The organism is Sphingobium amiense (assembly GCF_003967075.1).
GTDB classification, from domain to species: Bacteria; Pseudomonadota; Alphaproteobacteria; order Sphingomonadales; family Sphingomonadaceae; genus Sphingobium; species Sphingobium amiense.
In genome coordinates this window covers 4,016,325-4,131,667 of the sequence record NZ_AP018664.1, presented here as the reverse complement: position 1 = coordinate 4,131,667, position 115,343 = coordinate 4,016,325, and the positions used below count along the sequence as shown (strand labels likewise).

Genomic DNA, 115,343 nt, shown 5'->3' with positions numbered 1-115,343 from the left:
GTCAGCGGCTGATCGGCGAGCAGCGCATCGAGATAGACCGGCGTTTCTGGGACGCGGACGCGATGCCGGTTGGTCGAGACGGTGGAGTGCAGATAGGTCAGCGTCTCGCTGTCATCGAGCCAGGCGCATTCCGGCATGAAGCCGTCGAGCAGCGCGAGGACGCGATCGGTGCGATCAGCGAACGCGCGCAGGATCTCGCCGGCGTCGACGCCTGCGTGCTCGCGACCTTCGTAAAGCCAGGTCTCCGCGCGGGCGGCTTCCTCGGCCGGCGGCAGATAGAGGAAGGTGAGAAAGTAACCGGATACAAAATGGCTACCTGCTTCCTCGAAACCGGCCTTGCGCTCGGCCTCAACGAGGCCCGAAGCCGGATCGGGAAATGTGCTGTCGGGATAGGTCGCGGCTTCGGAACGCTGTGCCTCGACAAAAATGCTCCAGCCGGAGCCCAGACGGCGGAAGGCGTTGTTGATGCGGCTGGCGACGGCGACCAGCTCGGCGGCAACGGCGGAATCGAGATCGGGACCGCGAAAGCTTGCGGTGCGCTGGAAAGAGCCGTCCTTGTTGAGCACGACGCCTTCAGCGACGAGCGCGACCCACGGCAGATAATCGGCTAGGCGGTTGGCGGTGCGGCGATATTCGGCGAGGTTCATCATGGCTGTGCCTCCCTCAGACCGACAGATGACCGGGGATGCGCAGATGGCGGCGGCCGACCTCGACGAAAAGCGGATCACGCTTCGCCGCCCATACCGCCGCGAAATGCCCGACAGCCCAGATCAGCAGGCCAACCAGCCACAGGCGCAGGCCAAGGCCCACGGCTCCGGCCAGCGTCCCGTTCAGGATCGCGATGGATCGTGGCGCGCCGCCGAGCAAAATATGCTCGGTCAGCGCGCGATGGACCGGCACGGTGAAGCCCGGCACGCCCAATTGTTCGAAGCCCGCCATCAGACGAGCGCCCCGCCGCCGAACGAGAAGAACGACAGGAAGAAGCTCGACGCGGCGAAGGCGATGGAGAGGCCGAACACGATCTGAATCAGCTTGCGGAAGCCGCCCGAGGTATCGCCGAAGGCGAGCGCCAGACCGGTCGCGATGATGATGATGACGGCGACGATCTTGGCGACCGGCCCCTCGATCGACTGAAGGATTTTCTGAAGCGGCGCTTCCCACGGCATGGACGAACCGGACGCATGGGCGGCCGGAACGAGAACGAGATTGACGTAGGCGAAGGCGGCGGCGGTCGCGATCGTGCGACGCACGCGGATAGTGGTGCGGATCATGCGGATTCTCCTGTGCTGGTGGGGATGGCTTGGGTGATGCGGTAGTCGCCGTCGGCACCGAGCCCTTCGACGCGGGCGAGTTCGACGAGCCGGCGCGCGGAACCGCGGCCGGAGAGGACGGCAACGAGGTCGATGGTCTCGGCGATCAACGCGCGCGGGACGGTGACGACGGCTTCCTGAATGAGCTGTTCGAGACGGCGCAGCGCGCCGATGCCGGTGCCGGCGTGGATCGTGCCGATGCCGCCGGGGTGTCCGGTGCCCCAGGCTTTGAGAAGGTCGAGCGCTTCAGCGCCGCGTACCTCGCCAATCGGGATGCGGTCGGGCCGCAGGCGCAGTGAGGACCGGACGAGATCGGAGAGCGTGGCGACGCCGTCCTTGGTTCGCATGGAGACAAGGTTCGGGGCGGTGCATTGCAGTTCGCGCGTGTCTTCGATGATGACGACGCGATCGGTGCCCTTTGCCACTTCGGCCAGCAGCGCATTGGTTAGCGTGGTCTTGCCGGTCGAGGTGCCGCCGGCGACGAGGATATTGGCGCGGGACGTGACAGCCGCACGCAACGCTTCCGCCTGATCGCCGGACATGATGCCGGCAGCCACATAATCGTCGAGGGTGAAGACGGCGACGGCGGGCTTGCGGATGGCGAAGGCCGGGGCTGTGACCACAGGAGGCAACAGCCCCTCGAAGCGTTCGCCGGTCTCGGGCAGTTCAGCCGAGACGCGAGGGCTTCGGGCGTGGACTTCCGCGCCGACATGATGTGCGACCAGGCGCACGATGCGTTCGCCATCTGCGGGCGACATCATCTCGCCGGTATCGGCCAGACCTTCGGAGAGACGGTCCACCCAGATACGGCCATCCGGGTTCAACATCACCTCGACAACGGCCGGTTCTTCCAGAAAGCGGGCGATGGCGGGGCCGAGCGCGGTGCGCAGCATCCGCGCACCGCGTGCAATGACTTCTGGTTTTTGGTGGTTGGCAGTCATATCGGCCCCGTTTGTTCACGAGGCGCAACAGACAGTCCCCGGATTGGGGTCGATTAAAAGAGCCGCAAATCAGGCCGGTTCAACAAGTATCTAAGTGCGTGCGGGGATCGGCGGCCCTCGGCGGCGAATAGGTCGGATTGAATATTCAAGCTGGATCACTATTCGCCTCGAACTGATCTGTCGAAGGCTCCGCAGGAACCGACTCGACATCGCGTGACAGCTCTTTCAAGAATCTGTCTCCGGTGGCCAATCGACGGCCGAGCGTCTGCATGAAGCCTTTGAACCGCTCCGCACCTTTTGCCTTGGCGGATGCTTGCGCGCCGTCCGGCACCGGCGGCGTGACCAGGAGCCAGAATTGGACAAACAGCGAGACGGCCTCGCCGAGCACGGCGAGATCTTCGTCTAGCCCGTCGATCTGGCGGCCGAGCTTGTCGAGGCGGCGCGACATGGCTGCTTCCAGTTTCTCGCTCGTATCGCCCGACAGGAAGGAGGCGACAGCCGCCTCGACGATGGCGGATTTCGAGACCTTGCGGCGCAGCGACAGGGCTTCGATCTGTTTGAGCAAGGCTGGATCGAAATAGACATTCATGCGGGTGCGGGTCGTCATGGCGAGTTCCTCAAAGTTCGATGCCGTCGCCGGGGTCTAGTGACGCCTGCCGCGCGATTCCGCGCATTCGGGCGCGCATGGCGTTGGCCTTGGCGGCGTCCACGTCCGGTTCGTCGTCCAGTAGGTCGAACTCCTGTGCTGACGGCGGGCACGGCGTGATGATATCCTCATGCTCGGGCAATTCCGGCTCGCGGCGGATGCCCGCATTGGCCGGGTCGCCATCGGCATCGCCGGGATTGGTCGAGGATGCTCCACCGGCCGCCGCGACAATGCGGGCGGACCAATCGTCCGATGCTGAAGGGTTTGCGGCAGACGCCAGGGTGGCAAGGTCAGGCGGGGTCAGGATGCGCTCCTGCAACCGCCGATCCTCGAAATACCGGGCCTTGCTGGCGCGGATCGGCGGTGTTCCGGCCACCATGACGATTTCGTCGGTAGGCGGGAGCTGCATGATCTCGCCGGGAGTCAGCAGCGGCCGCGCCGTCTCTTGCCGCGAGACCATCAGATGGCCGAGCCATGGCGAGAGCCGGTGGCCGGCATAGTTGGTGGAATCGCGCATCTCCGTCGCCGTGCCGAGCGCGTCGCTGACCCGCTTTGCAGTCCTTTCGTCATTCGTCGCGAAACTCACCCGGACATGGCAATTGTCGAGGATCGAGTTGTTCTGGCCGTAGGCGCGTTCGATTTGATTGAGGCTCTGCGCGATCAGGAAGCCCTTGATGCCGTAGCCCGCCATGAAGGCCAGAGCGGACTCGAAGAAATCGAGACGGCCGAGCGCTGGAAACTCGTCCAGCATCAAGAGCAGCCGATGGCGTTTGCCAGAAGTCGTCAGCTCCTCGGTGAGCCTGCGACCGATCTGGTTGAGGATCAGGCGGATCAGCGGCTTGGTGCGGTTGATGTCAGACGGCGGAACAACAAGGTAGAGGCTGACCGCCTTCTTGCCTCCGACGAGATCGGCAATCCGCCAGTCGCACCGTGTCGTGACGCGAGCCACGACCGGATCGCGGTAGAGGCCGAGAAAGCTCATGGCAGTCGAGAGCACGCCCGACCGCTCATTGTCGGATTTGTTCAGTAGCTCGCGGGCGGACGATGCGATGACGGGATGAACGCCGGCTTCGCCCAGGTGCGGCGTGTCCATCATCGCGCGCAAGGTGGCTTCCACCGGGCGGCGCGGATCGGACAGGAAGTTGGCGACGCCGGCCAGCGTCTTGTCCTTCTCGGCGTAGAGGACATGCAGGATCGCGCCGACCAGCAGGCTGTGGCTGGTCTTTTCCCAATGGTTGCGCTTATCGAGACTGCCTTCCGGATCGACCAGAATATCCGCGATATTCTGCACGTCGCGGACTTCCCATTCGCCCTGCCGCACCTCCAGCAAGGGATTGTAGGCCGAGGATTGCACGTTGGTCGGATCGAACAGCAGGACGCGGCCGTGCCTTGCGCGGAATCCAGCTGTCAGCGTCCAGTTCTCGCCCTTGATATCGTGGACGATGCAGCTTCCCGGCCAGGTCAGCAGCGTCGGCACGACGAGGCCAACGCCTTTGCCGGATCGCGTCGGCGCGAAACACAGGACATGCTCCGGCCCGTCATGGCGCAGATAATCTTGGTTGTAGCGCCCGAGCACGACACCATCGGGACCGAGCAGGCCGGCCGAGCGGATTTCCCTGTCCTCAGCCCATCGTGCCGAGCCATAGGTCGCGACGTTTCCGATCTCGCGCGCCCGCATGATCGACATGGTGATGGCGACGGCGATGGCGAGGAAGCCGCCAGACACCGCGATAATGCCGCCCTCGGTAAAGATCGCGGGTGCGTAGGCGTCGAAGGAAAACCACCACCAGAAGAAGGCCGGGGGATAATAGACCGGCCAGCCCACCAGCTCGAACCATGGGGTTCCGAGTTGCGCCTGAAAGCCGAGCCGCCATGCTGTCCATTGTGTCGCCGCCCAGGTCATGACGAACACGATGGTCAGGACAACGGTGATCTGACCCCAGAGAATTCGGCCACCACGCATACAGGCTCCAATCGGCAAAAATGTCGGAGCCGATCAGAGAATGGGCGTTTTTGGGAGTGGCAACAGGTAAGACGAGGCCGGAGGGCTGCCGGATACGATCGGCGGCAAATCGGATGGATCGGGCTTCAGCCGGTGTGTTCGTCGCGCGGTTTGGAACGACAGCAAGAATTCAATTGGGTTGAGTCGAGCGGCCCATTTCGTCTGCCAGGGCGAGCAGGTTGCGGAGTGCAGCGCTACGGTTCTGCGGCGACCATACGGCCGAAAACACGACAGGTTCCGGCTCGTCGTCGATCGACAGAAAGGCAACCCCTGCCGTGGGAGATAGTTGGCTCGCGGCTCCAAGAAGCGTGATGCCAAAACCCTGCGCGACCATGGACAACAGCGTACCGCGTTCCACCTCGAAACGCTGGATGACCGGCTGTGGCCAGCGTCCGGCAAGACGCAACACGATATGGTCATGGACCTGCGGTCCCGTTCCACCATGGCGGACAAGGAAAGTCTCACTCGCGAGATCGGGCCATGTGACGCAGGGTTCTTCAGCGAACCGATGGTTTGCCGGTAGCGCCGCGACCAGCGGTTCGGTCCAGATGGGACGAGAATGGCAATCGGGCAGATCGAACCTGCCGACCAGAAATGCAACGTCGAGCCGGTGGGCGCGCAACTGTATGATCGCGTCGCGCGCCGATCCTTCGACCATTTCAACGCCGATGGCGGGATGGTCCGCTCGGTATCGCGTCACCAGATGGTCGAGAAAGCTGCCGGGGATGAGGCCATGAATACCCATGCGCAGGCTGCCGCAATCTCCCGACGCGGCCAGGCTGGCGGTTTTTATAGCATGGTCGAGATGGTCGACGCCGGTTGTGACGCGCTCGACAAAATGCCGGCCAGCTTCGGTCAGTCGAACGCCGCGCGTGTTGCGCTCGAATAGCGGAATACCAAGTTCTTCTTCCAGCGCCCGAATACGGGCGCTGACACTTGATTGGCTAATGCCGAGCGCCTGGGCGGCATGGTGGAAGTTTAGGTGTTCTGCGACAGCCAGCGTCTGGATAAGAGATGCCATCGGGATACGCCCGCTGAACAGTTGGGGCGATTGATGCAGGGAAGTATCTTTCAGCCGCCGCCTGCGCATTCATCGCCCCCTCTCGCTGGTCGACAGTCGGCGGGTGCCAAACCACACAAGAAGAGCGAAAAGACTGAACGTCGCCCCTAAAGCCGATACGCCGAGCCAGCCTGAGTGTGCGAACACCATGGTGGAGGTGATCGCGCCAACGCCGCTGCCAAGCGAGTAGAAGACCATGTAGCCGCCGACGAGACGGCTGCGCGCCTCGGGGTGACGCTCGAATATTATGCTCTGGTTCGTGACGTGGACTGCCTGCACGGCGAGGTCGAGAAGTATGACGCCGACAAGAAGCGCCGGAAGCGACACCGGCAGAAGTGCGATCAATGCCCATGACACCAGCAAGAAGATGAGTGAGAGGCCCGTGGTCCATTGTCCAAGACCGCGATCGGCGAGCCTGCCAGCGCCGGTCGCCGCAATCGCTCCAGTCAGGCCGACGAGACCGAACAGACCAATTTGTGTATGAGAATAGGAAAAGGGCGCGGCACTGAGCGGCAGCACGAGCGCAGTCCAGAAGGTGCTGAAAGCCGCGAAAATAAGCAGCGCGAGAACGCCACGGACAAGCAATATCCGGTCATGCAGAAACAGGGTTGGAGTGGATCGTAGCACGGCGAGGTAGTTGTCAGTTCCGGTCGGCGAGGATTGCCGTGGCAGAACACGCAGCAAAAGGCCGACCATGACGAGCGTGAGGACGGCCGAGATGAGATAGACCATCCGCCAACCGCCGAGGTCCGCGAGCAGCCCGGCGATGGAGCGCGCACCGAGGATCCCGATCACGATACCGCTCGTCACGAGCCCAACGGTCCTTCCGCGCTCTTGCGGTGAGGCCAGCGTCGCGGCGAACGCGACGAGAATCTGGATCACGACCGCCATCAGGCCCATTGCGGCCAGACTAGCGAATAGGATTGCCTCCGATCTCGCCATGGCGATCGAAACCAGGGCGATCACCGATAATATGCCCTGGCCGAGTATCAGTTTGCGACGGTCGACAAGATCGCCGAGGGGAACAATGAAGATCAACCCCAGCCCATAGCCAATCTGGGTTAGCGTCACGACGAGACCCACGGTCGCCGGCGCAATGCCGAAATCCTGCGCAATCGCATCAAGCAGCGGCTGAGCGTAGTAGGTATTGGCGACGCTAAGACCGGCCGCGGCAGCAAAGGTCAATGTGGCCGTTCTCGAAAGCCCGCCACCTGATTGCGTGTCATCGCGGTTTGGAGGCATTTCAAAGGTTCCCGCTTGTTCTGAGTTGCGGGACTTTGCTGCACCGCCTCCAGTTTCTTTGATTAGGTGGAGGCCCCGCGCTGGATTCGAACCAGCGCTGCAAGGATTTGCAGTCCTTTGCGTAACCACTCCGCCACGGGGCCCCATTCTCATGTCTCTTTTGCCGCGCGCTTTGAGAGAGAGGGGAAAACCTCGTTGCAGCGTTCGGCGAACAGGCGAATTTCCTCATCGGTGACGATCAGCGGCGGCAGCACGCGGGTCACGTTGTCGCCAGCGGCAATCGTCAGCACCTTCGCCCGCGCGCGCAGCGCTTCAACGATTTCCTGCGACGGGAGCGTGGTTTTGATTCCGAGCATCAGGCCACGCCCGCGCACCTCGACGATGAAGTCGGGATAGCGTCCGGCTACGTCCTGCAGCAGCTCGCGTAGCAAAGCACCCTTGTGCCGGATTTCCGCGAGCAGCGGGTCATCCATCACGATGTCGAGCACCGCGTTGGCGACGGCCCCGGCAAGCGGATTGCCCCCGAAGGTCGAACCATGCGCGCCAGGCGTCATGCCGAACGCCGCGTTGCGAGTGGCGAGGCACGCGCCGATCGGGAAGCCGCCGCCGAGCCCCTTGGCTAGACTCATGATGTCGGGGACAACACTGGATTCCTGATGCGCGAAGAGATAGCCAGTGCGTGCAATGCCACACTGTATTTCGTCAAAGATCAACAGAAGGCCGCGTTCGTCACAAAGCGCGCGGAGCTGGCGCAGAAAGCTGTGACTGACCGACCTGATGCCGCTTTCGCCCTGAATGGGCTCGATCATGATGGCGGCGGTTTCTGGCCCGATGCAGGCGCGGACAGCCTCGATGTCTCCGAGCGGACACTGATCGAACCCGTCGACCGAGGGGCCGAAGCCGTCAAGATATTTGCGGTTCCCGCCAGCAGCCATCGTCGCCAGCGTTCGACCGTGAAACGCGCCTTCAAAGGTGATGATGCGCCAGCGGTCTGGATGGCCATGGGCGTCGTGGTGCCGGCGCGCGATCTTGATCGCGCATTCATTGGCCTCGGCCCCGGAGTTCGCAAAGAAAGCAACGTCGGCGAAACAGGCGGCCGTCAGGCGTTCGGCCAGTCTCTCGGTTTCAGAAATCCGATAGACATTGGACAGGTGCCAGAGCTTGCGGCCTTGGCGCTCCAGCGCTCCGATTAGATGCGGATGTGAATAACCAAGTGCATTGACGGCGATGCCCGCGCCGAAATCGAGATAGCGTTCACCATTCGCCGTAGTCAGCCATGCGCCTTCGCCATGGTCGAACAGCATGGATGCCGGCTGGAACACGGGAAGAAGCGCATTGCTCATGCCAGGCCCTCCACCGTGACGAGGGGATTGTCCTGCTGCGCCGCCACTGCCAGTTCCCTCCAGCGCGGAGATTTCTGGCGGATCGCGACGAGCGCTGCGGCCAGGGCGTTCTCGTCCTCGTCGGTATGGAGCGGAGTTGGCGTAATGCGCAGGCGCTCGGTTCCGCGCGGAACGGTCGGGTAGTTGATCGGCTGTATGTAGATGCCGTATTCGCCCATAAGCTGGTCGGTGATCGCTTTTGCCAGCGCGGCATCACCGATCATCACTGGCAGGATGTGGCTTGGACTCGGCAGAACGGGGATATCACTCGCCAACATCTTGGCCTTGAGCGATGCCGTTCGCCTTGCAAGCGCCAGTCGGGACGATCCGTCTTCCTTCAGGTGATGTAAGGCGGCGCGAATGCCGGCGACGACGGACGGTGGCAGTGCGGTGCTGAAGATGAAACCGGGCGCAAAACTGCGAACGAAATCGACCGCATCGCGACTGCCGGCGATGTAGCCCCCGATCGAGCCGAAACCTTTGCTGAGCGTCCCCTGAAACATGTCGATGCGGTCAAGAAGGCCATCGCGCTCGGCGACGCCGGCCCCACGCGCGCCGTAGAGACCGACGGCATGGACCTCGTCGACATAGGTGAACGCATTGTGCTTCTCGGCGAGATCGCAGATCGCCTCCATCGGCGCGAAGTCGCCATCCATGGAATAGCAGCTCTCGAAGCAGATCAGCTTCGGCCGGTATTTGCAGACGGAGGCGAGTTGCCGTTCGAGATCGCGCCAGTCGTTATGCGCGAACACCCGCTTTTCCGCGCCCGAGCGGCGAATACCCTCGATCATCGAGGCATGGTTCAGCGCGTCGGAAAAGATCACGCATCCGGGCAAGAAACGGCCAAGTGATGAAAGCGCGGCGTCGTTCGCTACATAACCCGATGTGAACAGCAAGGCGGATGGCTTGCCGTGCAGGTCGGCAAGCTCCCGTTCGAGCAGGACATGTTCATGACTGGTGCCGGAGATGTTGCGCGTTCCGCCTGCGCCCGCGCCATATTGTTCTAATGCGTCACGCGCCGCGCCGATGACTTCTGGGTGTACGCCCATCGACAGATAATCATTCGAGCACCAGATCGTAATCCGCCTGCCGGTCCGATGATCGAAGGCATGAATGCCGCTCTGCGATTCCCGTTCAAGATCGGCGAAGACGCGATAGCGTCCCTCCCGGTGCAATTGCGACAGTTCGTTGGTGAAGAAATCCCGATAATTGAACAGGGTCATTCAGAGGGCTCCTTGCAGGCGGGACCAAGCGTTTCGATGACGCTGGCGAGCTGCATTTCGTGTTCGCCCTCAGCCATCGTCCGCCCGAGAATGTCGAGTACGATGGCGGCGGCGCGGCGGGCGGCTTCGACCAGCGTGAGGTCCCGCGCGAGGTTGGCGGTCAGAAGGCCGGTATAGAGATCGCCTGTCCCGACTGGCACCATCGGCAGGCGCGGCGATGTCAGCCGCGTGCAGGACTTGTCCTCGAAGACGATATTCTCCAGCGAGCCGTCCGGCGTATCGGAGAGCGTGCATCCGGTGACGACAAATCGCGCTCCGCGCTGTTCCTGAATTTTCAGAACGGCTGTCTCAAGCTCGCGCCATCTCGATAGCTGGCTGCCCGCGATCAGCCCGACCTCGAACTGGTTGGGCGTCAGCAGGTCGGCCAGCGGGACCAACTCATCGCATATGCATTCCACCACCTGATCGGATACGAAGACCCCGAGATTGGCGTCTCCCATGACCGGATCGCAGATGTATGTGATGTCGGGATTGAGCTGCCGTGCCCGTTTGACGAACGCGGCCACAACTTCGCCGTTGGCGCGGGAACCGAGATAGCCGGAGACGATATAGCGGCTCGTCTCGATCAGCCCGCGTTCCTCGACTCCGCGCAACAGGTCGCCGACAAGTTCCGGCTCCAGCACGCGTCCGCGCATGGTCTCAAAACCGGGATGGTTGGAAAGCAGAGTGGTTGGCACCGCCGCGACGTTCAACCCTTGCGCCTGCATAGGCAGAACGGCGGCGCTGTTGCCGACATGCCCATGCACGACCTGGCTCTGGATCGAGATGATGGAGGTCGTCATGGGCGTCGTCCGGCGTGTCACTTCGCGGCTCCCTCGCTGACCGCCAGGTCGGTGCGCGCGCTGCGCGGTAGGCGGCCGTTCAGGACGATGTACGCGACGAGGCCGATCAACAGGCCCCAGAACGCCCCGCCGATGCCGAGCAGTTTGATGTTGGCGGCGGACGCGAGGAAGGTGATCAGTGCCGCCTCGCGGGAGGTCGGGTCGGCCATCGCCCCTGCGAGGCTGCCGCCGATGGTGCCAAGAAGCGCCAGACCGGCGAGCGTGGTGATGAACGTCGCGGGAAACGCCATGAAGACGGCGGCCAGTGTCACGCCGAACACGCCGACCAGCACATAGAAGCAGCCTGCCGCGATGCCCGCAATCCATCGCTTTGACGGGTCTTCATGCGCTTCCTTGCCCGTGGCGATCGCTGCCGTGATGGCCGCGATGTTGAAGGCATGGGAGCCGAACGGGGCCATGATGAGCGAGCCGAGACCCGTCACGGTCACGATCGGATTGGCGCTGGTCTTGAACCCATCGTTCCGCAAGACCAGCATTCCCGGCATATATTGGCCGGTCAGCGTAATCAGGAACAGCGGCAATGCGACCGAGAGCAGCGCATTCAGCGAGAACGCCGGCATGGTGAAGACCGGAGCCGCGAATTCCAGTTTCAGCCCCGACAGATCGACGCGACCTTGCGTCAGCAGGAAGGCGAGCCCGAGAACCAGAATGCCGACCACAGCGTAACGGGCGGAGAAGCGCTTCAACGCGACATAGGCGACGATCAGCAAACCGACCAGCAACGGATCGACGCTCGCGCCCCCGAAGGCCCCGATGCCGAATTGCAGCAGAATACCAGCCAGCAAGCCCGAGGCGATACCCGGCGGAATCAGGCGGATGACCTTCTCGAAATAGCCGGACATGCCGAGCGCGACGAATGCCGCTGCCGAGATCATGTAAGCCCCGACCGCCTCCGCATAGGGCGTCGTCGCAAGCGCGGTGACCAGAAACGCCGCTGCCGGCGTTGACCATGCCGTGATGATCGGTTCGCGATAGCGCAGGCTCAGGAATAGTCCCGTCAGTCCCACGCCGATAGAAACCGACCAGACCCAGGATGCCGTGAGTTCCGGGCTTAGCCCTGCGATCTTCGCCGCCTGAAAGACCAGAATGAACGTGCCGCCATAGTTGACGATGACGGAGATCAGGCCCGCGACGATTGGATGGGTCAGATCGTTGAAGCGGATGGGTGAAGGCGAGGAACGGGACGACATAATCCTGAGGAGTCTCCTGTGGTTAGGGCGCGCGGCGAACAAGGCGCATTGACATTTAGCCAATAAATGGCCTGATTAGCCCATCCACTTTCCTCAATAGGTTCAGACCATTTGTTCAAGCACTCCCAACTCGAATCCGTGAAGGCATGGGTTGCCCATCCGGCCCATGCGGCGATGCCGCTTCACGCACGGATTCAGCGGGCGATCCGCCAACTGATCGTCGACGGCGCACTCGGGCCGGGCAAGCCGCTGCCCGCCTCACGCGCGCTCGCCAAATCGCTGGGGGTCTCGCGCGATACGATCGAAGCGGCTTATGCCCAGCTTCACGCGGAAGGCTTTATCGACCGGAGGGTCGGAAGCGGCAGCTTCGTCGCGGAGATGACAGAGTTCACGCCCGGTCGCCGTCTGTCCCAGCGGGACACGCTCTTGCGCAACCAGGCTCCCAATCTCAGCAAGCGCGGAGCGGCCATGTTTCGCAGCGGCGGCGTTCGCGAGATGCTTTCGCCGCGGCCGTTCGCCCATGGCGTGCCGGAAACGCGCACCTTTCCGCTTCAGCTCTGGGAACGTCTGGAGCGGCAGGTTCGCAAAGAGGTTGGCGTCCAGACTCTGCTTCACGGCGATCCGCAGGGGACCGAGCCGCTTCGCCGCGCCATCGCCGACTATGTGAATCTCGAACGCGGCGCGCGCGCCACGGCTGACCGGGTACTTGTGCTGACCAGTTCGCAGCAGGCCATGTCGCTCTGTGCGAACATGCTGCTCGATCCCGGCGATCGGATCTTCATCGAAGACCCGGCCTATTACGGTGCACGCAAAGCGTTCGATGCGGCGGGGCTGGAATGCGTTCCGATCCGCGTCGACCGGCAGGGGCTCGTCATCGAGCAGATCATGGCTGAGCCGGGCCGGGCCAAGGCAGTCTTCCTGACGCCGTCCCACCAGTTCCCGACCGGCGTGACGCTGGCGCTGGACCGCCGCCTGGCGCTGATCGAATGGGCCGCGCGACATCAGGCGTGGATCATCGAAGACGACTATGACAGCGAGTTCCATTACGCCGGCAAGCCGACGGCCTGTGTGCAAGGTCTCGATCCACACGACCGGACCATCTACATCGGCACCTTCACCAAATCGCTCTTTCCGGGCTTGCGGATTGGCTATGTCGTGTTGCCGCCCCAGCTCGTGAAGCCGATGACCGTCGCGCGCACGTTGCTGGACGGCCATACGGCCCCCATGGCGCAACTGACGCTGGCCCGCTTCATGGAAGGCGGACATTTCGGCGCGCATGTTCGTACAATGCGCGGCGTCTATGCCGAACGGCTCGACGTGCTGGCTGGTCTCGCCAGCAAGCATCTGTCGGATTTTGTCGAGCCGCGTGTTCCCATAGGCGGGCTGCAAATGCCCTGCGTGTTGACCGGCGATCTCTCGGAGCGCGCGGCCGTCGACGCGGCGCGACGGGTTGGGATCGAGCTTCTTGGGCTATCGGCGCTGCATGCTGCCGGCGATGCGAAGGCCGGCTTCCTGATGGGCTTTGCCGCCTACACACCTCTCGAAATCGAGGTGGCGGTCAAGAAGCTGGCGAACGCGCTTCGGGCGGTGACGAAGCCGTAGATTGCGGATTGCCGGACATTGGGTGATTGGTCTGGCTCAGTGCAAGTAAGTGGATGGGCACGGCGAGCCAATCTTTTGGTATTTATGAACCGACAACTCCACGGCGCTGCTCGCGCAGGAAGAGAGAACGGTTCATGCACAAAACAGCGGTGGCTATCCGGCACGTCCATTTTGAAGACCTTGGCATCTTCGATGCGGTGCTGTCGGACGCCGGCTACGCTGTCCGCTATCACGATCTCGATGCGGACCCTTTCGCGACGCTCGATCCGCTGGAACCGGATTTGCTGATTGTCCTCGGCGGTCCTGTCGGAGTCTATGAAACCGAGGCCTATCCGTACCTCGCCGAAGAGTGCGCCATTCTGGCGACAAGACTGGCCGCTGCTCGCCCGACGCTCGGCATCTGCCTCGGAGCGCAACAAATCGCCAAGGCGCTCGGCGCCGATGTCGGACCTATGGGGCACAAGGAAATCGGATTTGGTCCACTCAGACTGAATGATGCTGGACGGGTTGGGCCGCTTCGGCATCTGGAAGGCATTCCCGTCCTGCATTGGCACGGGGATGCCTTCCAAATTCCCGACACGGCGGAGAATCTGGCGTCGACACCGCTCTGCGCTACCCAGGGGTTTTCGCTTGGCCACCATGTGCTGGCTCTGCAATTCCATCCGGAGGTTGATGTGACCGCCGGTATCGAGCGATGGCTGACGGGTCATGCAGCCGAGTTAGCCGGGGCCGGTATCGACCCGCGCGTGCTGCGCACCCACGCAGCGCAGGTCGGACCGGAACTGCGCGAGGCCGGGCAAAAGATGCTGGCGGAATGGCTTCAGGGCGTGGTCTGACGCTGCGCAGTAACATGCATATTGATCATCCTGACTGAATGGTCTGAATGACCTCTCAAAAGTGGAAGGGAACAGCAGACCACGCCCATGATAGGTGCTGACGGACACTGCCGCGCGAAACCTGCGCGGAGAAGAACCAATTGATCAGCATCTTGAAGGAGATCAGCAATGGCCACATCTCGAGCGCCGCACGCAGTTCAGAAGATCGAAAACGCAGGCGTGAGCGCTGCCGGTTTGTCGCTCGCCGATGACGCCGTTGCTGTTGCGATCGCCAATGAGAAGATTCGCCAGCGCGAGTCCATCGAACTGATCGCCTCGGAGAATTTCGTGAGCCAGGCGGTTCTCGATGCGCAGGGCTCCGTTCTCACCAACAAATATGCCGAAGGCTATCCGCACCGCCGCTACTATGGCGGCTGCGTGAATGTGGATGTTGTCGAGGATTTGGCGATTGCGCGCGTGAACCAGCTTTTCGGCAGCGCTCACGCCAACGTCCAGCCGCATTCGGGCAGCCAGGCCAATCAGGCGGTGTTTCTGGCGCTCCTTACGCCCGGTGATACGATCCTCGGTCTGGATTTGAAGGCCGGCGGACACCTGACCCATGGTGCTCCGGTCAACATGTCCGGCCGCTGGTTCAATGTTGTCAGCTATGGCGTCGATCCGGAGACTCATCGCATCGACATGGATCAGGTGGCCGCGCTTGCGCACCAACACCGGCCCAAGCTCCTGATTGCCGGCGGCTCGGCCTATCCCCGCGTCATGGACTTTGCGCGCTTCCGCCAGATCGCTGATGATGTTGGGGCGGTCCTGCTCGTCGACATGGCGCATTTTGCGGGGCTCGTGGCTGGCGGCGTCTATCCGTCGCCGGTTCCCTTTGCCGATGTCGTCACCTCGACCACGCATAAGACGCTGCGCGGGCCTCGCGGCGGCTTCGTTCTGACCAATGATGCCGAGATCGCGAAGAAGATCAATTCCGCGACGTTCCCCGGCCTTCAGGGCGGACCGCTCATGCATGTCATCGCCGCGAAGGCGGTGGCATTCGGCGAAGCGCTGCAACCGTCATTCAAGACTTATACGCAAGCTGTGGTCGAGAATTGTCGTGTGCTGGCGCAGGCTCTTTCCGATGGCGGTCTGAAGATCACTTCCGGCGGCACGGATTGCCATCTGGCCGTCGTCGATCTGCGTCCCTTCGGCGCGACCGGCAATGTCGCTGAGAAGGCTTTGGAGTCGGTGGGCATCACGCTCAACAAGAATGCGATCCCGAACGATCCGGAAAAGCCCATGGTGACGTCCGGCATCCGCGTCGGGACGGCCGCAGGCACGTCTCGCGGCTTCGGGGTGGACGAATATCGTGAGATCGCCGCGCTCATTCTCGATACGCTCCATGCCGTCCGCGCCGGGACGCTCGATGCGGATCGGCAAGGGATCAACGCGCGCGTGCGCCAGCTCGTCGCGCGCTTTCCGCTGCCTTACTGATAGGAGGCGGGGCCGCGATGAACACGCCTTCGACTATTGAGCTTCTGCCGGAAGAGATCGCCCGCTTCAGCAGCGATCCCGCCATTGCCTTTGCCGCAAACCTGAAAAGAGTTCAGGAGCGCATCGCAGCCGCCTGCCATCGGAGCGGGCGTAGCCTTGATGATGTACGCCTTCTGCCCGTCACCAAAACGGTTCCGGCCCATGTCCTGCGGCTCGCATACGCCGCCGGGATCGCCGACTTCGGGGAAAACAAGCTCCAGGAGGCCCGCGACAAGCGGGCCATCCTCGGCGATCTGCCGATCCGCTGGAGCATCATCGGCCACCTCCAGACGAACAAGGTGAAGTATCTGGTTCGATTTGCCTCCGAGTTCCATGCGCTCGACAGCTTGCGATTGGCCGATGAACTGAATCGTCGCCTGGAAGCGGAGGGACGTGACCTCGACGTGTTCGTGCAGGTCAATACCTCGGGCGAGGCCAGCAAGTACGGCCTACATCCCGACGATCTCATTCCCTTTGTCCAACGCCTGTCCGAATATCCCCGGCTGAAGCCGCGCGGTCTCATGACGCTGGCGATCTTCAGCGCCGATACCGAGCGCGTGCGGACTTGCTTCCGTTTTCTGCGCGATCTGCGCGACCGTGCCGTCTCTATCCACTCTGACCTGACGGAGCTTTCCATGGGCATGTCGGGTGATTTCGAGGTCGCCATTGAGGAAGGCGCCAACGTCGTGCGGGTCGGACAAGCCATCTTTGGCGCACGCCCGACCAGCGATGGGTTTTACTGGCCGGGGCTTATGCTGGACTCCGATGCGTCGGGCTCCGGCAGCAACACATGATGATCGCGAAAGTCTCGTCGCGATGTTACACGCATGGCGTCCTTCATCCGAGGACACAGTGTCAAAGCGCAAGACCGCGTGAACGTCCCAACTGCCACGAGACCGACCCACCCTGCACGATACCTGAGACCTCGCGGCCGAGCTGGCGATCGATGACTGGCCGCCACGGGACAAGGGTGAACTCATGGCTCTGCTCGACAACGGCGAACTTGCCGCTCGATAGCTGCACGGTCCCGGTGAACTTGCCGGTGACGCCCCCGCCGTCGGTGGCCGCGCGAAACGGCAGGGCCTTGCTTGCAGCCATCTCCGTACCGATGCGAGTAATCTCGCGCTCGCGCAGCGTGGCGAGAAGGTTGCGCCGATAGAGCGCGCCGCCGTTCAGCCCGCGCGTTGCGTCGCCCTGTTCGATATGATGCTCGCGGCGGCGGTCCATCGCATCGCGCACCTGCTGGCCGAAGCCGGACGGAACGAGATCCGATGCCTCTGCCGATACAAGTCGCCGGTCGAGCCAGGTCGCACCATCCGCGCCGATCTGGCTTTCCAGCCGGGCGGCAGACAGAACGCGGATATTGGCCTGCCGGTTACGGCCCGCATCATAGGCGGCGGCGCGGTTCTCGAAGTCCTCGGGGATGCGCCACTGGTCGGCGTCGATCCGCTCGGCGATCCCGGCGCGACGTAGCGCCTCCAGCCGCCGGACATGCGCATCGACATAGCCCTCGTAATCGCCGCCCGGAACACGCCCCTCGAACCTCGCCTGTTCGAGATGGCGGCTCGGCCGATAAACGCCGACCTCGGCGATGGTCGCGATGGTGCGGTCGGACGGGCGGCTCGCGGTCTCGGCGGGACCGATCTCGACGACACTGCCGATCCGGGCGTCCGCGACACGGGCCGGGTCGATGCCGGCCAGATGGTGCGTGCGGCCGTCGATACCATCGACCACGACGGTCAGGTTCTCGCCCAGTTCGTCGGTCAGATATTTGTCGACGACGCGGCCGACGATCGGGACTTCCGGCGCAGCATCGTGAATCTGGAAGGTCATGGGATCTCGCTCTAGGCCGTCCGCCTTCAGCGCCTTGTGCATATTGCGGATGATGTCGCCGCGCTCGCCCAGCTCGCGCAGCGCCGGTTCCATCCGCTCGCTCAACTCCCAGACGCCGGACGCGTGCTCGGTAGCGAGCCCCATCTTCTCCAGCTTGGCGAGACGGCGCAGGCTGAGCGTCCGGTTGAACTGGTGCTTCGGATCGGCAGGTTCATGGCGCAGGTCGAGGACGCGGCCTTCGGCTTCCTCCGTCATGGCCCGGTCGATGCGGGTGAAGCGGTCCTGGTCGATCTCGGCCGACAGCTTGCGGCTCTGCTCGATCTCGGTAACGGGGCCGAGTTCGAGCGTCGTCAATTCGCTGGCGCGCTCGCGGATGCCGTTGGCGAGATAGTCGCCGTTGATGACAAGGTTCTCGCCCAGCTCGTCCTTGCCGCGGACGATGACGTGCACATGGGGATGGCCAGTGTTGTGGTGATTGACCGCGACCCAATCGAGCTTCGTGCCGAGATCGGTTTCGATCTGGCTCATGAGGTCGCGGGTGTGGGCTGTCAGATCGGTGAGATCAGCGGCATCCTCCGGCGAGACGATGAAGCGGAACTGGTGGCGATCATCGGCGCCGCGCTCGACGAAGGCCGCGCCGTCGGCGCGATCCTCGGTGGCGGAATAGAGCTGGCCGCGCTCGCCGTCGCGCGAGGTGCCGTCACGCTGGATATAGCGCAGATGAGCGGCGGACTTCCCGTTCTTGCCCGCGCCCTGGACGTAGCGGGTTTTGACGACGACGCGCCGCATACCGGGCGTGCTGTGCTTCCATCCACCAGAGAGAGTGCGGGCGCGGACGAAGGCCGCGCCGCGGCCGCGCTTGAGGCCGGGACTTTTGGCAGAGCCGATAGCCTTGCCGCCCTTCATGCCGGGGCTCGTGCTCGACCGCTGCGACGATCGAGCCGACGATCTGGATGGGCCGTTGCTGTGCTGGCGCGCGATCTTCTTGGCCTGGCTGAGAAAGCTCTTGGCCTTGCCTGCCTTTGGCGTATCGGCACGGATACGGCCGGGCTTCGGGCGGAAGCGGAATTCGTCGTCGGCGCTCATGGACGCGCCACCGGCCAAAATTGCGGGAAAACGCCCAGTTTCGGGCTATGGTGCCGGTCAAAATCCAGAAAAGCCAGGGCTTTGCGCGAACACGCGGCACGCGAGGTCCAAAACCATGGTGCCGCGCGTGGCTCCCCTAACCAGTGTGCAGACAAGGAGAAATTCAGAAACCGGACCGACGTGGTGCCGGTTTCCTTTATCTTGCCCTCCACCCTTTCTGACCTTTCCGCCCTTCCTGACGAGAAGGCAGCCGGGCAACCTCCTGCCTGACTGCACACTGGAACGAGCGCAAGCGGACGCGGAAACGCCATTCTCATGGCGCTCCTCCATCGACCGCCCGCGCCACGAACATGCTGCCGTCTCGCGGCTCCGGATCGCGGCGCTCACGCACTGGAACGGTCGTGCGAGCGTCGCCCGATGTGCCGATAGTCTGCACGGAATCGGTGACCCCTCTGGCGTTTGGGCGCAGGACGAAGAGCGGTGCATCGCGCCAATCGGGCGGCGGTGTGGACTGCTTTTCCGGCGTTTCCGTTGCGACCGCGCTGCCGCCGAGTGCCGAGGCAAGCGCTCCGACATAGGCGCGGGTTTCCGCGGGCAGCGGACGGCCCGTCGAGCGATGTTCGTCATAGCGGCCGGGACCGGCATTGTAGGCGGCGAGCATCGCCGCGACATTGCCGTAGCGATCCCACATCTCGCGCAGATAGGCGGTGCCTGCGAGGATGTTGTCGCGCGGATCGTAAGGGTTACGGCCGAGCCGATAGCGGACCCGCAGGCCCGCCCAGGTATCGGGCATGACCTGCATGAGCCCGATCGCGCCCGCCGACGAGATCGCGCGCACGTCGCCGGCGCTCTCGGCGCGCAGCACGGCGCGAATCCAGTGTTCGGGAATGCCGAAGCGCTGGGACGCCTCGGCGATATGACCGGCTTGAGGATCGGCGGCGACCGTGCGCGTGACGGGCGCGGATTGCGCCAGTGTCACGGGCGATCCCGCGCCGAGCGCAAGCCCGCAAGCGAGGAGGAGAACGGCATAGCGCCGTGCCCGCCTTTCTCCGCGCAACCACCAGCCTGCCAGCGTGCTCGCTGCGGTCAAGGGTGCGCGCGAAGCGCCGGCCGTTGGCCGCCCCTGACTTTCGCTGCGCGCGCCGGCCGACTTATGGTCGAGCGGGACGAAGGAATGAGACGGCTTTTCCGCGAACAAAGGAATGAAGGCTTTGAGCGCGATGATGATGGGGGACCGCATGGCCTTAGTCCCGCTCCTCGCGCGGTTTCGGGCGGGTCCAGTGCAGCGACCATGACGATCCCGTATCGTCGTCGCGGAACAGGTTGGCACGGATCGGCTGCGGCAGAGCTGGATCGTCGAGCAGCACGGACAGATATTCGCCGGCCTTCTCGCCGGTGCGTTTCCACGCCGCGCCGATCTCCGGGCCGTCGTCGGCCCCGTGATGGACACGGTAGTCCGGCGCGTTCTCCGCGTCCGAATGTTCGGCGGGAACGATGGTGAGTTCACGGTAGAGCGTGAGGGTGTGAACGCGCCCGGTGAAGCCGGATTGCTCGCGCGTGAATTGACCGATCTGCGGCATGAATAGTCTCCTTTTCTGGTGGTTTGGTGGGGGAGTTCAGTGCGCCCGCTCAGTGCGTTTGGGCGCGCCACACGTAGCAGCCGTCGCCTTCCTCATCGGTCCAGAGCGGCAGCGCCCGGCCGATGATCTGGTCGGTGGAGGTCACGCCGAAATACCTGCCGTCCAGACTGTCGCGGACCTGCCAGTTCATCAGGAAGATTTCGCCGGTGTGGATGCGTTGGCAGCCCTGCCAGACAGGAAGATTGCGACCGGCGCGGTCGCGCTCGAGCGCGATGCCGGCGGCGATGCCATCGACGGTGATGGTGCGGCCGGCCCTGCAAACTGTCTGTCCGGAGACCGCAAGCACGCGCTTCAACAGCGGCACGCCTTTCGGCAGATAGCCGCGCTCGGCGAGGAAGCTCGCAAGCGGTTCGGGCGCATCGACAACGACAAGATCGGTGACTTCAAACGGTCCGTCGAAATCGACGGTGTAGAAGCCGACCGGCGCACTGGCCGATGCGTTCCAGATCAGTTTGACCGGCATCGGCGTGAGGCCGGGATAACCGACGCCGATGGTCGCAAGCGCGGTCACGATGATGAGGCCGGCGCGCGTCATGGCGCGATCCTCCGGCGACCAATCCATGCGGCATGACGCTCGGGCGTGTAAGCGTTGGGCTCCAGGCCGGCGGCAACTCGGTTATGGACGTGCCGCCAGTGATCGGGCGAAGCGTCGGCCGGATCGAGGCCGAGCGCTTCCACGGCGTCGATCGCGGCAAGCGCGCGCTGGACCTTCGACCAGCTATCGAGACGCAACAGGATGTCGCCGCCGGGGCGGACGAAGGGCAGCGTCTGGAACGGCTCGCCGCGGCCGATGGCGCGCACGATGTCGATGCGCGAGATCATCGTGCCATGCTCACCGGCCGCCCAGCGGACGAAGGCGAAGATGCTTTCGGGTGCGAAGCCGACGATGCTGCGGCGACGGTCGAGGATCTGTTCGTAAGCTTTGTGGCCGAACCGGATCCAATGCTCGATCTTCTGTTTCTGGAAGGTCAGTTCGACCAGGGTGGTGAACGGCGCTGGCCCGTCCGGCAGCGGGCGGCCATGCGCATGGCGGGATGATCTGCCGCTCATGGCTGATCTCCCTGGCTACCGGGTTTGTCGGGGGCGAGCATGTCGCGCAGCACGTCGGCGACGGACCTTGCGGCACCGGCACCACGCCTCGCGTGCGTGCGCGTCAAAGAAGAAGAGTTAGATTCTCTGTTAGACTCTAAGTTAGCGGTCGGATTCCGCTTTTCAGGCCAAAGGCTTAACTGCGGTTCGTGCGCCTGATGTGCCGATAGGGTTGCGCCTGATGTACCGATACCCTTTGCGCCTGATGTGCCGATGGTATTCACACCCTTATCAACAGGCACTGTGGACAAGTTTTCGGGGCGAATGCGCAGCAGTTCGCGGCCGTGTTCTCGCTCGATCTGGAGGCGGTAGCCGGGGAGCGGTTGGCGGGCCGCGATGCGACGCAAGTCGAGCGCGAAATCGGATATCCGCGCCATGCTGCCGGATTTCTGGTGAAGGTGCGCGATCTCGAACAGCCAGCCGTGCGGCTGGTGGCCGGCATGTTTTCGGGCGACACGGTATAGCCAGCGCTCGATGCCACCCGTCAGCCGGAAATAGGCCGGGTCGATCATGAGCACCAGCGAGCGGTCGACGACGCTATTGTAGAACCATTCGGGCAGGACGAATTCCATGCCCTCGACGCGCCCAGTGCGCGTCGTCATCTCTTCCCATTCGTTGATCCATGAGAATTGCCGACGCCGCCAATGCGTGCCGTTGCGGATCGTGGTGGCGATGACGGTGGATTGCAGGCGTGCGAGCGCGGACTTCAACAGCACATATTGGCGGTTGCCTGTGGAGCGTCCGATAGCGCGCAGGAGATGGTAGGGCGTGAAGCGGAAGAAACGCGATGTGGTGAGGCCGTTGTTCTCGGCCGCCACAATCTGCGAGGCCGCCCATATCAGCACGTCGGCATCCCAGATGGTCGCCATGCCGTGCTCGGGCATGGCGAGCACCTGCACCTCGACATCGGCGGCCTTGTAAAGAATGGGCTTGGTGCGCGGCGTCTTCGCCAGCGAGAAGAAAGGCCGTTCCATCAAATCGCGCTGGTCGCGCGGCGGCGCATCGCCGGTTGCGACCACGAAGGGGTCCAGGCGGCTGCGCTCGCTCGTGTCGGTCTGCTGCGCGGGGCGGTGATCGTCGTCGCGCAGCATCAGCACTTGCCCCGCTCTTCGGGCGTCAGCGGACGCGCGGGGAAAACCGTGCCGACGTTCGTATCGCGCGTGGATTTGCGGGTGCCGATCTCGGACCAGGCTTCCAGATCGCGGACGGTGTAGAGGACGCGGCCACCGATCTTGCGATAGGTCGGGCCGGTGCCGTAGGTGCGATGCTTCTCAAGGGTGCGGATGGAAATGCCGAGGAAGCGCGATGCTTCCTGAGTGCGTAATAGGCGCGGCGGCAGGTCCGCGTTGCGGATGGCCATAGGATCACCTCCAGGTTCGTCAGGGGCGCCGGTGCCGAGAGCGGCAGCGGGCTATGGCGAACCATGGCGAGGGATCGGCGACGGGTAGCGTGCCGCATTTGCGCTCATGCGCTGGCGGCACCCCAGAACTGTTGTGGCTGGAATCGTCCTTATGGTCGCGCGGGAGAAACACCGGCGACGTTCGGCTCTGCGAGCGACCGACTACTTCGGCGCGCTGATCTTCTTCAGCAGCTCGCCGGGCTCGATCTCAAGGGCATCGGCAATCTGGCCGAGGACTGTGACGCTGGCGGATACGTCGCCACGCTCGATCGCACCGACGTAGCGCATACTCAGGCCCGCCCGATCGGCGAGTTCTTCTTGCGTCAGTTTCTTATCATGACGTGCTCGACGCAGATTCCTCGCCATGATCTCCTTGAGATCCATGGTAAGAGGGGAACCAGCATAGGAACGATCATTCTAGGAACGATCGTTCCTAATCGTGTTTGGTCATGGTATACGTCGAGCTTGCCGGACCATGCTTCATGGCGTCCGCATCCCCGATGCAAAGGACAGAATTCGTGCGTGGACAGCCCCAGCTTGACCCATATGTTGAAGATGAAGCTCCGGGCGGGCCAAACATTACAGCCTATGACGAACAGCATTACGTTACCTATCTGCGCCTGCTGGACGCCAGCCGGGACGGCGCAGACTGGCAGGAGGTGGCCCGCATCGTCCTGCACCGCGATCCCCTAGCCGACGAAGCGCGCAGCCGCCTTTGCTGGGAAAGCCATCTCGCCCGCGCGCAATGGCTCTCGGGATCGGGTTATCGGCGCATTCTGGAACAGGCGGTTGCGATGGCCGCACGCGGCGGCGGGCATGGGTAGGCTTTATTCGCCCGGCACCTTGATCGGATAGCGCAGCAACAGGCGATAGCCACCCCGCATCATCTTGACGCCATGGGCGACGAGGCGGCGGGCTTTGTTCTTGCGGGGATCGACCTCGAAATCCTCTTTGGTGCCGTGAAAGCCAAACAGGACCTCGGCGATGGCGCGATAGCTCTCGCCGCGCAGGCGGGCGTCGAGCGCGCGCAGCGACAGGACGTGCCATTGCCGGAGCTGGGCGGGCAGCGCTCGAAAATCGGGACCAGGGGAACGGCCACTCAACGCGCGGCGGAGCCGACGGGCGGCGTGAGCGCGCAAGTCGTGGAAGACGTCCATCGGCAGGAATGATCCGTAGAAAGCCGGCGCGTCTGGGACGGCTTGCGGCAACCAGAATTGATGCGTGACGCCTTCGACCTGCCAGATGCCATGCCAGCCATCCGCGGCGTGGCGCAGATCGAGACCGTCGAGATGCGCCAGCGTGACGATCGGCTCGGTCGCAGCGTCATGCTGCTCCACCGGGGCGAGCGAGATGGCCTGTGGTTGAAGGCTTGGAGTCCAGAACAGGGATTGCCGATCGGAGGATGTCTCAGGATCAGTCGGAAAATCGCAACCCCCAGCGTCTGACGAAGGCTTCCAGCCGTTCGGGGTCAGGCTTGTCCGACGCGGTTAGGGCCTGAAACTCACGACGATAATCGTCATGGCGGCGAAGATATTCCCAAGCGAAACCGGCAGCGGGAATGCTCTTGGCAAATTTATATGCCGCCGGGGAGCGCCAGTCGATACTCAGCATGGCGTTACCTCATCTATGCCGGGCGCATGCAAAGCAACGCCGGGATAGAGATCTTCTGACTTCGCCGGAAGTATCGGTAGCCGCGCGTTTCAGATAACTGGATAACCTAACGCGATCAATATCGTGGTTACTGTATTCTTAACAGTGCTTGCGTGTTTTTGCGAGCCGGGCGTAGTCCGGCGAGCGCGGCCATGTGTTCGGGCATGGCCGCTCCGCCGATCCGCAACGCCGGATCGGCGCGATTTTTTGAAGATGCAAAACCTGGCGGTGAAAGACAGGGCCGCGATGACGGCGGCCCTGTCGCGCTTGCACTCAATAGCCCTTCAATTTCTGCATTCCTTCCGCCAGCGTCCAGAGCGCGCGGTTCAGTCCGACATTCTGGTCGATGCCGTTAACAGCGCGGGACTGGCTGCGGCGGATGCGGCCTTCGGCGTTGCGCTTCTGGCCGTGCAATCCGCCCTTGGTCAAATGCTCCTGAATGACATTGAACGTGCTCCAGAGGCTTCCGCCCATATCCTCGCGGCGGCGCGGCGCGATGATCTGTTCGGGGCGCAGCGGGCTTTCGTCCTCGCCATAGCGGGCGACAAGGCTCGCCTCGGCCAGAACGCGGCGCTCGTCCTCGGAAACGCGGATTTCCTTCATGGTTTCGCTGGCGTCGATCAGGCGCGGAAAGTCCTCCGCGACGGTAAAGACGGCCTCGATAATGTCGTGCTGGATATTGCCCTTGTGCGGCACGCGGACTTCCTCGAAGCGCTCGCCCGCAATCATGCTGTTGGTGCAAACGAAGCGCAGGACACCGGCAAACATCTGGTACGCTGACGTTCCGTCATGGCTATTTACGATGATGACTTCCGCCGCCTCGGGCTTACCGATGCCGCCATCCCGGCGCAGGCGCAACATATGCTTGGCGTGGCCGTGGCGGCTGCCGTCGCGCGGAACCGACTGCACCGCGAAGAACGGAAACCAGCCCTCGCGGCGCAACCCCTCCACGATGTCGATGGTCGGAACATAGACGTAACGCTCTGAGCGGCTGTCATGCGCCTCTCGGGCGAAAACGGATGGAACGTGCCGAAACAGAGCCTCGTTATCCAGCGGCTCACGTCCGCTGATCTGATGGGCGTTGCGGCCGAACCGGGTGGCGAGTTGGTGATGCATGGTCTTTCTCCTCATGGGCTTGGGTTGGAGCGCAGCGCTGCGCTGCAACCCTGGCCGTCGCCGAGACCGGGGGGTGCAAGGTGCAAGGGCGGACGGGATGGAGGGGGATCACCCGGCCTGCACGGAACGGAGGAACGACGTGGAGGAAGGCCGGGGAAACCGTCCCGGCTGAGCGTCAGCGATCCCTTGCGCCGCGCCAGGGGGTAGCGCCCCCAAGCAACTGGCCCGGCCAGAGCGAAGCGGAGGCTGGGAGCGAAATCCGATCGGGATGGGTAAGACCTGAAAACCGGAATCCTTGAATCCCGACCTCCCTGTTCCTTGAAGGCGGCGGGCATGAGCATAGAGAAGCCCCGCTTGGGTAGCGGGGCTTCTTGGTAGGCCCGGCCTTACTCGCCGGTGCGGCGGGACCAGATGAGGTTGTGACCGCTGCCGTCCTCGGCTTCGACCAGGCTGGCGTAGATCGGGGCCGGGAAGCTCGGATCGTCCAGCTTGACGGAGAGGTATTCGCGGCTGCTCTCGCGGGCGGTTTTCTTCCAGGCGGCGCCGAATTCCGTGGCCCCTGCGAAGATGCGGAAGTCGGGGCCGCGCTCACTGTCGCCCTCGCTGGGGACGAACTTGGCCTTGACGTTGAGGGTCAGAGTTTTGACCGCGCCGGAGAAGCCCGCGCCGGTTTCGTTCTTGGTGAAGGTGCCGATGGTCGCCATTGTCGTATTCCCTTTTCTGTCGGACCGCTCCATTGCGACCTCGATGGGGGTCGTGAGACCGGGGACGATCGGCCCTGCACCCCTTGGGGCTGGAACGCAGTGGAAGGTGGCCGGCGACGGCTTTTTTGCTTCGCGATGCAAAGCCGAAGGCGGCGGAAAAAAGTTGGCGACGGACGTTGCGGGAGACGAGCGAGGCGAAGCCGGTCTTCGGTCAGACCCATGCCAATCGAGATCGCGGATGGAGCGCCCGTTTCAGGAAATCAGGGGAATACGACAATGGCGGCCGTTCCTGCGCCTCGCTCCTCGATAACGGAAATAGGGCGGGTCGTCTAATCGCCCCTCTGTCAAGCGCAGCCATCATCGTTCAAAACTTATGCCATGCGTATGCCGGGTACAGGGTCGTCTACGCGGTCGACGCAAGTTGATCGCCGCAGGATGGGTTCCGTAGGCAAGATCTTCCTATGTTCGTGACGCAATCTGCTCACAAGAGCATTTGCTTCCCGCTTCGCGGAATGATCTCGGCCGCGTCCCCGGCAGGGACGGCTCGGCGCGCCCTGAAAGGACGCTATCGGTGAAACGATAGGAGTGCTGGTGACGGTATGCCGCTGTTGATCAGGCCGGCACGGTGGCTCCGGCGTTTGGATCAAACAGCTCGCCTGTCTTCAGCATCGCATGCATGATGACCGCCAATTTGCGCGCGAGGGCTACTGCCGCGCGTTTGAAGCCGAGCCGCTCTTTTAAGGCGAGCGCCCAGGTGCGCAACGTGCTCGTCTCCGAAGACCTGTTCAAAATGACCGAGGCTGCCTCGTACAAGAGGGTGCGTAACTTAGCGTCGCCGCGACGGGAGATATGGCCTTCATAATCCACCTCTCCCGATTGATACCGCTTTGGGGTCAGACCGACCCAGGCGCCTACAGCGCGCGAGTTCTTGAAGTTGATCGAATCCTCCACTGCTGCTGCAAAGGCCGTGGCGGTGACCGTACCTACACCAGGCACCGAAGTGAGCAGACGGCAGCGTTGATCTGTGCCGGCCATCGCAACCAGTTGCTTGCTCAACTCCGCAACGCGAAGCCGAATATCGCTCCAGGCTTTAAGCAGCGGCAGGATGATGCGCGACAAATTATCTTCGCTTTCTAGAAGCCTAAGAACGTTGCGTTCAAAGACGCTGCCGGCACCTTTGGGTACGACCAGCCCAAACGTCTTCATCAGCCCACGTATCTGGTTCGACATCTGCACCCGCATTTTCATAAGTTGGCGTCGGGCGGTGATCAGCGTCCTCATCAACATGCTGTCGAAGCCTTTGACGCGAACCTCCCGATAGAAGCCTACCTCAGCCAAATGCGCCAGACCGTCAGCGTCGTTTGCATCGGTCTTGTTGGCAGCCATATCGAGGGCGGCCTTGGCATGGCGCGCGTCTATGCAGATCGCGGGCAAACCCTCCGCAGTGAGCGCATGGTAAAACCAAACCGACAACGGTCCGGTCTCAAATACCACGCGTTTTGCATTCGGCGCGCGTTTGCGGATCACTTCGGCAAGCAGCTTCGGATCGGATGCACACTTGCCGCGCCAAACGCGCTTGCCATCCTGACGAACCGATATCGAAGTGTCTTTTAGGGAGACATCGAGTCCTATATGCTGATCCACGGTTGTCCTCCGTTTGATGCTGGGCCCGGTCCAAAATCGTGAGCCCGTTCTTCATCTTATCGGGGGGCAACCAACCTTCCAGTAATCTCGTGCCTCTGGCCCGTGGCCGGCGCTCCCGCGATTACGTCATGTTCGTTAGTCGATGCACCACCGCCCTGATCCTCATCGTCACGACCTTCAAACGGCCTCCGGCGACATTGCCGGACATGCGGCCCTGTTTTCGCACTATCGCTGCACAGATCTCTCGCACGGTGCTGCCGAACGTCCGCCCGCATGGTGCCGCGTCGATGGTCTCGGCTTGCCGGGCGATCCGCGCTTCCCGGCCTTGCTGTGTTGCCTCACAGGCCTGCAAAGCGGTCCCAGTTCGCCGATGATCTCGGCGACGATGACTAAGACCGGCCTTTCGGGAACCTCGCCATAGTGGGGCGCTGGCGAAATGGTCGCCGCCGCCCCTCGCGTTAGTGATCGAAGCCGAATGGCGGAAGCGCGCTTAGCGTGGTTCCGGCGCAGCCGAGAGCGCGGCCCGGCGGGCAACGCCCCGATTACGATCCTTGCCGAATCCGACTAGTTTGACGGCACGAGAGACCGAGGTTGGCGAATGCAAAGGTCAGAAATCTGTAAGAACGTCTCTATCAAAAGATGGGGTCTTGGCGCGATCATCTCGGATGCTGCAACGTATCGCAAAGCGTAGTCGGTTGCCGCTGTATGAAGTGCATTGATGGCAGCGATATATTCTTCCAGAAGGGCTGCGGGGTCTTCTTCGAACTGATCCTTCCACTGTCCCGCGCTCTGAGCTTGCTGCCAAATTTTGCGGGCCACTGATCCGGCTTTGTCGCGTAGAAGTCGGTTCAGGTCGTGCGCCCAAAGCGACCCGATGTTGTGGCCGTATTTCTTTCTAAGATCGTCAAGTGTGAGACCCGCTCCCACGAGATTGGCTTTCAGCAGCACCTCCATACCGTGTGCTGTGAGATGAAGGACCGGCGTGAACAAAACTCTGGACGTCTGGTAGTCCTCTGAGCGACGCAGCACATCCGCGCCGCTCAAATAACGTTTCGCGGTTGCGAGCAGCTTCCAATGGTCAGTCTCATGAAATTCTTCGGTCAAGGGTATCCTGCCAGTTCATTGTTCTTTCAGATTCTATCATGACATCAGCGGACGGGTGCAGTTCCAGCGGGCAGGGGTGCCGCTAGTCGAAGCAAAGCCGACACACCGACAAAGCCGCCGCCGATGATGCAGAAAATTTGCCGCCAGATCTCGGACGGCACCGATTCCTTGGTGACGCCGTGGACGAGTGCGTATCCGGCGACGGCGGCGGGCGCGGCGAAGATCAGCGCCACGATCAGGCGAAGGATTGGTGAGCGCAGCGTGTCGAACAGCAACGCCAGAATGCCGAAGGCCACACCGGCGGCAACGAGACCAACGAGGCCCGCACCGATCAGGCCGGAGCCGGTCTGATAGGCGAACTGCGCCGCTGTAAGCCCAAGCATGAACGGGAGCGCATAGACGGCGAGCGTATAGGCCGCGACACAAAGTATGGCGATCAGAACAACGCTCATGAGCATGACGGCGACCATAGTTCTTCTCCTTCACGTCACGCGCGGGTTGCCGCTCATCTGCGCCGTCTTTTGAAGATCGTGCAGTATTGGCGATCCGTGCCTGTCATGTCGACCATGAACAGGATGTGTCGTTGCGATGGTCGAGGTGATCCGGCCGCGCGGGGACCGCGCGGCCGCGATTTTTCCGGTGAGAAGCCGGGGCCGCTTGCGCGGTCCCGGCTCTCCGATCATTCCGCCGCGATAGCGAAATGGTCATCATGCTGCGCTTCCGGCGCGGTCTCGTCAGCCTCGGTAGGAAGAGCTTCGGATTGCTCGTCCGTGAGCCATGCGGGCCGCTCGGTACGCAGCACGGGCGGGAGCCAGCCGGTCCCGGCCAGAAGCTGCTCGGCGGTTTCCGCCATCGCTTGCTTCTTCATGTCCGCGATCCGTTCCGCCGCCTCGTCGCCAAGGGCTTCGCGCACGGCGGCGACGATATGGGCCTTGGTGACGCGACCGAGATAGGCGCGCAGGGTCGGCGTCCAGTGCGCCGTCATGTCGAGCGTAACCGCCGTCGCCAGCTTGTCCGCCGTTTCATGGGCGTGGCGCTTGCTGCTTTCCCACGGCAGCTTCACCGCATTGGCGGTCAGCGAAGCGCAATGCGCCAGCAAGGCCATCAGGCTTGCATGGTCCAGCCCGGCGATGAAGCTCCACAGGTTCGCCACATCGCGCGGCATGTCGGACGCCCATCCGGCATGACGATCCGCCAGCATCTTCGCCGCCGCCGTGTCCTCGATGCCATCCGCGTGGGCCGCGAGATAGTTGCTCGTTGGGCGGATTTCGAGGCAATGAGCATCCCCGCCGCCGCGATAGAAGGTCTGCGCGGCTAGCGTATGCACCACGGCGACCAGCGCCATGTCCGGCTGCTCGCCAAGGGCGAGACGCAGGGCCATGGTCCGATGCGCGGTCAGGTCGCGAATGAGCGAGTCCGACAGCGGCTTGCCGTCTTCCTCCGCTACCTCGTCCTCGGCGTGAGGTGCCGAAACGTCGCTCTCATCGCCGTCGCCGTCTTCGATGATCTCGCCATCACCATTGACGCGCACCCCGTCGATGAAGGTTTCGCCGTCCACGGCTGCTTCCGGCTCCGGGGCTTCATCCTCGGCCCTGATGAAACCGCGCTCAATGCGGGCTTCGCCGTCATGGGACAGGACAATGAACATGCCGCCGCTTGCGATCTCTTGCGCCTCGTAGGCATGGCGCAACGCGTCGATGCGCTCGATCTCGGCTTCAAGCTCCCCGCAACGCTTGTCCACGTCATCGGGCAGTTCGTCATGGCTGTCATATTCCGATGTCAGGCGGTCAAGTTCGTCCTGCGCGGCGTCGTAGGCAACGGCGTCTTCCTCTGAAAGCTCCACCGGATGCGGATAGCTGCGGCGCATGCCGTGCGCGTGGGGAAAGTCGATATGGACGGAAACCCACTTCCAGCCCTCGGCTTCCTGAACCTGCTCCGCGATCCCTTCCAGCTTCTCAATGACAAGCCGGTCCAGCAAGGTCGGGTCTTCAAAGAAGCCGCCGCGATCCTCGGTGAACAGGTCGCGGATGATGTTGCCACCTGCCTCCGTATAGGCATGCGCGCCGACAAAGGCCGCGCGCCTATCCGTCGCCGCCACGTTGGGCTTGGTCAGGTCGCGGCGGATAGTCGATGGATCACGGTTATAAGATAGGTTGTCGAAAACATATTCCTGCCGCGCGTGGTCCTCGGTGATAGCGAAGGCCATCAACTGGTCCAGCGTCAAATCACCGTCGCGATAAACCTGCATCAACTTGGGGCTGACAGCGCCAAGGCGAAGCCGCTGCTTCACCACATGCGCGGTCACGCCAAACCGGGCGGCGATTTCCTCGGCGCCCCATCCACGATTTTCCGAAAGCTCATGGAAGCGCTCGAATTCGTCGGCGGGGTGAAGGTTCTCGCGCGTCACGTTCTCGTCAAGGCTGATTTCCGCCGCGTCGTTCGCCGTGTCGATGACGCAACGGACGGCTTCCGTCTTCTTGATCTGCTTGCGCTTGACGCGCAGCAATTGCGCCAGCCTGCGGCCTTCCCCGATGCTGACCAGATAGAAGCCGGTCGGCTCGCCCTCGGCGGTCGTTTCCGGCTCCACCACCAGATTTTGCAGGATGCCCTTTGCGGCGATGCTCGCCGCTTTCGCCTCGATAGACCCCTCGCTGTGCGGGGTCTTGCGGGCATTCATCGGGTGCTTCTTGAGCTTGTTGAGCGGGATAAAAACCGTCGCGCCATTTTCGACGGTCGAGGTGCTGTTGGTGGTCGTGGTCATGGTCGTTCTCCTATGGGCTTGGGTTGAAGCGCAGCGCTGCGCTGCAACCCTGCCCGTCGGCGAGACCGGGGGGTGCAAGGTGCAAGGGCGACCGGGACGGAGGGGGATCACCCGGCCTGCACAAGCGGATCGAAACTATGAGCGAGAGTGAAAAACACGCATCCGCGTGGAAGGCTGGGGACACCGTCCCGGTCGAGCGTCAGCGATCCCTTGCGCCGCGCTAGGGGGCAGGGCCCCCAAGCAATCGGACCGGCCAGAGCAAAGCGGAGGCCGGGCGCAAAGGACCGGATCAGGATTTGGATGGCCGAGATACCAAGTCCGTGAATCCTGATCGCGTGGGGTTTATCCTGGTGGTGGAGAATGCCCGAGTTCAATAGCCTTGCGACGCTGCGCCGTCGTCAATGCGCTCCAGAAACGATGGACACGCGCGGTCGGCATTTGCCGCAGATCATCGATGTGCTGGGCGCGACGAAGCTCGACCTGAAAGAAGGACGGGTGATGATCGACGTTGAAAGCTTGGAGTTTCCAGAAAACGACGGCGGCATATTTGGGGGTGAGCTTCTTGTTCTTACGGTAGTAATCAAGCGCTCCTGACAGAATGGGATTGCTCTCTTTCGCGGCAAGCTGCTCAAGGGTGCGGATGCAGGATTCCAACTGCATCTGCTGGGTAAGCTTGGTGAGGTGCCGTTTCGCCTCCGTTGGCGAAAGACGCCGACCTTTCTCCAGGACCGCCACGTCAAACTGGAGTATGCAATGGGAGCCCACCCAGAGCGTCGCATCGGTATATTGATTGGCGATCTCGAAGTGGTAGCGAAGATCCTGCTGACCGCAGAGTTCGCAGGTTTCGATGGGCGACTCATGATCCACCGTGTTTTCGGTGAAGGACCACTCGCCAAAGGCAGTCGGCAGGGTTCCAGCCACTGAAAGCGGAAGAATACTGTCACGAACTCGCTGAGTGTACCCGCCCATTGTGGTATCGCTCCTTATTTAAGAGCGCTTACCTTAGCTTGTTTCCTATTTAAGCCAAGCGGCCATTGCTTAAATAAGAGTGCAGCTCCATATTGGGCTCATGTCTGAACCCGACCCCAATCTTCGGCTAGGCCGCTTTGTTGAAACGCCCGTTGCGGGCGAGATCGTGCGCGCCTTCGTGCCGCCGCGCTTGCCGCCGGAACCTTCGATCGACGTGCTTGCCCTGCTGGAACGGCTGAGTCTGGCGGAACGCGCCTTGGGGCGCCTGGACGGCATCACCATGCTGCTCCCGCGTCAGGAGCTGTTCCTTTACATGTATGTGAGGAAGGAAGCCGTCCTATCGTCCCAGATCGAAGGCACGCAATCGACACTTTCGGACCTGCTCCGCTTCGAAACCGAGGCACAAGCCGGCCAACCGATCGACGACATCCGCGAAGTCTCGAACTATGTCGATGCCATGATGTACGGGCTGGAGCGGCTGGAACACCTGCCACTGTCGTTGCGCCTGATCCGTGAAATGCACGCGCGGCTACTGCAGAGCGGGCGAGGCGGCACGAAGAGTCCCGGCGAATTCCGGCGCTCGCAGAACTGGATCGGAGGCACTCGTCCCGGCAATGCGCTCTTCGTGCCGCCGCCACCGACCGAGATGGATGCCTGTCTCGATGCGCTTGAGCGCTTCATGCACGAGGAAGGCTCGCGGCTGCCCGCCCTGATCAAGGCGGGTTTGCTGCATGTTCAGTTCGAGACCATCCACCCGTTCTTGGACGGCAATGGCAGGATCGGCCGCTTGCTCGTCACGCTGTACCTCTGCGTCAACGGCGTGCTGCGCAAACCGCTACTCTATCTGAGCCTCTATCTCAAAACCCATCGCGCCGACTATTACCGCCTGCTTCAGGAAGTGCGCGAGCATGGCGCGTGGGAAGCCTGGCTCGACTTCTTTCTCACGGGCGTCGCGGACACTGCCAATCAGGCGTTCGATGCGGCCACCCGGATCGTCGAGCTGTTCAAGGAAGACCGCGAACGCATCACAGTGGAAAGCGATCGGGCGGGTTCGGCGCTGCGCATCCACGATCTGTTTCAGCAGAATCCCTATTTGACCGCCAACCAGCTCGTCCAGCAGACGGGCCTCTCTGCCCCTACCGTCAACGCAGCGCTCGCCGATCTAGAGCGGTTCGGCATCGTCGAAGAAGTCACCGGCCGCAAACGGGGCCGCGTTTTCAGTTACCGGGGGTATCTCGCCATCCTGAGCGAGGGCACCGACCCGCTCCCCACTGCCGCCTGACGGAAGGAAGCCTGTGCGTCTCGAATCTGTAACTCTGTCCGGCTTCCGCTGTTTCGGCCCCGATCCGATCACGGTGTCTATCTCATCTGAAATCACGGCCGTCGTTGGCCCGAATGCAGCGGGTAAGACCGCGCTCCTGCACGCGCTGTCGAAGTTGTTTGGCGTATCGCGGGCGCAGCGCACCGTTCAGCGTTCGGATTTCCACTTAGGTGCCGGCGACGATCCGGACGATCGTGAACCCAAGGATCTATTCATCGACGTGCTGATTGGCTTGCCCGAATTGGCCGACGGCACCGCAACCCCGGAGACGATCGCTCCCTCATTCCGGCATATGCAGATCGAACGGGAGGGCGAATCTCCGGTCTGTCGCTTGCGTCTCGAAGCGCGATGGGAAGATGACGGTACGGTCGAGGGCGAGGTTTCGCAGGAACTTTTCTGGGTCGATACGCTTGACGATGATCCGGCTGAAGACAAGTGTCACCCGGTCTCGGCGGCGGATCGCGGCCTGATCCAACTCTATTACACGCCTGCCAGCCGCGATGCGGCGGCTCAGATCAAGGCGACCACAGGGGCTCTCGCTGCTCGTCTGCTCCGCGCGATTGAATGGTCATCCGACACGGAGGAGGCCGTTCAGGAAGCCACCGAAAATCTGGCCACGGCTTTCGAGGGCGAGTCGGCAATTGCCGCGATCGGCAAAGCCTTGCAGGCGCGTTGGTCAGGACTTCACGATGATGTCGTCGATACAAAACCCCGGCTCAGTTTGGTCAGTCGTCGGTTTGAGGACGTCGTCAACAAGATTGCCGTCATCTTCGAGCAGGGACCGGACGGCCAGGAACGTGGTCTTGACGCCCTGAGCGATGGGCAGCAATCGCTCTTCTATTTCGCCCTGGCCGCCTCTGTCTTCGATTTGGAGCGCGAGGTTGTCGCGGGCACAGTCGAGGGCTTCCGCGATGACACGCTGCGCATCCCGGCGCTCACGCTCTTCGCGCTGGAAGAGCCTGAAAACCATCTCTCCCCTTACTTCCTCGCACGGATCATTCGCCAAGTCCGTTCGCTGACCGATGCCGGTGGCGCGCAGGCCATCGTCACCAGTCATTCGCCGGCGGTGCTGAGCCGCGTCAATCCGCGTGAGGTCCGCTACTGCCGCTGCGATCCGGAGACGCGCGTCTCGACGGTCAAAAAAATCATAATCCCGCCGGGAATTGACGAGGCATCCAAGTTCGTCCGTGGCGCGATGCTCGCCTATCCTGAACTCTATTTCGCTCGGTTCGTCCTGCTCGTCGAAGGCGACTCGGAGCGGATCGTCCTGCCGCCCCTGGCCGACGCGCTCGATCTTCTGATCGATCCTGCCTTCGTCGCCATCGTGCCGTTGGGCGGGCGGCATGTGCAGCATTTCTGGCGGTTGCTGAAACATCTCGCCATCCCGCACGCGACGCTTCTCGATCTCGATCTGGGGCGCGATGGTGGCGGTTTTGGCCGAGTGAAGACGGCGATCGAGAAGCTCATCGAATTCGGCGTACCAAAGGCCACACTCCTGAAACTCGATGACGGTGTGCTTTCCGACGAGCGATTTGCGGCTATGCACACTTGGCAAGATCCGGAGGATCGTAAAATCCTGCAAGGCTGGGTCAATTGCCTGAAGCCGTATGGCGTCTACTTCTCAGCGCCGCTCGACCTTGACCTGGCCATGCTCGAAGCCTTCCCCGACGCCTACAACGCGATCATCCCCAAGGGCGGCGGTCCGAAGATGGCCGCCGATAAGGCGGCGGAAGTGGTGCTCGGGACAGCAGGGCCGGGGCTCACGCTCTACACCGGGCCGTTTAAGGACTATCCGTCGCTTCTTCCTGCATACCGCTATCATTTTCTCACCAACAGCAAGCCGGCAACGCACCTCGCGGCCCTTACGCATATCAAGAAAAAGGACTTGGCCGAGAAAATGCCTTCGGTTCTGGCCGAGGTTCTCAGACACATCGCCAAGTCGTTGCGGCGGGACTAGCCATGGCCGTGCTGTCGCGACGGGTTCGCCCGGATGATTGGAAGCCGGTGGGCGTAGATGCGCTCGAAGCGAATGCGTTGAAGGTTGTCCGCTCGGCAGACAATCGTTCCGTCATCGCCGGCCCGGGTGCTGGCAAGACGGAATTGCTGGCGCAACGCGCCGCCTATCTCCTCCAGACCGGCGCCGCACCTGCGCCAAGGCGTATTCTCGCGATCAGCTTCAAGCGAGATGCTGCGACCAACCTCGCGGCGCGGGTCCGTCAGCGCTGCCATCGCAATCATGCCGGGCGCTTCGATTCCATGACGTTCGACGCCTTTGCGAAAGGGCTCATTGATCGCTTTGGTCAGGCGCTGCCCGAACGCTGGCGGCCACGGCCCGACTACGAAATCATATTTCCCAATGATCGGGATTACCGCGACTTCCTGTTTCAGCAGGTCGGCACGCCGCCGGCATCGGTGGGCACTTATGCTGATATCCAAGCCATCACGGTGAAGGCTTTCGAGCGCCGTCATCTGGTTGGATCGCCACTCCCGGTGGACGGTTGGCCAAAGCCGACGCCGGGCCAATGGGCGGCGGACCGCTTGTGGCAAACGTCGCTTCACGAGGGGAAGAAGAGCGTCTTGTCGTTTCCCATGATTGGGCGGCTCGCCGAACTCCTGCTACGGGTCAATCCGATGGCGCGTGACGCGCTTCGCCTGACCTATTCACACCTGTTCATGGACGAATTCCAGGACACGACGCAGATTCAATATGATCTGGTTCGCACCATCTTCCTCGGCACCGATACGGTGATCACTGCCGTTGGGGACAACAAGCAGCAGATCATGCGCTGGGCGATGGCGATGGATGATCCCTTCAGCGCCTTCGACGCCGACTTTGGCGGGAAGCTGACGCCGCTCTTTAACAACTATCGCTCGTCGCCAGAGCTGGTGCGCATCCAGCACGTTCTGGCTCAAGCTTTGGACGCCCGCGCCGTAGCGCCAGTATCGAAGACCGTGGGCACGATCGCCGGCGACAGTTGTGCGATCTGGGACTTTTCAACACCGGAGATCGAGGCGGATCGCCTGGCGGCGTTCGTTGCCGCCGAGATGAAAACCCACAAGCTCGGCCCGCGCGATTTCGTTCTGCTTGTCCGCCAGAAGGCAGCCGACTACGCGGCTGTCCTCGAACCAGCGTTCATGGCCGCCGGTATTCCCCTGCGCAACGAGGCCGGGACTGTCGGCGCGGTGATGCTGCAAGAACTGCTTGCGGAAGAAGCATCTGAACTGATCATCGCCATTCTGCGCCTTGCTATGTCCAAACGGGCGGGACGGTACTGGACGGACTGTCAGGAGGCGCTTGCCGCCCTTCGTGGTGTCGCGCCTGATGAAGAGGGCGCGCAGACCAAACTCGCCCGTGAACTGGACGCCTATGCGATCAAACTCAGCGCCACCTATCCCACCCCACCAAAATCAAAGGCGATAGCGCGATCCATCGTGGACGACATTCTAGCGTTTATCGGCCGAGAACGACTGATCGCGGTTCATCCCGCCTACGGCCAGGGCGGCTGGCTCGAAATGGTGCTTGATGCGACCGCCGTGCATATGCTCGCGTCGTCGGCCGGTGGCGTCGATTGGTCATCAGCTCTCGATGCCTATGAAGGCGTTCATGCGATTCCGCTGATGACGATCCATAAGAGCAAAGGGCTCGAATATCACAGCGTCATCTTCGTCGGGCTGGACGATGGCGCATGGTGGAGTTTTGCCGGCGATCAGATCGAAGCGACGGCCGGATTCTTCGTGGCTTTCACCCGCGCCAAGCAGCGCGTTGTTTTCACCTACTGCGCGCGGCGCGGCGCCCGAACAAAGATCGCGACGCTGTACGGCCTTTTGGGCAAGGCCGGTGTCCAAACTGTTCATGTGGCTTGATGCGGCTGTTGAGGACTAAGGAGCAGTCAGGCGGCATTTCAGCTTGGGTACACTCCCGATCTCAAGCTGTGCGCACGACAAGTTAGCCAAGTTGCCCGTGGTGTTCGAGCACGCGCATCAGGACGAGGTTCGCCCGGGTGAAGTTCTCCCGCTGATCGCGGAGCTGATAGGCCCATTTCGCTCCATGGAAGAGGTTGTTGCGGAACCGCCAGACAATCATCAGCAGCGCCAGCATCCGGTCGCGAGGATCGTCGTTCACGCCTTCGATCACCGCCTGCACGAGATCGGGATGGTCAGAGGGCCGGAGACCAAGATGGGGGAAGTGGTAGGTCAGCGCACCCTCGGCGAAGTACCGATTGCGGAAATAGGTAAGTTCGGCGGCATAGCCGTCTGCATCGAGAGTGCCCGCTGCCGCCCACTCGTCCACTTTGGCGCGGATGCGGTCAGCACGGGCGAAGTTCGCCATGACCTGGGCTTCGAAAAGACTCCACAGGAAGGCGAAGTCAAAGATGGCGCGGCGGTCCGGTTCGGGAAGGTCGCGATATCCCGGCGCACGCGCCTCAAGCCACTGTTCGCTCATTTTCCAGCCGCCAACCTGGCCTCAAGACGGGCAGCCTTCTCGGGCGTGTCGATATACTGGGATAGCACCGGCCGAGGACCAAAGACGTCCCGAACATGGATTCGGACCTCCTTGCCATTGCGCCGGACGTCCGTCTGGATCGTTGGAACGCGGGCAGCATGCGCGTGCACGAGATCGTCGCTCGATCGATCCTGAGCAATGGTCATCCGGTACGCAAACTGAGCGATTGTTCGATTGAGACGGCGGATCAACTGCTTGTCGGTGATGGTCCGATGACGGGAGATGGCATTGGCCGGGCCTCGTTTGCTCGTGCCGCGCACCAACATGCGTGCCGTGATCGGAAAAATAAGCTCGACCTCGCCAGAGTGATCATACGGCCGGCGCGCAGAGAGCGTTTGCTTCGGATCATAGCTACAGACCGGATTATCGGACGCCAGAAATGGCGTGTCGGTTGCGTTGTGAAGAACCTCGAAACAGAGCCGGAAGCAGAGATCGCCGAAAGTCTTGAACTCGTCTTCCATCGCCAAGAGTGTTTCATGCGGGTTGATGCCGACGGGTATGGTGTCGAACTGGCCGGCGTAGCGCTCATACTCTGGCGGCAAGGCGCCGAGTTCTTCGAGGATCTTGAATTCGCTGCGGAGCTTCGCTTCGAGCATCAAAGCGACCCGGTCGCGTGTGGCCGGCACGCGCGCGCGCATGATCGCTTGCATGCCCTGGACATTGAACGAGATCGCTGGCGACAGCCGCCGGGCCTGTAACGCGCGGACTGTCTCAGGCCACACCGTTTCGATGGAGCCCCACAAATCTTCGAACCGATGATTCTCCTGCCCGCCTTCGGGCAGCGGCTGTGAGTAATAGTAGTTTTCGTATCCGATGGCGGAAGGCTGCATGGGGTGCGGCGTCTCGGGGGCCTCCGCGCGATAGACATAGACACGGCCGCGTTCGTTGGTGAAGCCCTCCATGTAGGTGACCGAAATGAAGTGGTGCTTTCGGTTCGTCCGCCCGGTGTCGCCGCGCACCGGGTTGAAGATGCTGAACGGTCTCACGTCCTCATCGATCGGGACGTCACCCCATCTGCCAAAATATGTGGTCGGTCGTGTCACCCGTTGCTCAATCTCTTTAGAGTCCTCTTCCGGGGAGGAACCCCTCCGACTTCAGTCGGATACTGGCTTCAGCCACAGACTCGCGTGCAAGCCTGTAACCTCGGAAAAAACGGAAGACCGCCTGAAGGGCGTAAGTCTTCCGTTTTTTCCGAGGTTACAGGCTATGCGCTATAAAAGCGGTTGTCACACGACATTCCATCATCGCTACCATCTCGTGTGGGCGCCGAAGTATCGGTTCAAAGTGCTCCATGGCGACGTGCGCCTGCGGGTTCGAGAGATCATCAGGCAGGTCTGCTCAGAAATGGGCGTGACGATCATCAACGGCGCGCTGTCCCGCGATCACGTCCACATGTTCGTCGAAATCCCGCCGCATGTGTCGGTCAGCGACTTCGTGCGCCGCGCCAAGGGGCGATCGTCACGAAAAATCCAGCAGGAGTTCGAGCACATCCGCAAACGATATTGGGGGCAACGCTTCTGGCAAAGGGGCTACTTCTCGACCACCTCCGGCAACATCACCGATGACATCATCATGCGGTATCTCGACAAACATACCCACAAAAATGGCTTCAGCCCCGCCTCATGATCCTACCGGCGTCAGCCGGTTAGTCATTCAGATCTACACTTTGCTTTTACACCAAAGCCCGATGACTCAGCGAAGTTCCCTCATCGAGTTTGATCGTATCCAAGTGCAGGTCAAGAATATAGGCGCACATCTGATAAGGCTCAGGCGGGCGGGTCGCCCTGGCCAAAATCGTCCATCCCCTTTGGCATTCGCAGTTGCGTGACCGATGACAGCACCGAGTTCGCCCAAATCGTATTGCACTCGATTTCGCCGTTGCGTTTGAACCAGTGGGTGGCGCCAGGAATCAGATCGAACGGGATCGGATGGGTTGCCAGTGGATTATGGTAGACCTCCAGCTCCTGACACCAGGCCTCGCCCCAAGGCCACAGGGCGGCATATTCCGGGCTGCCGACTTCCAGTTCGAACGGGATCGCGTCGAGTGCGCCCGGCCTCCGGTCGAAGAGGCTACCGCTCCGTATCATTTTGAGGCCTTTGGGCTGGTAGCCCGCAAGGAACCCCATGCGGTTAAATTTGGCCATCGTTCCAGCGTTGCTGAAGACCACGGCCGAGAGATGAGCGAATTCGGGGTCGCGGAAGAGACCGGCGGGGATGGAGTGCTTTCCGGTCAAATGGGTGATCGGCGTTCCAATCGCGCGGCGAGAGGTCCCGCCGCCGATGACGTCGGCCCGCAGACCGTAAAGATAGGTGGGAAGCGCCTCGCGACTCCAGACCATGGAGCCGGACTCGTGGAAGTCAGCGATCGCGATTGCAAATGGGTGTCCGCGGACGTGGTCGGATGCCTGATAATTGCGTTGGAGTTTGCCGCGTAACGTCTTGGCGAACCGCTCCGCTGGCGCACCCGTGAGGCGCTCGTTGCGGTCTTCAGGCGCATGAACCCAGTCGCCGATCCCGCCAGCGTGGGGGATATCGGAATTTGCTGTGACTGCTTCGATCCAACAGACCGCGCCGTCTTTTTCTATCTCGAAATCCGGGGAGACGTAGTCCTGCCTGACGATCAGACCCTGTTCCCGAAAGCAGGCGAACAGATAGAGTTCGAAGAGGCGCGAGGCGAAGTTGCTCGTTTGCAGGTCGGGGACGAAGTTCGCGTCCGGATTGGGCAGCGCCAGGTAGCATTCGCCGACCGCGACAAGCGCGGGCACATGGCTGATCGTCCCGGCCAAAAGCTCGAATTCCCGAGAAATGCCCTTGGGTCCGACCTTCATAAGGGGCGCGCGCCGTCGCGCGCCTGGCGGAAGCGGCTCCGGCGCATCGCCACCGCGCATGCCCATTCTGAGCGCGTCCTGGGCCCGGTCAGGCGTAGAAAACGGGCCCTGCTGATCGACGCAGACCCAGCGGTGATCGACGCGCCGTCGCAATGCCAGCGTGCTGAACGCGCCGCTGTCCTGAGCGAGGAGAATGCATCCGCAGGCACTGCCGCGGCCAACCTGGTAGGCGGTGAAGATCGTCGATGGCTCGAAGTTCGGACCTTGTTCAAGCGAAAGGGCGTGAAGCTCGAATTGCCGCGGGCTGATGGGCTTGATCAGCAAAGAGTCATTTTCCGTGGGCATCACCGATCAATCCATTCCGCCCAAAAGCTCTACAGATATTGCGCGCCACGATCGAGGAGATCGCTCAGCACGTCGGTGCGCGTTCGTGTTTCCTTCAACGCGGCTTCGACCAGCCCGTGCGCAACCCCGCGCGCCAGGCTTCGCGCCATAACGCGCTGCGCTGTCGAAACCCTCTGGAGCCCGGCGCGCCCATGAACGAATGTGCTGCGCAATTCGAAGAGGTCCTTGTAGGCCTGCACGCTGGCGCGGTCACCGAGGACAGCGGCGAGGCGCGCCGCGACACGGTCCGTCGCGGACGACAGCTTTTTGTGCGGGTCAGGTTTCGGTCGGAGCCACTTTTTGTGATCCATCTCAAGACCGACGGCGGCCTCGATCGCGGTCATGTGCGCCATGACCTCATCCATTCCATCGGCGAGAAAGGCGCGAACGAGGAAATGCGCGACCGGGGTCTCAAAAAGACCGGTCGCCCTTGCCGTTTCCAGCTCTCTCCACGCGCTATCGGTAAACAGGGCCAGTCCCGACGTGGCATCCTCATCGAGGCGCAAGGCGGTCGGTCGCTCAAGTTCGACGTCGTCGCCCCAATCGTCCTGGACGATCCAAGGCTCAAGGCTGAGGCTATCGGCACTCGGCGGCGGTGACGGTCGAATGAACAGGTCGTCGTCGACCGTGTGAATCCACGGCGTCCGAAAGCCTCTCCAGTCGACTTCCTGCATCGTCGACCACTGTTCCCACGGCGCCAGCAGCAGAAAGAAGAGCGCAGCTTCGACCGCTGGCGGGAAACGACCAAGATGGGGATCGATCTCGCCGAAATCCCGGTCGAACGTCATGTACATGAACGGGGATGTGCGCGCCTCGGGCCGAGGGTCGAGTACGATTTCTTCTTCCACTACAAGCCAGTGGAATTGCGCCAGGCGCTTGGCTTCGAACGGCTGGTTGTGAAAGTTGCGGGCAAGACGCGGGGCGTCGAACAGGTCCGCCAAGTCGTCGGCGCTGAATTCCGCAACGCGGGCGTTGCCGAAGTTCAGCATCGGCAGGTCGTCCGCCAGATCCAGTGGGCACAGATGCCGCCGAAGCGTGGTCTTGCGTTTGTAGGCCCCGTCGATCGCGTTCGCTGCGCTAACAGGGTCCAAGCTTAGGTCTGCACAGTTCGCAGGGAGATGACACGGCAGCCCGAGCGAGCGCAGCGCCGTACTCAATGCAAAGACCGGCTTGCCGCCGCCATACTCCGCTTGGCACAGCTCGCTCAGCGCGACGAAGCTGGGGGCGGCCAGAAGGTTGTCCGGGCCAGGTCGCGGAATGCGCCACAGAGCTTCGACCGCAGCGATCATCGATGGGCTTGCCGGCATCAGACCCGTCCAGCCGACGCCGGCGTTGCGCCGAGGCTCACCGCTTCAGCGATGTAGTGGCGGTAGGCGAAGTTGATGAGGTCTCGTACCAGTTCGAGGAGGCCGCCCGTGGGCAGACCGTCAAACGGGTCGCCGTGCGCCAGCATGTTTCGGCGCTCGGCGAGGGTTGGACGCGTCTCGCCGGTTAACTGACCGACGACCGTTCCGCCGCAGCGCGTCACCATTGGGATCTGCCTGTCGGTCAGCCCGTCAGCATCCACCATATATTTCAACAGCGCGGCGAAACTGCGCTTCCTCTTGGAGACTTGCCCGCCGTAGCGGTCCATCACCGCCAGCTCCAGGGCGATCAAGGCTGCGAGTTCGCCGGCTTTCACCACGCTGAAATCGACCCAGCCCAGCATGTAGAGTGTCTGGGCGCGGGCAAACTTTGCGCGGACGATGTCGGGAATCCGTGCGTCGATGCCGAGGCCCTCGACGAAGTCGCGCCAATCAGTGGCCTTATCGAACCTGACGAATCCTCCCGGATTGCCCGGTGTCGGCCAGGCCAGCAGCACGGGTTCGTCTCGGTCGGTTAGCGCAACATGCGAGCGATCGGCCGTGAACATTATGCGCGCCGCAGCATCCGCTCGATGCGCACCCGCTGGTAGCCATGCGCATGCACATGCTGGCGAAGCTGGCGGATGTCGCGCACGCCAAACGCCACGGCCGCCTTCAACGGACTGGCGAAGGTCGCGTAGTAGGACCATCGGGCGTCGGTCGGGAGGGGCGCATTCTGGCGGCGATCGGTGATGACGACATCGCGCGGGTCACTGGTGTTGCGGAACGCGTGGAAGGTGATCCAGTCGGGCCGACGATAGCGCGCGGCCTTGCTGAACGGCACAGATTGCACCTTCACGTCGGTCTGATCCAAAACCCAGTCGCGCTGCTCCAGAATCTGGCGAACCATGTGGCCGACCATCTGCTTGACGCGGTCGGCAAGGATGTCCTCACGAAACTCGGCAAGCAGTTGCTCCTCGATCCCTTCGACCGCCGGCTTGCCGAGCTGCGAGGCGGTTTCCAGGCGGGCAACATTGTCATCTTGGGTCAGGAACGCCCAGATGCGCTGACCCAGTTCGGTCTCATACAGCGACGCGAATTTCTCGGGATTATAGGCAAACATGACAGGGCCTCCTTTACCGGGCAAATATGCCCGGTTATAACGGCCTGTCAATGGGTGTCGGGCAGATGCGATAGGGGGTGGCCTTTGGATCTTGAGGACCTGGTAACGGCGCTGGCGCCGCCGCCCAATCGCGTCGGCAAAGCCGACGGCGATCATGAGCATCATCTCTACGAGGGCGCCGTGATGATTGCCTACGCGATGCACCTGCTCCGCTCAGAGGGTGCGCAGCACGTTCGAATTCATCCTGATGGCGAGCACGGCAAGCAGTTCGATTTTACCGGCTGGCTGGATCGTCGCGGATTCCGGAAGATCTCCACGATCGGCACCACAGCCTATGGCGGCGTGTACGAGAATCCCGCCGGACAGACGATAACCGTCAATCCGAGATCAGGTCTTGGCGATGTCGTTGCAGAGGTCGGCGATCATATTATCTCGGCCGAATGCAAGGGCGGTATCATCAACACTAGGCATCCTGGCCAGGTGTCACGGCTATACAAGGGCCTTTGCGAAACGGTCGGCATGCTGATGGCGGCACCGTTGCAGGGCCGACAGGTCGCGGTCGTCCCCTTCACGAACAGCACCTTTCGGCTTGCCGAGCGCCTTGCGCCTCGATGCGCCATGGCTGGGATTGAAATCGCGTTGGTCGGCAGCCGCGGTGAAGTTCTCAACGTGAAGTCGCCCCTAGCGTCTGAGCGCGCTACAAGTACGGTCAAGTAACAAGATAGGTTGGGGGGAATGATGAGTCGGGGATCTGAGTGGCGGCGGTGGGAGCCGCACATTCACGCGCCGGGTACGGCGATGAACAACCAGTTTAGCGGGCCGACGGCTTGGGAAGACTACCTGACGGCGCTTGAGCAGGCGACGCCGGTGATCGAAGCGATCGCGGTGACCGACTACTATGTGACGGATACCTATGAAGAGGTGCTTCGCCGAAGGGACGCCGGTCGCTTGCCGCGCGCCAAGCTCATATTCCCCAATGTCGAGCTTCGGCTGGATGTGGCGACCGCCAAAGGCGGTTTCGTCAACTTGCACCTCTTCGTAAGCCCGGAAGATCCAAACCACGTTGAGGAGCTGCGTCGACTACTTTCGCGGCTGCAGTTCAACGTGATGCAAGATCGCTTCGATTGCACCAAGGACGATCTCATTCGCCTCGGCAAAAAGGCCGACTCGAAGATCACCGATGATCGTGCGGCGCTGTCCTACGGGGCAAACCAGTTCAAGGTGAATTTCCAGAAGCTGCGGGAAGTGTTCTCCGAAAGCGGCTGGGCGAAGAAGAACATCCTTATCGCAGTTGCTGGTGGGGCCACTGACGGCACTTCGGGGGTGCGCGAGGCTGCTGATCAAACCCTTCGGCGCGAGATCGAGGGATTTGCCCATGTAATTTTCGCAAGCAGCGAGGCGCAGCGGGATTTTTGGCTCGGCAAGCGTGATCTGGCGCCAGCGGACATTCGCACTCGATATGGCGGGCTCAAGCCCTGCCTGCATGGCAGCGACGCCCATAAGCTGGAAGACGTAGCCACGCCGTTTGGCGACCGCTTCTCGTGGATCAAGGGCGCCCTTGAGTTCGATGCACTGCGCCAGGCCTGTATCGACCCAGGTGGCCGGGCGCATGTCGGCGCGGAGCCGCCAGCATCAGCCACGCCGTCGCAGGTAATCTCGCAGATCGAAATCCTAGATGCGCCGTGGGCAACCACGCCGATCATCCAGCTCAATCCCGGCTTGGTGGCGATCATCGGCGCCCGTGGATCGGGCAAGACGGCATTGGCCGACATGATTGCGGCAGGTTGCGACTCGATCACGGACGAGTCCTGGAATGCTGACGAATGGGCCAATCCTTCGTTCCTTGTCCGGGCGCGCCCGTTGATCGGCGAGGGAAAAGTCAAAGTGAGCTGGGCGGCGGGCGAACCAAGCGTTCGTTCCCTCAATGGCTCGGACGCCAACGGCCCGTTTGCCTACGAGCGCGTGCGTTATCTCTCGCAGCAGTTTGTCGAGGAGCTTTGCTCGTCCAGCGGCCTGACCGATGGCCTTCTGCGCGAGATCGAACGCGTGATTTTTGAAGCCCATCCCGACGAGGAACGTGATGGCGCACTGAATTTCGAGGAGCTGCTGGAGCAGCGGGCGACACGGCATCGTCTCGCGCGGGAGCGTGAGGCTGACGCGGTTTCGCAAATCTCCGATCGGATCGGCACCGAACTTGAGAAGGAAAAGCTCGCCGCGAGCTACGAGGGGCAGGTTGGGCAAAAGAAAAAGCTAATTGACGCCTATACGGCCGACCGCGCCAAGCTGGTCTCGGCGGGCAGCGAACTTCGGGCGCAGCGGCACACGGATTTGGCAGCCGCGGCGAACCAGATCCGGACGACACTTCGCCGGTTCACGGGACAGCGCCAGACCTTCCTTGCGATGCAGGACGAGGTGAAAGACCTCCGACGAAATCAGGCCCCTGAGACGCTTCGCCAGGCCCAGACCCGGCATCCGAATAGCGGCATGACAGCCGAGCAGTGGGCGGCGTTCCTGCTGGATTACAAAGGCAAGGTGGACGACAATCTCGCCACTTATGTGAAGTGGGTGGACGGCAAGATTGCCGAACTCAAGGGCGTCGCGCCGCCCGCGGGCGACCCCAATAAGCCCTTCTTCCCGGACGATACCGACCTCACCACGCTGTCGCAGGCCATCCTCGACGCCGAAATGGGCCGACTGGAGAAGCTGGTCAGCGCCGACAAGGAAACGCAGAAGCGATACACCGCCTTGTCCGGCAGCATCGCAACGGAAACCGCGGCCCTTCAGACACTCACCGATAAGCTGAAGGACGCTCAGGGCGCGAAGGATCGGGCGCGTGATCTGCAAACCGAACGCGAGGAAGCCTATGGCAGAGCATTTGATGCTCTTGTCGCCGAGCAGTCGGTTCTAGAAGAGCTGTACGCGCCGCTGATGGCGAGGCTGGCCGCGTCATCCGGCACGCTGAAGAAGCTATCGTTCTCGGTCGCCCGGATCGCGAATGTCGAGCAGTGGGCGTCAGAAGCCGAAGATGGCCTCATCGATCTGCGCAAGGCCGGGTCGTTCCGGGGCAAGGGCACGCTTCTTCAAAAGGCGCATGAGGTTTTGAAAACCGCCTGGGAGACCGGCGATTCCGCCGCTGTTCGTGCTGCGATGGCGGAGTTCCGACGGCTCTATCAAAAGGATCTGCTCGATCATTCGCCGGTCGCTCACACCGATCAGGCTGAGTTCCGGGCCTGGTCGAAGCGCTTCGCGCAGTGGCTCTTCAGCACCGACCATATCTCGATCCGGTACGGCATCGACTATGACGGCGTCGATATCCGGAAACTGTCGCCAGGCACGCGTGGAATCGTCCTGTTGCTGCTGTACCTGGCCCTCGATGACAGCGACGATCGCCCCCTCGTGATCGACCAGCCCGAAGAGAACCTCGACCCGAAGTCGGTGTTCGATGAGCTGGTGCATCTGTTCGTTGAGGCTAAGGCGCACCGTCAGGTGATCATGGTGACGCACAATGCGAACCTGGTGATCAACACCGACGCGGACCAGATCATCATCGCTGAGTCTGGGCCGCATCCGCACGGCGCTCTTCCTCCCATCACCTACACGTCTGGTGGCCTGGAGAGCGCGTCGATCAGGGAGACGGTGTGCAACATCCTAGAAGGCGGCGAAGGCGCTTTCCAAGAGCGCGCTCGCAGACTGCGCGTGAGGCTAGAACGCTAGACGCGACGTTCTATCGGCGCCGCTGCCATGGGAGGCGGCTATCGTCCGACAGCTTGTCTCGCCATGCGCTGATCTGTTCATCCATCTGGTCCATGAGATCGCCCTTGGCGTCGATATCGGCGACAAGGGCGACGCTGACGAACCCCGGCTCGTCCTTGACGGCTGGCAGGCGCCAGACTTCGTACCGCGTCACGCCATTTCTCGTTCCAGCCGGCGGTGTCGGGTTTGGTCCCCATGCGTCGGCAAACTTTGGGTCGCGTGCGCGCAAATCGGCGAAGTCGATCGTCCAGCGTTGGTCGGAGACGGTGCCGAAGGCGGGAACGATCCCGGGAATGAGGTAGTCGCGGACGATGTTGTCGAGGTCATGCAAGACCGCCGGCGGCGTCTTTGGGTTCGGTCGTACGACGACCTCCAGCGCGACAGCTACCACCAGCGGGTTGATGACCCAGTCCCAGCGCTGTTTGAACGCGTCGATTTCGTCCGACACCTTTTGCTTGAAGGCTGACGATCCGCCGGTCGCGATCGGCAGTTCGCCGACCTGAAGCCGAAGCTTGGAGTCGCCGACCAACCCGGCCCACATGGATTTGTCGAACCCGGTCGGAATGCCTCGGGGAAGGCCATACAGCCAACTCAACACGGAGATATCGACGCCGCTACGCCCGAGCAGCGCGCGTTGAGCGCTCCAACGGACCATCTTGCAGTATCCCTCGTACATTTCGTCACCGAGGGTTTGGCGCTGAAGTTTCTCGTCTCGAATTAGCTCGCGGTAGGTGTCGATCCATTCATCTTCGCGCTCCCGCTCATAGTACGACTCCATGTTTTCGCCGTCTCGCAGAGCAATGGCCGCGAGTTCCAGATCATCGAGCATGGAGGAAAAGGGCCTGGCTTCGATGCGAACATTGGGCTGGTCTTCGCCATGACGACACATCACTGACAGCGCCTGTATCTGGCTGTCATCGCCGTATAGAAGGCTCTTCTTCGGCCAAGCCACGCCGGTCATCCGGTCACCGAGAAGGTCTAGAAGGTTCTTGGCGATCGTATGCGCGTGCGCCGGTGATTTGCTGGCCGTGGCGAGATCGAGTTTGAGCGCAACGTCCCCCCTAAAGGTGCTGCGCTTGACGGAGGTAAGCTGTTTGGCGATCTCCGTTTGAAAGGCGGTGCGATCGGCGACTGACATCTTCTTCGACTGGGGTTCGATGTTGTCGATATTGATGTGGACGCGACGCTTGCGCCGTTGCTGGTATCGGGCTGATGCTCCGGCGTCGCTCGCCATGAAACTTTTGATGTCGTTCAACGCCGTCTATATCCCACTGATTGGAGAACTCCTGTTCGAAGACAGTAGATAAGGTTATGGTCGTCGTAACAGTAGTATTTTGAGAAGTTGTCTGTGCCGGGCTCTGCGATAAAGGGACTGGTTCGACGATCTCTCCACCGATAGATGCCGAAATGTCGAGAATTTTTTCACCCAAAATTTCCGTGCAAAATCAAGACCGTAGGTTTTTGACGGCATTACAAGCGGTATTTCACAATGAGATTTTTCATTTTCGCAATGAAAACAGTACGTTATGCGGTTCAACGACAATAGAGTGGGAGTGATCCGATCAGAAGCGCGCGGCGAGCGTCAGGCTGACGGTGCGCGGGTCTTGCGAGATGATCTGTGGCGACATCCGGTATCGCAACGGATTGCCGTAGGCGAAGGCGCGGCCTTTCCGGCCCAGAGGGTTGGCGGCGGCGGCGGAAAGAGTCCAGTTGCCGCGTGACAGGCTGGCCTCGACCCCGCTTTCCAGCAGATTGCCCATCCGCCGGTCCAGATCGGGATCGAAGCTCAGATGCGCCGGCCCAACATAGCGCAGGCCGATCCGCGCCGCGCCCTTCATCCCGCCCAGCGCGAAGACCTGCGCGAGCGCCGCGCGCAGGCTGTGGTCCGGCACGACAGGGAGTCTGGTGTCGCGCAGCGCATATCCCAGCGCGTTGCGGATCAGCCGCGCATCGGTGACATTTCCGCCCGCCTCGATCGAACGCCCTCCGCCTACGGGCAGATCCACCGACAGTTCGACGCCCGCTATCCGCGCGTCCCCCGCCTCCACCGTTTCGATGAGGGCGGACGGGGTCAGCGTGTCCGAGCGGACGTGGCTCCATCGCGAAAGCCAGGCGGACGCCTCTACATGTCCCGCGCCCAGCGCCTGCTTCCAGCCGATTTCAAGCGACGCCAGTTCATCGCCCTCCACGCCGTCCCCGCCGCCGGAGCGGGACTGCCCCGGCGCGCTTTGCCGGACCGCCGAACCGTAGCGAAGATAGACCAGCCGATCCGGGTCGGGCTTCCACGATAGCGCGAAGGAAGGGGTGACGCCCGTCTGTTCGCGTTCGCGCAGCAGGGTGCCGCCCGATGCCGCGACCCGATCCGCGGTGAAGCCGTGATAGAAACGCCCCCCCACCTGCGCCGTCAAAGTGCCGGTTACGGGATAGGTGAGGTCGAGATAGGCGCCCGTCTCGTGACTGTCGCGCCGGTTGCGCGCCAGCAGCAGCGCTCGATCCTGCCCTCCCAGCAGCCGGATGGACAGCGACTGGCTGGCGTCGATGCGCGACAGACCCGCGAGCCATGCGACGGCGCCCCACGCCCCGCGCGCGCGCAATTCCGTGTCCCACAGGCGAAAGCGGCGGTCGTCCGCCAGAATTTGCGGATCGGGCAGGCCAAATCCCTCCGCGCCGACGGTCGCATCGAACATGTCCGCCACCTCATGCCAGGTCATTCCGGTGGACAGCATGATGTCTATGCCGGACAGGCTGCCATGCAGCCGCGCCGCCGCATGGCGAAGGTCGTTGTCGTGCGGCTCGGGCAGTTGCGCGGGACGGTCGTAGCTGCCTTTTCGGTCGGTATAGCGGCTGTCCTTGGAGTTCAGCCATTGCGCCATGGCGGTGAAATCCAGCCGCCAGCCCTCCGCCGGGACGATGCCGATCTGTCCGCGCCCGCCTGTGACACGGGTCGGATTGATGTGGCGGCGGCGGTCGACGCCGGTGCCGCTGTCGATCCAGCCCGGCTCCAGTGCGGTGTAGGCAACGAGGCGCAGTCCCGCTGTTCCGCCGATCACCGGCATGTTCGCCACCGCCGAGGCGGAATAGCCTCCCGCGCCGCCCGCAACGATGCTTCCGCCGCCCGAGATTGCGGCCATGGTCTTTTCGAGGTCCACCGGCTGAGGCGTCATGCGATAGATGCCGCCCAGCGTGCCGCTGCCGTAAAGCGATCCCTGCGGCCCCTTGAGCACCTCCACCCTTTCAATGTCGACAAGGCGGAGGTCGGGGTCCGGAGCGGAATAGGTGAGGCGCGTTTCGTCCAGCACGACCGCGACGGTCGACTGGCTTTCCCCGCCGAATGCGCTGTCCGCTATGCCGCGCAGGAACATGCGGTTCCGGCCCGGTCCCAGCGCGGTCAGGGCAAGGCCGTCGATCCGCGCCGCAATATCGCCCGTGCCCCCAAGGCTGCCCGAACCGGCGGGCATGTGCATCGCATCGACCACCGATACCGACGCGGGCAGCGACAGGATGTCGGTCGGCTGCTTCGTCGCCGTGACGAGGATCAGCGGCGATGGCGGCGGCGCGGGCGGCCTGAGGATGGGTGCGGCGGGTTTTGCGAGGCTTTGCGGCGCGCGTTCGATACGCCATGCGGACGGTCCGGTCTGCCGCGCGCGATACCCGGTGCCCGCCAGCAGCCGCTCCAGCGCCTGCCCTTCCGTCATGGCTCCGCGCACGGGCCTGACCCGGATGCGCGGCAACGCGCCTTCGGTGCCGATGGACACGCGCCGTTCGCGGGCGAGTTCGTCCAGAGCATCCGCAAGCGTGCCGGACGACAGGTCGATGGGCGGAGCGGCGGCTTCCCGCGCTTCAGTTCGGCTCCACGCGCCAGTCGCCAGCGTGACCGCGCAGGCGCAGACCCAGGAGACCGACCAGATCGCGCAATGCCTTATCGCCGTCATCGACAATCAGCGTCCCCGAAAACCGTCGGGCCTCCAACGCTGGCGGCGCATCGACCCTTACCCCCGCATAACGGCGCAGGTCGGCCAGCACCAGAGCGAGGGAGGCGTTGTCATAGGTGAGCCGCCCGGCCTGCCACGCCCCCACATCGGCAGGCCTGACCGGCGCGAGCGTCAGCGCCGCCCTGCCCGCGTCGAAGGTCAGGCCGCTGCCAGCATCGAGCGCGACCGGTCTCGCCATGGCGTCGCCATTCACCGTCACGCGGCCCTCGGCCACCGAAACCCGCACGACATCGCGATCCTGCTGCACATCGAAGCGCGTGCCGATGTCGCTGATCCGCACCCCACCCGCATCGACGGTCAGCGTGCGCGACGGGTCGTGGCGGATGTCGAACATCGCGCCGCCCGCAACCTCGATATGATCGCCGCCACGCCCCCCGACCAGCAGGCGGCTGTGCGGCGCGAGCAGGACCGACGATCCGTCCGACAGGGCGATGCGGCGGACTGTGCCGTGCGTGACATAGCGGGTCGATGGCGCGGAGGTGAAAAGAGGAACCGCGACCATGGCGGCGAGCGATGCCGCGACCGCCAGCCCGCCCCACGCCCAGCGGCCGCGCCCTCGTGAAGCGGGCTGGGAAGGCTGTTCCCCGACATCGTCGAGGAACAGCGCCCCCCCATGCGCTTCCAGCCTGTCGGCCGTCAGCGCCATCTGATCGAGTGCGACGCGGTGCCGGGGATCGGCCTCCAGCCAAGCGGTGAAGGCGTCCCAGTCCATCGCGTCCGCCCGCTCATCCTCGCAGCGGACATGCCACTGCGCGGCTTCGAGCAGCATCGCTTCGGGAAGATCTGCGTCCATGTCGCGCTTCATTGTCCCCATGTCCCTTGCGGCACCGCGCCGTCCTCGGCCCCCTGCTCCAGAGACGCCGCGGTAGCCAGCGTTCCACAGTCGATCAGGGCCGCGCGCAGATGTTTCATCGCCAGCGCCAGATGCTTTTCGACGCCGCTGCGCGATATTCCAAGACGTTGCGCAATCTCTCCCTGCGAAAGATTTTCGAACCGGTAAAGGCGCAGCGCCCGCGCCGCGCCATCGGGGAGGCGGGCGATGGCGGATCGCAATATCTCCGCCTCCTGCTGCCGGGCGATCCGTTCGTCGGCAGGTTCGGATGGGTCGACGCGCGCTTCGGGCGCGGTGTCCCGTTCGCCCTCCCCGTCTGCGATCCAGTCCCGGTCGCGGCGCATCGCCCGCCGCGCGCCGCGCAGCCGGTCGAGCACCAGATTATTGGCCATGCGAAACAGATAGGCGCGCGGATTGCCGATCGGCCCGGCCGGCTGCGAGCTGGCCTTGATCCAGAGATCCTGAAGCACGTCCTGCGCTTCGTCGACGGAACCGCACCGCCCGGCAAGAAACCGCATCAATTCGGATCGGTGCGCTTCCAGCATCGCTGCCAGACCCGCGCCGGGCGATCCGTCGTCTTCAGCCTTCATTCCTTTCTCCGCGGCGATCACGCTCCGCGCCGGGCATGGCCGATAAGACCCCGGACCGAGCGTGTCACCGCCACTTCATGCACCGCTATGGCGTCAGGAGCAAATCCCCCCGCGATGAGCGCCGCGCGCAGCCCTTCGGCATCGTAGAGCCGGTGCAGACCCGCGCGGGTGAAGGCCCAGCCCCGCATCGTGTCGCTGTGCGTCACATAGGCCACCATGCGCCCGCCCGGCCGCAGCACGCGGTGCAGCTCGCGCACGAACCGGTGCGCGTAATCGTCGAAATAGAGCGTGTTGAGCGCAAGCGCGGCGTCGACCCTTCCGTCGGGCAGCGGCAATGCGGCAAGATCGCCCTGAAGCAGCGTCGCCGCGCCCCGCGTCTTCCTTTGCGCCATGTCGAGCATGACGGGCGAGCGGTCCACCCCGGTCAGCGAAGCGGGTCCGCGCCAGCGCATTTCCGCCAGCGCTGCACCGGTCCCGCACCCCGCGTCCAGCACAGCCTCGCCCGGCCGGATCGAGAGCATCCCGACCGCCATGTGCATCGGCCGCCGGTTGGCGACGTCCATCGCCCGGCCGAGAAATCGCCCCGCCCACCCGGCGGGATGGGCAAGCTGGTGCGCGAAACCTTCTGCCAGACGCATGAGCGGGGCGCTCGCGATCAGGCGGCTCTGGCGAGCAGGTCGCGCACCTCGCGGCGGCGGCCCGCGTCCCATACCGGGCGGCTGGCGTCCCGCGGCGCGCGCAGCGCCTTTTGCAGATAGGCTTTCGCGCCCGCCTTGTCGCCCCGGTCGAGCAGATAGTCGCCGTAGAAATAGTTGGTGTCGAGGCCATCGGGGTCGATGGCGAGCGCCTGCCTCAGCAGTTTCAGCGCCCGGTCATCGTCCCCCCACGCGAAGCCCGGCACCTTGTGGTAGAGCACGCCGAGGCTGAGCGCCGGTCCGCCATCGGCAGCACGCGGGTCGATGGCATAGGCCTTGGCGATCAGATCGCGCGCGCGGGTCGCCAGCCCCAGCTTGTGAAAGAAGTTCGCCTTGTTGGCCTGCTCGCTGGTGACGATCCCGGCCCACAGCAGCGGTTCGGCCTTGCCGGGGTAGCGCGCCACCACCGCGTCGGCCTGTTTGGCGAGCTGGTCAAGCGCCTTCGTCTGCGTGCTGGACCCGCGCATTTCATAAACGATATGCGCCCAGCCGTCGTTGATTGCCTTCACGTCGCCGGTCATGTCGGCGCGAGCGGGGGTCGCTCCGGCGAGCGCCATCATCGGCAGCAGAGCCAGCATGGCGGCGCGGCGGAGGGGGGTGCGGAACTTCATATATCTCTCCTTTCCTTGGGATCTGACGCCCGTGGGAACTTTCAGGAAAATTCAGCGCGCGCCTTGCGGATCTGGCCCGACAGGCCCGTGTCGATGAGCCGCGGCGAAAGGGCGTTGAGCGCGGCATAGAGCCGCTCGACCGCGCCGATGCTGACGGTATCGCGCCGGTCGATGATGGCGGCGGCGATCCGGTCTGCAACCCATTCGGGCGCGTCAGCCTTCATGCCGGTGAGCGTCAGGAAGCGGTTGACTTCGCCATTGTTGAAGGGGGTGCGCGCGGCGCGCGGATTGATGTGCGTCACCGTCACGCCGCTGCCCAGCAGTTCGCGGCGCAGGCTCTGGCTCAATGCGGCAAGCCCCGCCTTGCTGCTGGAATAGGCGGCGAACCAGGGATAGGGAATCGCCCCCAGCACCGATCCGACATTGACGATCTGCCCCGATCCGCGCCGCCGCATCGGCGCCGCCACCGCACGCGCCAGCACCGAGGGCACGAGCAGATTGACGCGGTAGCAGAGTGCGAGCGCCTCGATCGGCTGGCTTTCATGCAGGCCAAAGCGCATCACGCCCGCCACATTGACCAGAATGTCAGGGCAGTCGTCTTCCAGCCGCTGCGCCAGAACCGTCAAAGCCATGTCGTCCGACAGATCGGTGACGATGCTGGCGTGACAGGCCGGACTTTCGATGCGGTCGATGCCCGTCACATGCGCGCCCGCGTCCGTCAGCAGACGCGCCACCGGCGTGCCGATGCCTCCCGCCGCGCCCGTCATCATCACGCGCAGCCCGTCGAGCCTGCGTCCCTCACGCCGCTGCATCGAGCGTCTCCTCAAGGTCGATGCTGGCGAACACCGCGCCGAACAGCGCGAACATTTCCTGCGCCATGGACAGGATCGCCAGCCGGTCGCCAGCGGGCAGACCGTTCACGAGCCGCGCGAAGAAGGTCATGTGATGCTGGTCGAGCGCGCCGTGCGAGGTCAGATAGGTAAAGGCTTCGGGCGGCAGGCCCAGCCGTTCCGCCACGGCGCTCGCGCCCCGCTGCGCCAGCGCGACGCTGACGCTTTCGAGCACATAGACCATGCCGAAGAAAGCCGCCGGATTGCCCTCCGCGATACGGGCATAGGCATGATCGACCATCGCGCGGGTCGCCGGATGAGGCTCGCTCGCACGCGCGGCGTCCGCGTCGCCACCGGCTGCGGCGATGTCCGACAAAATCCATTCCTCATGCCCCGTCTCTTCCTCGATATAATCGTCGAGGGCCGCGACGAGCGGGGGCCGGTCGAGCAGACGCGCGCGGGCGGCCTGCATCAGCGGAACGGTATGGCGGACATGGTGATAGGCCTGCCCGAGATAGTCGATATAGGCGCGGCGCGAGATGGTTCCGGCAAGGCCCGCGCGCACCTGGGGGATGGTGAGGAAGCGCATCCGGTCGCGGAAGGTCGCCGCTTCCAGCGCGTTGAAGAAAGGCGGTTCGCGCTCCAGCCATGCGGCTTCTATCGCCTGGCGGCGGAGCCTGCCGTTGCCCGTCAGCATCCCGTTGTCGGGAGTGAAGGGCGACACTTCGCGCCAGCGGGCGATGCGGGCGTAGGCGGGAAGCGCTGCATTCACCGCCTCGACCGCGGCGGCAAGGTCGGCGTCGGGGGAGGAAGGCACCAGCAGCGCTTCAGGCGCGGGCAGCCCGTCGCCATGCACCATCGCCTGAAGCACGGCTGGCCGGTCGGTCAGCAGCGTTTCGATCCATTCGGGCGAGATGTTGCGGCCGAAGCTGGTCACGATGAGCGCGGATTTGCGGCCCTCGATCCAGAGCCGCCCTTCCGCGTCGATCCGGCCGAGATCGCCGGTCGCCAGCGGTCCCGGCTCGCGCGGCGCGCCCACGGTCCCGAGGCACATCGGGCCGTCCAGCAGGATTTCCCCATCCGGCGCGATGGAAGCGCGCATGGCGCCGAGCGGGCGGCCCGCCGATCCGTCTCCCCCCTCCTCGCCCGTTTCGAGCGAGACGACCGATCCGCATTCGGTCAGGCCATAGCCCTGACGGACCGGCAGACCGACCGCCTGCGCCCGGCCGAGCAGATCGGGCGCGACGCGCGCGCCGCCCACCGCGACGATGGTGAGATCGGGCAGGCGCAGGCCCGTGCCTTCCAGCACGGCGACGATGCCCGCGAGATATTCGGGCACGAGGATCAGCGAGGTGATGCGCCACTGCGCGATCATCCGCGCCATCTGCGGAAAATCCGGGCGGAAGGGATCGGCCAGCCCCAGCGCCGCCTGCGGCGGGCAGACATAGGTTCCGCCCGCGATCATCGTCGCGAAGAAGCCCGCGACCGTTTCCAGCAGGATGCCGGGTGGAAGCAGCGCACAGTGCCGCCCGGCATGGCCCGACCCCAGCGCATCCACGACCGATTGCGCGACGCCCAGCATATGCGCGGCGGACAGGCACACACCCTTGGGCGTTCCGGTCGATCCTGAAGTGAAGGTGATGCGGGCGGTGCCGGTGGGCAGCGCGGCCGGATCGGCGCAGGCAGACCGGGCATGATCGACCTGCTCCGCGGTGAAAAAAGCGGGGAGCGACAGGACCGGCGCGCCGGCTTCCAGCAGGGCCAGTTCCCGCACCGCCGCATCGACACCATGGTCGAGAGAAAGGACGACCGGCGCGCCGCCTTCGACGCGCGCCGCCATAGCCTCCACGCGCGAGGCCAGGTCGGCCCAGCGGACAACCGGCGCAACGATGGGATCAAGCGCCACGCCGTCGGGCTGCGCCAGCGCATGCGCGCGGATGATCGACAGCAGCCCGGTCATGCGGCACGCCGCCGCGCGGCGAGATAGGCGGCGATGGCCCGCTGCCCTTCTGCGATGAACCCGGCGCACACCATCGGATCGCTGTCATAATAGCGGCCCCATCGTTCCGCATCGCTCACGCGGTCGATCGTGGCGGGAGCGAGGATATGGATCGGCACGCCCATCCGCGCGAACATCTGCCGTAAAGGCGCAGTCAGTGTCGCGACGGCGATTTCGCATTCATGGCCCAGATCGTTGGCCGCCGTCGCCCAGAGCGACACCATGGCGAAGGCGTTGTCCGCCGCGAGACTGCCGATTTCGATGACGCGGTCGCGCGTGACGGCGCGACCGAGCGTGCGGGCGAGACAGGTTTCGACCGGCGCATCGAGATAGCATTCGAGGAACAGCGGCGATGCGCCCGCCCGGCGATAGCCCAGGACCGCCGTCGCCGTTTCCCCCCGCACGATGTCGATGATGTCGGAAAAACCCGGTCTGGGGGATGCGTCGTGAACGGCCTGATATTTGCGTGCCACCAGATTGCCCGATCTTGCGTCAATCATCTGCAATTCCTCATGGTTTGCAGATGAGACGCCGGGCCGGACGCCGCTCCTCAGTTCAGATGCCGGATTTTTATGGCGCGCGCCCGCCGGACCGGCGACGGGAGGCAAAGGAGGATTTTATCCCATATTCCGGAAAGCTGGCTCTCCCGAACCGCGTTCCGCCCGCACCATCGGGCGGAACGCTACGGCATGGGTCATTTGACCTTTGCGAGCATCGCATTCATCCGCTTGGCGGCGAAGGGCGGCAGCTTGGCCGCGCGGGCGGCGGCGATGTCGGCGGGTGTCGGCTTGCCGACCTGAACCAGGGCGACCATCCCCATCGCGAAATGCGGCATGCATTTGACGCCGTAGAGACCGGGCTTCGTGACCTTCATCACCGCTTCCTTGTTCATCATCCCCTTCATCGGCGATGCGCCTGCGGGAAGCATGTTGGGCAGGGTCTCGGCATTGTGGCTGAGATCGGTGGGTTTGAAATGGATGACGTCGCCGGGCGCGGCCTTCACGAACGACGGTTCGAACACCATCCCGCCTTCAGCGCCCTGATTCTTCATATGAACCACGATGTCCTTCGCCTGCGCGGGCATCGTGCATGCAGCGGCCAGCAAGGCGGCGCTCGCCACTACGTAAAGGTATCGCATCAACTCTCTCCCGAATTTCAGTCGCCGTTGCCCAAACGGCATCATGGCGACGGCTCCCATGCCTATAATTCACCTCTGGCGCAATCGGCTTTGCACGACGACCGCAACGCCGGTGCGGCGGCGATCCGCTCGGTCCGGCGGCAAGTCTCTTGACCCGAACGGTGGATGGAGCGATAGGGACGGCACAAAATAGCGGGACTCAACCCGCCAGGCATACGGGCGCTGATCGCGCCACGGGGCCGTAGAATGGGAAGGAAATCCTGTGTCTGCGAGCTACCAACTCTCCTCCTGCATCGAATGGCAGTTCACCGAATCCGGCGATCTGGACGCCCGCCTGCGCGCCGCCCGCGATGCCGGTTTCGAACTGGCCGAATTTCATCTCTGGCGCGACAAGCCAGTAGACGCGCTGGCGCAGGCGCTGACCGATACCGGCATGCGGCTCACCGGCGTCTGCGTCGATCCGCGCCGCTCCATCGTCGATCCGGCCGAACGCGAGGAAATGGTGACGGCCGTGCGCGAGACGATCGCCGCCACGGCGAAACTCGGCAAGCCCGACCTGATCGTCGCGTCCGGCTTCCGGGTGGAGGGGCTGAGCGAGGAAGAGCATTTCGCCAATGCCGTAGCGGCGCTGCGCGCGGCGGCGGACGCGGCGGAGGAAGCGGGAGTCACGCTGCTGCTCGAACCGCTCAACACGCGGCTGTTCTCGGCCATGTATCTGGTCAGCACAAAAGTCGGCCTCGATCTGGTCGAGGCGGTGAACAGCCCGAACCTGCGCCTGCTCTACGATGTCTGGCACAGCGCGGTCATGGGCGAGGATATGGCCGAGGTTCTGGCGGGCCGCATCCATCTGGTCGCGCATGTGCAGGTCGCCGATATGGACGACCGCAACGAACCGGGCACCGGCAGCGTCGATTGGGCCAAGGTCATGCAGGTGCTGCGGGATCTGGGCTATTCGGGTGCCATCGGGCTGGAATATTTCCCGACGCTGCCGATGGACCGGTCTGTGGCGCTGACCCGGCAGACGCTGGGCTGCTGAAGACAGCATAGGGCCAGCCGGGTCGCCGCCCCGGCCCGGCCCGCCAAAATCCGAGCGCACCGGACTGCGCCTGATGAAATGGATTTCCGACATGAATCTGCAAACCGTCGCCATGAGCCTGGACCTGATTAACCGCCATTATCAGGAACCCAACCGCAACCGTTACGAAAGCCGCTATTTCTGGGAGGAGCTTTATACGCTCATCGCCGCATCCGGCTTTTCGGCGATAGAAATACCCTATGAGCCGGTCTGGCAATTTGGCGGGCGGAGCGGCGTGCCGTTCAACCGCTATTGCGTCACGACCAAATATGGCGACGCAGCGGGTTACCGCGCGCGCCTGGCGGAAAGCGGGATCGGTCGCGTCAGCGGCGTGACTTTCGATCCCAACCTGTTCATGCGCAACGATAATCTGGACTTCTACTTCGGCGCGAGCGGCCATTTCGCAAGGGAAGCGCTGGCTCATGCGGCGGACCTTGGCGCAGGCTATTTCGCCATCAGCCCGTCCCCCTATCATGGCCGCGTCGCGCAATATCATCCCGATATGGCCGACAAGATGGAAAGCTTCACGACGCGCACCATCGGACTTCTGACCGAACTGGCCGCCATCGCGGCGGAACGGGGCGTGGAACTGGTGCTGCGCAGCGAATATTGGAGCCTGTTCGGCGGCGAGCGCATCCTGCCGCTGCTCGACGCGCTTCCCCCCACGGTGAAGCTGGACGTCGATACCGCCAACCTGTTCGTCGCCGGCATCCCGGCCGAAGCCTTCATCGAAGCGCATATCGGCAGGATCGGCTGCGTCCACCTGACCGACACCGACTTCACAGACACGCAGGAGGTCTGGAAAACCCCCAATCCCGAGTTCCCGCGTGATCGCGCGACTCAGGTTTTCCGCGATCCCGGCACGGGGTCGGTCGATCTTGCGGGGATCGCGGCGCTGCTCGACCGGCTGGGCTATGGCGGGGCGATCACATGCAGCGCCCGCCAGACGCGCGATCCGTTCCGCGCCCTGCTGCGCACCCGCGCCCTGCTCAACCAGATCCAGAAATAAGATGAACGGAGACGCAGCGATGCCGAACATCCGCTATGCCAATATGTGCCACTGGAAGTCGATCCCCTACCGGCAGATCGACAATTTCCGGGAATTCTACTATGAGGACAAGACCAACAGCGCCTATTATTCGGACTGGGACAATATCCTGAAATACCAGTCCGCGCTGGGGTTCGACGGGATAGAAATCGCGCCCTGGGATCTTGCCGACATCCTGCCGCTGTTCGGTTCGCCGCAGAACTTCACGGCGTTTGCGAAGGATCGCGGGGTCGAGGTGATCGGCATGTTCCATGGCGCGCACGCATCCCATGCGGCGGATCATTTCGATGAAGCGGTCCGCTCCGGGCGGGAAGCCGTGGACACGATCGTCCAGTTTGGCGGCACCTATATGAACACCTGCCCCACGCAGAATTATTACGGCACCGGCCCGCTGAGCCGGGAAGAGGTGCAGCAATGCGCCAAGGTCATGAACGAGATCGGCCGCTACGCCACCGATCATGGCGTGAAGATCGGGCTGCACAATGAATTTTTCTGTGCGATCAACCTGACGAACCACCGCGAACTGATCGAACTGACCGATCCCCGGCTGGTCCATTATTGCATCGACACCGCGCAGATTTCGATCATGGGCGAGGATCTGCTGACATTCTACGCCGACTATCACGAGCGCATCAGCACATTCCACCTCAAGGACACGGCGTCATCCAATCTGCCGGACAGCGTGCGCTATGCGCAGGACCCCGAAATCGCCGACGACGGCACGCGCTGGTTCTGGGAACCGGGTCAGGGCGAACTGGACCTCAAGGGTCTCTATCGCCTGCTCAAGGAGCATGAGTTCAAGGGCTGGATGTCGATCGAATATGACGGGTCGCCGGACATGCTCGCGTCGATGGCGATGACGCGCTATTTCCTCGATAAGGAACTGCGGCCGATTTACGACTGACGAACGGGCGACGGGGCTGGCCGCGCTGGCCCGCCCCATCGTCGATCACACGGCACTCAGGTATAGGGTCTTGGTTTCAAGGTAATTTTCCAGCCCCTCTATGCCGCCTTCCCGGCCGATCCCGGATTCCCTGAACCCGCCAAAAGGCATGGCGATGTCCACGGCCATGCTGTTGAAGGCGACCGACCCGGTCCGCAGACGGCGCGCAACATGTTCGGCCCGTTCCGTGTCCGCCGTATAGATCGCGCCGTGGAGACCGTAGCTGGTGGCGTTCGCCTTCGCGATCATGTCTTCCTCGTCGTCGCAGGCGATGAAGGACACGACCGGGCCGAATATCTCTTCCCGCGCGATGGTCATGTCGGTCGTGACGCCGGTGAAGACGGTCGGCTCGAAGAACCAGCCGCGATTCCGGTCCTGCGGACGTGTGCCGCCGCGCAGCAGGTGCGCGCCCTCCTCCACGCCCCGCGCGACGTAGCTTTCGACGCGTTCGCGCTGCCGCTCGAGGCTGAGCGGTCCCATCGCCACCCCGCTTTCGAAGGGGTCGCCGACCCGCATCCCATTCACGGCGTCGAGATAGGCGCCGACGACCTCGTCATGCCGCCCGCGCGGCACCAGGATGCGCGTCAGGGAAAAGCAGACCTGCCCCGTGATCGGCATGGAATAGGGAACGAGGCTGGGCAGGACATCGGCGAGCGGCGCGTCGTCCATGATGAGCGCGGCCGATTTGCCGCCCAGTTCCAGGCTGACGCGGGCGAGGCGGTCCGCACAGGCCCGCGCGATGACCTTGCCGGCGGCGGTCGAGCCGGTGAAGCTCACCTTGTCGATACCCGGATGGCGCACGAGGTGATCGCCCACTTCCCGCCCGCCCGTGACGAGGTTGAAGACGCCGGGCGGCAGGCCCGCATCCTCCAGACATTCGGTAAGGATATAGGCATCGACCGGCGTTTCGGGGGACGGCTTCGCCACGAAGGTGCAGCCTGCCGCGAGGCCCGCCGCGACCTTGTAGCACAGGAGGACCAGCGGCGCGTTCCACGGCGTGATGGCGGCGCAGACACCAGCGGGTTCCTTGACGATCCTCGCGGCTCCCCCCGCAGGCCGCGCGCGCGTTTCCACAAAGGGATAGGAGCGCGCGAGATCGGCATAATAAGCGAACAGGCCGGGCACCTGATGCGACGCCTTGCGAGTGAAGTCGATCACCGCCCCCACCTGCCCCGTCCAGGCGGCGGCGAGTTCCGGCAGCCTCTGTTCAAGCCGTTTTGCGACCGCCATCAGGATGTCGGCGCGATCCTCCGGCGTCATTCCGGGCCATGGCCCTTCGTCGAACGCCCGGCGCGCCGCCGCTACTGCCTCATCGACATCGTCCGTCGATGCTTCGGCGTAGCGGAGGAGCAGTTGTTCGTCGTGCGGCGCGATGACGTCCAGCAGCCGGTCTCCCGTCGAGGGCCGCCAGACCCCGTCGATAAAGAGAGCATGACCGTCATTGGCCCTCAGCGCATGAATGGTGTGCGTCAGTTGCTCGGTCATGGTCCCCTCACATTCGATCCGTGCCCTGTCGGGCTTTCGGACGACTGGCTACCGTGGTCCGCACGACCGTCGCAAGAACGGCAAAAGACAAAGAAAATCGTTTTTACTCAGTGATATGATGCGGACTGTTCGCTATCGAATAAGCGAACGAGCGCCATCGGACATGACGGCTTTACCGCCGCGATGCAGCCGTGCGCTGGAGGGAAAGGCCGCATGCGCCTGCGGGTAAACATGACACGCCCTTAGTCTGTATCAACAATGCGACGGAGACGCCCGTGCAGGGCGCAGCCATGTTTGAGGGGAGACGATAGGATGAAAGACACAGCACACCGGACCTGCCGGAGGTTCCTGACAGAGGCGGCCTCGTTCGCCGTCGCGGCGAGCCTGCTGGCAGGCGCAAGCGTTCAGGCGCAGGAAGCGGATCAGGCGACGGCCGCTCCCGAATCCTCCGCGCCGGACATCATCGTCACGGCGAGCCGTGTGCAGCGGAGCGGGTTCACCGCGCCCACGCCGACGACCATCATCAACGACGCCGTGCTGGAGGCGCGCGGCGCCACCAACGTCGCTACGGTGCTGAACGAAATCCCGGCATTCAAATCCTCGACGACGCCCACGACCAACGGCGTCCGGGCGGTGCAGGCGGGTGCCTATTTCGCCGACCTTCGCGGCCTTGGCTCCTCCCGCACGCTGGTGCTGGTCGACGGCAACCGGTTCGTGCCGCAGATCGCGACCGGCTTCGGCGGCTACCAGATTGATCTCAACCAGGTGCCCGCGCTGATGCTGGAGCGCGCGGAGGTCGTCACCGGCGGCGCGTCCGCCCAATGGGGTTCGGACGCCGTGGCCGGCGTGGTCAACCTCATCCTGCGCAAGAATTTCGAAGGCCTGAAGGCGGAAGCGCAGGCCGGCACGTCCGAATATGGCGACAACAGCGAATATCGCATCGGCGTGCTCGGCGGCCTGAAGCTGGGTGACAGGGGGCATCTGACGCTGGCGTTGGACCATGTCAGCAACGATGGCGTGGGGGATACCTTCTCCCGCGACTGGGGCAGGCAGGCCTGGGGCCTGGTCGCCAACCCGGCGCGCGCCACCAACGGTCTCGCGGCGACGCTGATCCTGCCCGACGTGCGCTATTCCACCATGACGAACGGCGGCCTCATCAACAGCACCACCGGCCCTGCTGCACAGTTGCGCGGCATCTTTATCAATCCGGACGGGTCGCTGGGCCGCTTTCAATATGGACAATATGTCGGCGCCAGCTTCATGCAGGGCGGCGGCAGCAACGAAGGCGTCAATTTCAACACCGGCGTGTCCATCGCGCCTTCGGTGCGGCGCTGGACCGGCTATGGCCGGTTGAGCTACGACGTGACCGATGCGCTGACGCTCTATGGCGAAGGCTCCTATTCGAAGACGGTCGGCCGGGCGCAGACGCTTCCGCCCCGGAACGAGCAGGCCACGCCCATTGTCGTGTCCGTCCAGAATCCGCTGATCCCCCAGGCCCTGCGGAACGAGATCGACCGGCTCAACGCGCTGCCGCAAAATGCGGCCAACCAGATCACCAGCTTCAATCTGGGCCGCAACAGCGTCGACATCGGCTATCAGCGCAGCCGTATCGAAAATGAGACGCAGCGCGGCGTCATCGGCTTCGACGCGGATCTGGGCAACAGTTGGAAACTGAGCGGCGCGGCGATCCATGGCCGCAACGTCTACACGCAACGGGTCTTCAACAACCGCATCCAGTCGAACTTCCGCTTCGCCGTCGATGTCGTGCAGACCGCCAACGGTCCCGCCTGCCGCGCGGTGACGCTTGGTAACGCCGCTGCCAACGGCTGCGTCCCGCTCGATGTCTTCGGCGAAGGCGCGCCATCGGCCGAAGCGATCGCCTATGTCACCGGCACGACCTATTCGCGCACGCGCTACGAACAGACGGCGGCGAACATCAACCTGTCGGGCGAACCGTTCAGCACCTGGGCCGGGCCGGTGTCGATTGCCGTAGGCGGCGAATATCGGCGCGAAAAGCAGAACACCTATGTCGATCCGATTGCCGAGGTCGCGGGCTATGAAAGCTCCAACGCGCGGTCGCTGCGCGGCCACTTCAACGTGAAGGAAGCCTATGCCGAGGCGGTCGTGCCCCTCGCCCGCGACCTGCCCCTGCTGCGCAAGCTCGATGTGCAGGGCGCGGTGCGGCTGACCGACTATAGTTCCAGCGGCAGCGTGACGACATGGAAGGCGGGCGTGACATGGGAGTCGCTGTCCGGACTGCTGGTGCGCGGCACGATTTCGCGCGACATCCGCGCGCCCAACATCTTCGAGATGTTCACGCCTGCGGTGACGACGATCCTGACGCGCAATTTCGCGGCGGCGGTGGACGGCGGTCCGGTGGGTCAGGTGCCCACGGCGAGCCTGACCCGCGGCAATCGCGATCTCGACCCGGAAGTGTCGAAGACCAAGACGATCGGCTTTTCCTACGCGCCGCCCTTCATTCCGGGGCTGCAATTTTCGGTCGACTATTTCAACATCCGCGTGAGCGACGCCATCGCGCAGATCGACCCCAATCTTCTCATCAATTTCTGCACGGGCGTGACGGCGACGCCGGAGCGCAGCTTCTACTGCTCGTTCATCACGCGCAGCCCGGCGGGTGCGGCGTCCGTCTATACCGTCGACAATCCCTATCTCAATCTGGGCTATATCAAGCGCACCGGGTTCGATTTCGAGGCATCCTACCGCCTGCCGCTGGAGCAACTGTCCTCGGGGCTTGGGGGATCGCTGACGGCGCGCTTCTCGGCCACCCGGACCAACAGGTTCGGGGAGGACATCACCGGGGCGGGCTATGTCGAGCGTGCGGGGGAAACATCGTCCGCCGGCAATCCCCGGCTCATCACCAACAGTTCGCTGACCTATGACGACAGCATGCTGACGCTCCAGCTTCAGATGCGGACGATCGGCAAGGGCAAATATAACAACCAGTTCACCGAAGGCGTGCAGATCAACGACAATTCGGTGCCCGGACGAACCTATTTCAACATGTCGACCACGATCAAAGTCGCCGAGAAGTTCGAGCTGTTCGGTGTCGTCAACAATCTGACCGACCGCGATCCTCCGCTGATCCCGCAGAATTTCGGCTATCCCACGGCACCGCAATTCTTCGATATGATCGGCCGGACCTATCGCTTCGGCGCACGCGTTAAACTGTAAAAGGGTGAAGGCAATGACCAATCAACCGCCTTTCGAGGGCGCGATCAGCCGACGCTCTCTGGGCAAATGGGCCGGAGGCGGACTGCTCGCCATCGCGACGGGCGGAGCGGCGAGCGCCGCCCACGGCTTTACCGCCGGGCGCCCGCCAGTCGTAGGATTTCATGCCGACGCGCCCTGGTATGATCCCAGCGGGCGGGACACGCCCTACCTCCCCCCGCGCGCCAACGGGCGCTTCGCCCCCGACACCGAAAGCCTGATGCGGCTTGGCTTTTTCCTCTGACCGGCTGCCCCTTTCCGGGCGGCACAGGAGCTTATCGTGGCAGATTTTTCCAAGATGAAGGCAGCGCAGGGATTTTTTTCGCCCCAGCGCTATGAGGCGGACATTCTCGACTGCGAGACGACAGGGTCCATTCCCGCGGAGCTGGAGGGCGCATTCGTCCGTCTGGGCGGCGAATGGTTCTATCCGCCCAAATATCAGGACGACGCCATCCTCAACAGCGATGGTCATGTCAGCAGCTTCCGCTTCAAAAATGGCCGGGTCAGCTACAAGAGCCGTTTCGTGCGGACGCCGCGTTTCGAAGCCAATCTGAAAGCGGGCAGCCAGCAGTTCGGCTATTACCGCAACCCCTTCACCGACGAACCATCGGTGAAGAATCTCGACCGGACGGTCGCCAACACCACGCCCTTCGCGTTCGCGGGCCGCCTGATGGCGCTGAAGGAAGACGGACTGCCGCACCTCATCGACCCGAACAGCCTGGAGACGGTCGGCCGGTGGAATTTCGACGGCAAATATAAAGGGCCGCACTTCACCGCGCACCCCAAGGTCGATTCAGAAACGGGCGAGATGATCGCCTATGGCAACGAGGCCAACGGGCTTGCCGGGGACGCGGTCTATGTCGCGACCATCGACAAGACGGGTCGCGTCACCCACGATACCAGCTTCACCGTGCCCTATGTCAGCATCATGCACGACATCGCGCTGACGGAAAAGCACATCATCTTCCCGTTCGGCGGCTATGTCACCAGCATGGAGCGGCTGAAGGAAGGCAAGATCCACTGGGGATGGGACAATAGCAAGGAAAGCTATATCGGCATCCTGCCGCGCGGCGCGGACGGCAAGGACATCCGCTGGTTCAAGGGGCCGCTCCGCTGCATGATGCACACGTTCCATGCGCGGACCGTGGGCAACAAGGTCATCATGGAAGCGCCCTTCTATGACGGCAATTTCTTCCCCTTCTTCCACAATGTCGACAACAGCCCGTGGGCGCGCGACAAGGCGAAGGGCTATCTGCGCCGCCTGACCTTCGACCTCAATTCCAAACATGACGGCTGGAAGGAGGAAATCGTCTTCCAGACGCCCATCGTCGATATCGGCGCGATCGACCGCCGGTTCCTGACCCGCGACCTGCGCTACGTCTTCACCGGATTCACCGATCCGTCCAAGCCGTTCAACGTGGCCGCAGGCGGCAATCTGCAGGGCCGCATCACCAATTGTTACGGGCGGTTCGACGTCAAATCGGGCAAGATGGAGGCGATGTTCGCAGGCGACACGCACAGCCTTGCGGAGGCCTGCTTCGTTCCCCGCAAGGGCGGCGACGAAGGCGTCGGCTGGCTGATGGGGGTCGCATCGAACTTTGCGGAGATGCGGTCGGAACTGGTGATCGCGGACGCGCAGCGTCTGGCCGACGGGCCGATCGCCCGCGTCATCCTTCCCTTCCGCGCCGCGCCTCAGGTCCATGGGACATGGGTCGGCGCGCAGGAGCTGCCGTTCGTTTAACCGACAAATGCTAAAGGGGCGGGCAGCATCGGGGAGAGATTCCCGATGCTGTTTCGTTTCCGCTCAGCTCGCCATCTGCGCGCGCATCCGATATTCCCGCGGGCTTACCGCATAGGCTTCCTTGAAGACGCGGCTAAAGTAAGCGAGGCTGCTGAAGCCCCAGGTATAGGCAATGTCGGTGACGGACTGGTCCGCCGATCTCGGGTCCGTCAGCGCCGCGCGGCACGCCTCCAGGCGGCGGCGCAGGATGCGCTCGGACAGTGTCTCCTGCCCGTCGACATAGACTTTGTGCAGGTAGCGCTTGGAACAGTTCAGCCCGCGCGCGATGGTGTCGATCGACAGGTCGCTGCGTTGCAGATGCGCGGTCAGATAATCCTCGACGCGATCGCGCATGACTTCCCGGCTGCTGCGCCGGTTCTCGCAACTGCCATGCTCCAGAAGCGCGAGGCGGGCGAGGCGCGCGACCATGACGCCGATGTCGCCCTCCGCGCAATCGTCACGGGCGCCCGCGACCGCGGTCGAAAGCGCCGCATGCAGCATGCTGCTGTAGCCGCTCGCCGCCGAATAGAGTTTCAGGCTATAGGGCGTCAGGTCCGATAGCTGGAGATCCTCGGCGCGCAGGAGAACGGCGGACTGCCGCGTCGGTTCGGTCGAATGGAAACGGAACGGCCGCGTCACGTCATACAGCATCCAGTGGTTAGGCTTGAGCGCGATTTTCTGGTCGCGCTGCTCCATGAAGATCGTCCCTTCATGCTGCACCACCAGCTTGAACAGCCGCCGGTCGTCCCCCCTCGCCTGATCGTGATTGCGGCTGAGGCGGTGGGGGTTGGCGTTCACCGACGCGAAGGTGAACATGCCGACCTGACGCATGCGCGTGGACGCATCGAAACCGTCCGCTTCCGGGGCGACGTCGAACCCGCCCAGCGATTTCCAGATATGCTCCCGCCAGTAGGCGGCCCGTTCGCTGCGCCGGACATTGGACGTGCTGAGTTCGATCATGCCTGCCATCGGTCATCCCTCCAAGGCATGCGCCGGCTCTTGCCGGTCGCTTAATCCAGAGCGTCCAAGAAAACCCCTCTGTGCCCTTGAGTCAAATAATTTGTAATGTTCGTTCTAAAATTGCCGCCCTGTGCCCTTGAAGACAAAAATCCATTCTTTCGCTGACGAGCGCGGCGGAGCCATTGCGGCTAGGCAGGAATATGCACCACCGTAACTGCGCGTCGGCGGCAGGCGGGAGAGGAGCGTTGCACTGTCGAGGAGGGAAGATTCATGAACAAGTTAATGACCGGAGTCGCGGGCCTCGTCTGCCTGACGGCATCCCCTGCCCTCGCGCAGGTCAGTCCGTCCGAATATGCCGTCGCCCGGGCGGAAATCGTCAATCTTTCCAACCGGCTGATGATCGCATTCGACGCGCAGGACGCGGACACCTATGCCGACTCCTTCTCGAAAAATGCCGTGCTGAACTTCATCGGCGGCGTCGAAAACGGCCGCGAGGCGATCCGCAAGGGCATGGCTGCGTGGTGGCTGAAGACCAGCGCCGCCGCGCCGGTCGCCCCCGACGCCACATCCCGGCCGCGCACCCACCATTTCGTGGTGAACCACAGCATCACGATCGACAAGGACGGCAAGACCGGAAAGGGTATCCTCTACTGGTTCGCCCTCACCAATCGCACCCCGCAAAAGGATGTGCAGCCGCTCTACTTCGGCCATGTCGTCGAATATTATGTCAAGGAAGACGGCAAGTGGCTCTATTCCAAGCGGGACGTCTATAACGAATCCCTGACCAATCGCTCCATATTCTATCCCGAACTGGGTGAGAAAGATCCCCGCGCTCCGAAATGATGGAGAGACTGGCGAGCCGGGAACAACCGGCTCGCCAGTGCCTTTTACCGCTTCGGGGGATATTTGGCTTCCCGATTGCGGATGACATCGGGATTGATCGTGTAGGGCGAGCGCATATTGTAGGCGGTGCCGATGAAGACCGCTTCCACGCCGGTAATCATCCCGTTTTCCAGCTTGAAGCTTTCCAGCAGACCCCAGCTATGCGGCTCCCGGAAGATCGAGCGGGTCGTCGTGCCATCGGTGAGCTGATACTGGTCCATCACCCCCTTATGGTCGATGAAACCGCGCGCCATCACCATGCAGCGATATTCGTCGACCAGAAAATGATCCCGGTCGCGGACACGCTCGTTGAAGAAGTAGCGCCCCGATTTGAAGCCCTTTTCGATCTCCGGGAACTGCATGCCGTTTTCGGTGCGCGTCGCATCGGGGCTGAACCGCGTTCCCCGGATCTCGCCATTGTTGTTTTCCAGCGTTTCGAAATAGCCGTCGGCCAGACGGACCATCTCCGCCCGGGGGCGGCACCGCGATTTGGGCACGGTCTGGTCGAGATGCGGCGACCGCTCGAACTTTTCGACGTCCCCGATGGGCGTGGGTGGTCCGGACAGGTTGCGGCGGGTGGATATGAGATGCTCGATTTCGGTAATCATCCCGCCTTCGACGCGCAGCCTGATCGCCAGAAAACCCGGCGTGTCATTCTGCATGATCCGGGTGTAGATGCCGACCTGCCCGGTCTCCGGGTCGGACAAGGTGAGCGGCTGGCCGATCTCCTTCGTCACTGTATCCCATGTCGCGTCGGGGAACGGCATTTCGACGAAATTCTCGACGAAGCGAACCCGCCGGGAAATCGGCGCTATGCCGGGATTATGCGCCAGATAGGCCGCCCGATACTGGTCGCCGATCTTTTCGAGGCACTGGCGGTCGCAGCCATTTTCCGTGGCGGCAACCGCTCCCTTCCCCACCATGGACGGCGCGCACAAGGCGAGCGCGCCCACGATTCCCAAACGCCAGTTCGGCTGCATCCATCCGTCTCCTTCACCTGTTGTCCGGCACAGTTTTGGTGCCATTTTTCCATCACGCCTTGAGAAGTTCAGCCATCGTTTCCCGCGCAAGCGCGCTCGGATCGTCTACCATGCGCGCCCCGTCGTCGAGAACCAGCGTCGATCGCCGGTCGCCCCGGTAGCGCGGCCACGGATCGTCGCCCGACATCGACGGATCGCCGGTCTGCGCGAAGCGCACCCACGCGCCGCTCATGATATGGGCGAGCCGTTCGGGCTGCGGGCCGGGACCGAGCAGCGCCCGGCTCGCGTCCACGGTGTTGAAGATGAGCGAAGATTCCAGCGTATGCAGCGCGCCCAGCTTCCCGCCCAGAGCGGGGCTTTGATAATCGAGCCGGTAGGCGTAGGTGCGGCCGCCCGCCGCCGAATGCCGGTCCGCCTGCGCCATCGCCGGCAGCGTGACCGAATAATCGGAAAAGAGCTGGAGGTAGAGCCGGGCGGGTGTGGCCGGAGGATAGGCGCGCCGGTAGGCCGCAATGATGTCGGCGGACCGCGCCCCGGCGAAGGCTTCGACCCGGCGCTCCATGGCCGCCTCGTCGAGCGTGAAGGCCGCCGGATCGTTACCCCAGAAGAAACTCATTTCCTGCGCGTTGGACCCGATCAGCATCGGGATGTCCGCCGTGCCGGGCGCGGCATCCGGGGAGAAAGGATGACGCGGCAGCCATGCGGGGTCGATCACGGGCGCGAAACAGGGGAGGTCGATGAAGCGTGAAGGCTTCATTTCCGCAGCGACCGCATGATAGCCCGCGAGCAGCCGCTCCATGGATATGGTCGCCAGATCGGCCGCGCTGGCGCTGGTCAATCCCAGCGTCTTCAGGAGCCGTTCCGTCACGGCACTGGCGTCATCGCGCTCCATGAAGCGCAGGCCGGGGCCGCTCTGCACGCCCGCGCGGGAGAACAGGCCTTTCGCAGGCGGGCTGGCCATCAGGAAGCTGGTCTTCATGCCCCCGCCCGAACTGCCGAACAGCATGATCCTTTTGGGATCGCCCCCGAACGCCTCGATATTGTCGCGCACCCAGCGGAGAGCCGCGGCGATGTCCATCATCCCGGCGTTCCCGGCGCTTTTGAATTCCCCTCCGGCAAAGTCGGCCAGATGGGTATAGCCAAAGGCGTTGAGCCGATGATTGATGCTGACCACGACCGCATCGCCGCGGCCCGCAATGCCGCTCCCGTCCATGGTCGATCCGGTCCCGCCGTAGAAGAAGCCGCCGTGCAGCCACAACAGCACCGGCCGCTTGCGCCCGTCTCGCAGGGCGGGCGTCCAGACGTTGAGGAACAGGCAGTCCTCGCTTTCGGGCAGCGGCGGCGGCGGCTTCGCACCGGCGGGGCGCGGCAACTGGGCCAGAATGACATAGGGCGGCCCCGGCGGCGGACTGGCGTTGGTCTGCGGCGCGCTGGCGCCCGGAGCCACGGCGTCCCGGATGCCGGACCATGGAGCAGGCGGCTCGGGCGGCATGAACCGCGCCGCCGTCGCATATCTTATCCCACGAAAGACGAGACAGTTCGCCAGCGGCGCTCCCCGCAACCGGCCATATCGCGTCTGCGCGACGGGTTCAGCCTGATCGGCCAAGGCCGGGCGAGTCACCATGATCCCTCCTGTCGCCATCCCGCCCAGCAGGCTGCGTCGTGAGACCGGAAATTCGCCATGTCGCCGCATCAGGATGTCCAATTGTCACACCGTCAGCGAGTTTCTCTAGCATCGGCGGAGATCCGCCGTTTGCCGCACCACGCCCGACGACTGCATTCACAGCGCCCGCACGGCGGACGGGATCAGACGTGCGAAGCGATCCGCTTCCAAACAGACCGCGAATATTGTATCTGCCGGCGACAAGATGAGGTCTCGTCCGCCGGGGGGTGAAGTGGGATGGCTTTAGCGATTTCGAGGAATCCGGTCCTGGCCGCCGACACGCGATTTTACGTCATCATGGCGGCCGTCATGGCGCTGCTCAATATCTGCGGCTTCTCGCTGTTCGCGGTCATGGGCGTATCGTCTTTCCACGCTCCCATCTATGTGCATGTCCACGCGATCCTGTTCATGGGCTGGGTCATGCTGTTCATGACTCAGGTCTCGCTTGCAGGGACCGGATCGCTCGCCCTTCATCGCAAACTGGGCTGGGTAGCGGTGGGCTGGGCTTTGGCCATGGTCGTCGTCGGAACGCTGACGACGCTCTGGAGCGTGCAGAAGGCGGCGGTGCCGTTCTTCTTTCTGCCCGCCCAGTTCCTGCTGATGAACCCGCTCAGCGTGCTTCTGTTCGCGGCACTGCTGATCGGCGGCGTTGTCAAACGGCGTGATCGTGAATGGCACCCGCGCCTCATCCTGTGCGGCATGGCGGCGATCATGGGGCCGTCTTTCGGCCGCCTGGTGCCTGCGCCCATATTCCTGTACTCGACGCTGACCGCAGTCTTCGTCGGGATGATCGCATTTCCGGTTGTGGGCATCATAAGGGACAGGCTGCGCTACGGCCGCGTGCACCCGGCATGGTGGCTGGGTCTGGGGTCGCTGCTGCTGTTGCAACTGGCCTCCGAAACGCTGGGACGCAGCCCGGTTGCCGCCGCGATCTACGACCGCGCGGCGATCGGGACGCCCGGCGCATCGGTTCCGGCGCTGACCTATCAACGCCCGCCGTTTCCGACCGGCTCCTGACGGCTCCGCCCTTACGGGCGAAGCCTCCTGAGGTCGATGTGATCCTTCAATATTTATAGGCCACTTTGAAAAACACGGTTCGAGGCGCATTCTGCGCGCCCTGCACGAGCTGCGTTCCGGCAAATGGCCCGGCCCGCAGCGGCGTGCCGACCGGCGTGAGTGTCGAGAAATAGAAGGCGTTGCCGATGTTGCGGGCGGTCAGCGTGAAATCCCATCGCCCGTCCGCCGTCGTGAAGCCGACGAAGCCATTGACGAAATGCTTGTCGCCGATCCGATATTGCGGACTGTTGAGCAGGTCGGAGAAATAGGATGTCTGCCAGTTGACGCTGCCGCCCAGCTTGATCGTGCCGACGCCGCTGATCGGAATGCCATAATCCGCCGACGCGAAATATTGCCATTCAGGCTGCCCGGAGAACGCCTTGCCGGTGTAATTATAAGCAGGAATGGTGCCGAGCGCGGGCGCCGAATAATCGTCGAACCGTGTCTTGAGATAGGTGACGTTGAACGCCAGCGACAGATTGTCGACAGGCTGCGCCGACGTTTCCAGTTCGAAGCCCTGGGTATGGGCCGATGGCGCATTGCCCCGCGTGCTGACATAGGTGCCGGAAATCGGGCTGAAGGCCGATACCGACGTCTGGAGATTTTTATAGTCGTTATAAAAGCCCGTCAGGTTGATGCGCAGGCGGCTGTCGAACCAGTCGCTCTTGAAGCCGCCTTCGAATGTGTCCACCGTTTCCGGCGCGTAGGGCAACGCCGTGGCGACATTGAGGGCGCGATTGTTAAACCCGCCCGCGTCGAAACCTCTGGAATAGTTTGCGAACAGGAAAATGGCGGGCGTGACCTGATAGGACAGGCCCGCCTTGGGCGTGAAGGCATGCCAGGTCTTCCTGTTGAGCACGCCCGCGTTGGTGAAATTGACCTGAGACGCGGCGACATTGACGCCCAGCGTCGGGATTGCGCCCCCTGTCCGGACCTGCGGATAGAGCGTCGGGTCGATCGGATTGCCGTCGAGGTCGTAATTGACGCCCTGAAAATCGAAGGCGCGGCGTATGCTGATATAGCGTCCGCCCGCCGTCAGTGTCAGCCGGTCGGTCAGCCGGTAATTGGCCTGAAGATAGGCGGAATAATTGCGGGTGATGGTCTTGCCGATCTGGTCGAAGGGCGCAGCGGGCAGCGCCGTGTCCGACGCAGGCAGGCCGGTGACATAGCCGATGCGGTTGCTGCGGAAATTTTCGAACAGATAATAGAGGCCGCCAGTGAAATCGAAGCGGTTCCAGTCGCCCTGCAACTGGAGTTCCTGCGTAAAGCTCTTCTGCTTGTAGACGATATAATTGTCGGAAATGTCGATCCGCCGGGGCTGGGCGCTGTTGTAGGGAAGCCGGTTCTGGCCGTCATTATTGTAATTGACGGGGTCCTGATCGAAGCCGCGCAAAGCGCTGATCGAATGAATCGACAGATGCGGGTTCAGATCATAGTCGACGCGGCCCGTGATGCCGCCGGAGTGCGAACGGTTGATCCCGTATCGCCCGGCGTAGCTGACATTGTTCCTGAACGTGGAGAACTGGGTCGGACTGAACAGCGTGCCGCCCGTAATCGCGCCAAGGCCGCTCAGGGCAGGGTTGGTCGCGTTGTAGGTGGTGGCGACATATTGCGCGGCCTGCGAATGGTCGACCGTGCCGTCAGCCGATAGCGTGACCTTCAAAGTGCTGGACGGCGTGAAGACCAGCTTGATGCGCCCGCCGTCCGTATTCTGGTTGTTGACGCGGCGCCGGAGCGACGGGTTCCACGTATAGCCTTCATGCTCGTCATGCGCGAACGCGATGCTGGCGGCGAGCAGGCCCGGCACCAGCGGACCCGCGACATAGGCATGGGCATTGAAGGTCTGGTAATTGCCATAGCCCGCGTCGAGCCGCAGATCGAGCGTGTCCCCCGGCGTGCGCGTCACATAGCGGATCGCGCCGCCGGCCGAATTTGCGCCGAACAGCGTGCCCTGCGGCCCCCGCAGCACCTCGACCCGCTCGATGTCCGTCAGGTCCGACATGCCGTTGATCGCGCGCGGCAGATAGACGTCGTCGATGTAGACGCCCACGGTCGGATCGAAGATCGGATCGCTGTTGCCGATGCCGCGGATGAAGAAGGTGTTGGTCAGCGGCGTGATGCCCGTGGTCGGGGTGTAAAGGCCCGGTATCTGCCCGGCCAGATCGCGGGCCGTCAGGACATTCTGGTTGCTGCGAAATGTCTCGTCGATCACGCTGACCGCGACCGGGGTCGATTGCAGCCGGGTTTCCTTGCGCGTGGCGGTGACGACGATGTCGCCCAGACCGCTGCCCGCGTCGGGCGCGTCCACGGGGGCTGCCGGCTCTGCGGCCGACACCGGGTGGGTCGACAGGAGAGCGAGCGAAACGACAGGCAGGGCCGTGGCCGCGCGCAGCCATGCCCGGTTGATGACCGGCATATTATATCCTTCTTGGCTTAAGGCCTCCGGCGCCGCGCGTCAGGGGCGGCAACTCGCGCAGTCAGACTGAGGACCGCACCTCTCTCGTGCCTCATCTGAACTGTCGAACCCCCCACGGCTCACGCCTTGGGATGAACTACTACTAATTCAGTAGAGAATTTATAATGACATTTGCTGGGGCAGGACGGAAATCTGCTCAACGGTTGAGCTTTGCTGATGAGGACTGGAAAACCGCTCATCGGCAGGACGCCCATAGAGCACGGCACGGGCGGGCCATCCCCACCATATTCCCTCCCCGTCCAACTGGCTTTGAACAAATTCAGCGGTTGTTGAGCAGCTCTTGTTATTCGCGGACCGTCCCTTTCCCTATCCTCGTCCGCCAGTGGATATTGGAGGATCGACATGGCCAAACGGCAACTGCATCTGGGCGCGATACTCGAAGGAGTCGGGGCCGATCATCATAGCTGGCTCGACCCGGACCTGCCGGGCAACGCCAGCATCGACATCAACTGGTATATCGAGCAGGCGCGCCTTGCCGAGGCGGCGAAGTTCGACCTCATCTTCATCGTCGATTCCCCCTACATCACGCCCGACACCGCGCCGCACTTCCTCAACCGTCTGGAGCCGCTGACGCTGCTGTCGGCGGTGGCGGCATCGACATCGCACATCGGCCTCGTCGGCACGCTCACCACATCCTATTGGGAACCCTATAATGTCGCGCGCCAGTTCGCGTCGCTCGACCATATCAGCCGGGGCCGCGCGGGATGGAATGTCGTCACCACGGGCCTTGAAGGCGCGGCGCTGAACTATGGGCGTGACGCGCATTTCGAACATGGCGTGCGCTACGCCCGCGCGCGCGAGTTCGTGGAGGTGGTGCAGGGTCTGTGGGACAGTTATGAGGACGACGCCTTCCCGCGCGACCGGGCGAGCGGCACTTTCCTCGACAAATCGAAACAGCACCGGCTCGATCACAAGGGCACGCATTTCTCCGTCGCCGGTCCGCTGGCGCTCAGCCGGTCGCGGCAGGGGCAGCCGGTGATCTTTCAGGCCGGCGACAGCAGCGAGGGCCGCGCACTGGGCGCGGCAATCGCCGAGGGAACATTCGCCGCGTCGCAGGATTTCGAAAGCGGCAGTGCCTATTATGCGGACCTCAAGGCGCGGGCGGCGGCGCTCGGGCGCAACCCCGATCATATCATCGTCATGCCGGGGCTGGTTCCCACGATCGCGGAGACCGACGAGGAAGCGCGCGCCGTCGCCGAAGCGGCGCAGGGCGCGCTGAGCATCGACAAGCTGCTGACGCAGGTCGGGCGCTTTTTCAACTATCACGATTTTTCGAAATATGAACTGGACGCCCCCTTCCCCGATCTGTCGGGCGTGACGCTCAACAGCTACAAGGGCGGGGCCGAACGCGTCATCCGCATCGCGGCGGAAGAAAAGCTGACGCTACGTCAGGCGGCCTATCGCTTCGGCCAGTGGACCTCGCCCTTCGTCGGATCGCCCGAAACGGTGGCGAACGAAATCGAGCGCTGGTTTACCGGGCGCGCGGCCGACGGGTTCAACCTCCGCGTCACGCGCCCGCGCGACTTTGCCCTGTTCCGGGAAAAGGTCGTGCCGATCCTTCAGGAACGCGGCCTCTTCCGCAGCGACTATGCGGACGACACGCTGCGCGGGCATCTGGGGTTGCCGGTGCCGCAGCATCGCCACGCCCAGCCGCCCGTCGCCATCGCGGCGGAATGAAAGAAGCGCAGACGCGCCGGTGCGACGTCCTCATCGTCGGCGCGGCATGGCGGCAGCATGGGCGGCCATCGCCGCCGCGAAGGCGCTGAAAACTATTGGCCGATGAAGCTCAAGGAGCATATTGAAACCTCCGCGCATATGGATAAATCGGCTGCGTTTCTGGAGAGAAGCTCTTGCGTGAAGTTGATCGGCGCAGCCTTGTCGCTGGCCTCATTGCGGGAAGTCTGTCCGGCGGGGCCGCTGCACGCGCCGCGGCGCGAGAGATCGTCCTGCCCTTCGCCAATGGGGCGCGTCCGCTTGTCGCCTACCCGCAGAAGCGGCCCCTCATCCGCCTCACCGCCCGCCCGCCGCAACTGGAAACGCCCTTCGAAATTTTCGCGGAGGGGCCGATCACGCCGAACGACGCCTTCTTCGTGCGTTATCATCTGTCCGATCTGCCGGTCGACATCGACGCCGCCAGCTTCCGCCTGACACTGGGCGGCCATGTGGCGCGGCCGCTGTCCCTGTCGCTGGCGGAGCTGAAACGGGACTTTCCGGCGCAGGAAATCGTCGCGGTCAATCAATGTTCGGGGAACAGCAGGGGCTTTTCCGACCCGCGCGTGGGCGGCGGGCAACTGGGCAACGGGGCGATGGGCAATGCCCGATGGACAGGCGTGCCGCTCCGCGCCCTGCTCGACCGCGCCGGGGTTCGCGCCAATGCGCGGCAGGTGACGTTCAACGGCCTCGACAATCCCCCTTCCGATGGCGTCCCCGATTTCATCAAGGCGCTGGACATCGACCATGCGCGCGATGGCGAGGTGATGCTGGCGTGGCAGATGAACGGCGCGGACCTGCCATTCCTCAATGGCTATCCCCTGCGACTGGTCGTGCCTGGCTATTATGGCACTTACTGGGTCAAGCATCTGCATGACATCCAGGTCGTCGATGCGGTCTATGACGGATATTGGATGAACACGGCCTATCGCATTCCCGAAAATGACTGCGCCTGCGTCGCGCCGGGCACGAAGCCCGACCGCACACGCCCGATCGGACGCCTCAATGTGCGGTCGTTCCTGACGAGCCACAGGGACGGCGCGCGGATCGAGGCGGGGCAGCCTCACCTTCTGTCCGGCATCGCCTTCGACGGCGGGGCGGGCATAGCGAGGGTCGAGCTGTCGGCCGATGGCGGCCGCGAATGGATCGCCGCGTCGCTAGGCCGGGATCTCGGCCGCTACAGCTTCCGGTCATGGTCGGCGCCGATGACGCTAGAGCCGGGCGCGCACCGCATTCTCGTCCGCGCCACCAGCGGCAGCGGCGAAACCCAGCCGATGCAGCAGCGATGGCAGCCCGCCGGATATATGCGCAATATCGTCGAAGGGGTGGAACTGAACGCGCTATGAGATCGGGTCCGACCTTCCTCATGATCCTGACCGGGATCGCGTCCGCCACCGCGACCAGCGGCATGAACTATCCGATTCCCGCCGACGATGCGGTGGAACTGCTGCCGGGGCGGGACCGGGATCTGACGGCGGGAACCTGCGCCGCATGCCATTCGCTCGACTATATCACCACCCAGCCTCGCGGTAAGGGCGCCCAGTTCTGGAAGGATGGCGTCGCGAAGATGGTGAAGGTCTACGGCGCGCCCATCGAGCCGGCCGACGCCGACCGCATCGCCGACTATCTTGGCGCGACATACGGCGCTCCGCCGCCATAAGCGCTGCTCGCCCGCCTGCGGACGCGAAGTCAGGACGAAAGGGGATCGCGCGCAAATTCGGCGAGGAACGCCGCGATGTCTCCGGCCACGACCGGCGCGCTCTCGATCGGGAGCATGTGCCCTTCGGCCGCATGGACCACTTCCCTGCACCGTGGCAGTTTGCGCGCCATGTCATGCTGGATGGCGGGCGGGACGACCGTATCGGCCTCTCCGCAGATCAGCAGCGCAGGCGCGGCCACATCCTTGAGCTGATCGTCAATCGAGAACAGGGGATTGGCCGCCTGAAGCGCCAGATGGACGCCGCTGTCCAGCAGGGTCACAGCGTCGAGCGTGGCTTCGGTCGATGCGCTCGGGCGATGCACGAACATCCGGTCGAATCCGGGACGCAGGACGTCGCGGCTGCGACCGTTCTCGATCATGAATTTGAGCGCATCGACCGGATCGCGCCGGTGATCCGCCGGCCCCGGAGACAGCAGGCAGAAGGCCGAAAACGTGCCCGGATGGCGGATTTCCGTGAAAAGGCCGACCGGGGCGCCGAAGGAATGGCCAACAAAGACCGGCTGGTCGAGCCGCAGCGCTTCGACAAAGGCGACAATGTCGTCGGCCAGCGTTTCGAACGACCAGTTCGCCCATGAGTCCTTTGAGGCGCCATGGCCGCGCAGATCGAGCGCATAGACCGCATGGCGTTTCGACAGCGCCGTCAGCAGTTCCCCGTAAAGCGGCCCCGTCGCGCGCATTGCGTAACCGTGGACGAAAAGGAGCGCTTCCTTGCCCCCCTCCACGCCATAGGTGGAATAGGCGAGTTCCGCGCCGTTCAGCACAATCCGTTCTATCATTCGGTCACTCATCGCAGCCTCTGGGCAATTTCACATCGAGCATCGGCAGGTCTATCGCAGCAAGGCTTCTGGCCCCGCCTCCCAGTCGCTCGCCGCCGATCAGATGAACGGGACGAGCAGATGGGAAGGATGGTCCGGGCCGGTATGGATTTCGTGCCGCCCCCTGTTCACGCTGTCGTCATGGCCGAAGCGTGAAAATTCGAGGATGTCGCGGCCGCTGATGGCCAGCCGGAGCGTCTCGCCCGCCTCGAACAGCGTGCTGGAAGGCAAAATCTCCATTTCGACGGGGACGATCTCGCCGGGCCGCACCTTCTCCGTCCGTTCGAAGCTCTGGAAAGGCCGCCACGGCCTCGACAGCACAGGGTCGAGGTGGCGTCGCGACACGCGCAGCCAGCCGAGCGCCACCACGCCCGACCGGAACCCGTCCTTCCCGCAGAAAAACACTTCCTGTCCGCTGGCGTCGAATTTCCGGACCGCCGCGAACAGGTCCAGATCGTCGGCGTCCTTCGCGCTTACCCACAATTTCAGCACCATGGGGCCGGTCACTTCCGTGCGCCGGTCGAAGATAAGGTCGAACTCCACCGACTGTTTCGCTTCGGCGTCGTATTCGATCCGGGCGGCATCTTCCGGAATCGAGGATGTCAGCGCCTTGCCCGCCGGATCGAGATACATCGGCGTGAACCTCGTGCCCTCAATCGGCCAGGCAGTCTCGGCGCGCACCTCGACCCGTTCCTTCGTGTCGCGCACTTCCAGCCTGACGCGCGGACGATCCTGAAAGCCGTTATCCTCGCCCTTCAGGAAATGGTCGAAGAAGGATTTCTGCCATTCGACCGCATCGGGGCTGTAATAGACTTCCCATTTGTTGCCGCCATGCGTGTAGAGCCACTTCTGATCCGAGGCGATACGCACGAAGCCCTCGACCGACCCGCGCGTGTGCAGGCCATGGTCCGACCAGGACGCGCAGATGAGCGCGGGCACGTCGATATTCTCCAGCACGAACGGATTGCGCGCGGCGCGGTCCATCATCGCCGGACCTGTCTCTGCGATGCCCATGCCCGCGCCGCGTGCAAGCGAACCGGCATAATAGCCGCCCAGAAAGCGCGTTTCCGGCACTCCGCCCGGCTCCATGACGTCGCGCAGGAAATCGCTCGCCCCCTCCCACGGCACAATAGCCTTGAGATGGGAAGGCTTCGTCTTCGATGCGACCATCCACTGATTGCAGGCAAGGTAGGATACGCCGTGAAGGCCCACCGAGCCGTTGCTCCACGGCTGAACTCCCGCCCACTCGATCAGTTCGGCATAGTCGTGGGCGTCTTCCTCGGAATAGACGCCGGGTTCCCCCTCCGATCCATAATAGCCACGGGGATCGGCGACCATCACCGCATAGCCATGCGGCACCCAGAAGCCGGGGTCCGGCCCCTCCCAGGTCGTAACCTCGCAAATATGCATGGTGCCGACCGCCATGCCCGCCGCCTTGATCTTGGGCAGGGTCGAATAGTCGGCGGGGCCGAAATCCTTGCCATAGGCGGTGACGCACATGATGACGGGGTAGCGGCCCTCTTTCTCGGGCCGATAGACCGTCGCCTCCAGATGCACGCCGTCGCGCATGCGCACCCGGACATCGCGCTCCACGATGATGCCTTCGGGCAATGGATAGGTGACTGCGCCAAGGTCGGCCTCCGCTTCCTTCGTCAGTTCGGCCGCACTTTCCGACACCCGGCATCCTCCTCCATCTGGCGCGCGTCCGTCTGACGGCGCGGTAATCGACCCTGCAAGACCTAGCCCCTCACGGCCCGACAGTCTGTCCCTTCTAATTGAGGACAGACGGTCCTGCCCGGTTGAGGCAAACCAGCGACCGAACCGATGCGTGCAGGACCGCGGTCGAAACCGCATGCACCGTCGGGGTCGCGCCGCCAGCGCGGATAATAGAAGTCGGAAAATGAGGGGATGACGATGTTTCGCAAAATCACAACGCTTCTTATGACGGCTGCGCCCATCGCGATCGGCGCCAGCCCATCGTTCGCGCAGGACAATGCCGGCGCGACCGGCAGTCTGGAAGACATCGTCGTCACGGCCCAGAAGCGATCCGAAAATCTTCAGGATGTTCCGGTCGCGATCACGGCCGTCACCTCGGCACGGCTGGAATCGGCGGGGATCACCAGCGCGGCCGATCTGGGCACCGTGACGCCGAACCTTTCCCTGACGCAGGTCGCCGGCACCATCCAGCCGCACATTCGCGGCGTCGGCACGGACTTTTCCGGACCCGGCGTCGAAAATCCGGTCGCTCTCTATGTCGACGGCGTCTATATCGCGAGCGGCACGTCGTCCCTGCTCACGCTCAACAATATCGAGCGGGTGGAAGTACTCAAAGGCCCGCAGGGCACGCTGTTCGGGCGCAACGCCACGGGCGGCCTCATCCATGTCATCACCAAAGACCCCGGATATGATCCGTCGATGGCGCTGGACCTGAGCTACGCCAATTACGAGACAGTCACCGCCAATGCCTATCTGAGCGCCGGACTGGCGGACGGTGTGGCCGCCGATCTGGCGGTGCGTTACGAACATCAGGGCAAGGGCTGGGGCACCAACCTGTTCAACGGCCGCGACGTCAACCGCACCGATCACGACTTTGCGGTTCGCTCCAAGCTGCTGTTCGAACCGGGCGACAGGACGAAGATACGCTTCGCCATCGACTATGCCGACCGGAAAGCCGCCGATGTGCAGCATGCCTATCCGGGCTATCCGCAGAGCTTCAACAATCCCTTTTTCGGCGGTCCCTTCCCGCTCGGCGGTCCTTTCGACACCAACAGCAATGTGCAGGGCGACAGCCGGTTGCGCTCGGGCGGCATCTCGCTCCAGATCAATCAGGATCTGGGCGACGTGGCGCTGCAGAGCATCACGGCCTTTCGCAAGAGCAGATATATGTTCGAACTGGATCTCGATCTGACGCCGGTGCAGCTCATCAGTTGCTGCGGCGCCGATGGCGGCCCGGTTCGCGCGAGACAGTTCAGCCAGGAATTCCAGCTCTCATCCACGTCCGGCGGGCCGCTCAAATGGGTGGCGGGCGCCTATCTCTTCTCTGCGAGGGACGGGTATGAGAATGTCAGCATCGAACTGGCCGCCCCGGTCTCGTTCATTCCCGGCGTGCCTGCCGCCATCCTCCTGAACAACCGGGTGACGACCCGATCGGCTGCGGCCTTCGGTCAGGCCAGCTATGAGATACTCGACAACACGACCCTGACGCTGGGCGGACGCCTCACCTATGAAAAAAGAACGATAGGCGGAACGGAAAGCATCGTTGCGGGCGGTGTCATCGCGGCGGTCCATCCCCTGCCCGCGGCAGGCTCGGGCTTTCCCGGCAAGATCGACTTTACCCGGTTCAACTATCGCATTGCGCTGGATCACAAGTTCACGCCCGATATTCTCGGCTATGTGAGCTACAATACCGGCTTCAAGAGCGGCGGCTATAATCTGAACTCGTCGGCGAACCCTCCCTACAGGCCCGAACAGATCAAGGCGGCTGAGGTGGGCCTGAAAACCGAGCTGCTGGACCGGCGGCTGAGGCTCAACATCGCCGCATTCCACTACAATTATTCCAATATACAGGTGACCAACTATGCCGGGGGCAACAGCCTGATCGGCAATGGCGCGGCTGCCAAAATCTATGGCGTCGATTTCGACGCGGACCTCGTTCTGGGTCATGGCCTGTCGCTCAACGGCGGTCTGGGCTATCTGCACGGCCGGTTCAGTTCCTACGACAATGCGCCCTATTTCAACGGCTTCGATGGCTGCGTCACCGCGCCGGGAAGTTTCTGCACCCTTTCCGCCAAAGGCAATCGGGTGGGCCAGTCGCCGACATGGTCCTATAATGTCGGCGCGAACTACAAGACGGAGCTGGCGCAGGGCGCGTTGGCGTTCAGCGTCCTCTATTCCTATTCGAGCCGCTGGTATGCGTCCGCCGACAATTTCGCCTTTCAGCCTTCCTATGGTCTCCTCAACGCGTCCGTTCAGTGGACCGAGCCGAGCGACCATCTTTCCGTGCGCCTGTGGGGCAAGAACCTGACGAACGAAGTCTATGCCACCGGCATCGGCGAGGCCAATCAGGGGGTGTTCCGCCACCTCGGCGCGCCCCGGACCTATGGCGTGACGCTCGGCGTGAAGTTCTGACACACCAAAAGGACAAATCATGGCGAGTGAAACAGCGGGTGCGGATTTTGGCAAGGTAGCCGCTTTGCTCGATGAACTGGTGGCTTCGCGGCAGGTGCCCGGCGCCAATGTCGCGATCCATCGTTCGGGGCGGGAGATATTCTACCACCAGTCGGGTTTCAGCGATCTCGCCGCCGGCACGCCGATCGCGCGGGATTCGCTGTTCCGGCTCTTTTCGATGACCAAGCCGGTCATCGCTGCGGCGACGATGGTTCTGATCGACGACGGGGCGCTCGGTCTGGACGACTCCATCGTCGATCATATTCCGGAGTTCGCCGATCTGCGCGTTCACAGCGAGGGGGCCGGTGACTCCTCCGGTCCCCAAGCCCCGACCGTCAGACATCTGCTGACGCACACGGCCGGATTTTCCTACTGGTTTCAGTCGGGCACGCCGGTCGGCGCGCTCTACGCTGCCGACCCCGGCATCAATTTCGACCGCTGGCGCTACGATCCTCAGTTCGGCGGTCTCGATGGCCTTGCGCGCGCTCTGGGCCAGCTTCCCCTCCTCGCGCGACCCGGCACGCGATGGCATTACAGCATGTCCTTCGAGGTTGCGGGCATCCTGATCGAGCGCGTCAGCGGGCAGAAGCTCGACGATTTTCTGAGGACGCGGATCTTCGATCCGCTGAAGATGCATGACACCGACTTCTGGGTCGAGCCGGACAAGGCTCACCGGCTCACGTCCCTCTATCGTCCGACAGAAGGCGGCGGCCTTGAACTGGCCGAGAGCGGCGCTGACAGCCCCCGGCTGAAGCCGGTTCCGGGGCTGGCGGGCGGCGGCGGCCTCGTCTCCACGATCGACGATTATGGCCGCTTCGCCCAAATGCTTCTGCGCGATGGCGAGCTGGAGGGCGCGCGCGTCCTGTCGACGGAGTCGGTGCGGGCGATGATGTCCAGTCACCTCCGGCCCGATCAGCTCGATGAGCTGCCCGAACTTGTGAAATGGGGTCTCGGCGGAGCGGGCGATGGAATGGGCTTCGGCTTCGGCGGTTCGGTGGTGCTTCGCCCGCCCGCGAACGGCGTGCCCGCTTTCCCCGGAGAATATAGCTGGGGCGGCGGGTCCAGCACGACCTTCTGGGTCGATCCGAAGCATGATCTCAGCGTCGTGTTCATGACGCAGCGTTTTCCGCCTGCCGCCGACATGCCTCGGGATGTGTTGCATCGCGCGGTTTATGGCGCGCTAGGGCTGGCGTGATGAGGATGGGCAAGGCAGCCGCGATTTTGTATGACGCGTCGATGGCCATCGCGACGCAGACGAGCGCCCCCTCCGGGCTGGTTTCCTTCGACGGGCGTCTGCTCGATTCCCTGTCGAAATGCGTGTCTTCGATAGGGCGCGATGCATTCACCGACAACTTCCTCGAATTCGTGCTGCAGGTCGGCGCCGCGCAGGTCACCGCTTTCAGCTATGAAGCGGACCGGGCGAGTTGCCTGCTCAGCCGGAATTTCCTGTCGGAGGAAAAGGGTGGCACCTTGGCCGCCGCCTATGTCGACGGCTGGTTTCGGGAAGACCCGCTGTTCCGGCGCGCCAGAGCCATGGACGATGGCGAATGCGCCGTCGTCAGGCTGGAATCGCTCCTGCCGGAACTGGACGAGAATTATGTCTCGATGTTCTTCGGCGCGCCCGGCTTTCGCACTAAGACCGCGATCCTGGTGGCGCAGGATTCACGCCGGATGATCCTGAACCTCTATCTGGCCCGCGATCCCCGTTCCGCGTCGCCCATCGCGCTCGATCATGTTCCGGCCGAACTATATCAGTTGATCGGCCGGATGCTGGCGACGCATTTCGCGCGGCTCAAACCGCCCGCATTTCCCCTGCCGCTCGCGGTTCTGTCCGAACGGGAAAGGCAGGTGTGCCTTGGTATGCTCGCGGGCCGGAAAGCCGAGGCGATTGCGGAGCATATCGGCGTCAGCGCCAACAGCGTCGTGACCTATCGACAGAGGGCGTATCAGAAACTCGGCATATCCTCGCGCGGGCAGCTCTTCTCGATCTGTCATGTTCAGGAAGATGGCGCGTCTTCCGCATAGCGGGCACGCAGCAGCTTCTTGTCGATCTTCCCGACGCTGGTGCGCGGAAGCTGGTCCACCACCGCAAACCGGTCAAGTCTCGCATATCGCGTGATACGCCCGTCTGCGATGGCGAAATCGACGGGAAGGTTGATGCTGTCGAGCGTCGGGACGCAGCCGGGCGCAGCCACCACCACCGCCAGCGGACGCTCGCCCCATCTGACGTCGGGCACCGCGATCACGGCGGCCTCTGCGATCCCCTCGCCAGTGGCGACAAGTTCCTCCAACTGGAGGGAATCCACCCATTCGCCCCCCGTCTTGACTACGTCCTTCAGCCGGTCCCGGATCTGCACCTGTCCCCACGGGTCGATGGTGGCGATATCCTGCGTGTGCATCCAGCCGCCCCGCCACAGCGCGTCCGTCGCCTTCCGGTCGCCGGTATAAAGCGGCGTCAGCCACGGGGACCGCACCACCACCTCGCCACGCGTCCGCCCATCGTGCGGCGCGGGGTTCATATTTTCATCGGCGATCCGCACCTCGACCAGCGGCGCCGACACGCCCGCAAGGCTCAGCGGGTCCGGCATCCCCGCCCCGCCCTCGTCGCCCGGCAGTTCCCGGCGTCCGGCGACCGCCACGACCGGGCAGGTTTCCGACATGCCATAGGCCGCGCCGAGCCGCATGCCATGAGCCTGCCCCCTGGCGAGCAGGCTTCGCGTCAGTGCGGAACCGCCGATCGTCACCTTCCAGCCCGCAAGGTCCGCGCCCCTGTCTTCGGCGCTGTTCAGCACCATCTCAAGCACCGTGGGAACGCAGTGGGAATAGCTGACCCCGTGTGTTTCGCGCAGCGCGCAGATCGTCGCCGGCTCATAGCGTCCGGGATAGACCTGCTTCAGGCCCAGCATCGTCGCGATATAGGGGAAACCCCATGCGTGGACATGGAACATCGGCGTCAGCGGCATGTAGACGTCGCCCACGCCGATCCACGGCGCGGCATCCGAAGCGCCGAACGGCGCGCTGATCGCCAACGTATGCAGGACGAGCTGCCTGTGGGTGAAACAGACGCCCTTGGGATTGCCGGTCGTGCCACTGGTATAGAATGTCGTGGCGACGGCATTCTCGTCGAAATCCTCGAACGGATAATCGGGCGAAGCCGCGGCGGAAAGCGTTTCATATTCGCCGATGCACCATGAAGGCAGGGCGTCGCCCGCCCCGTCCATGATCGCGACGATCGCCTTCAGCCGGGGCAACCGGGATCGAAGCGCCTCGACGATGGGGAAGAAATCGCGGTGGACGATCAGAATTTCCGCTTCGGCATGCTGCAGCGTATAGGCGATCTGCGGCTGCGGCAGCCGGATATTCACGGTCTGGAGCACAGCGCCCATCATCGGCACGGCGAAATAGGCCTCCAGATAGCGGTGACTGTCCCAGTCCATCACCGCCACGGTCATGCCCTGCGTCGCGCCAGCCGCTTCGAGCAGCGAAGCCAGCCGCCCGACGCGCCCGACAAATTCGCGATAGTCGATGTCCGCCCGGTCGCGATAGACGATGCGCTGATCCCCCGCCTTTGCCACCACGCCGTTGAGGAGGTGGCGGATCGTCAGGGGCGCGCGATGATATTCGGTGGCGGTCTCGGCAAAACGCAGTGGCATCTACCTGCTCCCGTCCGCGACGGACGAAAGCCGCAGGGGCGCGCGCATGCCATTCCTTGCCGCCTCCAGCCGCAGCCGCCGCGCCTCGGCCTTCATGTCATCCGACAGCCAGTCGCGATCATGGCCCCACAGGCTCGGGCCGCACCGCATCTCGCTCGACTGCCAGTGGGCAGGGTCGATGTCCCGTCCGCCCCAGCCATATTCGATCAGGAAGCGCGAGGGCGTCCGCATGTAGAAGGACGTCATATGATCGTTCGAGTGCCGGCCCAGCGTGGCGGCGACCCGCCCCGGCTCGCCCTGCGCCAGATCATAGCCCTGCCCGACGTCGTCGAAACCGTCCAGCTCGACCATCAGATGATGCATCCCGGCATGTCCGTTCTCGATCATCGCAAGGCTGTGATGGCGGGTGTTGACGTGGAAGAAGAAGGCCTTGAACGGCGCGAGCGTATAGTCGCTCAGCCGGAAACCCAGCAGGTCGCGATAATAGGGCAGCAGCGGCTCGATCCGGCGGACGTTGAGGACCGCATGTCCCATGCCCAGAGAGCCGGTGCGAAAACCCTCGATCGGCCGCCCCGGCGCGAACGGGGTGTCGGCAAGAGCGCGGCCATGGAAAAATTCGAGCGCATTTCCTTCCGGATCGGTCGTCGTAAAACCGTCCGCAACGCCCCGCTCTTCACAAAGGGCGGGCGGCATGGCGGAAACGGCATGGCCTTGCGCTTCCAGCCGGGCCGCGAGCGACTGCAACGCCTGTGCGTCGCGCACCTCCCAGCCATAATAGTCGACCCCCTCGCCCGCCGCCTCGCGCACGGCAAGGCGGTGGGCCGCATCGTCCATGCGCAGGCCGATCCGCCCGCCGGACAGCGGCTGCACCTGCATGCCGAGCAGATGGGTGCCGAACTGCCGCCAGTCCCCCAGCGATGGGGTGCGCGCGCCGATATAGCCCAGTCCGATGATCTCGCCGCCTGTCATCCTGCCGGCTCGTAGCGGACAACGGTCTGTTCGATGGTGCCGAAAATGCTCGCGCCATCGGCATCGGTCATGTCGATCTTCACCCGGTCGCCGAAGTGCAGGAATTCGGTCGCGGGTTTGCCACTATCGATGGTTTCGAGCATCCGCACTTCGGCGAGGCACGACGATCCGGCCGCCCGGTCCCGGTTCGACACCGTGCCCGAACCCACGATCGTGCCCGCGCCCAGTTCCCGGCTCTTCGCCGCGTGGGCGATGAGCGTTGCGAAATCGAAATTCATGTCGTGACCGCCATTGGGTTCGCCCAGCCAGCGGTCGTTCACCCAGCTTCTGAGCGGCAGGGTCAGCTTGCGCCCGTCCCATGCCTCGCCCAGTTCATCGGGCGTGACCGCCACGGCCGCGAAAGCCGTCGCTGGTTTCGACTGGAAGAAGCCGAACCCCTTCGCCAGTTCTCCGGGGATGAGGTTGCGCAGGCTGACATCGTTGAGGATCGTGACCAGCAGGATATGCCCGGCCGCTTCGTCCGCGCCGATCCCCATGGGAACATCGTCGGTGATGACCGCGATTTCGGCCTCCAGGTCGATCCCCCACGCCTCGTCGGCGATCACAATCGGATCGCGCGGGCCAGCCATTTTGTCGCCCCCGCCCTGATAGATCAGCGGATCATGATAGAGCGACTGGGGCATTTCGGCGTTGCGCGCCCGCCGCACCAGCTCAGCGTGCGAGAGATAGGCGGAGCCGTCGCACCACTGATAGGCGCGCGGGAGCGGGGCGGCGGCGGCGGTCGGGTCGAAATCGAAAGCGTCGTCGATCGTCCCGGCTTCAAGCGCCCCGGCCCGCACGCGCAGCAGCGGCTCCATTCGGCTCCAGTCGTCCAGCGCCTGTTGCAGCGTGGCTGCAATATCGGGAACGCGCACGGCGCGGCGCAGGTCGCGGCTGACGATCACCAGATCGCCGTCGCGCGACGAGGGGGAGCGCAATGTTGCCAGTTTCATTCTTCTTCTCCGTCAGATGGCTCGATGCGCGCCGGCGGCAACCCGGCGGGGTTCCGGTGCAGCGGCGTGCGAAGGCGGCGGCGCAAGCAGCGCTGCGATGGCGGGCGTCGCGAGCAGCGCGGTCAGCTCAGGCCCGCTGGTCGCGGTTGCGAGAATATAGCGGTCGGGCCGCACCAGTGCCGCGCGAACGCCAAGGCGCGACAGCTCCTCCCCGATCCCCGGCGCATCCTGCGGGGTGATGACCTGCAGGCCCGCGACCGGACCGATCTCTCGGGCGAGTTCGGCATCCGCGACCAGCGCCATGGCATAGCCGACCGCATCGTCCATCCGGCGTCCGTCGCGCAGCCTGCTTTGCGCGAATATGCGCCCGCGATGGGGACCGGCGCCGGGACCGGGGCCGAGTTCGGAGACAAGGCTCTTCATCCTGCCGCCGCTCTCGCCGGAGGACTGCGCCATCCGCAGCGCAGCGCCGGGATCGCTGGCGTTGATCAGGCCGCCCAGCCCGACCGCCGTGACGATATATCTGGTCACATTGGGCTTGCGCTCCGACTGGTAGCTGTCGAGCAGTTCCTCGCTCGCCTCGCCCCTGACGGAGCGAACCAGCTTCCACGCCAGATTGGCGACGTCGCGAATCCCCGCGCACATGCCCTGCCCCATGAACGGGGGCGTCTGATGGGCGGCATCCCCCGCGATCCAGAGCCGCCCGTCCCGCCACCGCTCCGCCACCAGCGAATGAAAAGTATAGGCCGCAACCCGCTCGATTTCCGCTTCGTCCGGCCCGATCCAGCGCGACAGCAGCGCCCAGATTTGATCGGGCCTGGCGATCGAATAGTCCTGCTCGCCGGGCAGCAGCCTTATTTCCCAGCGCCGCCGGTTGCCCGGCTGCCGCGCATAGGTCATCGACCGTTCCGGGTGGCAATATTGGACCGAATGATCACCCAGATCCGGCCTCTCGCCGTTCAGCAGGACATCGACGACCAGCCATTTTTCGTGAAAGCCGTGATCCTCCATCCCGGACCCGATGAACCGGCGCAGCAGGGATCGGGCGCCGTCGCAACCCACGACATGCGCGCAGCGCGCCTCCATGATTCTGCCCGTCGCCATATCCTCATAGCGGACGAGGGCTTCGTCTCCCCGGTCCTCGACCAGAAAGGCCTCGCACCGGCGGCGCAGGTGGACGTTCGGATATTTTGCTATCCCCTCGTTGAGCACCGCCTCCAGCGTCGGCTGGTGAAAACGGTAGCTCGCATGCCATCCATGCTGGCCGATGTCCTGCGGCCGCGACCAGTCGAGCAGCAGATTGCCGTCCGGATCGACAAAGCGCATTCCGACATTGACCCGAGCCTCTTCCGCGACTGCATCCGCAACCCCGATCGTCTGGAAAACGCGCATCACCTCATCATCGAAATGCACCGCCCGCGGGACGTTATAAATGCCGCCATCGCGTTCCAGAACCAGCACGCTGAGGCCGGACAGCCCCAGAAGATGCGCCAGCGTGGCCCCGCTCGGTCCAAAGCCGATGACGATGACGTCGAATTTCTGCCCTGTATCCAGCATGGGTGGCTCATCTCGATCTTTGCCGGATGACATGTCGGCGTCCGCGACGGTCGCCAGCCCCATGCACACGGCCTCTGCCTGCCTGACGGACCTGTCAGATCGCGGGATGATCGTCTGTCCTCAATAAGATGGGACACGTCATGCTCGCAGAAATCGCGTCTGCCTACGACCTGATGAAGGTCGTTTAAATCGGCATATCCAACTATATATTGATTATAAATATCCATATGAGCAATTCTCATATAATTATCAAATAATGGTCCTAACGATATTATCAAATATGGCCGAAATCATATCGCGCGAACGAAACAGATTTTGTTGATTGATATCCCTGCGTCGACGCTTTTTACGAAAGCGGGAAATTTACATCATTTCGTGGGGGAATTATGATCTTGTCGTTAAAGCAAGTGGCGCTCGCCTCATCTGCGCTCATACTCGTGGCCGGGCCGGTCCGGGCGCAGGAAAACAGTCGGGCCGTGCCGGACCAGGCGGCTGACGAAGCGGCGGACGGGGCGGCCATCGTCGTCACGGGCGTTCGCGGCGCCCGCCCCCGGACGGTTGCTGACAGCCCCGTCCCCATCGACGTCATCGGGCCGCAGGAATTGCAGGCAACGGGGCGCACCGGCCTCAAGGACATATTGGGCAACATCATCCCGTCCCTCACCATGCCCGCGCTCGGGGGCGGCGGCACCTCGTCCGCAGCGAAGCCGATTTCGATCCGGGGGCTTTCGGGCGACTATGTGCTGATACTGGTCAATGGCCGGCGGCGGCATACGACATCGCTCATCAACAATCTTTCCCGCGTGTCGGGGGGAAGCACGCCCGTGGACATCGACCTGCTGCCGACCAATGCGGTCGGCCGGGTGGAAGTGCTGCGCGATGGCGCGGCGGCGCAATATGGTTCCGACGCCATTTCAGGCGTCATCAACTTCATCCTCGACACCTCTCCGGAAGGCGGCGCGTTCACGACCACCGCAGGCAGCACCTATGAAAAGGGTGGCGAACTGTTCCAGCAGGCGTTGAGCTATGGCACGCGGCTGGGCGCGGACGGCGGCTTCATCCGTTTCGCGGCTGAGGCCAAATATCATGACCGCGCAGACCCTTCGGGCGCCATCGTCGCGGATTCGGTGGATCTCTATCCCCGCCTCGCCGATGGATCGCGCGACCCACGCGAAGCCACGATCGACCGGAACCGCGCCGGAAATTATGGCCGCACCAACCGCGATTATATCGTCAACACTTCCTATAACGCGGAACTCCCGATCAGCGAGCAGACGACGCTCTACAGTTTTTCGACGCTCAGCCACCGCGACGTGAAGGACGGCCGGGGCCAGTTCAACGCCAACAATGTCAATTCCCTGCCCGAACTTTATCCGAACGGCTTCCTCGCGAAGCGGCGCATCTGGGAAACCGATTTTCAGGCGACGGCCGGGCTGCGGACGGCCCTGTGGGGTCTCGATGTCGATGTCAGCAGCAGCTACGGCCAGGACCATGTGAAGCTGGGCGCGGTCGATACGCTCAATCCCTCGCTGGGGCCGAGCAGCAAGACCAGCTTCTTCATGGGCAAGCAGATTTCCGCCTTGTGGGTCAACAATGCCGATTTCAGCCGGACCTTCGACATCGGCCTCGCCGAGCCGCTGACGCTGGCATTCGGCGTGGAGCATCGACGGGAGCGGTTCCAGAACAAGGCGGGTGAGCCGGACAGCTATCGCGATGGCGGCTATGTCATTCCGAGGGGCACGACCCCCTTCCAGTTGCAGTTCGGCGGCCAGCGACCGGCGGCGAGCCTCGTCTCGTTCACGGGCACGACGCCGGCGGACGCTTTCGTTCTGACCCGCAACAATATCGCCGCCTATGTCGATGTGGGTGCGAACGTCACTCCATCCTGGTATGTGGGGCTGGCGGGCCGGGTCGAACATTATAGCGACAGTTCGGGCGACACGGTCAGCGGCAAATTCTCGACGCGCTACGAAATTCTGCCCGGCTGGGCGATCCGGGGCGGCGTCAACACCGGCTTCCGCGCTGCGTCGCTGGCGCAGCAGGGCTTCTCGACCTCCCAGAATACCGGCCTCGTCATCAACGGCGATTTCGTGACCCAGTTGGTCAAGTTCCTCGCGCCCAACGATCCCATCGCCGGCTTTTTCGGCGCCAAGCCGCTCAAGCCGGAAAAGTCGCTGAATTTCACGGCGGGCACGACATTCGAATCCGGCGGCTTTCGCCTGACCGTGGACGGGTATCAGATCCGCATCGATGACCGGATCGTGAAAACCGAAATTCTCAACAGCGCCGAAGCCAAGGCGATTCTGGCCAGTCCGGCGGTAACCGCCATCCTGGCCCAGCGGGGCGTGCCCGGCATCAGCAGCGCGCAATTCTTCATCAACGGCGTCGATACCCGGACGCGGGGCGTCGATGTCGTCGCGGAATATTCGCTGCGCTCCGCCGCCCTGGGGGATTTCCGCTTCAGCGCGGCCTACAGCTACAACAGGACGAAGATCCTGAACGTCGCCGCCAATCCGGCCAACCTCACCAACACGATCCTGTTCGGCCGGCAGGCGCGGTCGGACCTCACCAGCGCCACGCCGCGCGACAAGCTGGTGCTGAACGGCGAATGGACCGCAGGACCGGTGAAGACCGGGCTGCGCGTCACCCGCTTTGGCCATTATACGGAAGCGGGCGCGAGCCAGACGTCGACGGCGGATGACCGGACCTTCAGCCCCAAATGGGTCACGGACCTCGACATATCCGTGCAGGTCAACCGGGCCGTCAATCTGGCGGTGGGGGCCAACAACCTGTTCGACGTCTATCCCGATCCGATCGGCGTCATTCAGGCCAATACCGGCCTTGGCAAATATGGCCTGTTCGCGCCATTCGGCCTGACCGGGGGCTTTTATTATGCGCGGGTCGGAGTAACATTCTGACCCTCGAAGGGACAGGCTCCAGCCCGTTACACTTTGCGACATAAATGACTGGAGTCTGACAGTCCCATTCCCGGAACATTCAGCCTGTCCGGCGCATATCCGGCTCTGTTGATGCGGGTGCCCCCGCCCGCGTCGCACAATATGGGAGAACAGATATGCGTAAAATGCGTAAACTGATCGTCGCGGGCCTGCTGGCCGCCACCGTGGTTCCGACCGTTGCGTCGGCGCAGTCCTATGGCGAAGCCCGCCGCAGCGAGCAGCGCCTGCGCGAGGAGCAGCGCGACCTGCGTCAGGCGCAGCGTCATGGCAACCGCCGCGACATTCGCGAGGAGCGCCGCGATGTGCGCGACGCCCGCCGCGAGGCGCGCGAGGACTGGCGCGACTATCGCCAGAGCCACCGCGACGTCTATCGCGCGGGTCGCTGGAACGCCCCCTTCCGCTACAACCAGTGGAATGTCGGCGCGACGCTTCGTCCCAACTATTATGCGCCGCGCTATTATATCAGCGATCCCTATCGCTACCGCCTCCGCCCCGCCGGGCGCGACCTGCGCTGGGTCCGTCACTATAATGACGTGCTGCTGGTGAATGTCCGCACCGGGCGCGTGATCGAAGTCAATCGCGGCTTCTTCTGGTAAGCGGCCATTAACGGAAAACGGCCCGGAGCGGCGATGCTCCGGGCCGTTTTGCTGCCCCCGTCTTGGCCGCGCCGCCCGTTTCCGGGCGGCCGCGGCCGATGACGCGCGCTTTACAGCACGCCACCAGTCCGAAAGGGGGGTGGACCGATACGCAAACGATCCAACCGTCCGAAAGTTCCGCCCGACTGACGTCAGGACGCCAGCGCGTCGGCGATCAGCCTGCGGCTGTTTGCGATACCATAAAGCGCGATGAAGCTGCCCATGCGCGGCCCCTGATCCGCGCCCAGCAGTGTCTGGTAGAGCGCCCTGAACCAGTCGCGCAGCTCCGCGAAACCGAACGCCTCGTCCTTGCCGATGGCATAGACGATATTCTGGATGTCCTCCGCCGACGCGCCTTCAGGCAGCGCCGCCAGTTCCGCGTCCAGCCTGCGCAATGCCGCCGCCTCATTCGTATCGGGCGCGCGGCGCTTGAGCGTCGGGGCCACGAAATCGCGGTGATAGGCAAGCGCATGGCCGATCAGCGCGTCGAGTTCGGGATAGGTCTCCGCGCTCGCGCCCGGCACATAGTTCTGGAGATAGCCCCACACCTGATCCCGGCTCGCGTCGCCCATCACGCCGACGAGGTTGAGCAGCAGCCCGAACGTCACTGGCAGTTCGCCCTGCGGCAGCTTGCCGTCATGGACGTGGTGGACGGGGTTGCCCAGTTGCTGCTCGACCGCCTGCCTGGGGTAATTGACGCGGAACTGCCAATATTCGTCCACCGCGCGCGGAATGACGCCCATGTGGAGCTGCTTCGCCTTCTTCGGCTCGCGATAGGCGTAGAAGGCGAGGCTTTCCTGCGGCCCATAGGTCAGCCATTGTTCGAGGCTGAGGCCGTTGCCCTTGGACTTGGAGATTTTCTCGCCCTTTTCGTCGAGGAACATCTCGTAGTTGAAGCCCTCGGGCGGGCGGCCACCCAGCGCGCGGCAGATCTTGGACGACTGCGTGACCGAATCGATCAGATCCTTGCCCGCCATCTCGTAATCGACGCCCAGCGCATACCAGCGCATCGCCCAGTCGACCTTCCACTGCAGCTTGGCGCCGCCCGACAGGATCGACTGCTCGACCGTCTCGCCTTCATCCTCGAAGCGCACCAGACCCGCTTCGGCGTCGATCACCTCGACCGGCACCTGAAGCACGACGCCGCTCCTGGGGGAAATCGGCAGCACGGGCGAATAGGTCGCCTGCCGTTCCTTGCGCAGCGTCGGCAGCATGATGTCCATGATCGCCTGATAGCGCCGCAGCACCTGCCGCAGCGCCTCGTCGAACGCACCCGCGCGATACTGTTCGGTCGCTGACACGAACTCGTAGTCGAAGCCGAACCGGTCGAGAAATTCGCGCAGCATCGCATTGTTGTGATGGGCGAAACTCTCATATTTGCCGAACGGATCGGGCACCTGCGTCAGCGGCTTGCCCAGATGCTCGGTCAGCATTGCCTGATTGGGCACATTGTCCGGCACCTTGCGCAAACCGTCCATATCGTCGCTGAACGCCACCAGCCGCGTCGGCACGTCCGACAGCGCGTGAAAGGCATTGCGCACCATCGTCGTGCGCAGCACTTCGTTGAAGGTGCCGATATGCGGCAGGCCCGAGGGGCCATAGCCGGTCTCGAACAGGATATGCCCTTTTTCCGGCGCGCCATCGGCATAACGCTTCAAAAGCTTGCGCGCTTCCTCATAGGGCCAGGCCTTTGACGCGAAAGCGGCATTGCGGAACATGTCGGATATAGTCATAGCGCGCTTCCCGTAGCCCCTCGCGTCGATAAAGAAAACTGTGTTATTAAAGGAAAAATCGGGTTAGTTTCGGTTGCGGTTTAAATCATTCTTAACCCTGATCTTTGATAATCGCTTGCGATTGGAGGCGAAATGCAAGTCAAGCGGAGCCGCGAGCGCATCGCTGTGGACATCCCCGTCGTCATCACGACGGTGCTGGATAGCCTGGAAGGCTCGATCGTCGACCTGACCGAGGGCGGCGCGCAGATCTTCGGCTGCTCGTTGCCGCCACGCTCACAATGCCAGATCGACCTTGACGGTTATACTGTATTCGGCACGGTCCAGTGGTCGGAAGATGACCGTATGGGCATTCGCTTTCCCTTTCCGCTCACAGACGGTCCGCTGTTCGACCGGCTGGAAATGGCCCGCACACCCCAGCCCGCAGCCTCCGCCATGCAGCCGCGCCCGGCTGCTCCGCCACCGATGGGCGGCTTTGGGCGGCGCATTAGCTGACCGAACGCCATTTAAGGTTTTCCTTTTGTTCCGCCTCGCCTAAATCGGCGATGTGATCGACCCCGCCGTCCTGCCCGCCCTCCACGCCAGCCATGGCGGCATCTGGCTGCGCGAAGGCGGCCATACGCAGGGGCTGGCGAAGGGGCAGGCCATCGCCCGCGCCGCCGAAACCCCGGTTCTGCTGCTGAACGCCCCGCTGACGGGCCAGCGCCTCGGCTATCCCGAACTCAACGGCCTCGACCTGCTCGAACTCTGGGCCTTCCTCCATCCCGCCCGCTTTCTGGTTCCCACGCCCAAGGGGTTGGCGGAAGCGCTCGGCCTGCGCGTCCCCACCGCCGAGTCGGACATTCCCGCGCTGCTGCAAGCCGCCGCCGCCGCGATGCTCGACCGGATGGAAGCGCCCGACTGGACCGAGCGGGAGGGGGCATGGACCGCCGCGCAATCGCTTCACCGCCTGCGCTGGGCCTGGTCGCCGCTCGTCGCCCTCCGCATCCCCCGCCCGCGTGAGGCGGAACGCTGGCTCTTTTCCAAACTCCCCGAGTGGGAGGAGGCGCAGCCCCGCCCCGCGCCCCGCACCGTCAGCCTGAACGAAGCCGACGTGCTCGCCCGGCTCGACGCGCTCACCGGCGCGCAGGCCGAACCGCGTCCGGGGCAACGCGCCTATGCCGCCGCCGCGTCCACCGCCTTCCGCCCCCGCGCCCATCGCGACCAGCCCAACATGCTGCTGGCCGAAGCGGGCACCGGCATCGGCAAGACGCTGGGCTATCTCGCCCCCGCGTCGCTCTGGGCGGGGCAAGCGCAGGGCACGGTCTGGGTCTCCACCTACACCAAGGCGCTGCAACGCCAGCTCGACCGCGAGTCGCTGCGCCTCTTTCCCGATCCGGCGCTCGCCGCGCGGCGCGTGGTGGTGCGCAAGGGGCGGGAAAATTATCTCTGCCTCCTCAACCTCGAAGACGCGCTGCAAGGCGGTTTTTCGGGACGCGCCGCCATCCTCGCGCAACTGGTCGCGCGCTGGGCGGCGTTCAGCAAGGATGGGGACATGGTGGGCGGCGACCTGCCCGGCTGGCTCCCCACCCTCTTCCGCCGCAACGGCTCGACGGCGCTCACCGACCGGCGCGGCGAGTGCATCTATGCGGGCTGCCCCCACTACCGCAAATGCTTCATCGAACGGTCCGCGCGGGCCAGCGCGGACGCCGACATCGTCATCGCCAACCATGCGCTCGTCATGATCAACGCCGCGCGCGGTCGGGAAACCGGCCAGCGGCCCCAGCGCATCATCTTCGACGAAGGCCATCATCTCTTCGACGCCGCCGATTCGACCTTCTCCGTCGCGCTGTCAGGGCAGGAGGCGATCGAGCTGCGCCGCTGGATCATGGGTCCGGAGGGTGGATCGCGGGGGCGGCGACGCGGCCTTGCCGCGCGGCTTTCCGACATGGCGAGCTATGACGAGGAAGGCGGACAGGCGATCCGCGCCGCCGTCGACGCGGCGCAGGCGCTCCCCGCCGACGAATGGCTGAAGCGCGTGGTGGCGGGTGAACCTTTCGGCCCGCTCGAAGCCCTGCTCGCCGTCGTGCGCGGCACCGTCTACGCCCGCGCCGCCGACGCGGGGGAGGCGGACGCGGGCTACGGCCTCGAAACCGAACTGGCCGAACCGGACGGCGCGCTGGTCGAAGCCGCGCAGGAAGCCGCGCTCGCCCTCGATGCGCTCATCAAGCCGCTCGTCCGCCTCGCCCGCAGGCTCGAAGCGGTGATCGAGGACGCCCCCGACTGGCTCGACGGCCCGGCCCGCGCGCGGATCGAGGGGGCGGTCGCCTCGCTGGGCTGGCGGCGCGACCTCATCGCCGCATGGCTCGCCCTGCTCGCGCGGATCGGCGGACCGGCCGATCCCGATTTCGTCGACTGGATGACGGTCGACCGGGTCGAGGGCCGCGAATATGACATCGGCATCCACCGCCACTGGCTCGATCCCACGCGCCCGCTCGCCGAAACGGTGCTCAGGCCCGCGCAAGGCGTCATCGTCACCTCCGCGACGCTCAAGGGCGGGGGAGAGTGGGACAATGCGCTGGCCCGCAGCGGGGCGGTCCACCTCCCCCACGGCGCGGAGGCGTTCGAAGCGGCCAGCCCCTTCGACTATCCTGGCCGCGCCGAAGTCCTCATCGTCACCGACATCAAACGGGGCGACATCGCCGCGCTCTCGGGCGCCTACGCCCGCCTCATCGAAGCGGCAGGCGGCGGCACGCTCGGCCTCTTTACCGCGATCCGCCGCCTGCGCGCCGTCCACGCCCGCATCGCCGACCGCCTCGCCCGCGCGGGCCTGCCGCTCTACGCCCAGCATGTCGATCCGATCGACACCGGCACGCTGGTCGACATCTTCCGCGACGATCCGCGCGCCTCACTGCTCGGCACCGACGCCCTGCGCGACGGGGTCGACGTGCCCGGCCATTCGCTGCGCCTCGTCGTGATGGAAGGCGTGCCATGGTCGAAGCCCACCGTGCTCCACGCCGCCCGCCGGCTGGCCGGAGGCGGCAATGCCTATGACGACCGCCTGATCCGGGCGCGGCTGGCGCAGGCGTTCGGACGCCTCATCCGCCGCGCGGAGGACCGGGGCCGGTTCGTCATCCTCTCCGCCGCGATGCCCAGCCGCCTCCTCACCGCCTTTCCGCCCGGCACCCCGGTGCGCCGCCTGACCCTCGACGAGGCGATCATCGCGGTCAGTTCTCCCCCGCGCGATCAATCGCTTGGCCAACCCGCCGCTTTGGGGCATCAGGGAAACGAATCCGGCCTGCCCTGACGGGAGAGTGAGTTGAAGCGCCTGACCCTGTTGCGCCACGCCAAATCGGACTGGGACGATCCCGTGCCGCGCGACTTCGACCGGCCGCTCAACCGGCGCGGTGAAAAGGCGGCGCACCTGATGGGCGATCATGCCGCGCGCAAGGGTCTGCGCTTCGACCGGCTCGCCGCCTCGCCCGCCGTCCGCGTGATCCAGACGCTCGAAACCTTCTTCGCGGGCTATGGCGAAAAGCTCGAACCCCACTGGGACCGGCGCATCTACCTCGCTTCCGCCTCGACCCTGATGGACGTGGTGCGCGACCTTCCCGACAGCGCGGACAGCGTGCTGATGGCAGGGCATAATCCCGGGCTGGAGGAACTGATCCTCGACCTGGTGCCCGAAGATGCCGACAACAAGCTGCGCGAGGATGTGGAGGTCAAATTCCCGACCGCCAGCCTCGCCGTGCTCGACCTCGATGTCGATCGCTGGAAGGACGTGCGTGAAAACAGCGCCACCCTCGTCAGCTTCACCCGCCCGCGCGACCTCGACCCCGCGCTCGGCCCGGAAACGCGCTAGGCGGCAAACCCGTCCGTCGCGCGGATCAGGGCGTCCAATATGCCCGGTTCGTTGAACGCATGGCCCGCCCCCTCGATCATCTCAAAGCGCGCCTGCGGCCATGCCCGGTGCAGCGCCCAGGCCGTTTCGGGCGGGCAGGCCATGTCGTAGCGGCCCTGCACGATCACGCCCGGCACCCGCGCCAGCCGCCCGGCGTCGCGCAATAATTGCCCGTCCTCCATCCAGCCGCCATGGCTGAAATAATGATTCTCGATCCGCGCGAAGGCGAGCGCGAAATCGTCCGCATCGTGCGCCGCCGACAGCGCCGGATCGGGGAGCAGCCGCACCGTCTCCCCTTCCCACACGCTCCACGCTCGCGCCGCCGCCAGTTGCGCCGCGCGGTCGTCGCCGGTCAGGATGCGGCGATAGGCCGCGACCATGTCGCCGCGCTCCGCTTCCGGGATGGGCGCGACGAACCGCTCCCACTTATCGGGAAAGAAGCGGCTCGCGCCATCCTGATAATACCAGTCGATCTCCCGTTTCCGAACGCCGAAGATCCCCCGCAGCACCAGTTCGGTCACGCGCTCCACATGCGTCTGCGCATAGGCGAGCGCCAGCGTCGATCCCCAGCTTCCGCCGAACACCAGCCATCTGTCCACGCCCATCGTCTCGCGCAGCCGCTCGATGTCGGCGACCAGATGCCATGTCGTATTCGCGTCCAGCCCCGCATGCGGGGTCGAGCGCCCGCACCCCCGCTGGTCGAACAGCAGCACATCGTATCGCGCCGGGTCGAACAGCCGCCGGTGCTCCGGCGAAATGCCGCCCCCCGGCCCGCCATGCAGGAACACCGCAGGCTTCCCGCCGGGCCTGCCCGCCCGCTCCCAATAGAGACTATGGCCGTCCCCGACCTCCAGATAGCCGCTGGCATAAGGGTCGATGGGCGGATAGAGGCTGCGCATTCCCGCCTTGTAACAGCGCGCTGATACAGGTTGCGACAAATTTCGCGCGTCCTTGCCACTATCCTGCGACAAGTCGGCGCTAGGACCGGAGCATATTCAAGACAATCGGGGGTTTCCTTGCGCCGTTCCGCAACCATCGTCCTGCTGCCTTTCCTCCTCGGCGTCGCGCCCGGCGCCCTCATGGCGCAGGAGCAGCCGCGCGGCCCGGCGCCTCAGGCCATGGACGAGGATGAGATCATCGTCACCGGCCAGCCGCAGCGCGGCGCGGTCATGGGCGATGTCGAACCCGAACAGCAGCTTTCCGCCGCCGACATTCGCACGCTCGGCGTCACGTCCATCGCCGACATCGTCAGCGAACTCTCGCCCCAGACCAACGGCACGCCGATCATCCTCCTCAATGGCAAGCGCATATCGAGCTTCGCCGAAATCCGCGACATCCCGTCCGAAGCCGTCGCCCGCATCGACATTTTGCCCGAACAGGTCGCGCTCTCCTACGGCTATGCCCCGACGCAGAAGGTGCTGAACGTCGTGCTGCGCCAGCGCTTCCGCGCCGAAACGGCGGAGCTTGAGGGCGGCACGACGACGCAGGGCGGGCGGGAGAGCGGAGAGGCGCAGGGGGGCATCCTGCGCATCCGGGGCGACAACCGCTTCACGCTGAACCTTCAATATAACCGCGCCGCCAGCCTGCTGGAAAGCGAGCGCGGCATCGTCCCCACCGCCCCGGCGCGCCCCTATGCGCTCGGCGGCAACATCGCCTCCACCGTGCGCGGCGGCCAGATCGACCCGGCCCTGTCCGCGCTCGCGGGACAGCCCGTGACCGTCGCCGCCGTTCCCGCCGGCGCGGCGACCGGCATGCCCACGCTCGCCAGCTTCGTCCCCGGCGCGAACGCCGCGTCGGTCAGCGACCTCACCGATTATCGCACACTCAGCCCCGCGACCGAGAATTTCTCCGCCAACGCGACGCTTGCCCGCGCGCTGGGCGGCGTGTCGGCGACGCTCAACGGACGCCTTGAACTGTCCGACAGCGACTCGCTTCAGGGTCTGCCGCAGGCCGCCCTGACCCTGCCCGCAGGCAATCCCTTCTCCCCCTTCGCCGCGCCCGTGACGCTCTACCGCTATCTGGGGCAGGACGGGGCGCTGGGCCAGAGCGTCCGCAGCACGACCGGCCATATCGGCCTGACGCTCAACGGTCAGCTCGCGCGCGGCTGGATGTGGTCCTTCACCGGCAATGGCGACCTGTCGATCACGCGCACCCGCACCGACCGCGGCTTCGCGCTCGGCGGCGTGCAGGCGGCGCTCGATGCGGGCGACCCCGCGCTCAACCCCTATGGCGACCTCCCCGCCAGCCTCCTCACCACGCGCCTTTCCGACAGCGCCCGCGCGAAGAGTCAGGCATTGCAGGGCGACCTGCTGGTGAGCGGATCGCCATTCACCCTCCCCGCCGGAAAGGTCACGACCTCGATCCGCATCGGCGCGTCGGCCAATGGCTTCGAAAGCCGTTCGGTGCGCAGCGGCATCGAAAGCGGCACCGATTACAACCGCGAAATTGGCAGCGGCCAGATCAGCATCGACCTGCCGCTCACCAGCCGCTCGCGCGGCGTGCTGGGCGCGGTCGGCGATGTGGGCGTCAACCTCAACGCCGCCGCGCAGCGTTATTCCGACTTCGGCACGCTTTCGACCTTGGGCTACGGCCTGCGCTGGCAGCCGGTGAAAGCGGTCCAGATCCTCGCCTCCGCCAATCAGGACCGCGCTGCCCCCACCGGCGCGCAGATCACCGATCCCCCCGTCTTCACGCCCGGCGTCCCGGTCTTCGACTATCGCACCGGCCAGACCGTGTTCGTGACCCAGCAGACGGGCGGCAATGACGCACTGGTCGAAAGCGTGCGCGATCAGTTCCGTCTCAGCGCCACGGTGAAACCCTTCGAAAAGCCCAATCTGACGCTGACCGCCACCTACCTCAACAGCCGCACCCGCAATCCCATCGCCGCCTTTCCATCGCCCACGCCTGCGCTGGAGGACGCCTTCAAACAGCGTTTCCTGCGCGACCCGGAAGGCACCCTGCTTCAGATCGACGCGCGCCCGCTCAACTTCCTGCGCGCGCAGAGCGAGCAGTTGCGCTGGGGCTTCGACCTTTCCATTCCTCTGAAATCCCACATCCAGAAAGTCGTCGAAGCATGGCGCGCGGGGGGTGCGAAGCCGGAGGACAGGCCGAAGGAGCTGGACGACATCCGCGCCGCTTTCATGCGTGGACGCACGCGCGACGGCGCGGGACCGGATGGCGCAGCCCCGCCGCCTCCCCCGCCGGGCGGCGATGCACCGGGCGCAGGTCCGCGCGGCCCCGGTGGCGGACGCGGGCCGGGCGGCGGTGGCTTCGGCGGGCCGGGCGGCTTTGGCGGCGGCGGACGCGGCGGCGGGGGCGGCGGACGCCTCAGCTTCAGCCTCTATCACACATGGCATTTCACCGAATCCATCCTGATCGCGCCCGGCGTCGCGCCGCTCAACCTGCTGGACGGCGACGCCACCGGATCGTCCGGCGGCCAGCCCCGGCACGAGCTTCAGGCGCGCATCGGCTACACCAACAACGGGCTGGGCGCGCGGCTCGGCGTCGACTGGGAAAGCGGCACCTATGTCGATGGCGCGCTGGGCGGCGCGTCGCGGCTCGATTTCGGCAGCCTCGCAACGGCGAACCTGCGCCTCTTCGCCAATTTCACGCAGATGCCCGCGCTGGTGAAGCAGATGCCCTTTCTGCGCGGCGCGCGCCTCTCCATCGGCATCGACAATCTCTTCAACCAGCGGCGCGACGTGACCGACGCCACCGGCATGACGCCTTTGCGCTACCAGCCGGGCTATCTCGACCCCGAAGGCCGCACCATCTCGATCAGCTTCCGCAAGCTCTTCTTCCCCGATTTCTCGGGCGGGCGCCGGTAGCGCGCCCGTTCAGCCTGCTAGCGCGCGCGGTATGCTGCGCAGCAGGGCCATGTCGATCTCTTCCGTGAACTCGACACCCATACGGTCCTCGCGACACCAGCGCGCGGTCGCATTCACGAACTGCCCTTCGCCGAACTCCACGGCGAAGCGCGTATCCGCGGGCACGTTCCACAGCCCCTCGATCAGCGCGCCCGTCGAAGAGATGTTGCGGATGCGTCCGCTGTAGATGTGGCCGTCATGGTGGATGGCGACCGTGCGCAGCATCGTCTTGCGCTCGGGACGGCTGGATTTGAACCCGGCCGGCGACGCGGCGGTGCCGACCAGCTTCTGCGCCGCCAGCACGTCCGCCGCGATCATCGGGCGGCCGTAGATATAGCCCTGGATGTGGCTGCAACCCAGTTGGCGGATCAGGTCCAGCTCGTCCTGCGTCTCCGCCCCCTCCGCAGTCGTATCCATCCCCAGCGCTTCGGCGAGGCTGACGATGGCCTTGATGATCGCGCTGTTGCGGCTGCCCTTCATCGCCGCCCCGCGCACGAAGCTCTGGTCGATCTTGATCTTGTCGAACGGCGCTTTCTTGAGATAGCCGAGCGAGGAATAGCCGGTCCCGAAATCGTCGAGCGCCAGCCGGACGCCGATGGTCTTCAGCCGCGCGAACATCGAATCGGTGCCGTCGTCGTCGGTCAGGAAGACGCTTTCTGTGATCTCCAGCTCCAGCCGCCCGGGCGCAAGCTGCGCGCCTGCGAGCGCGCTCACCACGGTCGCGGGGAAGGCGGGATTGGCGAACTGGGTCGGCGACACGTTGACCGCAACGCGAACCCCGTCCGGCCACTGCGCCGCGTCGCGGCAGGCGGTGCGCAGCACCCAGTCGCCGATCTGGCCGATCAGCCCCGTATCCTCGGCAATCGGCACGAACAGCGTGGGCGAAATCGCGCCGCGCACCGGATGCGTCCAGCGCAGCAGCGCCTCATAGCCCGTGATCCGCTCGGTGATCGACGACACGACCGGCTGGTAGACGACATGCAGTCCATCCTCCACCAGAGCGCGGCGCAGATCCTCCTCCAGTTGCCGCCTGTCCTCCGCATCCGCATGCATTTCCGACGAGTAGAAACGGTGCACCCCGCGCCCGTCGCCCTTGGCGGCGTAAAGCGCCAGATCGGCGTTGCGGATCAGCGCGTCGGCGGTCACGCCATCCTGCGGGCAGGCGGAAATCCCCACCGACACGCCGATCACGACCGCCGTGCCCTCGATCATATAGGGTTCGGACACCGCGCTGATGATCGCCTGCGCCAGATGCGCGATGGCGGTGCGGTCGTGACCGCCGGGAAGCAATATCTTGAACTCGTCGCCGCCCTGCCGCCCGACCAGCCCCTTTTCGCCGACCACGCGCTGCAGGCGCTGGCTCACCTGCCGCAACAGCGCGTCGCCCGCCGGATGGCCCAGCGTATCGTTGACGCTCTTGAACCGGTCGAGGTCCAGCATCATCAGCGTGCATTCGCCCTGCTTGCCATGCCGTTCGGCGACCGCCTGCTCCAGCGAGCGCAGCATCTGGATGCGGTTGGCGAGACCCGTGAGCGAATCGAACTGGGCGAGCCGCGTCACCTCCGCCTGACTGCGCCGCATTTCGGTAAGGTCGGTGCCCGATCCGCGAAAGCCGTGAAACTGGCCATATTCGTTGAACACCGGCTGGCCGGAAATCGACCACCAGCGCTCCTCGTCCTTCACCATCGCGGCGCAGACGGGAATGTCGGAAAAGCCCGTGCGCGCCGACAGGTGGAACCCCAGCGTCCGTTCGCCATCGCCCTGTTTCCGGTCGCCCGAGCGCACGATGTCGGTGATCGCCCGGCCGATCAGCGCGTCGGCCGTCACGTCGAGCGTGCGCGCCAGCGTTTCGGAAATATAGGTGAGGCACCCGGTCCTGTCCGTCTCCCAGAACCAGCCGCGCCCGGTCCGCTCATGTTCCAGCAGCAGCCGGTCGGACCGCTGCGCACGCAGATCCTGCCGATGACGCTCGATCGCCGCCGCCCGGTCGACCGTCGCCTGCCGCAGCGTGGCGATCAGCATGATGAGCGTGCAGCTCACCAGCATCGCGACCTGCACGACGCCCGCGCTGCGCACCACCGACACCAGCAGCGCGCCGAGGAAATAGCTGATGCCGAGCAGCCTGCGGTCGCCGAAGATGCACACGGCCAGCAGCGCGACGGCCAGTTCCGGCACCGCCGCAAGGAATAGGCTGCCATCCGCAATCTGCCCCGGCTGCCCCAGCCACAGGCTGAAACTCAATCCCGAAAGGAACATGCCGGGCAGCATCAGCCAGTTCTGATGATGCGGCCGCAGCGCCCGGAAACGCGACTCGCGCGGAACCAGCACCAGCGCCGTGTCGATCAGCACCATCGCGGCCAGCACCGTTCCGAAACCCCAACCGCCCGACAGCGGCGTCAGCCCCATCAGCAGCATGACGCACAGCTTGGCCAGCAGCATCAGCGGCCACAGCCGCGCGATATAGGGAAACGCGCCCGAAATCCACGACGCGGAAACCTCGGTTCCGCTTTCGGCGAGTCCCAGCGCAACCATCAATGTCATGGGCCGGGTGGACGTGTCGGAACGTTTCGCGCGAAGAAAGGACATGGCGCAAAGAGGTAGCGCTCACTCCTTGATATTGGATTACCTTCGCGCCGTTTCGACAGGCATCTAGACGCGCATCGGCATCAGCACGTAAAGCGCCGGACTTTCGTCATTTTCCCGGATCAGCGTGGGCGCGGCGGCGTCCGCCAGATGCAGTTCGACAAGATCGCTGTCGATCTGACCCAATATGTCGAGCAGGTAACGGGCGTTGAAGCCGATGTCGAAACCCTCGCCCTGAAACGCGCCGGGCACTTCTTCCGCCGCCGTGCCGTTTTCCGGGCTGGTGACGGACAGGGTGATGCGGTCGCGGTCGAGGCTCATCTTGACCGCGCGGGTCTTTTCCGTGGCGATGGTGGCGACGCGGTCGACGCCGTCCTCGAAGCTGCGCGGGTCGATCTTGAGCAGCTTGTCGTTCGCGGTCGGGATGACCCGGCTATAGTCGGGGAAGGTGCCGTCGATCAGCTTGCTGGTCAGGATCGCGCTGCCGAGGTCGAACCGGATCTTGCTCGCCGACAGGCTGACCTGCACCGATCCGTCCACCTCGTCGAGCAGCTTGCGCAGTTCGCCGATGCACTTGCGCGGCACGATGATGCCCGGCATTCCTTCCGCGCCGTCGGGGCGGCTCACGGTCACGCGGGCGAGTCGATGGCCGTCCGTCGCCGCCGCCTTCAGCACCGGCTCGGCCTCTTCCGACACATGGAAATAGATGCCGTTGAGATAATAGCGCGTCTCTTCGGTCGAAATCGCAAAGCGCGTCTTGTCGATGATCTGCTTGAGCGTTTCGGCCGGCAGTTCGAAGCGCGTGGGCAGGTCGCCTTCGGCGATCACCGGGAAATCGTCGCGCGGCAGGGTCGACAGGTTGAAGCGCGCGCGCCCCGCCTGGATCAGCATCTTGCCTTCCGCCGCCTGCAACGACACCTGGCTGCCTTCGGGCAGCTTGCGCGCGATGTCGAACAGGGTGTGGGCCGAAATCGTGGTCGCGCCCGCCTGCTCCACCTGCGCCGCCACGCTTTCCACCACCTGAAGGTCGAGGTCGGTCGCCATCAGGCGGATCGCGCCGTCCGCCGACGCTTCGATCAGCACGTTGGACAGGATCGGAATGGTGTTCCGCCGCTCGACCACCGACTGGACGTGGCTCAGGCTCTTGAGGAGCGTTGCGCGTTCGATGGTGGCCTTCATGTCCCTGTTCAGTCCGTTTCTTTTCTGCTGGGCCGCGATCCGGTCGAATCCCGGCGACAATGATGGATGCTTCTTCATAACCGCTGTTGCGCCCCCTGCAAGCGGCGCTGTGGGCTTTTGCGGGGTAGCTCTGCGCAGTGTCGGGACTTGCCAAAGCGTCGGCCATGCGCTTTGCCCTGACGATGCGCCGCGCCGCCGCCCTTTTCCTGCCGCTCCTGTTCGCCGCCTCGCCTGTGCAGGCGCGCGATTCGCTGGGCGTGTTCGATCGCTGGGGCGCATTCCGCGATCCCGCCGGGCCGCGCTGCTACGCCATCGCCCAGCCGGTCGTGCGCGCCGGGCAAAGTCCCCGCGGTTTCGCCGCGGTCGGCACATGGCCCCGCCAGAAGGTGCGCGGCCAGATCCATTTCCGCCTGAGCCGCCCGCGCCGCCCCGACGCGCCCGTGCTGCTCAAGGTGGGCGAACGCCGCTTCACGCTGGTCGCGGGCCAGATGGACGCATGGGCGCCCGACGCCCGGGCCGACGCGCAGGTGATCGCCGCCATGCGCTCGGCCACCGGGATGAGCGTCGCGACGGTCGGATCGGACGGGCACGGTTTCGCCGACAGCTACACCCTGCGCGGCGCAGCCACGGCCATCGACGCCGCCGCTCTGGGCTGCGCCCGGCTGCGCTAGACAAGGCCCGCACCTTACATTCGCCCCAAAAATCCGCTATGGGCGCGGTCATGCAGTCAGCCGCCAGCCCTCTGATGCCGATTCCCGGCCCTCTCGATCCTGTGCCCGTGCCCCGCGCCGTCACCCCGCGCGAAGATGGCCGCAGCGACCTCATGGGCCTGTCCCGCCCGCAGATCAAAGCCATGTTCGAGGAAGCCGGGCTGGACGCAAAAGCCGCGAAACTGCGATCCAAGCAGGTGTTCCACTGGCTCTATCATCGCGGCGTCACCGATTTCGACGCCATGACCGATCTTGCCAAGCCCATGCGCGGCTGGATGGCCGAACGCTTCGTCGTCGGCCGCCCGCAGGTGGTTGAAGCACAGGTGTCGAGCGACGGCACCCGCAAATGGCTGCTCCGTTCCGACGACGGGCAGGATTATGAGATGGTGTTCATCCCCGACGCGGACCGGGGCACGCTCTGCGTCTCCAGCCAGGTCGGCTGCACGCTCAACTGCAGCTTCTGCCACACCGGCACGATGCGCCTCGTGCGCAACCTGACGCCGGGCGAGATCGTCGGACAGGTGATGCTGGCGCGCGACGCGCTGGGCGAATGGCCGCGCGGCAACATGGCGAGCGCGAACGACGACGAAAGCGACGAAGCCTCGCATTATACGCCGGACGGGCGGATGCTCACCAACATCGTCATGATGGGCATGGGTGAGCCGCTCTACAATTTCGACCATGTGCGCGACGCGCTTCGGGTCGTGATGGACGGCGACGGCCTCGCCCTCTCGAAGCGGCGCATCACACTTTCGACCTCCGGCGTCATCCCGATGATGGCGCGCGCGGGCGAGGAGATCGGCGTCAACCTTGCCGTCTCGCTCCATGGCGTGACCAAGGAAGTGCGCGACGAACTGGTGCCCTTGAACCGCAAGTTCGGCATCGACGAACTGCTCGCCGCCTGCGCCGCCTATCCGGGCGCGAACAACGCCCGGCGCATCACCTTCGAATATGTGATGATCCGCGACAAGAATGACAGCGACGAGGATGCGCGCGAACTGGTCCGCCTGCTGCGCCATTACAAGCTTCCGGCCAAGGTCAACCTCATCCCCTTCAATCCCTGGCCCGGCACCGACTATGAATGTTCGACGCCCGAGCGGATCAGGCGCTTTTCCGACATCGTGTTCGAAGGCGGCATCAGCGCCCCGGTCCGCACCCCGCGCGGGCGCGACATCATGGCGGCGTGCGGGCAATTGAAGTCCGCCAGCGAAAAGAAGAGCAAGGCCGAAATGAAACGCCTCGCCGACGAAAAACAGGCCGCGCTCGGCTGAAAATCCTCCCCTGCAAGGGGGAGGTGGCGCGCGCGAAGCGCGTGACGGAGGGGTGTCCCGCTATCGAAAGGGGAGTGTGAACGGGGGCAACCGGATGACCGATACCGAGATGGAGGAACTGGCCGACGCCTTCCTCGCCTGCACGCTGCCCAAGCAACGCTGGACCCATAGCGCGCATTTCGCGACCGCGCTCTGGCTGATCCTGCGCCGCCCGGACATCCTGCCCGAACGCGACATGCCCGCGCTCATCCGCCGCTATAATGAAAGCGTCGGGGGCGTGAACAGCGACACCGCCGGCTATCATGAGACCATCACGCAGGCCTCGCTCGCCATGGCCCGGCGGCTGGTCGCCACCCTGCCGCCCGCCGTGACGCCATCCGCCGCGCTGGCGGCGCTGATCGCTTCGCCGCTGGGGGACAAAGACTGGCCCTTCGCCTACTGGTCGCGCGACCGGCTGATGTCGCCGCAGGCGCGACGCGTCTGGACCGAACCCGACCTGCGTCCCCTCGCCCGATAGAAAAAGGGCGGCCCTCAACGGACCGCCCTTCCCCTTGATTCCGATCGAGAGGGATCAGAAACGGAAGCCGACGCCCACGACAGCAGCGTCACGGCCGCCGATATTGGCTTCATATTCGCTGCGCTGATATTCGGCCGAAACATAGGTGCGCGGGGTGACGGCATATTCCAGACCGCCGCCGTAGCGGACGCCCTCGAACGAGGCGCCACCGCTGCCCACGTCGATGCGGGTATTGGCATAGCCGACCTTGCCGAACGCCAGGATCTGCGGCGTCAGCGTGTAGCCGAGGCGGACAGAAGCGGCGAGGTCGCGGCTGACTTCCGCGCCCGCGCCCAGATCGGTCGTCGTGTCGCTGAAGCTCACTTCCGGGCCGAAGGTCACGCCGGGGGTGACGGCGATGTCATATCCCGCGCTCACGCCATAGGCGAAGCCGTCGCGCCCTGCGAACTTGTCATAGCCCATGGTGACGCCCGCGCGCGGCCCGGTGAAGGGCGCAGCGTCCTGAGCGAAGGCAGGAGCGGAAACGGCGGCAGCAGCAATCGCTGCGAAAATCACAGTCTTCATAAAGTCCTCGATATAATGTGAACCGCTATGATCGGTAATTAATCAAGCGTTCAGTTTCGACGCATAGATGTCCTACGAATAAATCCGCACTATCCTTCTTATAACCTCATGGTCACTAGTGGCCAAAAGGATCGTGATCTGCGTCCCGATCACGAGGCGTCATCTAGGTTCGTAAGAATGAGTTGCAAAGGGGCACGCGACAACTTTCCCGAAGTTTCCACCCTTGTGTTGCAAAACTGTGACATCGTAACGATCGGGCTTGACACTGGAACGACGCGCAAAATGCGATAGGATCGCCCCATGCCTCGCGCCGCGCCCGACCCTGACCTGATCGAACGGCACCGCCTTTCGACGCGGCTGTGGCACTGGCTGAACGCGCTGCTGCTTTACGTGCTCTTCACCAGCGGCCTTGGCATCTTCAACGCGCACCCCCGGCTCTACTGGGGCCATTATGGCGCGAATTTCGACCATGCATGGCTGGTGCTGGACCGCTTTCCCGGCTGGATCACCCTGCCCGGCCATTACAGCCTCGCCCTCTCGCGCCACTGGCACCTCGCCGCCGCGCCGATCTTCGCCTTCGCGCTCCTCGCCTATATGCTCTGGAGCCTGGGCAACCGCCACGTCCAGCGCGACCTCGCCCTCACCCGCGCCGATGTCGCGCCCCGCCACATCTGGCGGGACATTCTCGACCACGCCCGGCTGCGCTTCCCGCGCGGGGAGGCCGCGCGCCGCTACGGCTTCCTCCAGAAGGCGAGCTATATCGGCGTGATCTTCGTCGCGCTGCCACTCGTCATCCTCACCGGCCTCACCATGTCGCCGGGGATGAATGCGGCGATCCCATGGCTGATCGACCTGTTCGGCGGGCGGCAGTCGGCCCGCTCGATCCATTTCCTCGCCGCCTTCGCGCTCGCCGCCTTCTTCCTCGTCCACATCCTCATGGTGCTGCTGTCCGGCCCCTTCAACCAGATGCGCGCGATGCTGACCGGCCGCTATCGCCTCCCGGCGGAACGGCCATGATCCTCGCCCGCCGCACCCTCCTGCTCGGAGCCGCCGCCAGCCTCACCGGCTGCGACCGCCTCGCCCGCAACGAACGCTTTCGCGAGGCGCTCTTCTCGGCGGAGAATTTCCACAGATGGGCGCAGCGCAGCCTGATGGCGCGCGACGCGCTCGCGCATGAATTCCGTCCCGACCAGATCTCCCCCATCTTCCGCGCCAACGGCACCGCCAACCCCAATACGCCCGAATATAAGGCGCTCTGGCGCAACGGCTTCGCCGACTGGCGGCTGCGCGTGGACGGGCGGGTATCGCGCGAGCTGTCGCTTTCGCTGTCGCAGTTGCACGCGCTCCCCCACCGCGAACAGATCACCCGCCACGATTGCGTCGAAGGATGGAGCGCCATCGGCAAGTGGCGCGGCGTGCCGCTCAGGACGATCCTTGACGGCGCGGGCCTGCGCTCCGACGCGCGCTACCTCGTCTTCCACTGCGCCGACACGATGGGCAATGGCAGCGCCTATTATGAAAGCATCGACCTGATCGACGCCGTCCACCCCCAGACGATCCTCGCCTTCGCCCTCAACGACCGCCCCCTTACCGTCGCCAACGGCGCGCCGCTGCGCCTGCGCGTCGAACGGCAGCTCGGCTACAAACAGGCCAAATATCTGACCCGGATCGAGGCGGTTTCGACCCTCGCAGGGATCGGCCGGGGCAAGGGTGGCTATTGGGAGGATCATGCCGGCTATGACTGGTATGCCGGTATTTGACGCCCGCCTCGCGCCATGACAAAGGATGCCCATGAAATTGTTTGAACGCGTGCTGAAGCGTCTGGTGACGCGCGGCCAGCTCCGGGTCTTTTACGCCGACGGTTCCAGTTTCACGGTGGGTCAGCCGCATCCCGATTTCCCGGACCTCGCGCTGCGTTTCAGGGACAGGCGCGTCCCCTTCGACATCGTCAAGGACCCGCGCCTCGGCATGGCCGAAGCGTGGATCGACGGGCGCGTCGCCATCGAGGGCGGCGGCATCATGGAGTTCGTGTCCATGATCCGCGCCAACAATCCGTGGGAGCAGGGCCGCTCCATCGACGCGAAGAGCATCCTCACCCGCGGGATCAAGAGCGCGCGCCAGAAATTCTGGCGCCTCAATCACAAGAGCCGGTCGAAGGCCAATGTCGCCCATCATTACGACCTGTCGGGCGCGCTCTACGACCTCTTCCTCGACCGCGACAAGCAGTATAGCTGTGCCTATTTCCCCGATGCCGCCAATGAAGCGGGTATCAGCCTCGAACAGGCGCAGGAGGACAAGAAGGCGCATATCGCCGCCAAGCTGCATCTGAAACCGGGCATGAAGGTGCTCGACATCGGCTGCGGCTGGGGCGGCATGGCGCTTTATCTTCACCGCACCTGCGGCGTCGACGTGACCGGCATCACCCTGTCGGAAGAACAGCTCAAGGTCGCGCGCCAGCGCGCTGCTGACGCGGGCGTTGCCGACCATGTCCGCTTCGAACTGATCGACTATCGCGACATGCAGGGACCGTTCGACCGCATCGTGTCGGTCGGCATGTTCGAACATGTCGGCACCGCACATTTCCGCACCTTCTACAACAAGTGCCGCGACCTGCTCGCCCCTCACGGCGTGATGCTGATCCACACCATCGGCCGGGTCGAAGGCCCGGGCATCACCGACGCCTTCACCCAGAAATATATCTTCCCCGGCGGCTATATCCCCGCCCTTTCCGAAATGATCCAGGGCAGCGAGGGCACGCGCCTGATGGTCACGGACGTGGAGGTGCTGCGGATGCATTACGGCCTCACCATCCGCGAATGGTATAAACGCACCATGGCGCACAGGGCAGAGATCGTCGCGCTTTACGACGAACGCTTCTTCCGCCTCTGGACCTTCTATCTCGCCGGGGCGGCGACCGTGTTCGAACATGGCGGCATGGTCAATTATCAGGTCCAGTATGTCCGCGACCGCCGCGCTCTCCCCATCACCCGCGACTATATGCGCGACGCCGAAGAGGCGCTGCGCGGGCGCTGATTTTCCTTAACCATGGCTGACGGCGGCGTTCCCGGCCGGTTCAGCCGCGCCGCGTCATTCTCCCTCCCATGATCCGCTCTGCTCGGGCGGACCGATGAGGAGAGAAGAGCGATGAATATTTTCTGGAAGGGCGCAGCGGCGATCACCCTTGCTGTCGCCGGTCTGGGTGCGGCGGCGGTTCCGGCGCAGGCCCAATATTATGGCGGCGGCTGGCGCGACGGTCGCGACGCACGCTGGGACGGACGGCGCGACCATCGCCGCTGGGATGACCGCCGCGACTGGCGACACGACCGGGGCTGGCGCGGCAACCGCCACGGCTGGCGCAACAACCGCTACGCCTATCGCCAGCGCTGCTGGACCGAATGGCGCTACGATTATTATCGCGACCGCGACGTGCGGGTCCGCATCTGCCGCTGACCGATATTGATATAAATCAGGCCCGCCCGATTGAACCATCGGGCGGGTTCCGGCAT

At 64.0% G+C, this 115,343-nt stretch carries 99 protein-coding genes and 1 tRNA gene (1 of these 100 only partly in view); 38 read left to right on the top strand and 62 right to left on the bottom strand.

Annotation, left to right across the window (positions count from 1 at the left end; all coding sequences use genetic code 11):
* The 13 genes from trbE to SAMIE_RS19720 all read right to left on the bottom strand — a co-directional run.
* Positions 1 to 650: the start of a conjugal transfer protein TrbE gene (trbE, locus tag SAMIE_RS19780; RefSeq protein ID WP_066696499.1), read on the bottom strand. It extends 1,801 nt beyond the left edge of the window; only the first 650 of its 2,451 coding nucleotides appear in the window; its start codon is at positions 648 to 650; its stop codon lies off the left edge, out of view.
* 13 nt (positions 651 to 663) lie between these two features.
* A complete protein-coding gene (locus SAMIE_RS19775) occupies positions 664 to 939 on the bottom strand; it encodes a VirB3 family type IV secretion system protein (protein ID WP_066696497.1) in 276 nt (91 codons plus the stop codon).
* Complete coding sequence (locus tag SAMIE_RS19770) at positions 939 to 1,271, bottom strand: TrbC/VirB2 family protein (RefSeq protein ID WP_066696495.1); 333 nt, start codon at positions 1,269 to 1,271, stop codon at positions 939 to 941. The genes SAMIE_RS19775 and SAMIE_RS19770 overlap by 1 nt, the downstream gene beginning before the upstream one ends.
* A complete protein-coding gene (gene trbB, locus SAMIE_RS19765) occupies positions 1,268 to 2,251 on the bottom strand; it encodes a P-type conjugative transfer ATPase TrbB (RefSeq protein ID WP_066696492.1) in 984 nt (327 codons plus the stop codon). The genes SAMIE_RS19770 and trbB overlap by 4 nt, the downstream gene beginning before the upstream one ends.
* Before the next feature lie 145 nt (positions 2,252 to 2,396).
* Positions 2,397 to 2,858 (bottom strand): ribbon-helix-helix domain-containing protein, encoded by a 462-nt coding sequence (locus SAMIE_RS19760; RefSeq protein ID WP_066696490.1) that lies wholly within the window; start codon positions 2,856 to 2,858, stop codon positions 2,397 to 2,399.
* A gap of 10 nt (positions 2,859 to 2,868) precedes the next feature.
* Positions 2,869 to 4,860, bottom strand: coding sequence for a conjugal transfer protein TraG (locus SAMIE_RS19755; RefSeq protein WP_066696488.1), 1,992 nt, complete (start codon positions 4,858 to 4,860; stop codon positions 2,869 to 2,871).
* A 169-nt stretch (positions 4,861 to 5,029) separates the two neighbouring features.
* Positions 5,030 to 5,989: a LysR family transcriptional regulator gene (locus SAMIE_RS19750; RefSeq protein ID WP_083952345.1), complete on the bottom strand. Its 960-nt coding sequence runs from the start codon at positions 5,987 to 5,989 to the stop codon at positions 5,030 to 5,032.
* Complete coding sequence (locus SAMIE_RS19745; RefSeq protein ID WP_197724656.1) at positions 5,990 to 7,144, bottom strand: MFS transporter; 1,155 nt, start codon at positions 7,142 to 7,144, stop codon at positions 5,990 to 5,992.
* Between the two features lie 124 nt (positions 7,145 to 7,268).
* Positions 7,269 to 7,344 (bottom strand) — tRNA-Cys (locus tag SAMIE_RS19740).
* Between the two features lie 6 nt (positions 7,345 to 7,350).
* Complete coding sequence (locus tag SAMIE_RS19735) at positions 7,351 to 8,544, bottom strand: aspartate aminotransferase family protein (protein ID WP_066696484.1); 1,194 nt, start codon at positions 8,542 to 8,544, stop codon at positions 7,351 to 7,353.
* A complete protein-coding gene (hemA, locus tag SAMIE_RS19730) occupies positions 8,541 to 9,806 on the bottom strand; it encodes a 5-aminolevulinate synthase (protein WP_066696483.1) in 1,266 nt (421 codons plus the stop codon). Before hemA ends, SAMIE_RS19735 begins: the two co-directional genes overlap by 4 nt.
* A complete protein-coding gene (pdxY, locus tag SAMIE_RS19725) occupies positions 9,803 to 10,648 on the bottom strand; it encodes a pyridoxal kinase (RefSeq protein ID WP_066696482.1) in 846 nt (281 codons plus the stop codon). Before pdxY ends, hemA begins: the two co-directional genes overlap by 4 nt.
* Before the next feature lie 17 nt (positions 10,649 to 10,665).
* The gene (locus SAMIE_RS19720; RefSeq protein ID WP_066696481.1) at positions 10,666 to 11,898 is read right to left on the bottom strand and encodes a benzoate/H(+) symporter BenE family transporter; all 1,233 of its coding nucleotides are present in this window, start codon (positions 11,896 to 11,898) and stop codon (positions 10,666 to 10,668) included.
* A 111-nt stretch (positions 11,899 to 12,009) separates the two neighbouring features.
* Here SAMIE_RS19720 and pdxR point away from each other — a divergent pair, with 111 nt between their 5' ends.
* The 4 genes from pdxR to SAMIE_RS19700 all read left to right on the top strand — a co-directional run bounded on the left by pdxR (position 12,010) and on the right by SAMIE_RS19700 (position 16,642).
* Positions 12,010 to 13,500: a MocR-like pyridoxine biosynthesis transcription factor PdxR gene (gene pdxR, locus SAMIE_RS19715; protein ID WP_066696480.1), complete on the top strand. Its 1,491-nt coding sequence runs from the start codon at positions 12,010 to 12,012 to the stop codon at positions 13,498 to 13,500.
* A 134-nt stretch (positions 13,501 to 13,634) separates the two neighbouring features.
* The gene (locus SAMIE_RS19710; protein WP_066696478.1) at positions 13,635 to 14,336 is read left to right on the top strand and encodes a glutamine amidotransferase; all 702 of its coding nucleotides are present in this window, start codon (positions 13,635 to 13,637) and stop codon (positions 14,334 to 14,336) included.
* A gap of 168 nt (positions 14,337 to 14,504) precedes the next feature.
* A complete protein-coding gene (glyA, locus tag SAMIE_RS19705) occupies positions 14,505 to 15,809 on the top strand; it encodes a serine hydroxymethyltransferase (RefSeq protein WP_066696475.1) in 1,305 nt (434 codons plus the stop codon).
* Positions 15,810 to 15,826: 17 nt separating this feature from the next.
* Complete coding sequence (locus tag SAMIE_RS19700) at positions 15,827 to 16,642, top strand: YggS family pyridoxal phosphate-dependent enzyme (protein WP_066696473.1); 816 nt, start codon at positions 15,827 to 15,829, stop codon at positions 16,640 to 16,642.
* A 61-nt stretch (positions 16,643 to 16,703) separates the two neighbouring features.
* Here SAMIE_RS19700 and SAMIE_RS23490 read toward each other — a convergent pair whose 3' ends face one another.
* From SAMIE_RS23490 to SAMIE_RS19660, 8 genes are all read right to left on the bottom strand, one after another.
* Complete coding sequence (locus SAMIE_RS23490; RefSeq protein ID WP_083952359.1) at positions 16,704 to 17,936, bottom strand: DUF3363 domain-containing protein; 1,233 nt, start codon at positions 17,934 to 17,936, stop codon at positions 16,704 to 16,706.
* A 1,144-nt stretch (positions 17,937 to 19,080) separates the two neighbouring features.
* Complete coding sequence (locus SAMIE_RS19690) at positions 19,081 to 20,007, bottom strand: lytic transglycosylase domain-containing protein (RefSeq protein ID WP_066696469.1); 927 nt, start codon at positions 20,005 to 20,007, stop codon at positions 19,081 to 19,083.
* A gap of 4 nt (positions 20,008 to 20,011) precedes the next feature.
* Positions 20,012 to 20,347: a DUF736 domain-containing protein gene (locus tag SAMIE_RS19685; RefSeq protein WP_066696467.1), complete on the bottom strand. Its 336-nt coding sequence runs from the start codon at positions 20,345 to 20,347 to the stop codon at positions 20,012 to 20,014.
* Positions 20,348 to 20,396: 49 nt separating this feature from the next.
* A complete protein-coding gene (locus tag SAMIE_RS19680; RefSeq protein ID WP_066696465.1) occupies positions 20,397 to 20,942 on the bottom strand; it encodes a S26 family signal peptidase in 546 nt (181 codons plus the stop codon).
* The gene (locus SAMIE_RS19675) at positions 20,939 to 21,457 is read right to left on the bottom strand and encodes a DUF2840 domain-containing protein (protein ID WP_066696463.1); all 519 of its coding nucleotides are present in this window, start codon (positions 21,455 to 21,457) and stop codon (positions 20,939 to 20,941) included. Before SAMIE_RS19675 ends, SAMIE_RS19680 begins: the two co-directional genes overlap by 4 nt.
* The gene (locus SAMIE_RS19670) at positions 21,454 to 22,587 is read right to left on the bottom strand and encodes a replication initiator protein A (protein ID WP_066696847.1); all 1,134 of its coding nucleotides are present in this window, start codon (positions 22,585 to 22,587) and stop codon (positions 21,454 to 21,456) included. The genes SAMIE_RS19675 and SAMIE_RS19670 overlap by 4 nt, the downstream gene beginning before the upstream one ends.
* A complete protein-coding gene (locus tag SAMIE_RS19665) occupies positions 22,587 to 22,856 on the bottom strand; it encodes a helix-turn-helix transcriptional regulator (RefSeq protein WP_066696461.1) in 270 nt (89 codons plus the stop codon). The genes SAMIE_RS19670 and SAMIE_RS19665 overlap by 1 nt, the downstream gene beginning before the upstream one ends.
* Positions 22,857 to 23,057: 201 nt before the next feature.
* Positions 23,058 to 23,279 (bottom strand): helix-turn-helix domain-containing protein, encoded by a 222-nt coding sequence (locus SAMIE_RS19660; RefSeq protein WP_066696458.1) that lies wholly within the window; start codon positions 23,277 to 23,279, stop codon positions 23,058 to 23,060.
* Positions 23,280 to 23,395: 116 nt separating this feature from the next.
* On the opposite strand from SAMIE_RS19660, the gene SAMIE_RS19655 reads away from it, so the two are divergent.
* Positions 23,396 to 23,719 (top strand): DNA -binding domain-containing protein, encoded by a 324-nt coding sequence (locus tag SAMIE_RS19655; RefSeq protein ID WP_197724654.1) that lies wholly within the window; start codon positions 23,396 to 23,398, stop codon positions 23,717 to 23,719.
* 3 nt (positions 23,720 to 23,722) lie between these two features.
* Here the strand turns inward: SAMIE_RS19655 and SAMIE_RS19650 are convergent, their stop codons facing one another.
* From SAMIE_RS19650 to SAMIE_RS19610, 9 genes are all read right to left on the bottom strand, one after another.
* Complete coding sequence (locus tag SAMIE_RS19650; protein ID WP_232037318.1) at positions 23,723 to 24,232, bottom strand: DUF2285 domain-containing protein; 510 nt, start codon at positions 24,230 to 24,232, stop codon at positions 23,723 to 23,725.
* Between the two features lie 76 nt (positions 24,233 to 24,308).
* On the bottom strand, positions 24,309 to 24,506 hold the full coding sequence (locus SAMIE_RS19645) for a transcriptional regulator domain-containing protein (protein ID WP_066696451.1): 198 nt from the start codon (positions 24,504 to 24,506) through the stop codon (positions 24,309 to 24,311).
* Between the two features lie 312 nt (positions 24,507 to 24,818).
* Positions 24,819 to 25,661 (bottom strand): DUF932 domain-containing protein, encoded by an 843-nt coding sequence (locus tag SAMIE_RS19640; RefSeq protein ID WP_066696449.1) that lies wholly within the window; start codon positions 25,659 to 25,661, stop codon positions 24,819 to 24,821.
* 386 nt (positions 25,662 to 26,047) lie between these two features.
* Positions 26,048 to 26,365, bottom strand: coding sequence for a DUF736 domain-containing protein (locus SAMIE_RS19635; RefSeq protein ID WP_066696448.1), 318 nt, complete (start codon positions 26,363 to 26,365; stop codon positions 26,048 to 26,050).
* 612 nt (positions 26,366 to 26,977) lie between these two features.
* Positions 26,978 to 28,009, bottom strand: coding sequence for an IS110 family RNA-guided transposase (locus SAMIE_RS19630; protein WP_066696446.1), 1,032 nt, complete (start codon positions 28,007 to 28,009; stop codon positions 26,978 to 26,980).
* A 564-nt stretch (positions 28,010 to 28,573) separates the two neighbouring features.
* Complete coding sequence (locus tag SAMIE_RS19625) at positions 28,574 to 29,113, bottom strand: hypothetical protein (RefSeq protein ID WP_066696444.1); 540 nt, start codon at positions 29,111 to 29,113, stop codon at positions 28,574 to 28,576.
* Positions 29,114 to 29,157: 44 nt separating this feature from the next.
* Entirely contained in the window at positions 29,158 to 29,583 is a 426-nt protein-coding gene (locus tag SAMIE_RS19620; RefSeq protein WP_066696442.1) for a hypothetical protein, read from the bottom strand.
* Between the two features lie 209 nt (positions 29,584 to 29,792).
* Positions 29,793 to 31,874 (bottom strand): ParB/RepB/Spo0J family partition protein, encoded by a 2,082-nt coding sequence (locus tag SAMIE_RS19615; protein WP_066696439.1) that lies wholly within the window; start codon positions 31,872 to 31,874, stop codon positions 29,793 to 29,795.
* A gap of 342 nt (positions 31,875 to 32,216) precedes the next feature.
* Complete coding sequence (locus SAMIE_RS19610) at positions 32,217 to 32,843, bottom strand: hypothetical protein (protein ID WP_066696435.1); 627 nt, start codon at positions 32,841 to 32,843, stop codon at positions 32,217 to 32,219.
* A gap of 100 nt (positions 32,844 to 32,943) precedes the next feature.
* Between SAMIE_RS19610 and SAMIE_RS19605 the strand changes: the two genes are divergently transcribed.
* From SAMIE_RS19605 to SAMIE_RS19595, 3 genes are read left to right on the top strand one after another with little or no spacing between them, the layout of a single operon-like run.
* Positions 32,944 to 34,125 carry a Fic family protein gene (locus tag SAMIE_RS19605; protein WP_066696432.1) on the top strand — a complete coding sequence of 394 codons (1,182 nt, stop codon included), beginning with the start codon at positions 32,944 to 32,946 and terminating at the stop codon, positions 34,123 to 34,125.
* 13 nt (positions 34,126 to 34,138) lie between these two features.
* Positions 34,139 to 36,121, top strand: coding sequence for an ATP-dependent nuclease (locus tag SAMIE_RS19600; RefSeq protein ID WP_066696429.1), 1,983 nt, complete (start codon positions 34,139 to 34,141; stop codon positions 36,119 to 36,121).
* A gap of 2 nt (positions 36,122 to 36,123) precedes the next feature.
* The gene (locus SAMIE_RS19595; protein WP_066696427.1) at positions 36,124 to 38,028 is read left to right on the top strand and encodes a UvrD-helicase domain-containing protein; all 1,905 of its coding nucleotides are present in this window, start codon (positions 36,124 to 36,126) and stop codon (positions 38,026 to 38,028) included.
* Positions 38,029 to 38,110: 82 nt separating this feature from the next.
* Here the strand turns inward: SAMIE_RS19595 and SAMIE_RS19590 are convergent, their stop codons facing one another.
* Both SAMIE_RS19590 and SAMIE_RS19585 read right to left on the bottom strand, forming a co-directional pair.
* Positions 38,111 to 38,608 carry a hypothetical protein gene (locus SAMIE_RS19590; protein WP_066696425.1) on the bottom strand — a complete coding sequence of 166 codons (498 nt, stop codon included), beginning with the start codon at positions 38,606 to 38,608 and terminating at the stop codon, positions 38,111 to 38,113.
* Positions 38,605 to 39,654, bottom strand: coding sequence for a DUF4238 domain-containing protein (locus tag SAMIE_RS19585; RefSeq protein ID WP_232037317.1), 1,050 nt, complete (start codon positions 39,652 to 39,654; stop codon positions 38,605 to 38,607). Before SAMIE_RS19585 ends, SAMIE_RS19590 begins: the two co-directional genes overlap by 4 nt.
* Positions 39,655 to 39,874: 220 nt before the next feature.
* Here SAMIE_RS19585 and tnpA point away from each other — a divergent pair, with 220 nt between their 5' ends.
* Positions 39,875 to 40,294: an IS200/IS605 family transposase gene (tnpA, locus tag SAMIE_RS19580; RefSeq protein WP_066696419.1), complete on the top strand. Its 420-nt coding sequence runs from the start codon at positions 39,875 to 39,877 to the stop codon at positions 40,292 to 40,294.
* 140 nt (positions 40,295 to 40,434) lie between these two features.
* Here the strand turns inward: tnpA and SAMIE_RS19575 are convergent, their stop codons facing one another.
* From SAMIE_RS19575 to SAMIE_RS19560, 4 genes are read right to left on the bottom strand one after another with little or no spacing between them, the layout of a single operon-like run.
* Positions 40,435 to 41,844: a hypothetical protein gene (locus tag SAMIE_RS19575; RefSeq protein ID WP_217998366.1), complete on the bottom strand. Its 1,410-nt coding sequence runs from the start codon at positions 41,842 to 41,844 to the stop codon at positions 40,435 to 40,437.
* 26 nt (positions 41,845 to 41,870) lie between these two features.
* Positions 41,871 to 43,169 (bottom strand): hypothetical protein, encoded by a 1,299-nt coding sequence (locus SAMIE_RS19570; RefSeq protein ID WP_232037316.1) that lies wholly within the window; start codon positions 43,167 to 43,169, stop codon positions 41,871 to 41,873.
* Between the two features lie 17 nt (positions 43,170 to 43,186).
* Entirely contained in the window at positions 43,187 to 43,792 is a 606-nt protein-coding gene (locus tag SAMIE_RS19565) for a hypothetical protein (protein ID WP_066696408.1), read from the bottom strand.
* Positions 43,792 to 44,346 (bottom strand): hypothetical protein, encoded by a 555-nt coding sequence (locus tag SAMIE_RS19560; RefSeq protein WP_066696403.1) that lies wholly within the window; start codon positions 44,344 to 44,346, stop codon positions 43,792 to 43,794. Before SAMIE_RS19560 ends, SAMIE_RS19565 begins: the two co-directional genes overlap by 1 nt.
* A gap of 84 nt (positions 44,347 to 44,430) precedes the next feature.
* Between SAMIE_RS19560 and SAMIE_RS19555 the strand changes: the two genes are divergently transcribed.
* Both SAMIE_RS19555 and SAMIE_RS19550 read left to right on the top strand, forming a co-directional pair.
* Positions 44,431 to 45,063, top strand: a complete 633-nt coding sequence (locus SAMIE_RS19555; protein WP_066696400.1) for a hypothetical protein — start codon at positions 44,431 to 44,433, stop codon at positions 45,061 to 45,063.
* An 18-nt stretch (positions 45,064 to 45,081) separates the two neighbouring features.
* Positions 45,082 to 48,060: a TrlF family AAA-like ATPase gene (locus tag SAMIE_RS19550; protein ID WP_066696398.1), complete on the top strand. Its 2,979-nt coding sequence runs from the start codon at positions 45,082 to 45,084 to the stop codon at positions 48,058 to 48,060.
* A 10-nt stretch (positions 48,061 to 48,070) separates the two neighbouring features.
* Here SAMIE_RS19550 and SAMIE_RS19545 read toward each other — a convergent pair whose 3' ends face one another.
* From SAMIE_RS19545 to SAMIE_RS19500, 10 genes are all read right to left on the bottom strand, one after another.
* Positions 48,071 to 49,354, bottom strand: coding sequence for a hypothetical protein (locus tag SAMIE_RS19545; protein WP_197724651.1), 1,284 nt, complete (start codon positions 49,352 to 49,354; stop codon positions 48,071 to 48,073).
* 307 nt (positions 49,355 to 49,661) lie between these two features.
* Positions 49,662 to 52,031: a TonB-dependent receptor domain-containing protein gene (locus SAMIE_RS19540; protein ID WP_083952344.1), complete on the bottom strand. Its 2,370-nt coding sequence runs from the start codon at positions 52,029 to 52,031 to the stop codon at positions 49,662 to 49,664.
* A complete protein-coding gene (locus SAMIE_RS19535; RefSeq protein ID WP_162849101.1) occupies positions 51,940 to 52,884 on the bottom strand; it encodes a FecR family protein in 945 nt (314 codons plus the stop codon). The genes SAMIE_RS19540 and SAMIE_RS19535 overlap by 92 nt, the downstream gene beginning before the upstream one ends.
* An 8-nt stretch (positions 52,885 to 52,892) precedes the next feature.
* Positions 52,893 to 53,513: an RNA polymerase sigma factor gene (locus tag SAMIE_RS19530; protein WP_066696392.1), complete on the bottom strand. Its 621-nt coding sequence runs from the start codon at positions 53,511 to 53,513 to the stop codon at positions 52,893 to 52,895.
* Between the two features lie 17 nt (positions 53,514 to 53,530).
* Complete coding sequence (locus SAMIE_RS19525) at positions 53,531 to 54,151, bottom strand: class I SAM-dependent methyltransferase (RefSeq protein ID WP_066696830.1); 621 nt, start codon at positions 54,149 to 54,151, stop codon at positions 53,531 to 53,533.
* Between the two features lie 17 nt (positions 54,152 to 54,168).
* A complete protein-coding gene (locus SAMIE_RS19520; protein ID WP_232037315.1) occupies positions 54,169 to 54,819 on the bottom strand; it encodes a tetratricopeptide repeat protein in 651 nt (216 codons plus the stop codon).
* A gap of 41 nt (positions 54,820 to 54,860) precedes the next feature.
* Positions 54,861 to 55,631 (bottom strand): SDR family NAD(P)-dependent oxidoreductase, encoded by a 771-nt coding sequence (locus SAMIE_RS19515; RefSeq protein ID WP_066696387.1) that lies wholly within the window; start codon positions 55,629 to 55,631, stop codon positions 54,861 to 54,863.
* Positions 55,618 to 57,609, bottom strand: coding sequence for an AMP-binding protein (locus SAMIE_RS19510; RefSeq protein WP_066696385.1), 1,992 nt, complete (start codon positions 57,607 to 57,609; stop codon positions 55,618 to 55,620). Before SAMIE_RS19510 ends, SAMIE_RS19515 begins: the two co-directional genes overlap by 14 nt.
* A complete protein-coding gene (locus SAMIE_RS19505) occupies positions 57,606 to 58,148 on the bottom strand; it encodes a thermostable hemolysin (RefSeq protein ID WP_066696383.1) in 543 nt (180 codons plus the stop codon). Before SAMIE_RS19505 ends, SAMIE_RS19510 begins: the two co-directional genes overlap by 4 nt.
* 194 nt (positions 58,149 to 58,342) lie before the next feature.
* Complete coding sequence (locus SAMIE_RS19500) at positions 58,343 to 58,786, bottom strand: pseudoazurin (RefSeq protein ID WP_066696381.1); 444 nt, start codon at positions 58,784 to 58,786, stop codon at positions 58,343 to 58,345.
* A 262-nt stretch (positions 58,787 to 59,048) separates the two neighbouring features.
* Here SAMIE_RS19500 and SAMIE_RS19495 point away from each other — a divergent pair, with 262 nt between their 5' ends.
* The 3 genes from SAMIE_RS19495 to SAMIE_RS19485 all read left to right on the top strand — a co-directional run bounded on the left by SAMIE_RS19495 (position 59,049) and on the right by SAMIE_RS19485 (position 61,813).
* Positions 59,049 to 59,822, top strand: coding sequence for a TIM barrel protein (locus SAMIE_RS19495; RefSeq protein ID WP_066696379.1), 774 nt, complete (start codon positions 59,049 to 59,051; stop codon positions 59,820 to 59,822).
* 91 nt (positions 59,823 to 59,913) lie between these two features.
* Positions 59,914 to 60,870: a sugar phosphate isomerase/epimerase family protein gene (locus SAMIE_RS19490; protein ID WP_066696824.1), complete on the top strand. Its 957-nt coding sequence runs from the start codon at positions 59,914 to 59,916 to the stop codon at positions 60,868 to 60,870.
* A gap of 19 nt (positions 60,871 to 60,889) precedes the next feature.
* Positions 60,890 to 61,813, top strand: a complete 924-nt coding sequence (locus SAMIE_RS19485) for a sugar phosphate isomerase/epimerase family protein (protein ID WP_066696818.1) — start codon at positions 60,890 to 60,892, stop codon at positions 61,811 to 61,813.
* Between the two features lie 45 nt (positions 61,814 to 61,858).
* Here SAMIE_RS19485 and SAMIE_RS19480 read toward each other — a convergent pair whose 3' ends face one another.
* A complete protein-coding gene (locus tag SAMIE_RS19480; protein ID WP_066696370.1) occupies positions 61,859 to 63,337 on the bottom strand; it encodes an aldehyde dehydrogenase in 1,479 nt (492 codons plus the stop codon).
* Between the two features lie 312 nt (positions 63,338 to 63,649).
* Between SAMIE_RS19480 and SAMIE_RS19475 the strand changes: the two genes are divergently transcribed.
* From SAMIE_RS19475 to SAMIE_RS19465, 3 genes are read left to right on the top strand one after another with little or no spacing between them, the layout of a single operon-like run.
* The gene (locus tag SAMIE_RS19475) at positions 63,650 to 66,529 is read left to right on the top strand and encodes a TonB-dependent receptor domain-containing protein (RefSeq protein ID WP_066696369.1); all 2,880 of its coding nucleotides are present in this window, start codon (positions 63,650 to 63,652) and stop codon (positions 66,527 to 66,529) included.
* A gap of 13 nt (positions 66,530 to 66,542) precedes the next feature.
* Positions 66,543 to 66,809 (top strand): hypothetical protein, encoded by a 267-nt coding sequence (locus SAMIE_RS19470; RefSeq protein WP_066696367.1) that lies wholly within the window; start codon positions 66,543 to 66,545, stop codon positions 66,807 to 66,809.
* A gap of 36 nt (positions 66,810 to 66,845) precedes the next feature.
* The gene (locus SAMIE_RS19465) at positions 66,846 to 68,306 is read left to right on the top strand and encodes a carotenoid oxygenase family protein (RefSeq protein WP_232037314.1); all 1,461 of its coding nucleotides are present in this window, start codon (positions 66,846 to 66,848) and stop codon (positions 68,304 to 68,306) included.
* 63 nt (positions 68,307 to 68,369) lie between these two features.
* On the opposite strand, the gene SAMIE_RS19460 is transcribed toward SAMIE_RS19465, so the two are convergent.
* On the bottom strand, positions 68,370 to 69,314 hold the full coding sequence (locus SAMIE_RS19460; protein WP_066696363.1) for a helix-turn-helix domain-containing protein: 945 nt from the start codon (positions 69,312 to 69,314) through the stop codon (positions 68,370 to 68,372).
* Positions 69,315 to 69,575: 261 nt separating this feature from the next.
* On the opposite strand from SAMIE_RS19460, the gene SAMIE_RS19455 reads away from it, so the two are divergent.
* Complete coding sequence (locus SAMIE_RS19455) at positions 69,576 to 70,148, top strand: nuclear transport factor 2 family protein (protein ID WP_083952341.1); 573 nt, start codon at positions 69,576 to 69,578, stop codon at positions 70,146 to 70,148.
* 44 nt (positions 70,149 to 70,192) lie between these two features.
* Here the strand turns inward: SAMIE_RS19455 and SAMIE_RS19450 are convergent, their stop codons facing one another.
* Together SAMIE_RS19450 and SAMIE_RS19445 are read right to left on the bottom strand one after the other, a co-directional pair.
* A complete protein-coding gene (locus tag SAMIE_RS19450; protein WP_232037313.1) occupies positions 70,193 to 71,167 on the bottom strand; it encodes a hypothetical protein in 975 nt (324 codons plus the stop codon).
* A 52-nt stretch (positions 71,168 to 71,219) separates the two neighbouring features.
* On the bottom strand, positions 71,220 to 72,791 hold the full coding sequence (locus SAMIE_RS19445; RefSeq protein ID WP_066696350.1) for a carboxylesterase/lipase family protein: 1,572 nt from the start codon (positions 72,789 to 72,791) through the stop codon (positions 71,220 to 71,222).
* A 276-nt stretch (positions 72,792 to 73,067) separates the two neighbouring features.
* On the opposite strand from SAMIE_RS19445, the gene SAMIE_RS19440 reads away from it, so the two are divergent.
* Entirely contained in the window at positions 73,068 to 73,847 is a 780-nt protein-coding gene (locus tag SAMIE_RS19440) for a hypothetical protein (protein WP_066696347.1), read from the top strand.
* Between the two features lie 46 nt (positions 73,848 to 73,893).
* Here SAMIE_RS19440 and SAMIE_RS19435 read toward each other — a convergent pair whose 3' ends face one another.
* Positions 73,894 to 76,302: a TonB-dependent receptor gene (locus SAMIE_RS19435; protein ID WP_126516906.1), complete on the bottom strand. Its 2,409-nt coding sequence runs from the start codon at positions 76,300 to 76,302 to the stop codon at positions 73,894 to 73,896.
* Between the two features lie 402 nt (positions 76,303 to 76,704).
* Between SAMIE_RS19435 and SAMIE_RS19430 the strand changes: the two genes are divergently transcribed.
* The 3 genes from SAMIE_RS19430 to sorB all read left to right on the top strand — a co-directional run bounded on the left by SAMIE_RS19430 (position 76,705) and on the right by sorB (position 79,732).
* Positions 76,705 to 78,039 (top strand): LLM class flavin-dependent oxidoreductase, encoded by a 1,335-nt coding sequence (locus SAMIE_RS19430; RefSeq protein ID WP_066696345.1) that lies wholly within the window; start codon positions 76,705 to 76,707, stop codon positions 78,037 to 78,039.
* A 173-nt stretch (positions 78,040 to 78,212) separates the two neighbouring features.
* Positions 78,213 to 79,418, top strand: a complete 1,206-nt coding sequence (sorA, locus tag SAMIE_RS19425; RefSeq protein ID WP_066696343.1) for a SorA family sulfite dehydrogenase catalytic subunit — start codon at positions 78,213 to 78,215, stop codon at positions 79,416 to 79,418.
* The gene (gene sorB / locus SAMIE_RS19420; protein ID WP_232037312.1) at positions 79,415 to 79,732 is read left to right on the top strand and encodes a SorB family sulfite dehydrogenase c-type cytochrome subunit; all 318 of its coding nucleotides are present in this window, start codon (positions 79,415 to 79,417) and stop codon (positions 79,730 to 79,732) included. The genes sorA and sorB overlap by 4 nt, the downstream gene beginning before the upstream one ends.
* Before the next feature lie 29 nt (positions 79,733 to 79,761).
* On the opposite strand, the gene SAMIE_RS19415 is transcribed toward sorB, so the two are convergent.
* Together SAMIE_RS19415 and SAMIE_RS19410 are read right to left on the bottom strand one after the other, a co-directional pair.
* Positions 79,762 to 80,568, bottom strand: coding sequence for an alpha/beta fold hydrolase (locus SAMIE_RS19415; protein WP_066696341.1), 807 nt, complete (start codon positions 80,566 to 80,568; stop codon positions 79,762 to 79,764).
* A 99-nt stretch (positions 80,569 to 80,667) separates the two neighbouring features.
* The gene (locus tag SAMIE_RS19410) at positions 80,668 to 82,284 is read right to left on the bottom strand and encodes a CocE/NonD family hydrolase (protein ID WP_066696338.1); all 1,617 of its coding nucleotides are present in this window, start codon (positions 82,282 to 82,284) and stop codon (positions 80,668 to 80,670) included.
* A 264-nt stretch (positions 82,285 to 82,548) separates the two neighbouring features.
* On the opposite strand from SAMIE_RS19410, the gene SAMIE_RS19405 reads away from it, so the two are divergent.
* The 3 genes from SAMIE_RS19405 to SAMIE_RS19395 are packed head-to-tail and all read left to right on the top strand — an operon-like array spanning position 82,549 to position 86,799.
* Positions 82,549 to 84,735 carry a TonB-dependent receptor gene (locus tag SAMIE_RS19405; RefSeq protein WP_162849100.1) on the top strand — a complete coding sequence of 729 codons (2,187 nt, stop codon included), beginning with the start codon at positions 82,549 to 82,551 and terminating at the stop codon, positions 84,733 to 84,735.
* Between the two features lie 19 nt (positions 84,736 to 84,754).
* On the top strand, positions 84,755 to 85,969 hold the full coding sequence (locus SAMIE_RS19400; protein ID WP_066696332.1) for a serine hydrolase domain-containing protein: 1,215 nt from the start codon (positions 84,755 to 84,757) through the stop codon (positions 85,967 to 85,969).
* Positions 85,969 to 86,799, top strand: a complete 831-nt coding sequence (locus SAMIE_RS19395) for a helix-turn-helix transcriptional regulator (RefSeq protein ID WP_066696330.1) — start codon at positions 85,969 to 85,971, stop codon at positions 86,797 to 86,799. Before SAMIE_RS19400 ends, SAMIE_RS19395 begins: the two co-directional genes overlap by 1 nt.
* On the opposite strand, the gene SAMIE_RS19390 is transcribed toward SAMIE_RS19395, so the two are convergent.
* The 4 genes from SAMIE_RS19390 to mhpA are packed head-to-tail and all read right to left on the bottom strand — an operon-like array spanning position 86,772 to position 91,945.
* Complete coding sequence (locus SAMIE_RS19390; RefSeq protein ID WP_066696327.1) at positions 86,772 to 88,427, bottom strand: fatty acid--CoA ligase; 1,656 nt, start codon at positions 88,425 to 88,427, stop codon at positions 86,772 to 86,774. The genes SAMIE_RS19395 and SAMIE_RS19390 overlap by 28 nt on opposite strands.
* Entirely contained in the window at positions 88,428 to 89,396 is a 969-nt protein-coding gene (locus SAMIE_RS19385) for a VOC family protein (protein WP_066696324.1), read from the bottom strand.
* A complete protein-coding gene (locus tag SAMIE_RS19380) occupies positions 89,393 to 90,388 on the bottom strand; it encodes a fumarylacetoacetate hydrolase family protein (protein ID WP_066696314.1) in 996 nt (331 codons plus the stop codon). The genes SAMIE_RS19385 and SAMIE_RS19380 overlap by 4 nt, the downstream gene beginning before the upstream one ends.
* 12 nt (positions 90,389 to 90,400) lie before the next feature.
* Complete coding sequence (mhpA, locus tag SAMIE_RS19375) at positions 90,401 to 91,945, bottom strand: bifunctional 3-(3-hydroxy-phenyl)propionate/3-hydroxycinnamic acid hydroxylase MhpA (RefSeq protein ID WP_066696805.1); 1,545 nt, start codon at positions 91,943 to 91,945, stop codon at positions 90,401 to 90,403.
* A gap of 437 nt (positions 91,946 to 92,382) precedes the next feature.
* Between mhpA and SAMIE_RS19370 the strand changes: the two genes are divergently transcribed.
* Both SAMIE_RS19370 and SAMIE_RS19365 read left to right on the top strand, forming a co-directional pair.
* Positions 92,383 to 94,863 (top strand): TonB-dependent receptor plug domain-containing protein, encoded by a 2,481-nt coding sequence (locus SAMIE_RS19370; protein ID WP_232037311.1) that lies wholly within the window; start codon positions 92,383 to 92,385, stop codon positions 94,861 to 94,863.
* Positions 94,864 to 95,027: 164 nt separating this feature from the next.
* Positions 95,028 to 95,498, top strand: coding sequence for an RcnB family protein (locus SAMIE_RS19365; RefSeq protein ID WP_066696310.1), 471 nt, complete (start codon positions 95,028 to 95,030; stop codon positions 95,496 to 95,498).
* Positions 95,499 to 95,689: 191 nt separating this feature from the next.
* On the opposite strand, the gene SAMIE_RS19360 is transcribed toward SAMIE_RS19365, so the two are convergent.
* The gene (locus SAMIE_RS19360; protein WP_066696308.1) at positions 95,690 to 97,270 is read right to left on the bottom strand and encodes a lysine--tRNA ligase; all 1,581 of its coding nucleotides are present in this window, start codon (positions 97,268 to 97,270) and stop codon (positions 95,690 to 95,692) included.
* A gap of 132 nt (positions 97,271 to 97,402) precedes the next feature.
* On the opposite strand from SAMIE_RS19360, the gene SAMIE_RS19355 reads away from it, so the two are divergent.
* From SAMIE_RS19355 to SAMIE_RS19345, 3 genes are read left to right on the top strand one after another with little or no spacing between them, the layout of a single operon-like run.
* Positions 97,403 to 97,762 (top strand): PilZ domain-containing protein, encoded by a 360-nt coding sequence (locus tag SAMIE_RS19355; RefSeq protein WP_066696306.1) that lies wholly within the window; start codon positions 97,403 to 97,405, stop codon positions 97,760 to 97,762.
* Between the two features lie 52 nt (positions 97,763 to 97,814).
* Complete coding sequence (locus tag SAMIE_RS19350; RefSeq protein ID WP_066696304.1) at positions 97,815 to 100,553, top strand: ATP-dependent DNA helicase; 2,739 nt, start codon at positions 97,815 to 97,817, stop codon at positions 100,551 to 100,553.
* Positions 100,554 to 100,565: 12 nt separating this feature from the next.
* Positions 100,566 to 101,108 carry a SixA phosphatase family protein gene (locus SAMIE_RS19345; protein ID WP_066696302.1) on the top strand — a complete coding sequence of 181 codons (543 nt, stop codon included), beginning with the start codon at positions 100,566 to 100,568 and terminating at the stop codon, positions 101,106 to 101,108.
* Here the strand turns inward: SAMIE_RS19345 and pip are convergent.
* Positions 101,105 to 102,046, bottom strand: a complete 942-nt coding sequence (pip, locus tag SAMIE_RS19340; protein ID WP_066696300.1) for a prolyl aminopeptidase — start codon at positions 102,044 to 102,046, stop codon at positions 101,105 to 101,107. The two genes, SAMIE_RS19345 and pip, sit on opposite strands and share 4 nt — an antisense overlap.
* Positions 102,047 to 102,163: 117 nt before the next feature.
* On the opposite strand from pip, the gene SAMIE_RS23585 reads away from it, so the two are divergent.
* The gene (locus SAMIE_RS23585; protein WP_066696298.1) at positions 102,164 to 104,974 is read left to right on the top strand and encodes a TonB-dependent receptor; all 2,811 of its coding nucleotides are present in this window, start codon (positions 102,164 to 102,166) and stop codon (positions 104,972 to 104,974) included.
* A gap of 9 nt (positions 104,975 to 104,983) precedes the next feature.
* On the opposite strand, the gene SAMIE_RS19325 is transcribed toward SAMIE_RS23585, so the two are convergent.
* Together SAMIE_RS19325 and dnaN are read right to left on the bottom strand one after the other, a co-directional pair.
* Positions 104,984 to 107,554, bottom strand: coding sequence for an EAL domain-containing protein (locus tag SAMIE_RS19325; RefSeq protein WP_083952355.1), 2,571 nt, complete (start codon positions 107,552 to 107,554; stop codon positions 104,984 to 104,986).
* A gap of 108 nt (positions 107,555 to 107,662) precedes the next feature.
* Positions 107,663 to 108,775 (bottom strand): DNA polymerase III subunit beta, encoded by a 1,113-nt coding sequence (gene dnaN, locus SAMIE_RS19320; protein ID WP_066696803.1) that lies wholly within the window; start codon positions 108,773 to 108,775, stop codon positions 107,663 to 107,665.
* 182 nt (positions 108,776 to 108,957) lie between these two features.
* On the opposite strand from dnaN, the gene SAMIE_RS19315 reads away from it, so the two are divergent.
* The 3 genes from SAMIE_RS19315 (at position 108,958) to SAMIE_RS19305 (ending at position 111,273) form a co-directional block, all read left to right on the top strand.
* Complete coding sequence (locus SAMIE_RS19315; protein WP_066696801.1) at positions 108,958 to 109,446, top strand: hypothetical protein; 489 nt, start codon at positions 108,958 to 108,960, stop codon at positions 109,444 to 109,446.
* Between the two features lie 50 nt (positions 109,447 to 109,496).
* On the top strand, positions 109,497 to 110,756 hold the full coding sequence (gene rlmN, locus SAMIE_RS19310) for a 23S rRNA (adenine(2503)-C(2))-methyltransferase RlmN (RefSeq protein ID WP_066696800.1): 1,260 nt from the start codon (positions 109,497 to 109,499) through the stop codon (positions 110,754 to 110,756).
* A 94-nt stretch (positions 110,757 to 110,850) separates the two neighbouring features.
* A complete protein-coding gene (locus SAMIE_RS19305; protein WP_066696293.1) occupies positions 110,851 to 111,273 on the top strand; it encodes a hypothetical protein in 423 nt (140 codons plus the stop codon).
* A gap of 54 nt (positions 111,274 to 111,327) precedes the next feature.
* Here SAMIE_RS19305 and SAMIE_RS19300 read toward each other — a convergent pair whose 3' ends face one another.
* Positions 111,328 to 111,837 carry a porin family protein gene (locus SAMIE_RS19300; RefSeq protein WP_066696290.1) on the bottom strand — a complete coding sequence of 170 codons (510 nt, stop codon included), beginning with the start codon at positions 111,835 to 111,837 and terminating at the stop codon, positions 111,328 to 111,330.
* Positions 111,838 to 112,137: 300 nt separating this feature from the next.
* On the opposite strand from SAMIE_RS19300, the gene SAMIE_RS19295 reads away from it, so the two are divergent.
* From SAMIE_RS19295 to SAMIE_RS19280, 4 genes are all read left to right on the top strand, one after another.
* The gene (locus tag SAMIE_RS19295) at positions 112,138 to 112,854 is read left to right on the top strand and encodes a cytochrome b/b6 domain-containing protein (protein WP_066696283.1); all 717 of its coding nucleotides are present in this window, start codon (positions 112,138 to 112,140) and stop codon (positions 112,852 to 112,854) included.
* Positions 112,851 to 113,597 (top strand): molybdopterin-binding protein, encoded by a 747-nt coding sequence (locus SAMIE_RS19290; protein ID WP_066696279.1) that lies wholly within the window; start codon positions 112,851 to 112,853, stop codon positions 113,595 to 113,597. The genes SAMIE_RS19295 and SAMIE_RS19290 overlap by 4 nt, the downstream gene beginning before the upstream one ends.
* Positions 113,598 to 113,628: 31 nt before the next feature.
* Complete coding sequence (locus SAMIE_RS19285) at positions 113,629 to 114,870, top strand: SAM-dependent methyltransferase (protein WP_066696272.1); 1,242 nt, start codon at positions 113,629 to 113,631, stop codon at positions 114,868 to 114,870.
* A gap of 111 nt (positions 114,871 to 114,981) precedes the next feature.
* A complete protein-coding gene (locus SAMIE_RS19280) occupies positions 114,982 to 115,287 on the top strand; it encodes a hypothetical protein (RefSeq protein ID WP_066696269.1) in 306 nt (101 codons plus the stop codon).
* Positions 115,288 to 115,343: the final 56 nt, after the last annotated feature.

Bases quoted from the DNA above. Each gene is read 5' to 3' on its own strand.
- SAMIE_RS19520 (WP_232037315.1), bottom strand. From the start codon at position 54,819: ATGAAGTTCCGCACCCCCCTCCGCCGCGCCGCCATGCTGGCTCTGCTG.
- SAMIE_RS19490 (WP_066696824.1), top strand. From the start codon at position 59,914: ATGAATCTGCAAACCGTCGCCATGAGCCTGGACCTGATTAACCGCCAT.
- SAMIE_RS19735 (WP_066696484.1), bottom strand. From the start codon at position 8,544: ATGAGCAATGCGCTTCTTCCCGTGTTCCAGCCGGCATCCATGCTGTTC.
- SAMIE_RS23490 (WP_083952359.1), bottom strand. From the start codon at position 17,936: ATGACGGAGGAAGCCGAAGGCCGCGTCCTCGACCTGCGCCATGAACCT.
- SAMIE_RS19755 (WP_066696488.1), bottom strand. From the start codon at position 4,860: ATGCGTGGTGGCCGAATTCTCTGGGGTCAGATCACCGTTGTCCTGACC.
- SAMIE_RS19640 (WP_066696449.1), bottom strand. From the start codon at position 25,661: ATGCATCACCAACTCGCCACCCGGTTCGGCCGCAACGCCCATCAGATC.
- SAMIE_RS19470 (WP_066696367.1), top strand. From the start codon at position 66,543: ATGACCAATCAACCGCCTTTCGAGGGCGCGATCAGCCGACGCTCTCTG.
- SAMIE_RS19710 (WP_066696478.1), top strand. From the start codon at position 13,635: ATGCACAAAACAGCGGTGGCTATCCGGCACGTCCATTTTGAAGACCTT.
- SAMIE_RS19750 (WP_083952345.1), bottom strand. From the start codon at position 5,989: ATGCGCAGGCGGCGGCTGAAAGATACTTCCCTGCATCAATCGCCCCAA.
- SAMIE_RS19570 (WP_232037316.1), bottom strand. From the start codon at position 43,169: ATGATCGCTGCGGTCGAAGCTCTGTGGCGCATTCCGCGACCTGGCCCG.
- SAMIE_RS19615 (WP_066696439.1), bottom strand. From the start codon at position 31,874: ATGACCACGACCACCAACAGCACCTCGACCGTCGAAAATGGCGCGACG.
- SAMIE_RS19550 (WP_066696398.1), top strand. From the start codon at position 45,082: ATGATGAGTCGGGGATCTGAGTGGCGGCGGTGGGAGCCGCACATTCAC.
- SAMIE_RS19325 (WP_083952355.1), bottom strand. From the start codon at position 107,554: ATGACATTGATGGTTGCGCTGGGACTCGCCGAAAGCGGAACCGAGGTT.
- tnpA (WP_066696419.1), top strand. From the start codon at position 39,875: ATGCGCTATAAAAGCGGTTGTCACACGACATTCCATCATCGCTACCAT.
- SAMIE_RS19655 (WP_197724654.1), top strand. From the start codon at position 23,396: ATGCAAAGGACAGAATTCGTGCGTGGACAGCCCCAGCTTGACCCATAT.
- SAMIE_RS19720 (WP_066696481.1), bottom strand. From the start codon at position 11,898: ATGTCGTCCCGTTCCTCGCCTTCACCCATCCGCTTCAACGATCTGACC.
- SAMIE_RS19590 (WP_066696425.1), bottom strand. From the start codon at position 38,608: ATGAGCGAACAGTGGCTTGAGGCGCGTGCGCCGGGATATCGCGACCTT.
- SAMIE_RS19405 (WP_162849100.1), top strand. From the start codon at position 82,549: ATGACGGCTGCGCCCATCGCGATCGGCGCCAGCCCATCGTTCGCGCAG.
- rlmN (WP_066696800.1), top strand. From the start codon at position 109,497: ATGCAGTCAGCCGCCAGCCCTCTGATGCCGATTCCCGGCCCTCTCGAT.
- SAMIE_RS19560 (WP_066696403.1), bottom strand. From the start codon at position 44,346: ATGTTTGCCTATAATCCCGAGAAATTCGCGTCGCTGTATGAGACCGAA.
- SAMIE_RS19610 (WP_066696435.1), bottom strand. From the start codon at position 32,843: ATGGGCGGGTACACTCAGCGAGTTCGTGACAGTATTCTTCCGCTTTCA.
- SAMIE_RS19595 (WP_066696427.1), top strand. From the start codon at position 36,124: ATGGCCGTGCTGTCGCGACGGGTTCGCCCGGATGATTGGAAGCCGGTG.
- SAMIE_RS19660 (WP_066696458.1), bottom strand. From the start codon at position 23,279: ATGGATCTCAAGGAGATCATGGCGAGGAATCTGCGTCGAGCACGTCAT.
- SAMIE_RS19365 (WP_066696310.1), top strand. From the start codon at position 95,028: ATGCGTAAACTGATCGTCGCGGGCCTGCTGGCCGCCACCGTGGTTCCG.
- SAMIE_RS19290 (WP_066696279.1), top strand. From the start codon at position 112,851: ATGATCCTCGCCCGCCGCACCCTCCTGCTCGGAGCCGCCGCCAGCCTC.
- SAMIE_RS19430 (WP_066696345.1), top strand. From the start codon at position 76,705: ATGGCCAAACGGCAACTGCATCTGGGCGCGATACTCGAAGGAGTCGGG.
- SAMIE_RS19620 (WP_066696442.1), bottom strand. From the start codon at position 29,583: ATGGTCGCCGTCATGCTCATGAGCGTTGTTCTGATCGCCATACTTTGT.
- SAMIE_RS19540 (WP_083952344.1), bottom strand. From the start codon at position 52,031: ATGACGGCGATAAGGCATTGCGCGATCTGGTCGGTCTCCTGGGTCTGC.
- SAMIE_RS19760 (WP_066696490.1), bottom strand. From the start codon at position 2,858: ATGACGACCCGCACCCGCATGAATGTCTATTTCGATCCAGCCTTGCTC.
- SAMIE_RS19670 (WP_066696847.1), bottom strand. From the start codon at position 22,587: ATGCTGCGCGACGACGATCACCGCCCCGCGCAGCAGACCGACACGAGC.
- SAMIE_RS19445 (WP_066696350.1), bottom strand. From the start codon at position 72,791: ATGGTGACTCGCCCGGCCTTGGCCGATCAGGCTGAACCCGTCGCGCAG.
- SAMIE_RS19770 (WP_066696495.1), bottom strand. From the start codon at position 1,271: ATGATCCGCACCACTATCCGCGTGCGTCGCACGATCGCGACCGCCGCC.
- SAMIE_RS19385 (WP_066696324.1), bottom strand. From the start codon at position 89,396: ATGACAGGCGGCGAGATCATCGGACTGGGCTATATCGGCGCGCGCACC.
- SAMIE_RS19485 (WP_066696818.1), top strand. From the start codon at position 60,890: ATGCCGAACATCCGCTATGCCAATATGTGCCACTGGAAGTCGATCCCC.
- SAMIE_RS19315 (WP_066696801.1), top strand. From the start codon at position 108,958: ATGCGCCGCGCCGCCGCCCTTTTCCTGCCGCTCCTGTTCGCCGCCTCG.
- dnaN (WP_066696803.1), bottom strand. From the start codon at position 108,775: ATGAAGGCCACCATCGAACGCGCAACGCTCCTCAAGAGCCTGAGCCAC.
- pdxY (WP_066696482.1), bottom strand. From the start codon at position 10,648: ATGACGACCTCCATCATCTCGATCCAGAGCCAGGTCGTGCATGGGCAT.
- SAMIE_RS19510 (WP_066696385.1), bottom strand. From the start codon at position 57,609: ATGACCGGGCTGCTGTCGATCATCCGCGCGCATGCGCTGGCGCAGCCC.
- mhpA (WP_066696805.1), bottom strand. From the start codon at position 91,945: ATGCTGGATACAGGGCAGAAATTCGACGTCATCGTCATCGGCTTTGGA.
- SAMIE_RS19285 (WP_066696272.1), top strand. From the start codon at position 113,629: ATGAAATTGTTTGAACGCGTGCTGAAGCGTCTGGTGACGCGCGGCCAG.
- SAMIE_RS19355 (WP_066696306.1), top strand. From the start codon at position 97,403: ATGCAAGTCAAGCGGAGCCGCGAGCGCATCGCTGTGGACATCCCCGTC.
- SAMIE_RS19685 (WP_066696467.1), bottom strand. From the start codon at position 20,347: ATGCCGCAGATCGGTCAATTCACGCGCGAGCAATCCGGCTTCACCGGG.
- SAMIE_RS19525 (WP_066696830.1), bottom strand. From the start codon at position 54,151: ATGCGTCTGGCAGAAGGTTTCGCGCACCAGCTTGCCCATCCCGCCGGG.
- SAMIE_RS19440 (WP_066696347.1), top strand. From the start codon at position 73,068: ATGGCTTTAGCGATTTCGAGGAATCCGGTCCTGGCCGCCGACACGCGA.
- SAMIE_RS19530 (WP_066696392.1), bottom strand. From the start codon at position 53,513: ATGAAGGCTGAAGACGACGGATCGCCCGGCGCGGGTCTGGCAGCGATG.
- SAMIE_RS19395 (WP_066696330.1), top strand. From the start codon at position 85,969: ATGAGGATGGGCAAGGCAGCCGCGATTTTGTATGACGCGTCGATGGCC.
- SAMIE_RS19300 (WP_066696290.1), bottom strand. From the start codon at position 111,837: ATGAAGACTGTGATTTTCGCAGCGATTGCTGCTGCCGCCGTTTCCGCT.
- SAMIE_RS19360 (WP_066696308.1), bottom strand. From the start codon at position 97,270: ATGACTATATCCGACATGTTCCGCAATGCCGCTTTCGCGTCAAAGGCC.
- SAMIE_RS19295 (WP_066696283.1), top strand. From the start codon at position 112,138: ATGCCTCGCGCCGCGCCCGACCCTGACCTGATCGAACGGCACCGCCTT.
- SAMIE_RS19305 (WP_066696293.1), top strand. From the start codon at position 110,851: ATGACCGATACCGAGATGGAGGAACTGGCCGACGCCTTCCTCGCCTGC.
- hemA (WP_066696483.1), bottom strand. From the start codon at position 9,806: ATGACCCTGTTCAATTATCGGGATTTCTTCACCAACGAACTGTCGCAA.
- SAMIE_RS19535 (WP_162849101.1), bottom strand. From the start codon at position 52,884: ATGGACGCAGATCTTCCCGAAGCGATGCTGCTCGAAGCCGCGCAGTGG.
- SAMIE_RS19415 (WP_066696341.1), bottom strand. From the start codon at position 80,568: ATGATAGAACGGATTGTGCTGAACGGCGCGGAACTCGCCTATTCCACC.
- SAMIE_RS19775 (WP_066696497.1), bottom strand. From the start codon at position 939: ATGGCGGGCTTCGAACAATTGGGCGTGCCGGGCTTCACCGTGCCGGTC.
- trbB (WP_066696492.1), bottom strand. From the start codon at position 2,251: ATGACTGCCAACCACCAAAAACCAGAAGTCATTGCACGCGGTGCGCGG.
- SAMIE_RS19400 (WP_066696332.1), top strand. From the start codon at position 84,755: ATGGCGAGTGAAACAGCGGGTGCGGATTTTGGCAAGGTAGCCGCTTTG.
- SAMIE_RS19480 (WP_066696370.1), bottom strand. From the start codon at position 63,337: ATGACCGAGCAACTGACGCACACCATTCATGCGCTGAGGGCCAATGAC.
- SAMIE_RS19690 (WP_066696469.1), bottom strand. From the start codon at position 20,007: ATGCGGTCCCCCATCATCATCGCGCTCAAAGCCTTCATTCCTTTGTTC.
- SAMIE_RS19435 (WP_126516906.1), bottom strand. From the start codon at position 76,302: ATGCCGGTCATCAACCGGGCATGGCTGCGCGCGGCCACGGCCCTGCCT.
- glyA (WP_066696475.1), top strand. From the start codon at position 14,505: ATGGCCACATCTCGAGCGCCGCACGCAGTTCAGAAGATCGAAAACGCA.
- SAMIE_RS19390 (WP_066696327.1), bottom strand. From the start codon at position 88,427: ATGCCACTGCGTTTTGCCGAGACCGCCACCGAATATCATCGCGCGCCC.
- SAMIE_RS19280 (WP_066696269.1), top strand. From the start codon at position 114,982: ATGAATATTTTCTGGAAGGGCGCAGCGGCGATCACCCTTGCTGTCGCC.
- SAMIE_RS19460 (WP_066696363.1), bottom strand. From the start codon at position 69,314: ATGGCAGGCATGATCGAACTCAGCACGTCCAATGTCCGGCGCAGCGAA.
- SAMIE_RS19665 (WP_066696461.1), bottom strand. From the start codon at position 22,856: ATGGCCATCCGCAACGCGGACCTGCCGCCGCGCCTATTACGCACTCAG.
- SAMIE_RS19605 (WP_066696432.1), top strand. From the start codon at position 32,944: ATGTCTGAACCCGACCCCAATCTTCGGCTAGGCCGCTTTGTTGAAACG.
- SAMIE_RS19680 (WP_066696465.1), bottom strand. From the start codon at position 20,942: ATGACGCGCGCCGGCCTCATCATCGTGACCGCGCTTGCGACCATCGGC.
- SAMIE_RS19515 (WP_066696387.1), bottom strand. From the start codon at position 55,631: ATGCAGCGGCGTGAGGGACGCAGGCTCGACGGGCTGCGCGTGATGATG.
- SAMIE_RS19500 (WP_066696381.1), bottom strand. From the start codon at position 58,786: ATGCGATACCTTTACGTAGTGGCGAGCGCCGCCTTGCTGGCCGCTGCA.
- SAMIE_RS19635 (WP_066696448.1), bottom strand. From the start codon at position 26,365: ATGGCGACCATCGGCACCTTCACCAAGAACGAAACCGGCGCGGGCTTC.
- pip (WP_066696300.1), bottom strand. From the start codon at position 102,046: ATGCGCAGCCTCTATCCGCCCATCGACCCTTATGCCAGCGGCTATCTG.
- SAMIE_RS19565 (WP_066696408.1), bottom strand. From the start codon at position 43,792: ATGTTCACGGCCGATCGCTCGCATGTTGCGCTAACCGACCGAGACGAA.
- SAMIE_RS19455 (WP_083952341.1), top strand. From the start codon at position 69,576: ATGAACAAGTTAATGACCGGAGTCGCGGGCCTCGTCTGCCTGACGGCA.
- SAMIE_RS19475 (WP_066696369.1), top strand. From the start codon at position 63,650: ATGAAAGACACAGCACACCGGACCTGCCGGAGGTTCCTGACAGAGGCG.
- SAMIE_RS19450 (WP_232037313.1), bottom strand. From the start codon at position 71,167: ATGCAGCCGAACTGGCGTTTGGGAATCGTGGGCGCGCTCGCCTTGTGC.
- sorB (WP_232037312.1), top strand. From the start codon at position 79,415: ATGAGATCGGGTCCGACCTTCCTCATGATCCTGACCGGGATCGCGTCC.
- SAMIE_RS19380 (WP_066696314.1), bottom strand. From the start codon at position 90,388: ATGAAACTGGCAACATTGCGCTCCCCCTCGTCGCGCGACGGCGATCTG.
- SAMIE_RS19645 (WP_066696451.1), bottom strand. From the start codon at position 24,506: ATGCTGAGTATCGACTGGCGCTCCCCGGCGGCATATAAATTTGCCAAG.
- SAMIE_RS19675 (WP_066696463.1), bottom strand. From the start codon at position 21,457: ATGAGCGGCAGATCATCCCGCCATGCGCATGGCCGCCCGCTGCCGGAC.
- SAMIE_RS19700 (WP_066696473.1), top strand. From the start codon at position 15,827: ATGAACACGCCTTCGACTATTGAGCTTCTGCCGGAAGAGATCGCCCGC.
- SAMIE_RS19505 (WP_066696383.1), bottom strand. From the start codon at position 58,148: ATGATTGACGCAAGATCGGGCAATCTGGTGGCACGCAAATATCAGGCC.